Raw genomic sequence first — 113,743 nt, 5'->3', positions numbered from 1 at the left:
CTCCCGGCCGCGGCCAGCTCGTCGAGGACCTCGTGCAGGGACGGCGTCTCGTGGTCGAGGTGCGCGACGCGGACGGGGTCCGGTACCCGGCCGGCGACGGCTCCGGCGAGCCGCCGCAGGGCCCGTTCGTCGAGGCCGGCGGGGGTCGGTCGGGCGACCAGCACGACGGCCCGGTCGGTCGGGTGGGTCGTCGGGTAGGTCACGGCGTGACTCCTCGGAGGTCGGGTGCCGGCGGTCGGAAGCGGATGTGCGGGCGGCCGGTGTCGGCGTCGGGCGCGACCTCGGCGCGGACACCGTAGACGTCGCGCACCATCTCCTCGGTGATCACGTCCGACGGCGGGCCTTGGGCGTGCAGGCGCCCGTCGTGAAGCACCGCGACGTCGTCGCCGTAGTGGGCGGCGAGGTTGAGGTCGTGCAGGGCCATCACGGTGGTGACTCCCCGACGCCGTGCGGCGTCCAGCACGTCGAACTGGTGGCGGACGTCGAGATGGTTGGTCGGTTCGTCGAGCACCAGCAGCCGGGGACGTTGGGCGAACGCGCGGGCGATGACCACGCGCTGGCGCTCCCCGCCGGAGAGGGTCCGGTAGGACCGCTCGGTCAGGTGCGCGACGCCGGCCGCGGCCAGTGCTGCAGCGACGGTCTCGTCGTCGTCGGACTCGGTGGATACGAGCAGGCGCTGGAACGGCGCGCGCCCCATACCGACGACCTCGCGCACCGACATGTCGAACTCGGCGCCGGGGTCCTGCAGGACCGCGGCGACGTTGCGGGCGAACTCGCGGGCGGAGAACTCCCCCGCCGCGCGGCCGTCGAGCGCAACCGTCCCGCGCTCCGCGGGCAGGATCCGCAGCACGGCGCGCAGCAGCGTCGACTTGCCGCTGCCGTTCGGTCCGACGAGGCAGAGCGTGCGGCCCGGGGCCACCGTGAACGACACGCCGTCGACGACGGTCCGGCCGCCGAGCCGGACCGCCAGGTCGGACACGGCCAGCCCGGCCGGGTCGCTCATGCGCTGGTCCGGGTGCCGCGACGGGCCTCGCGCCGCACGAGCCACAGGAAGAACGGCCCACCGCACAGCGCGGTCAGCACCCCGACCGGGACCTCGATCGGCGAGGCGACGGTGCGGGCGGCGACGTCGGCCCACACCAGGAACGACGCCCCGCTCAGGGCGGCGGCCGGGAGGAGGCGGCGGTGGTCGCTGCCGACGACCAGGCGCACCGCGTGCGGGACGATGAGCCCGACGAAGCCGATCGGCCCCGACACCGAGACCAGGACGCCGGTGACGAGCGAGGTCAGGACGAACATCGCCGCGCGGAACCGCGGGACGTCGACACCCATCGTCGTCGCGGCCTCGTCGCCCGCGAGCAGCAGGTTCAACGGGCGGGCCGTGGCGAGCAGGATCGCCACGCCGACCGCGACCGCCGCCGTCGGCAGCCACAGGAGGTCCCAGGTGGCCCGGCCCAGGCTGCCGAGCAGCCACGCCAGGACCTCGCGGTAGGCGTCCGGGCGGGCCGCGAGGATCAGGAGCAGGCTGGTCAGGGCGGACAGAACGTAGGCGACGGCGACGCCGGAGAGCACCAGCCGGGTGGGCGTGACCTGCCCGCCGGACCGCGACATCGCGTAGACCACGAACAGCGCCAGCAACGCGCCGAGGAACGCCGCGACCGGCGTCGTGAGGCCAAGGACGGCGGTCGCGCCGGAGATGATGACGAGCACCGCGGCGACCGAGGCGCCGGAGGAGACGCCGAGCAGGAACGGGTCGGCGAGCATGTTGCGCACGAGGGCCTGCAATGCGGCGCCCACGACGGCGAGGCCGGCCCCGACGACGACGGCGAGCAGGACCCGCGGGGCGCGGCTCTGGGTGACGATCGCCCGCACGAACGGTGGCCCGGTCGCGTCGATCCGCCCGCCGGTCACCGCAGCCGCGAGGTTGGACCACACCTGGCCGGGCGGAATCGTGACGGAGCCGATCGAGATCCCGGCGGTGACCGAGACGACCAGCACGGCCGTCAGGACGACGAGTACCGCGGGCTGGCGCCAGTGCGAGCCGGGAGCCAGGTCCGCCGCGGCCGGGCGGCGGGGTGCGATCGTCACCGGAACCGGTCGGGGTGCAGGGCGCGGGCCAGGGTCTCCACGGCCATCGGCGGCCGGACGCCGACGACGCCGTCCTGCAGGGTGAGCGTGGTGAAGCGCTGATTGCGGATCGCCGGCACGCTGGCCAGCTCCGGACGCGCGAGCAGGAACCGCTTCTTCGCCTCGACGCCGCCGCTGCCGTCTGCGTAGTCGTAGATCACGATCACGTCCGGTGCCCGCTGCGCGACCTGCTCGAACGAGACGTCGCCGAAGAGGTCGTCCAGGTCCCCGAACACATTGCGTCCGCCGGCGCGTGCGATCACGTCGTTGCTGATCCCGCGTCCGCCGGCGGTGAACGCGGTGTCCTCGCCGCTGTCATAGACGAACACGCTCACCGGAGGCGCACCGGCGACCCGGGCGCTCGACGCATCCACGCGTCGTTGCAGGTCGCTGACGAGCGACTCGCCGCGCTCGGGGACGCCGAACATGCGCGCAACCGTGCGGATCTCGGACCAGACGGTGTCCATCGTGACCTTCGGCGTGCAGGCCTCCGAGTTCTGGTAGGTCGCGACGCCGGACTGCTGGTAGCGCTCCCGGGCGGTGCCCTTGTCCGCGGAGAACGCCGAGTCGTAGCCGCCGTAGACCATGTCCGGTCCGGTGGCGAGTACCTGCTCGAACGAGGCGTCCTTGTCCGAGATCTGTGGCACCGACGCGTTCGCGGCCGCGAACTGCGGGAGATAGGGGTTGTCCGGGTAGGCGGTCCCGACCATCGAGCGCTCGAGGCCGAGCGCGTACATGATCTCCGCCGGGTGCTGGTAGATCGTCACGACCCGCTGCGGCGGCGCGTCCAGGCGGACCTGCACACCGCAGTTGTCGATGGTCATCGGGAAGCCCGGTGCGGCGGCGGCCGGCTGCGACGGAACCTCGGTCGACGGCGCCGCGGAGCAGCCCGCGGCGAGCGCGACGGCCGTCGCCACCATTCCGAGGCGCAGCATCGTCGCCCGTCGGCGGGCGCCCCCGGCGGACGCCGTGATCGTCTCCGGACTCGACACCGTTGCCTCCCAGGTCTCTCGTGGACGGCCGAACTGTATGGATCAGCTCGACAGTTGAGCAAGTGATCAGACGATTCGGGTCCGCCAGCGGCCCGTGGAGTACCGCCACCCCGTGATCGCGAGCATGGTGAGGCCGAAGCCCAGCCACGCGACATAGATCCCGGTCAGTCCCCATCCGAGGACCAGTCCGAGCAGCCAGGCCAACGGCACGAGCACCGCATAGTCGGCCACCAGAGACGCGATCATCACGGTCACGTTGTCGCCGGACGCGCGCAGCACGCCCGCGATGTTCAGCGACAGCACGATCGGCACCATCGTCGCGACGGCGAGCGGCGCGGTGGACGCCGCGACCTCGACGACGGCCGTATCCGCCGTCGCGAGCGCGAACAGCGCCCCGGGGAACAGCGCGGCCAACAGCGCCGGCGGCGTGGCGAGCACGAGGGCCAGCACGACACCCGTCCGCTGATAGGTCCGGACGGCCGCGACGTCCCCCGCCCCGAGCCGCTGACCGGCCAGGATCGCGATCCCCGCGCCGACCGCGGCGAGCAGGTTGTAGATCACCAGCGTGAGGTTGTCCAGGAGCCGGTACGCCGCCAGATCCACGCTGCCGACCTGCGCGGCGAACCCCACCACCAGGACCTCGTTGAGGTAGCCGAAGAACAGCAGTGCGGCTTCCGGCCACGCCAGGCGCGCCAGCGCCGGTACAGCCGCCCGGCCCCGCGCGAGATCACCACGGGTCAGCAGCGCTGCGCCGGGCACGATCCGGCCGATACGGCGGCGGGCGAACCAGGTCAGGTAGACGGTGCCGACGATCGTCGACACCACCGTGGACAGTCCGGCCCCAACGACCCCGAGCCCTGCTCCGAAGACCAGCGTCACGCCCAGCGCCATGTTCACGACGATCATGAGCAACGTCGACACCATCGCGATGCGGGTGGCGCCGAGGCCGGCGAACGCGGCCTGCAGCACCGCCGAGGCGGCCGCGAACGGCACGCCGACGGCGACGATGCGCAGATAGTCGACGCTGCCCGCGACCACGGCCGGGTCGTCGCTCAGCGCCCCCAGGACTGGACCCGCCGCCAGGATCAACACCGCAGAGAACACGACGCCGGTGACGACGCCGGCGACGAGCGCGATCGCGGTCGCCCCCGCGACGGCTGGGACGTCGCCGGACCCGAACCGCCGCGACACGACGATCTGGGCGGCGGTGGCCCAGCCCCGCACGACCATGACCGCAACGAGATAGACGGGCGCGGCCAGGGCGACCGCGGCCAGCGCCGCGGTGGAGTAGCGGGCCACCAGCGCGGTGTCCGTCAGGACGATCGCGACCTGCGCGAACATCGTGACGATCAGCGGGCCGACCAGCCGCCACAGCTCGCGCAGCGGTGACACGTCACGGGTGAGCGTCACAGGACGCCCGACGCGGCCTCGATGAGCTCGACGTCGCGGGTCAGCAGGATCAGGGTGTCCACACGCGATCCGGCCCAGGCGCCGAGCCGGTCCAGGATGCGGTCCTTCGACCCGACGAGCGCGAACGCGTCCACCAGATCGTCCGGCACGGCGGCCCAGGCCTCGGACCGCCGGCCCTCGACGTGGTGCTCGCGGATCCGGTGCGCGGCCGCCTCCCACCCCATCTCGCACGCCTGCGCGAAGTGGGTGTTCTCCACGCCGACCCCGCGCGGGCCGATGTAGGACGCGAGGACGGGGCGGACCTCGTCGCGCGCCGCATCCAGGTCGTCCTCCACGAGCACGTCGACGATCTTCGTGACGGCGACGGCGTCCGCGGCCCGACCGCTGCGGGCGAGCCCCTGGTCGAGCGGGGCGAGGCAGACCTTCTCGTGCTCCGGGAGGTAGAGGCCGCCGGCGATCCAGCCGTCGGCGATCTCGCCGGTGAGGCGGACGGCGCGGGGTCCGGTGGTGCCGAGGTAGATCGGCACCGACGGTCGCAGGGGCTTCATCTGGGACCGGATCGGCCGGCCGGGCCCGCGGGCGTCCGGACCCCGGTACGGGACGGTGTAGTGGCGGCCGTCGAACTCCAGCGGTGCCTCGCGCGCGACGGCGGCCCGCACGACCGCGACGTACTCGCGGATCGTGTCGACGGGCGGGGTGAACGGGACGCCGTGCCACCCCTCCATCAGCCACGGCTGCGACACGCCGAGTCCGAGCAGCGCCCGGCCCTCGCTGAGGATGTCCAGGGTCGCCGCCGTCATGGCGGTGAGCGCGGGCGTGCGGGCCCCGATCTGCAGGATCCCGGTGCCGAGCCGGATCCGGTCGGTCTGCCCGGCGAAATACCCGAGGATGGACACGCCGTCCGCGCCGAACTCCTCCAGGCTCCAGACCGAGTCGAACCCACAGCGGTCCGCGGCCTGCACAGCGGGCAGTACCTCGCCCATCGGTTCGCCCCCGTATCCGAGGGCAAGGCCCAGCTTCATCCGACCTCCAGCAGTGGACGGTTCACGAGAACGGCAGGGGCGGGGGCACCGGGTCCTCGGGGCCGCGGCGCAGGCGGGTGCCGCCGAGCAGCGGGAACGCCGCCGGCGCGAGCTGGTAGAGGCCGGGAACGACGACCCGCGTCACCCGCAGCCCGGCCCGCGCGATGTCATCGGTCGTCAGGTCGACGCCGACCACGGTCAGCCCCGCGCCGGTCAGCTCCCCCAGGTACGCCGATCGCGGGTCACCGGTCACCGTGGGGCCCGCGCCGAGAGGCATCGCGGGCGTCGCCGGGCGGGTCCGGGCCAGGGCGACGGCCTGCATCCGCGGGTCCAGGTAGAGCTGCACGTTCGGGTCGAGCGAGGTGAGATCCCGCCAGTCCGCCCGGTAGAGGTCTTGATAGGAGCGATCGGCGCGGAATGCGCGGTAGGGCGCCGCCGGCAGGCGCCCGGCACGGACGTCGGACCAGAACGGGCCGTCCGGGTCGGCCAGCTCGCAGGCGACCTCGAGCGACACGAGGGCCTCGGTCAGCGCCTTGTGTGCGGCCGCGGTGGTGGTCGGGCGGCAGGCGGTCCCGACGCCGATCAGCTCGCGGTGCGGGTCGTGCAGGAGCACGGCGACGACCGGGACGCCGACCGGGCAGGGCAGCAGGAGGAACCGCGCATCGAGACGGCCGGAGACGGGCCCCGACAGGGCGTCCGCGATCACCGGGTCCCCCGTGACGTCGAGCGGGACGGCACGGTCGCCGGTGGTCCACCACACGGTGACGGCGTCGCGCTCCAGGACCTCCTCGATCGCCGCCCGCTGCGCCGCCGCCGTCGACTCCCCCGCGGCGATGCCGGCCAGGGCGGGCGGCGAGACCGGGGCCGGGTCGCCGGGCCGGGTGCCCGGCCCGTTCAGGTGGACCGCCGCCGCGGGTACGAGCACCGGGTCACCGGTCACGAGGTCGTGGCCGCGGCTCCAGTCGAGCGTCAGATCGTCGTGCAGCGGGACGAACGGGAAGCCCGGCGTCGCGTACTGCGCCGGCGAGTACAGCGTCAGCGCGCCAGGGGACACGACCCGATGCCCCCGGGCGCGCAGGTCACACGCGCTGCCGCGCAACAGGTCCGACGGCACGGCGTTGCCGCAGTAGCGCTCCACGGCCTCCCCGAGCGCCGCGCGCCGGGCCGCGTCCGGACTCCCGAGTGTCGCCCCGCCGGCGGCGGGGTCGGCCCGCCACGGCGCGAAGACCCGCGTGTCGGCGACGTCGGCCTCGACGCACGCCAGCGACGACGAGTAAGGGCCCGGTCGCGACGGGCGGAGTGCGGTCACGATGCCGGTACGGGCGTCCACCAGCTGGTCCTCCGGGCTCCCGCCCGTCACGGGGGCTGCGCAGTTCGTGCCCGGGAGCGACAGCACGCGGTGGCGGGTGACGGTTGCGCCGTCGACGCGGACCTCGTGGTCGGCACCGGGCGCGTGTTCACCGCGCAGGTGGGCGAGCACGTCGTCGACGACCAGACGCGCAGCCGTCGCCACGGTCTCCGATCCGGGCCGGGGACCCGGAGTGCGGTCCGCGCGGGACCAGTGGTCGAGCAGGCGCTCGGGGTTCCGGCTCGCGGCCAGGCGCCGGGCACGCCAGTCCCGGTGGCCCGCGGAGACGCCGGGCACGGTGAACGGGCCGACGCACACCGCCGTCGCCTCGAGATGCACGCGATGCCAGGCGAGGCCCGCGGTCTCGCAGTGGGTGTCGAGGTCCTGCCACCGTTCGTCGGGTAGGACGTCCGCGCAGGCGACGACGACGTCGTGCACCGCCGGGTCCGGCCGGTCCCCGACCTCCACCCGCACTCCGGACCACTCGGTCAGCAGCCGTCGGACCTCGTCCGCGATCGGATCGAAGGGGGCCGGTGCGGTGACCAGCAGGATCGACGCGGTCATCGCGACAGGTTCCTGGTGCTGCGCGACGGGTGTCGCCCTGACGGTCACCACCGAAGTCCCCCTGTCACAGCCACGTACCGGTCGAGGCACGGGGCGGGGAGGACGCACCTCCCCGCCCCGGCGACTCACTTCTCGGTGTCGGCCAGGTCGCCGATCAGCCAGCTGAAGGTGTCCTCGACGGCCGGGGTGTGGGCCCGGAGCCGGCTCGGCGCAGCGTCGTCGGTCTCCTCGTACTCGTAGCCGTGGTGGTTCATGACCTGCTCCTCCGTGTCGGAAATGACGGTCCGGGCGCCCGTCGTGACGCTAACGACCGCTCTTGACAGGATCAACACTTGAACAGTCTCTCAATTGTTGTTAGGAACGTGCGCGCAGACGGAGGAGGCTTCGTGGACGACACGGCGGCAGCGCGGGTGGCCGATCTCGATCTCGCGGACGTCCAGTCCTCGTTCGCGTCCGGCCTCGCTCCGGACGCCCCGTACCACCACCGCGAGGCCACGGCGCTGGAGTACCGCCGCTTCCTGCTACTCGCCCTCACCCACCCGGAGCTGGAGGTGCACCCGGGCGGACCGGTCGAACGCTTCCGACGCCTGCACGCCGATCGGCCTCGATTCACCGAGGACTGCGCCGCCCTCGTCGCCGGGACCGGCGTCGACCCCGGCCGGCTCGCTCCCCCGCCGTGCTCGGACGGACACCTGCCCGACGAGCGGGTCCACCACCTCTACCGGCACACGTTCCCCGGCGGGGACACCGATCTCTGGGGCTGGCCGGTACCCCGGTCGTACCCGCGTGTCTCGGCCCCAGGGCTCGGAATCGTCCACACCCGACTGGACGGCGCCGTCGACGACGGGACCCGTGACGAGCTGCGACGGGAGGCGCTTGCGCTGCGTCCGGGGGCGCTCGACGGCCACTCCGGGGCGTCGACGATCGAGCGCGGTTGCGTGACCGGCGGATACGGCGGGTTCTGCTACGCCGACGCGGGGCCTGCGCTGCTGGAATGGCACTGGTCCGACTCTCTGGCGCGTCGCATCCGGGAGGAGACCGGCGTGGTGGTCGCCCCGACGGGGGTGTTCTACAACGTTCACCGCGACGGCGACGGCAGCCCGCTGCACACCGATCCCGTCGCCACCGAGCTCGTCGTCCTCACCCTGCTCGACGGGCCCGTCGAGCCGCTGTACCTGCACCCCGAGCTCGCATCTACCCGGCTCGAGGACATCGGCGAGCTGTCCCGGCGAACGAACGGCCACCCCGATGGGGGTGTCCCGTTCGACATCGGCCCGACGCCGTTCCTGATGTCCGGCCAGATGGTGCCGCACCATCGGCGCCCGGCCGTCCGGTCCGCGGAGGTGGTCGTCGCCGCGCAGTTCTTCGGCGTCGTCGCACCGGCTGCCTAACGGCCCACCCGGTCCCATCGCCTGCCCCACCACAGCACCGCCCCGGCCGTGAGCACGACGGCGATCGAGGGCACGAGCACCACGTGCGGCGCCGTGAACAGGTACTCGCGACCCTCGGCCACCATCGAGCCCCACTCCGCGGTCGGCGGCTGCACCCCCAGACCGAGGAACGACAGACCGGAGACAGTCAGCAGCGTGCCCGCGAACCGGACACAGGTGTGGGCGAGCAGCGGCGGTGCGACGTTGCGCACGACGTGACGGGTCAGCACCCGGACCGGGCCGGCGCCGAGCCCGTCGGCCGCGGCCACGTACTCGCGACCGGACTCGGCGACGGTCAGCAGGTGGGCCTGCCGGGCGAACGGCGTCCAGCCGATCAGGCCGATGGCGAGCACCAGCGAGCCGACGCCCGGCCCGAACGTGACGGCCGACAGCAGCCCGACCAGAACCACCGGTACCGACGCCAGCGCGTCCACGACGCGCATCACGGCCCGGCCCAGCACCCCGGTGACCGCGGCGAGCATCCCGACCGCCACCCCGACGACACCGGTCACCACGACCGTGACCAGGCTCAGCCCGATCGTGAGCCGGCCCCCGGCCAGCAGCCGGGCGAGCATGTCCCGGCCCAGCTGGTCGGTCCCCAGCGGGTGGGCCGCCGACGGGCCGGCCAGGAGCGCACCGAAGTCCGCCCGGGCCGGGTCCGGCAGCGCCGGCGGCGCGAGGACGAGGAGCGCTCTCCTGAACACCGCCGGACCCAATCAGGTGAAGGACTGTTCAGACAAGAGAGTGTGATCGCGACATTCCGAACACGTGAACAAGCACTCATCCGTTGACGCGTGCGGCCGCGCCGCTTAGCGTCCTTTCCGATACCACGGTATGACCATTTTGTCAATTCTTTACCTCCCGCCGGGGTTCGGGAGAGAAACGAGGAGCCCATGTCCGCGTCGACCCACGCCGGAGCGCCCGTCGCCGCCCGGCCACTGACGATCCCGGTGTCCGAGACGATGCCGTGGTTGATCGGCGCCCTGGTCCTCGGGCTGCTGCTGTACTACTTCATCGGCATCGACGAGGGCGCCACCTCGGTGTTCGGCAACACCATGGTGATCCACGAGTTCGTCCACGACGGCCGCCACTTCCTCGCGTTCCCCTGCCACTGATGGCACGGGCACTGGTTCTGCGGTCGGTCCTGGCCGGGGCTCTGGCCGGCCTCGTCGCGTTCCTGTTCGCGCGGGTGTTCGCCGAACCGCTGATCCAGCAGGCGATCGACTACGAGAGCGCGCGCGACGACGCGAAGAACGCCCTCTTGGACTCAACCGGTCAGCGCAACAGTGCTCCGAATCTATCAGCCGGGGTGTCGAAATCAAGCGTTTTGCGCGGTCGGGTGTTGAGGCGTTCCGCGACGCGGTCGAGTTGGGCCTGGGTGATGTGGTCGAGCCGGGTGCCCTTCGGGAAGTACTGGCGTAGTAGCCGGTTGGTGTTCTCGTTCGTGCCACGCTGCCAGGGGCTGGCCGGGTCGGCGAAGTAGACGTCCAACCCGGTCCGGGCGGTGACGATGGTGTGGCGGGCCAGTTCCATCCCGCGGTCCCAGGTCAGCGACTTGCGGACGTGTTCGGGCAGTCGGGCCATCTGCCGGGACAGTTGGTGGGCGACGGTGTGCATGTCGCGCCCTCCGAGCGCGACCAGCACGGTGAACCGGGTCGCGCGCTCGACCACGGTCGCGATCTGGGTGGTGCCACGCCCGAGCAGCAGATCACCTTCCCAGTGCCCGGGCACCGCCCGATCAGTCACCTCGGCGGGCCGGTCGTGGATGGAGACCGCGCCGGGGATCTGCGAGCGCCACTGCCCACCGGTGGTGTTGTGCACGTTACGCCGGATCGGACGGCCCGACCGCAGGTGTTTCTGCAGGTCTTTGGCCAGCACACCGCGGGTCTGCACGAACAGCGACTTGTAGATCGTCTCGTGTGACACCCGCATCCCCGATCCCGGAGCGTAGTGCTTGGCCAGGTGCCCGGCGATCTGCTCGGGCGACCAGTCCTCACCCAGTCTGGCAGCGACGAACCCACACAGCAGCGGACGACGGGCGAGCAGACACGTCTTGGGGCGCTGGGCCCGGCGCCAGGCGCGGTCCTCGGCGTCCACAGCACGGTAGGCACGCCGACCCTTGTTGCGGGCGACCTCCCGGCTCACCGTCGAGGCCGGACGACCGAGCCCAGCCGCGATGGCCCGGATCGAACGATACTGGGCCAGACCACGAGAGATCTCCTCCCGCTCGGCCGCGGTCAGCGTCCCCGGTCGGCGACGACGTGATGGCGGCACGTAGCCACCGGTGGACTTGAGCACCGTGAACACCGACCCCGGCGGGCGTCCGATCGCCCGAGCGATGTCACTGATCGACTCCCCACGCCCCCACCGGACCCACAGATCCGCGCGGTCGGCATCGGACATCCCAGGTCGTCCCAGTCGCGCCATCCCACACCCCTATCATGATCAACTACCCGGGTGTTGCGCTGACCGGTTGAGTCCAAGCTCGCCGTCGCCGCCGGGCAGGCACCAGAGGCTGCGGACCCGGAGATCTTCAGCCGGGCCGTCCAGGGAAACATCGGCATCGGCGTCGGGATGGTCTTCTTCGGGGTGGCAATCGGCTGCCTGTTCGGGGTGGCCTACTGCCTCGCCTACGGCCGCGTCGGATCCGTCAGCCCACGGCAGCTGGCCGTGCGGGTGGCCGGGGCGGGATTCCTGACGATGTTCCTCGTCCCGTTCCTGAAGTACCCCGCGAACCCGCCGTCGATCGGCAACCCGGACACGATCGGGCCGCGGTCCGGGCTGTACCTGGTGATGGTCGTCGCCTCGGTCGTCGTGGGGCTGGCCGCCCTCGCGCTCGGCCGGCGGCTGGCTCCGCGGTTCGGCACCGGCGTTTCCGCTCTGACGGCGGGTGCGGCGTTCGTCGTCGTGATCGGGGTGGTGATGGCACTGCTGCCGCAGCTAGGGTCGCTGGCCGCGAACGCCGGAGCCACGGGCGCGAGCCTGACCGAGACGCCGCTACCGCTGCTCGACCCGACCGGTCGCATCGTGTTCCCGGGCTTCGACGCGGACCTGCTGTACCGCTTCCGGCTCTACTCGATCGGGGCGCAGATCCTGCTGTGGGGCGTGTTGGGCACGGTGTTCGGCGCGCTCGCCGAGCGCGTCGTCGCCCGGGCCGACCCGGCCGAGCAGACGGAGTTCGCCTCCGCCACGTGAGCGCGAGCGAGGGGCCGGGAGCGGATGCTCCCGGCCCCTCGTGTCACGCCCGACCGGAGCCGAACTCCGGCGCCCTCTTCTCGAGGAACGCCGCCATGCCCTCGGCCTGGTCAGGGGTGTCGAACAGGGCGTGGAACGTGCGGCGCTCGAAGCGGACCCCCTCGGCGAGCGTGGACTCGAACGCGACGTTCACTGCCTCCTTGGCCGCGGCCGCCGTCGTCGCGGACATCCCCGCGATCGTCGCCGCGACCTCGGCGGCGGTGTCCACCAGATCGGCCGCCGGCACGATCCGGCTGACCAGCCCGGCGCGTTCGGCCTCCTCGGCGTCCATGGTCCGGCCGGTCAGGCACAGGTCCATCGCCTTCGCCTTGCCGACGGCCCGGGTGAGCCGCTGCGAACCACCGATGCCGGGGATGACGCCGAGCTTGATCTCCGGCTGACCGAAGCGCGCGCTGTCCGCGGCGATCAGCACGTCGCACAGCATGGCCAGCTCGCATCCGCCGCCGAGCGCGTGGCCCGCGACGGCGGCGACCAATGGCGTCCGCAGCCGGGTCAGCGCGTCCCAGCCGGCGAACAGGTCCTCGCGGACGACGTCGGCGTGGCTCATCGCGGCCATCTCGGAGATGTCCGCTCCCGCCGCGAACGCGCGGTCCGAGCCGGTCAGCACGATCGCCCCGACACCCGGATCGGCGTCGAGCGCCGCGGCAGCGGTCACGACCTCGCGCATCACCTGAAGGTTCAGCGCGTTGAGGGCCTTGGGCCGGTTCAGGCGGATCAGGCCGACTCCGTCGCGCGGCGTCTCGACGAGGATCGTCTCGAAGTCACTCACGACGCCGCCTCCCGGACGTCCTCGATGATCGCCGAGAAGTCGCGGACGCGGTCCTCGCGGTCCACGAACTCGGTGTAGCGCTCGGTCGCGGTCCGACCGAGGCGCAGGGTCAGCCCGGCCTCGTCGGCGGCCGCGTCGGCAAGGCGCAGGTCCTTGAGCATCAGCGGAGCGGCGAACCCGCCCGCGAACTCCCGGTTGGCGGGACTACCGGGCACCGGACCGGGCACCGGGCAGTTCGTGCTCACGGCCCAGCACTGGCCCGACGACGTCGACATCACGTCGAAGAGCGCCTGCGGGTCCAGTCCCTGGCGCTCGGCGAGGACGAAGGCCTCCGACACCGCGATCATGGAGACACCGAGGACCATGTTGTTGCACATCTTCGCGACCTGCCCGGCCCCGCCGGGTCCGCAGTGCACCGTCCGCTTGCCGAGCACGGCGAGGATCGGCCCGGCGGCCTGCACGGCATCGGTCTCGCCGCCCGCCATGAACGTGAGCGTCCCGCCCTCGGCGCCGACGACGCCGCCGGAGACCGGGGCGTCGACGCTGCGGCGTCCGGCCGCGGCCGCCTTCTCGTGCGCTGTCCGGGCCGAGGTCGCGTCGATCGTCGAGCAGTCGACGAAGACCGCACCGTCCGCCGACGCGGGCAGCAGCTCGTCGTAGGCGGTGAGCACGTGCTGCCCCGCGGGCAGCATCGTGATCACGACCTCGGCCTCCCGGACCGCCTCGGTACCGGATCCCGCCACGGTGACCCCGGCGGCGGATGCCGTCGCGCACGCCTGCTCGGCCAGGTCGAACCCGCGGACGTCGTGCCCGGCCGAGACGAGGTTCGCGGCCATCGGCCCGCCCATGTTGCCCAGTCCTATTACCGCGATCGTGCTCATCGCCGAGCCTCCGTTCCCTGTCCTGATCCCTGCGTCAGTCCCAGTTCCGCGACGCCGGCCAGCGGCGCGAAGTACTCCGCCACGCGGGCGTCGTTCACCTTCTCCAGCACCGGCGGGTCCCACCGGGGCGTGCGGTCCTTGTCCACCACCTGGGCGCGGATGCCCTCGACCATGTCCGGCGCCGCGAGGCACCGCAGCGAAACCCGGAACTCCTGGTCCAGCGCCTCCTCCAGGCTCGCCAGCTTCCGCGTGCGGCGCAGCGACTCGAGCGCGACGGCCACGCACGTCGGGGACTTCTGCCCGATCGTCTTGGCGGTGTCCTCGGCGTCCGACACACCGGAGGCGGACAGGCGTGCGACGATCTCCGACGCGTCGTCGCTCGCGTAGCACCGGTCGATCCACCAGCGCGAGGCGCACAGTCCCGGTTCCGGCTCGGTGTCCGCCAGCTCCTCGAGCAGGTGGCCGAGCAGCTCCTCCAGCTCCGGACCGGTGCAGCGGGCGTCCTCCAGCGACGCGAGCAGGGCGGGCACCCGGTCGGTGGGCACGAACCAGTCGGCCAGTCCCATCGCACACGCGTCCCCGGCGCCCAGCTGGGCGCCGGTCAGCGCGGCGTGGGTCCCCAGCTCACCGGAGGCGTGCGCGAGCAGCCAGGTGCCGCCGACGTCGGGGACGAAGCCGATGCCGACCTCCGGCATCGCAATGCGGGTCCGTTCGGTGACGACGCGGTGGCTGGCGTGGGCGGACAGACCGACCCCGCCGCCCATCACCAGTCCGTCCATCACCGGCAGGAACGGCTTCGGGTACCGGCTGATGACTGAGTTCATCCGGTACTCGTCGCGCCAGAACGCCTCGGTGGCGTTCCCGCCGGCGACCGCGTCGTCGTGGATGGACCGGATGTCGCCACCCGCGCACAGACCGCGCTCGCCGGCGCCGGTCACCACGACCATCCCGACGTCCGGATCGTCGGACCAGTCCGCCAGCGCCGCGGTGATGTCCCGGACCATCTCGTGGGTCAGGGCGTTGATCGCCTTCGGCCGGTCGAGCGTGATGCGTCCGATCACACCGGAGCGCTCCACCCGTACGTCGCTCATTTCTCCGCTCCCATCAGGCCGCGGGAGACGATCACGCGCATGACCTCGTTCGTTCCTTCAAGGATCTTGTGCACGCGCAGGTCCCGCACGATCTTCTCGATCCCGTACTCGGCCAGGTAGCCGTAGCCGCCGTGCAGCTGCAGCGCCGTGTCCGCGACGGCGTGTCCGGTGTCAGTGGCCAGGCGCTTGGCCATGGCGCACAGTCGGGTGGCGTCCCGCTCGCCCGCGTCCGCGGCGCGGGCCGCCCGGTGCAGCAGCAACCGCGCGGCGGTCAGGTCGGTGTGCGCGTCGGCCACCGTGAACCGCAGCGCCTGCCGGTCGGCCAGCGGAGCGCCGAACGCGCTCCGGGTGGCCAGGTGCTCCATCGCGCGGTCCAGGGCCGCGCGCGCCCCGCCGAGCGAGCACGCGGCGATGTTCAGCCGGCCGCCGTCCAGTCCGGACATCGCGATCCGGAACCCGCCCCCCTCGTCGCCGAGGCGGTCGGTCCCGGGGACTCCGACGTCGTCGAACACCACCTGCCGGGTCGGCTGGGCGTTCCACCCCATCTTCTGCTCGTCGGGTCCGAACCGCAGGCCGGTCGCACCCCGGGGTACGACGAACGCCGAGATGCCCCCAGCTCCGGGGCCGCCGGTGCGGGCGAACACCAGGTACCGGTCGGACGTGCCGGCACCGGAGATGAACTGCTTGACGCCGTTCAGCCGGTAGCCGTCGCCGTCTCGTTCCGCCGTGGTGCGGAGCGCGGCGGCGTCCGAGCCCGCGTCCGGCTCGGTGAGGCAGTAGCTGGCGAGCTCGTCCATCGAGCACAGGCCGGGCAGCCACCGCTGCCGCTGGTCGTCGTCGCCGTGCCGGTCGATCATCGCGGCGACCATGTTGTGGATCGACAGGTAGGCCGCCACCGACGGGCACCCGGTGGCCAGCGCCTCGAACACGAGGACCGCTTCCATCCGGGTCAGCCCGGTCCCGCCGACGTCCTCGGCCACGTACAGCCCGGCCATGCCGAGCTTGGCCGCGTCACGCAGCACGTCGACCGGGAAATGGTGCTCCCTGTCCCATTCGACGGCGTCCGGGGCGATCTTCTCGGTCGCGAACTGCTCCGCCGTCTCGACGAGGGCCCGCTGCTCGTCGGTGAGCTCGGCGAGGTTCTCGTCGGCACTCACTCCGGCGCTCACGACATCGTCGGGATCACGAAGGACGCGCCGTCCTTGATCCCGGAGGGCCAGCGCGACGTGACGGTCTTGGTGCGGGTGTAGAACTTGAACGAGTCCGGGCCGTGCTGGTTCAGGTCGCCGAATCCGGACGCCTTCCAGCCGCCGAACGTGTGGTACGCGATCGGCACCGGGATCGGGACGTTGACGCCGACCATGCCGGTCTCGACCTTCGATGCGAAGTCGCGGGCGGCGTCGCCGTCCCGGGTGAAGATCGCGACGCCGTTGCCGTACCGGTGGCCGTTCGCCACCCGCAGCGCCTCGTCGTAGTTGGCGGCGCGCACGACGGAGAGCACCGGCCCGAAGATCTCGTCGCGGTACAGCGACATGACCGTGGTGACCCGGTCGAACAGCGAGCCACCCATGAACCAGCCGCCGTCGCCGCCCTCGGGCGCGCCGACCTCGCGGCCGTCCACGACGAGCTCGGCACCCTCGTCCACGCCGGCCTGGATCGCCCGGCGCACGCGCTCGTCCGCGTCCGCTCCGACCAGCGGCCCCAGGTCGGCGGTCTCCGAGTCGGACCGACCGACCGTCAGGTTCCGGGCACGCTCGGCGAGCTTGGCTACGAGCAGGTCAGCGGTCTGCTCACCGACCGGGACGGCGACCGAGATCGCCATGCAGCGCTGCCCCGCGGAACCCCACGCGGCGCCGGTCAGCGCGTCGGCGGCCTGGTCCATGTCCGCGTCCGGTAGCACGAGCAGGTGGTTCTTGGCCCCGCCGAAGCACTGGGCGCGCTTGCCGTGCGCGGTCGCCGTCGAATAGACGTGCTCCGCGATCGGAGTCGACCCGACGAACCCCACCGCGGCGATGTCCGGGTGGACCAGGAGCGCGTCGACGACCTCCTTGTCCCCGTGCACGACGTTCAGCACACCCGGCGGGAGGCCCGCCTCGACGAACATCTCCGCGATCCGCACCGGGACCGAGGGGTCACGCTCGGACGGCTTGAGCACGACGGCGTTGCCGCACGCCAGTGCCGGTCCGATCTTCCAGAGCGGGATCATCGCCGGGAAGTTGAACGGGGTGATAGCGGCGACGACGCCGAGCGGCTGGCGCATCGAGTAGACGTCGACGCCCGGGCCCGCGTCGGTGGAGTACTCGCCCTTCAGCAGGTGCGGGGCGCCGGTCGCGAACTCGATGACCTCGAGACCGCGCTGGATGTCGCCGCGCGCGTCCGGCAGCGTTTTGCCGTGCTCGGAGGACAGCAGCGCCGCGAGCTCGTCCATCTGCTCGTTCGCCAGCGTCAGGAAGCGCATCAGCACCCGGGCCCGGCGCTGCGGGTTCCACGCGGCCCACTCCCGCTGCGCCGCCGCCGACACCTCGACGACCTCGTCCACATCGGACGGCATCCCGAGGCGGACGCGGCGCTGGACGGTCCCGCGGTTCGGGTCGTACACGTCGGATAACCGTTCCGACGATCCCGTCCACGGCTTTCCGGACACGAAGTGCTCGACGATCTCGGACACGATTCGACACACCCTTCGACGACGAATGAAGGCGGTTGACGGGCGTTCCACGACGCCTCGAACCGAATGATGGAGACCATAAAGTCGGACTTCCATCAATGTCCATGCACGAGCTCATGCAAATTTCTTCGACCGTTTACAGCTAATTACTTCGCATCTTGGCAACGCAGTTCGAATTCATAGTTGGCAGTCTTCGCATCCGGCCATGCGAAATCCGCAGAAATTTGCGCTCCATCACGTCTGGATCCTCCGGGCGACCTCCATCACGGTCGGTCGCAAGACCGTCGAGCGCAAGATCCACTGATCCGTCCGCTGGCCGCCTACGAGGGCGCGGAACGCCGCAAGGTCCCGGCGGCCTGCTGAGTGCCTCCGTCCGGCGGCGTGGCCCGGTCCGACCCAGGTGAGGATCACCGGATGAACGGCGACAACCGGGCCCGTCCGCGGTCTCCGTGGGCACGGTTCGACGACATGGTGGGCGGGACGGCGACCGCGTTCCACCGGGTCGAGGAGGAGCTTGTGGCCTGGCAGCCGTGCGACGTGGCCCGGGTCATGGAGCGGCTCGATGCCGTCACCGCATCGGGCCGATGGGCGTTCGGCTTCGTCACCTACGAGGCCGCGTCCGGACTCGGCACCGGGCTCCGCACCCGGAGTCCGGTGCCGGGACTGCCGCTGGCCTGGTTCGGCGTCGCCGAGCCGCGCCCGGCGCCCCCGCTGCAGGACGCCGACCCGCCGCCGGTGGACCTCGGCTGGCGACCGGAGTGGACCGCCGACCGACACCGCCGCGCCGTGGACGCGGTGCAGGAGAACATCGCGGCCGGCGAGACCTACCAGTGCAACCTGACCACCTCGCTTCGCGCGAGCGCACCCGCCGACCCCGAGCAGCTCTACCGGCAGATGGTCGTCAACCAGATCGGGCGCTACAACGCGCTGATCGACACCGGCCGGTTCGTCGTCGCCTCCGCGAGCCCGGAGCTGTTCTTCGAGGTCTCCGGGGACTGGATCACGATGCGGCCCATGAAGGGGACCGCACCGCGCGGACGCACCGGGGCCGAGGACGCCGAGGCCGTGGACCGTCTGCGGTCGAGCCCGAAGGAGCGCGCCGAGAACATCATGATCGTCGATCTGGTGCGCAACGACCTGGCGCGGATCGCAGTTCCCGGGACGGTCGCGGTGGCCGACCTGCTGCGGCCCGAGCGCTTCCCGACGGTGCACCAGCTGACGTCGACCGTGCGGGCCGAGCTCCCACCCGGCGTCGGCACGGCCGATCTCTTCCGTGCCCTGTTCCCGTGCGGCTCGGTCACGGGGGCGCCGAAGCGGCGCACGATGGAGATCATCCGCGAGCTGGAGGGCGACGCGCGCGGGGTCTACTGCGGCGCGGTCGGTGTCGTCGGACCACGGGACGCCCCGGTCCGGGCGCGGTTCTCCGTCGCGATCCGCAGCGCACTCGTCGACCGGGAGCGTGGTGTCGTCACCTACGGGACCGGCGGCGGGATCACCTGGGACTCGGCCCCGGCTGCCGAGTGGTCGGAGCTCCTGGTCAAGGCCAGGCTCCTGGATGAGGCACCGCGGGACTTCCACCTGATCGAGACGATGCGCCACGACCCCGGATCCGGGATCCATCTGCGCGACGATCACCTCGCGCGGATCGCCGCGTCCGCCCGCTACTTCGGGTTCCGCCACGACCCGGGCGCCGTGGCCCGCGAGCTCGACAGGCATCTGACCGGTGCCGGGCCCGCCCGCGTGCGGCTCTGCTGTCACCGCGACGGCACCGCGACGGTCGATGTGGGGCCGTTACCGCCCGCGACAGCGGGCCCCGTGCGGCTCGCGACGGATGACGAGCCGGTCGACACCTCGACGTGCTGGACCCGGCACAAGACCAGCCGTCGCGAGGTCTACGAAGTACGGCGCGCGCGTCATCCGGAGGCCGACGACGTCATCCTGATCGACGATGCGGGTGCGGTCGTCGAGACCGGCATCGCGACCCTCGCCGCACGGATCGAGGGGCGGTGGTGGACCCCGCCTGCGAGCGTCGGCTGCCTGCCGGGCATCGAGCGTGGCCACCGGATCCGGACCGGCACGCTGCGCGAGCGCCCGCTGGCCGTCGCCGACCTCGACCGGGCCGACGAGCTGGCCGTGCTCAGCTCATTACGGGGGTGGCGGCCCGCCGTGCTACTGCACCGTCCGGCAGTCCACTGATCCGCTCAGCCCGGCGGGGCCGGGTACGGCACGAACGTGCTGCGGTCCTCCACCACGGCCGGTGCCTGGTCCAGCCGGGGAAAAGCCCGCTGGGGACACTGCATCCGGGTGCACACCCGGCATCCGGCCCCGATCGGTGTGGCGGCGGCCGGCGTGTCCAGGTCCAGGCCGTCGGAGTAGACGAGGCGGTGCGCGTGGCGGACCTCGCAGCCCAGGGCGATCGCGAACGTCTTGCCCGGACGGCCCCACCGGCGCTGCGACCCGTTCACGGTCCGGGCGACCCACAGATAGCGGACCTCGTCCGGCATGGCCGCGACCTGCACGTCGATCTCCCCCGGCGAGGCGAACGCCCGATAGACGTTCCACAGGGGACACGTCCCTCCGCCGCGCGAGAAGTGGAAACCGGTCGCGGACTGGCGCTTGGACATGTTGCCGGCCCGGTCGACCCGGACGAACGAGAACGGGACCCCGGGCTCCGACGGCCGCTGCAGGGTGGACAAGCGGTGGCAGATCGTCTCGAAGCCCTGTCCGAAGTGGTCCGAGAGCCGCTCGACGTCGTAGCGGAACGCCTCGGCGGTGGCGCGGAAGTCGCCGTAGGGAAGCGTCAGGGCCGCCGCGAAGTAGCGGGCCAGCCCGATCCGGGTGAGCGTGTGCGTCCGATCGTCGGCGGGGTCCTCGGCGGCGAGCGCCTCGATGGTGTCCTCGTGCTCGAGATAGGCCAGCTGCGTCGCCATCCGGAACGCCTGCTGGCCCGCACGCAGCGTGGTTGACAGCCGCAGGACCCGGTTCACCCGGTCGTAGCGGTGCAGCTCGCCGGCGCCAGAGACGTCGTCGTCGAGGCCGGTGATGCTGACGCCGTGCGCGCTCCGCAGCCGCTCGGCCAGCGCGCGCCGGACCTCACCGCGACGCAGCCCGATCTCCTCCGACAGGGCCTCGGCGAGGTCGTCGAGCTCGGCGATGTGGTTGCGACGCCGGTAGAAGTAGTCGCGGACCTGCTCGTGCGGGGACGCGGTGCGCACCCGGTCGCTGCCGTCACGCGGCCCGTCCGACGCGGCGGCCAGGTGCTCGTCCGCCTTGCGCCACCGCCGGTACATCTCCAGCACCGCGTCGGCCACGGACGGCAGCTCGGAGGCGAGGCGCTCGATCTGCGCGGGCGGAACGGCTCCGGCCACCGACGACGTCTCGGCGAACACCTCGTGCAGCTCGGCCACCAGCCGCTCCGGGCGGCGTGCTGCGAAGAACGCCGCGTCGACGCCGAACACCTCGGTGATCCGCAGCAGTACCGGCACCGTCAACGGACGCGAGCCGTGCTCGATCTGGTTGAGATAGCTCGGGGATATCCCCAGCGTCCGGGCGAGTGCGGCCTGGCTCATCGACCGCGTCTCGCGCAGCGCGCGAAGCCGGGTTCCGGACACCCCTGACGAAGGCATGGGCGGGACCGTATCGAAGGCCCCCCTTCGCAAGATTCGCAGAACGGCGCCCGAAGATGCGCAGAAGTTGGCATCCGGCCACCGTCGCGCGATCTCCTCCGCGCTCCCGATGCTGCTCGCACCCCGTTGTACGACGCCGCGAACCCGGTCACCCCCGGGGGCGCGCGAGTGACGAGACGCACGACACGAGACTTCGCAGAGGAGCACGAGAGATGACCGGGAGCAGCCGGCAGGAGCGGATCGACGAGCTGGAGCAGCGGTGGGCGTCCGACCCCCGGTGGGCGGGCGTGCAGCGCACCCACTCGGCGGCCGACGTCGTGGCGCTGTCCGGCAGCGTCCGCGAGGAGAACACGCTGGCCCGGCTGGGGGCGGAACGGCTGTGGGCCCTCCTGCACAAACGGGACTACGTCCACGCGCTCGGCGCGCTGACCGGCAACCAGGCGGTGCAGAGCGTGCGGGCCGGCCTGGAGGCCATCTACCTGTCCGGGTGGCAGGTGGCGGCGGACGCGAACCTGGCCGGCCAGACCTACCCGGACCAGAGCCTGTACCCCGCCAACTCGGTGCCCGCCGTCGTCCGGAGGATCAACAACGCGCTGCTGCGCGCGGACCAGATCACCACGCTGGAGGGGCGGGAGGCGCAGGACCCGCACTGGTTGGCCCCGATCGTCGCCGACGCCGAGGCCGGCTTCGGCGGTCCGCTGAACGCGTTCGAGCTGATGAAGTCCATGATCGCCGCCGGTGCCGCGGGCGTGCACTGGGAGGACCAGCTCGCGTCCGAGAAGAAGTGCGGCCACCTCGGCGGCAAGGTGCTAATCCCGACGGGGCAGCACGTCCGCACGCTGAACGCGGCGCGTCTCGCCGCCGACATCGCCGACGTGCCGTCGCTGATCGTCGCCCGCACCGACGCGCAGGCCGCCACGCTCATCACGTCCGACGTGGACGAGCGGGACCAGCGTTACATCACCGGTGAGCGCACGGACGAGGGCTTCTTCCGCGTGTCGAACGGGATCGAGCCGTGCATCACGCGCGGGCTGGCCTACGCGCCGTACGCCGACCTGCTGTGGATGGAGACGTCGGTCCCTGATCTGGAGCTGGCGCGCAAGTACGCCGAGGCGATCAAGGGTGAGTTCCCGGACCAGATGCTGGCCTACAACTGCTCGCCGTCGTTCAACTGGCGAAAGCATCTCGACGACGACACGATCGCGCGCTTCCAGCGCGAGCTCGGAGCGATGGGCTACTCGTTCCAGTTCATCACCCTGGCCGGGTTCCACGCGCTGAACCACTCGATGTTCGACCTGGCGCGCGGATACGCGAACGACGGCATGACCTCCTACGTGGCGCTGCAGGAACGCGAGTTCGCCGCCGAGGCCGACGGCTACACGGCCGCCAAGCACCAGCGTGAGGTCGGAACCGGCTGGTTCGACGCCGTGTCGAACGCGATCAACCCCAACTCGTCGACGACGGCACTCGCCGGGTCGACCGAGGCCGAGCAGTTCCAGCACTAGGACATCCCCCGGGCCGGGCCGCCGGATCGGCGGCGCGGCTCCCCCCACAGCCCGGAGGAACCCCGTGAGCGAGATCGAGCGGATCGGCGTCGTCGGCGCCGGACAGATGGGCGCGGGCATCGCCGAAGTGTGCGCCCGCGCCGGGTGCGACGTCCTGGTCGTCGAGCAGGGACGGGAGGCGATGGATCGTGGACGGGCCGCGGTCCTCGGGTCACTCGACCGGGCCGAGCAGCGGGGCAGGCTCTCCGCGGCCGGGCACGAGGACGCCGTGGCCCGCCTCCGTTTCGCCGACGACCTCGGAGAGCTGGCCGACCGTCAGCTCGTCGTCGAGGCGGTGACCGAGGAGGAACTGGCGAAGTGCGAGGTGATCGCCGGCATCGACAAGGTGCTGGCCGACCCGTCGGGGATCATCGCGTCGAACACCAGTTCCATCCCGATCATGAGACTGGCCCAGGCCACCGACCGCCCGGGCCACGTGATCGGCCTGCACTTCTTCAACCCGGTCCCCGTCATGCCACTGGTCGAGGTGATCGCCTCGCCGACCACGTCACCGAGGACCCGGGACACCGTCGAGACGTTCGTGACCACGACACTCGGCAAGCAGACGATCCGGGCGGCCGACCGCTCGGGCTTCATCGTGAACGCACTGCTCGTGCCGTACCTGCTCGGCGCGATCCGCATGGTCGAGACCGGACGGGCGACCCCCGCCGACGTCGACACCGGGATGAAGGCGGGCTGCGCCCACCCGATGGGCCCGCTGGAGCTGGCCGACCTGATCGGGCTGGACACCGTCGCCGCGATCGCGGAGTCGATGTACGCCGAGGACCGTGAGCCGCTGTTCGCGCCCCCGCCGCTGCTGCGCCGGATGGTGCAGGCGGGCCTGCTCGGCCGCAAGACCGGTCGCGGGTTCCACGGCTACCCCACGCAACGGGTGGCGTCGTGACCCGGGGGCCGGCGCGGGGGCGACATGCTCTCCGGTGACGTCGACCCGGTCCGCCTGCGGCTGGGGCTCCGGGCGTCGCTGACACGGCGGCCCGACGACCGCCCGCTGCGCTTCCAGGCCGTGCTCACGCCGTCGGACGCCGTGCTCGCGGCGGCGCGGGGTCTCGACGGGGTCCACCTCTCGTGGGCCGCCCTCGCCGCCGGCGCGGAGACGCCCGACGAGCTCGCGGGGCATACGGCCCGGATCGCGCGGGCCGCGCCCCTTCCGGTGCTGGTCGACGTCGGGCCGCCGGATGCCGGGGGCGACCCGCGCACGACGGTCGAGGCGTTCGAGCGGGCGGGGGCCGCGGGCATCCACGTCGACGACCGTCCCGTCGCGGGTGATCCCGCCAGCTCCTCGACCGACGACGTCGTCGCGTGCATCGGGGCCGCGGCCGGGGCCCGCCGGGACGAGCACTTCCTGATCGGCGTCCGTGTGGTCGCCCCGGCGGACGGCCGCCTCGTCGACACGATCGACCGGGCCCGGGCCTGCGCGGACGCCGGCGCCGACATCGTCGTCGTCGACGAACCCGAGACGACCGCGTCCTACCTCGCGTTCCGGGCAGCACTGGACGTGCCGCTGCTGGCCGACACCAAAGCGGTCCAGCACGGAACCGGCCTGCCGACGCTCGACCAGCTCGCCCGCATCGGCATGGACGCCGTGATCCACCCGTCCACGTCGCCACGGTCGCCCGTGGTGACCGGCCGCCGGTCCGCCGGCCTCGTTCTCCAGGAGTACCGATGACCGAGAATCCGAACCGTGGGCTGGTCGACGTCGTCGCCGACGCGACCACCGTCTCCGACGTCGACCCGGCTCACAACGTGCTGCTCTACCGCGGATACTCCGCGCGCGACCTCGCCCGGGGGCACTCGTTCCTGGACGTCGTGCACCTGCTCCTGGTCGGCGAGCTGCCCGCCCCGGTCGAGCTCGCCGAGCTCGACCGCGCGGTGCGCGCGCTGCGCGGCATCGACCCGGCGCTGGAGGCGCTGCTCGCCTCGCTGCCGCTGGACTGCCATCCGATGGACGTGCTGCGGACCGCCGTGAGCTGGCTCGGCGCGTGCGACCCGACGAGCGCCGACCCGTCGCCGGAGGCCGGCGCGGAGAAGGCGGTCCGCCTGCTCGCGGTGCTCCCGACGATCATCGCGTCCGACCAGCGGCGGCGGCGCGGGCAGGCCCCGATCGCCCCGCGCGACGACCTCGGCTTCGTCGAGAACTTCTTCCACATGACGTTCGGCGAGGTCCCCGAGGCCGACGTCGTGCGCGCGTTCGAGGTCTCGCTGATCCTGTTCGCCGAGCACAGCTTCAACGCCTCGACGTTCGCCGCCCGGGTGGTCACGTCGACCCGGTCGGACCTGCACAGCGCCGTCGTCGCCGGCATCGGGGCGCTGAAGGGTGCGCTGCACGGCGGGGCCAACCAGGCCGTCATGGAGCAGTTCGTCGAGATCGGCGACCCGGACGACGTCGACGAGTGGCTCGCCGCACGTCTCCCCCAGGGTCACAAGGTGATGGGGTTCGGACATCGGGTGTACAAGCGGGGCGACTCGCGCGTCCCCACACTGCACGCGCACCTGCGCCGGGTCGTGGAACTGCGCGACGGACGCGAGCTGCTCGGCTTCTACGAGGTGCTCGCCGGCGCGATGCTGCGCGAGAAGGGCCTGCGCCCGAACCTCGACTACACCTCCGGCCCGCTCTACCACCTGATGGGCTTCGACACCTGCATGTTCACCCCGCTGTTCGTCATGGCACGGATCAGCGGCTGGGCCGCCCACGTGATCGAGCAGGCGTCGGACAACGTCCTCATCCGTCCGGTCGCGGTGTACGCGGGCAAGGCGATGCGAGACGTCCCCACCGTCGACGACCGGCTCCCGCGCACCCTCGGCGGTACCCGATCCTGAGGATTGACACGGCTCGGACGACCACGCATCCTTCGTCTGACCAATTCTTCATATGTTCTGATCTGGGACTGTTTCAAGATCGGTGTTTTCGGCCCGACACGCCGGGCTGAGGTCCGGCGAGATGGGCACGGACAGTGATGACATCGGACCTTGTGGATCCAAGCGAGGGTGACCCGAAGCCTGCTCGGCAGGCGTCGGCGGAGCGGGCCGCTGCGGCGGCGATGGTGGCCGAGGCGAAGGCGCGCGGGCTGGCGTTGACCGGCCCGGACGGCCTGTTGAAGCTCTTTACCAAGAATGTTCTGGAAACGGCGCTGAACGAGGAGATGACCGAGCACCTCGGGCACGACAAGAACCGGGCCGACCCCGGCCGGGAATCCACCAACGTGCGGAACGGGTCCCGCTCGAAGACGGTTCTCTCGGATGCCGCGGGTGACGTGGAGATCGACGTTCCGAGAGACAGGGCCAGCACTTTCGAGCCGCAGATCGTGAAGAAGCGTCAGCGGCGCCTCACAGATGTCGACGAGGTCGTACTGTCGCTGTATGCGAAAGGGATGACGACCGGGGAGGTTTCCGCACATTTCGCTGACATCTATGGGGCGTCAGTATCGAAGGAGACGGTCTCGCGGATCACCGACAAGGTCGTCGCCGAGATGAATGACTGGGTTGGTCGGCCGTTGGATTCGGTGTACGCCGCGGTGTTCATCGACGCTGTCCACGTCAAGGTCCGGGACGGGCAGGTCGCCAACCGGCCGGTCTACGCAGCCATCGGCGTCACCGTGGACGGCTGCAAGGACGTGCTGGGGCTGTGGATGGGCGTCGGCAGTGAGGGCGCGAAGTTCTGGATGAGCGTGCTGGTCGACCTGAAGAACCGCGGCGTGCGTGACGTGCTGTTCCTGGTCTGCGACGGCCTCAAAGGACTCCCGGAGGTCGTGGCCAACGTGTGGCCGCAAACCATTGTCCAAACCTGCGTCGTGCACCTGATCCGAAACACTTTCCGGCTGGTGGGTCGACAGGACTGGGACGCGGTGAAGCGCGACATCAAACCAATCTATGCCGCGCCCAACCCGAATGCAGCACTTATCGCTATGGATGAGCTCGACGAGAAATGGGGCCGTAAGTACGCGGCGATGATCCGGCTATGGCGCAACGCGTGGGAAGAGTTCGTGCCGTTCTTGGACTACGACGTCGAGATTCGAAGGGTGATCTGCTCTACGAATGCGATCGAATCGCTTAACGCCCGCTACCGGCGCGCGGTGCGGGCGCGTGGTCATTTCCCCACTGAGCAGGCTGCGATGAAATGCTTGTATCTTGTGACTCGCAGCCTGGACCCGACCGGGACGGGCCGCACGAGGTGGACGATGCGTTGGAAGCCCGTGATCAACGCGTTCGCCATCACGTTCGGTGACCGCTGGCCGGGAGCCGAGACCTACTGAGCAACGACGCCGAAACACCGATCACGAGACAGGCCCATCACGCGGTCAATCCGCAGCTCCGTGAATCACCAGGGTTAGGAGACACGCCCTAGGTTCCGGAGAAGCTCGTGACCCAGGCCGCCATCCCCTCCACCCCGTCCATCCCGGTCGTCGGGCTCCGCGAGCTGCTGCCGTGGGCGGTGTTCGCCGGTGTGATCCTGCTGGCACTGCTCTACCTGGTCGGCATGGATCAGGGCGCCACGTCGGTGTTCTCCGGCGAAATGATCCACGAGTTCGTCCACGACGGCCGCCACATGCTCGCCTTCCCCTGCCACTAGACCGACGCACGAACAGGAGAATCGGACCGACATGGTCAGGACGTTGCTGATCCGCGGCATGCTCGCCGGCGCCGCCGCGGCGGTCTTCGCGTGGGTGTTCGCCTATCTGGTCGGCGAGCCCGCCCTCGACGGCGGCATCGCCTACGAGGACATGCTCGCCGCCGCATCCGGCGAGGCCGCCGAGGAACCGATGGTCAGCCGCACGGTCCAGAGCACGATCGGGCTCGGCGTCGGGATCCTGATCTACGGTCTTGCCATCGGCGGGATCTTCGCGCTGGTGTACGCCGCGGTGTACGGGCGGATCGGGCGCCTGACCCCGCGTGCCACCTCGGCCGTGCTGGCGCTGGTCGGGTTCCTGGTCGTGATCCTCGTACCGTTCCTAAAGTACCCGGCCAACCCGCCGGCCTCCAGCGCGGACGACACGATCGGCCTGCGGACCGGCACCTACGTCCTGATGGTGGCGTTCTCGGTGGTGGTCGCCGTCGCGGCGGCGGCGATCGGGCGGCGTCTGGTCGCACGGTTCGGCTCCTGGAACGGCGTCCTGCTCGCCGGGCTCGGCTACGTCGTGGTGATCAGCGTTATCGGCGCGCTGCTGCCCACGATCGCCGAGACCCCGGCGGACTTCCCCGCCGTCGTCCTCTACGACTTCCGGTTGGCCTCGCTGGGCATCCACCTCGTGTTGTGGATGGTGATCGGCCTGCTGTTCGGTGCCCTCGTCGACGGCAGCGTGCGACGCGCCGGCGCGGTGGCCCGGGAGCGCGCCACGAGCGTCTGACCCCGGCGTGGCTCACCCGGAGTACGTGCACGAGTGGTCGGACCGGTTCGCGATGCTGGGCGATCCGAGTCGGCTCAGCCTCCTGCTGCTCATGCACCGGCGGGGGCCGATCGCGGTCAACGACCTCTCGCAGGCGACCGGCCTCAAGCCCACCACCGTGTCGCAGGCGCTGCGGGTGCTGCGGTTCCAGCACATCGTCGCGATGGTGCCCGAGGGTCGGTCGCACCTCTACCGCGTGATCGACGAGAGCACCGCCGCCTTGCTCGACCATCTTCCCGACCACCACCTGCCCGACCACCCGGCGACCGTCGAGAACGGACGATGACCCGAGCGCTCCGCCTGCTGGCCTGCGTCGCGACCCTGCTCCTGGTCGGCGCGGGGACGGCGTTCGCGCACAGCGACGGGTTGTCGGCCGAGGCATTCCTCCCACGGGTTGTGGCCGTCGAGCCACCGGTCCCGGGGCTGTCGGTCGCCGCGGTCGAGGGCGGGGCACGGCTCGGCGTCGTCAACGCGACCGGGATACCGGTACGGGTCCTCCCGCCGGACGGTCTCGCGCTCGCGGAGGAGCCGACCGTGCCGCCGGGTGAGCGCGGACACTGGGCGGACCGACGGGTGGCCGCGGCGTCCGCCGAGCGTCCGGCCGACGGCCGGGCCGCGGCCTGGTCGGTCCCGTTGCTCGTCGGGTCCGACCGTGTCGAGGTCCGCGGGGAGACGACCTGGCCGGCTCCCCCGTCGACCGCCGGCTGGTGGTCGCTCACGCTCGCGCTCGCCGTGGGCGCCGCCGCGCTCGGTTCGGCGGCGGTACGCCGGGCCGCGCTCGCCCCGGCCGTCGGAGCGGTCGCGGTCCTCGCGGTCGCCGCGCACGTGGTGCACGCGCTGGGATCGGCGCTGGTGCCGGTGGACGAGCCGTACTGGCCGACCGTGCTCGGGACGGCCGGGATCGGGCTCGGCGCATGGGCGGCGGTCCTGGTCGGGGCGGTCCTGACGCTGTGGCGCACACCGTGGGGGCTGCTGCTCTGCTCGGTCGGGGGCACGATCCTGGCCCTGGTGACGGCGTTCGACACGAGCAGCTTCGCCCGGGCCGTCCTCCCTTACGGCTGGCCGCCGACCGTGGACCGGGTGTCCACCGCACTGGCCGTCGGGATCGGTGCCGGCCTGTTCCTGACCGGCTTCGCGGTCCTGCGGGCCATGACCCCCGACGACGACCTGTCCCTGCGACCGATCGAGGACCCCCGTTGACCCCGCCCGTTCCCCGGCCGTCGCGTTCCGTCCGCGCGGCGGTCCTCGCCGTCGCCGGCAGCCTCACCGTCCTGACGGGAGCGGGGTGCGCCGCCGCTCCGGCCCCGGCGGCCGCGACGTCCGCCGCCGCGCCGTCGACCCCCGCCACGACGTCCGCGGTCCCGCAGCCGGAGGCCCGCGTCGTCCGGATCGCGTACAGCGGAGGGCGGGCGAGCGGCGACACCGGCACCGTCTCCGTCACCCGGGGCGAGACGGTGCGGCTCGAGGTGACGAGCGACGTCGCCGAGGAGGCGCACCTGCACGGCTACGACCGTGAGGTCCGGCTCGCGCCCGGTGTCCCGGCGACGATCGACCTCACCGCCGACATTCCGGGCGAGTTCGAGTTCGAGCTGCACTCCTCGGGCGCGCAGCTCGCCACGCTCCAGGTGCGGTGAACGCTCTCGCCCACGGCGTCGGGACCCGCGGCGACCTCCCGGTTCCCGCCCAGTACGCCGCCCTCGCCGGCGCCGTCGTCCTGGTCGCGACGTTCGCCCTGCTCGGGGCGACCTGGCGCACCCCACGGCTGCACGGCGCCGACGGCGGACGACCGTTGCCGCGCCCGGTGGCGTCGGCACTGAGCTCCGCGGTGCTGCGCGGGGTCCTGCGCGCGGTGGTCAGCGCACTCGCGCTCGGCGTCGTCGTGGTCGGCTTCGCCGGTCCGGCCGAGACGCCGGACAACCTCGCGCCGTGGGTCCTGTACGTGACGTTCTGGGTCGGGCTCGTGCCGGCGAGCCTGCTGCTCGGGCCGGTGTGGCGGGTCGTGAACCCGCTGCGTGCCCTGCACGCGATCGTCGCGCGGCTGGCGCGGGTCGACCGGGAGCGAGGGGTGCGGGATCTGCCCGACCGGGTCGGTCTGTGGCCCGCCGCGGTGTCGCTGGCCGCGTTCGGGTGGCTGGAGCTGGTGCATCCCGACCCGTCGGATCCTCGCGTCGTGGCGTGGGTCCTCACCGGGTACGCGGTGCTCCAGACCGGCGCGGCGTTCGTGTTCGGCGCGCGGTGGTTCGATCGTGGTGACGGCTTCGAGGTCTGGTCCGAGCTGCTGGGGTCGCTCGCGCCGGTCGGGCGCCGTGCCGACGACGTCATGGTGCTGCGTAACCCGCTCGACGGGCTGGAGGCCGTCCGCCCGCGCCCCGGCCTCGTCGCGGTGGTCCTCGTCCTCATCGGGATCACCGGCTTCGACGGTCTGTCCCGCTCGTCGCTGTGGTCGGAGGCGGTTCCGCAGTCACCGGTCTGGGGCACGGTCGGGCTGGTCGCCGTGCTCGTCGCGGTCGTCGCGCTGTACCTCGCGGGGACGTGGCGGGGTCGTTCCGCGGTGCCGGTGACGTTCGCCCATACGCTGGTACCCATCGCCGCCGGCTACGCCGTCGCCCACTACTTCTCCCTGCTGGTCTTCGACGGCCAGCTGCCGTTCGTGCTGGTCAGTGACCCGTTCGGAACGGGCGCCGATCTGTTCGGGACCGCCGGACGCGCCGTCGACTACACCGTCGTCGGAGTGGGTGCGATCGCCGCCGTGCAGCTGGGCGCGATCGTCGCGGGACACGTCGTGGCCGCGGTCGCCGCCCACGAACGGGCCCTGCGGCGGTTCCCGGCCGGAGTCGCGCTGCGCGTCCAGTACCCGATGCTGGCGTCGATGGTGATGCTCACGTTCGGTGCGGTCGCCCTCGTCCTGGCTCCGTGAGCGGACCGCGGGACGCCCCTCGGCGGTCCGCGACGGTGGCGGCCGGGTGCCGGGGAGCGAGCAGGACGGCTCCGGCACCGTCCCGGTCTGCGGCGGCGACCACCCATCCCCTGCGTCGCAACCACGGCCCGGCACCGGCGAGGTCGCGACCGCACAGGTCTGTCCACCCGCCGCGCGGGCGGGCCGGTGTGAGCACGGCGTCGACGACGACGGACCCGACACCCGACGAGCGGTGTCCGACGGACACGGCAACACCGGCGAGCTCGGGGCAGCCCGCGAGCCACTCCTGGTAGCGGTCCGGGCCCAGCGCCCGCAGGCCGGGCGACGCGCGAACCGGCCGTTCCGCCGGTGAGTGCCGGGTCAGGGCGCACCCGACGACCTCACCTCGCACGGACGCGGTCGCCAGCGTCGAACCGGAACGGAACGCCGCCGGGTCCCAGACGTCGCCGAGCAGGTCGGAGACGGCGCAGCGGACATCGGCGTCCAGATACGGCACCGACACGTCGGCGTACACGACGACGTCGAGAGCCCTCCGCACCACGTCCCGACCGTACATATTCTCAACTGAAGAAGCTAGCAAGCATTATAGTCAACGTGATTCACTGAGCCTTTTTCAACCTGACCAGCGAGCTTCTGCGTCAGGAGATCGCGAAGGTTGCAGCGCAACTGCTCTGACCCGAATCCGCGAGTAGCGCTGGTGTCCGGACTGGGGAGATGGCGATAGGTGCCCGCTGACCTGCGATGATCGTGTTTGCGACGACACGACATTGCGGGTTGAGAGGACACCTATCAGGTGCGAACAGTACGCAAGCGACGCCCGCGGTGTGCGCGGGTGCGTCTCGGCGCGCCGGACGCGGCGCTGACCAGGTTCTCCGGGCTGGCCGCGGTGACCGAACTGATCGACCGGCTCGGGATCATCGACAAGCTCGACGCCGCGGTCGGGCCCATCAAGGACCGCGACCGCGGGTGCAGCGCCGGGCAGATGCTGGTCGGCATGTCGGCGGCGCAGCTGTGCGGGGAGGACTTCCTGGTCGGGCTGGACCGGCACCGCGCCGACACCGCCGGGCAGGCACTCACGCCGGTGCCGGGGTTGGCGTCCACGACCGCCGCCGGGCTCGCGCGCAAGTTCATCGAGGGGCAGTGGGCGGCGGTGGAGACCGGGCTCGGTGACGTGCACACCACCGCGCTGGACCTGCTCGCCCAGGTCGACCCGGACCGGGCCGAGCAGCTGACGGCGGACGTGACGATCGATCTGGACACCACCGATGTCGAGGTTTACGGCCGGCTCAAGCAGGGCGTGGCGTTCAACCACCAAGGCCAGCGGGTCGCCCGCCCGCACGTCGCGACCTGGGCCGACACCGCGGTGGTGCTGGCCGCTGACCTCGGTTCGGGCCGGGATGACCCCCGCGCCACCAGCGCCGAGCTGTTCTACCGGGCGCTGGCCGCGCTCCCCGCGCAGGCGCGGGCGGGGCGAGTCCGCGTGCGTGCGGACGCGGGCTACTTCGCCGGGCAGCTCGCCCGCGCAGCCCTGTTCGTCGGCGTGGAGTTCGCCATCGGCGCCCGACGCATCGCGCCGCTGTGGCGCATCCTCGACGGCGTCGCGGCCGACGGGTGGACCGACGCGATCGACATGACCGGCGCGCAGGTCGCGGTGGCCGACTATTGCCCGAACTGGTGGCCCGCAGCGACCCAGCTGCTGATCCGTCGGGTCCGGCTCGACCTGGACCACGGCCAGGTCTCCGGTGACCCGCGAGCGCGGCGCCGACGCACCCTGCACCCCGCCCAGCGGGCGCTCCCGCTCGACGACCTCGCTACGGTGGCCAAGGTCGACGGGGTGTTCGCCTACTCGTTCATCGTGACCAACCTCGACGTCTCCACACCTGCCGCAGCCGCGCAGGCCGAGTACTGGTACCGCCACCGCACGAAGGTGGAGAACCTGTTCCGCGACACCAAGCACGGCGCCGCGCTGCGCCACCTCCCCTCCGGACACCTCGCGGTGAACCGAGCCTGGATGTGGGGCGCACTCCTGGCCGCCACCACCAGCGGGTGGCTGCACCACCTCACCGCCCGCACCCGCGACGGGCGCCTGGTCGGGCACGGCGTCCGCGGCGGCCAGGCCATGATCGCCACCCTGCGCCGGCGGCTGATCACCATCCCCGCCCGCCTCGTGCGCCACGCCCGCGGCCTCACCCTGCGCCTACCACCCGGCGAGCACCTACTCGCCGAGGTCCTCGCCCGCGTCCGCGCCCTGCCCGCTCCGTCCTGACCCGGCCGCACCGGCCCCGACCAGCACAGGAACCCGCCACCCGAGGCGACACTCGGGCCGCCCGCTTGCCCACCACCCAACTCCCGACCCAAGCAACATCAACTTTGGCCGACCAAGATCAGCTCATAGCCTACTCGCGGATTCGGGTCTGACCACAGCTGCACAGGTCACCGGCTCGCCAGCTCGGCGTCTGCACCCACACAACCAGGCCCCTGAGCTGCCGGAACGGCAGGTTGAAAAAGGCTCACTATGAGATATGAGCGCGAGCCCCCATGACGCCCACCGCCACCTCGGAGTCCTCCCGTCGTACCCGTTCTACGGCGGGCCGCCGGTCAACCCCGACATCTCCGCTCGGGCAACCGTCCGGATGCTGCAGGACGACCTCGACGCGGAGGGCACCGAGCTCGCACTCGCCATCCCGAACTACGGGGTCCCGGACGCGTCGGCATCGTTCGCCCTGAACGAGCTCTGCCTGGAGGCCGCAGCCACCGACGAGCGGATCCGCGCCGGGATCTGGGCCTCACCGCGGCCGCAGGACGCCGAGATGACGACGTCCGCGCTCGCGCTCGCCCGCGAACCCGGCGTGAAGGCAATCAAGATCAGCTTCCTGCTCGGTGGCCGGGCGTCCGACGAGGCCTGCCGGCCGCAGCTGGACCAGATCTTCGCGACCGCCCGCGAGCTCGACCTCACGGTGCACGTCCACACCTCGCCCGGCGGCGCGTCCGACGTGGACGAGATCGGCAACCTCGTGGACTGGTACGCCGACGACGTGCGCCTGCACCTCGTGCATCTCGGCGGTGGGATGAGCGGGCACATCAAGCTGATCGGCAGCCGGTTCTTCGACTGGATCGAGGCGGGGAAGAAGGTCTACACGGACACGAGCTGGGCGATCGGCTTCGCACCGCGCTGGATGGCCGCCGAGATCGAGCGGCGTGGCATCGGCGCCGACCGCCTGCTGTTCGCCAGTGACGAGCCGTGGGGCGACCGGGCGGGCGAGCTCGCGCGGATGACGGCGGCGACCGGCGACGGCGAGCTCGCGCGTACGGTTCTGCGGGGCAACGCCGAGGCTCTCTACGGCTGAGGTCCTTGGTGCTCACTGCAGGTGACACGCCCGAGGTGTAGGGGTATCGAATGCGCACCTGCCCCAGATGTAGTGTCCGCTGCGCTGGTGGTTCACCGGTCCGCACGGGCCGGTGAGGCAAGAGGGAACCCGGTGCGAGTCCGGGACTGCCCCGCAGCGGTGAGTGGGAACGACCGCCGTCACAGGCACTGGGAGCACACGCTCCTGGGAAGCGACGGCCAGTAGGAACGAGTACGGCGCCCGCGAGTCCGAAGACCTGCCACCGGTGCGCGCACCGTCGGTGCGCGCCGCTCCGGGGCCCCGAGGGAGGGCACCAGGGCCGGTCGCGCCCGCGTGTCCGCCCATCCTCCCCACCGGTCGTGGAGCGACGGTGACTCGCGAGGAGAGGGTCCGTGACCGCTACCACCGCTCCCCCAGCCTTACCCGAATCGATATCCCGGGCGACGCTGCGGGTGATCCGCCGCGACGGCTCCGAGACGGAGTTCGACGCGTCGAAGATCTCACTGGCCATGTCCAAGGCGTTCCTGGCCGAGGACGCCACCATGAGCTCGTCGCGGCTGCGCCACCTGGTCGGCGAGCTGACCGACCAGGTCGTCGCGGCACTGGGACGGCACCCGACGCCGGCCGTGCACGTCGAGCAGATCCAGGACCAGGTCGAGCTGGCGCTGATGCGCGGCGAGCACCACAAGGTCGCACGCTCCTATGTGCTCTACCGCGACGAGCACGCCCGGGCCCGCGGCGAGGGTGGGGAAGCCCCCGCCGCATCGGCCGCCACCGTGCACGTCACCCAGCCGGACGGCACGCGCGTCCAACTGGACCGCGGTCGCGTCCGGACCGTGCTCGACGAGGCCGTCACCGGCATCGCCGACGTCTCCGCCGACCCGGTCCTCGACGAGCTCGACCGCACGGTCTACGACGGCATCACCGCCGACGAGGTGGCCCAGGCACTCGTGATGGCGGCGCGCACGCTCGTCGAGCGCGAACCCGACTACTCGCTGGTCGCCTCCCGGCTGCTGATGGACCGGTTGCGCGCCGAGGCCGTGTCACACCTCGCCGGCACCGGGCAGGCCCCGGACCAGGCAACGATGGCAGATCGGTACCCGTCCTACTTCCGGGACTACCTGAGGCACGCGATCGCGACCGGTCTCGTCGACCCGGAGCTCGCCACGTTCGACCTGGATCGGGTCAGCGCGGCGCTGCGCCCGGAGCGTGATCTGCAGATCGGCTTCCTCGGCCTGCAGACGCTCTACGACCGCTACTTCCTACACGAGCGCGGCACCCGCTTCGAGCTACCGCAGGCGTTCTTCCTGCGCGTCGCGATGGGCCTCGCGGCCCGCGAGATCGACCGCGAGGCCCGGGCGGTCGAGTTCTACGAGCTGCTGTCCTCGTTCGATTTCATGGCGTCGACGCCGACGCTGTTCAACTCGGGGACGACGCGACCGCAGCTCTCGTCGTGTTTCCTCACCACCGTCGACGACGACCTGAACTCGATCTTCCAGGGCTACCGGAACAACGCGCTGCTGGCCAAGTACTCGGGCGGGCTGGGCAACGACTGGACCCCGGTCCGCGGGCTCGGCGCGCACATCCGCGGCACGAACGGCGTCTCCCAGGGCGTCGTCCCGTTCCTCAAGATCGCCGGCGACACCGCCGTCGCGGTCAACCAGGGCGGCAAGCGCAAGGGCGCGGCCTGCGCATACCTGGAGACGTGGCACGTCGACGTCGAGGAGTTCCTCGACCTGCGCAAGAACACCGGCGACGACCGGCGCCGCACCCACGACATGAACACCGCGAACTGGGTGCCGGACGAGTTCCTCCGCCGCGTCGAGGCCGACGAGAGCTGGACGCTGTTCTCCCCGGACGAGGTGCCGGACCTGCACGACCTCTACGGGAACGCGTTCGCGGCCCGCTACAACGAGTACGAGGCGGCCGCCGGGCGCGGCGAGATCGCGGTGCACCGGACGGTGCGGGCGGTCGATCTGTGGCGGCGAATGCTGACCATGCTGTTCGAGACCGGACACCCCTGGATCACGTTCAAGGACCCGTGCAACCTGCGCAGCCCGCAGCAGCACGCGGGCGTCGTGCACTCGTCAAACCTGTGCACCGAGATCACGCTGAACACAGACGCCGACGCCGAGAATGGCGAGGTGGCGGTCTGCGACCTCGGATCGGTCAACCTCGCCGCACACGTGACGGCGGACGGGCTGGACGCGGAGAAGCTGCGCCGCACCGTCACCACGGCCGTGCGGATGCTCGACAACGTCGTGGACATCAACTTCTACACGATCCCCGAGGCCCGGCGGTCCAACCTGCGCCACCGGCCCGTCGGGCTCGGACTGATGGGGTTCTCCGATGCCCTGTTCGTGCAGCGGATCGCGCCGGGCAGCGACGCCGCGGTCTCGTTCGCGGACACCAGCGCCGAGGCGCTGAGCTTCCACGCCATCTCGGCGTCGTCGGACCTGGCGCTCGAACGCGGCCGCTACGCCAGCTTCGACGGGTCGCTGTGGAGCCGCGGGATCCTGCCGATCGACTCCCTGGAGCTGCTCGCGCAGGCGCGCGGCGCAACCGAGCTCGACGTCGACCGGTCGTCCACCTTGGACTGGTCCGCGCTGCGGGAGAAGGTCGCCGCGCAGGGCATGCGCAACTCCAACGTGCTGGCGATCGCGCCCACCGCGACGATCTCCAACATCTGCGGGGTCGGACAGTCGATCGAGCCGATCCACCTCAACCTCTACGTGAAGTCCAACATGTCCGGCGACTTCACGGTGATCAACCCGCACCTGGTCCGCGACCTCAAGGAACGCGGGCTGTGGGACGAGGTGATGGTCGCGGACCTGAAGTACTTCGACGGGTCGCTGGCCGAGATCGACCGTGTACCGGACGACCTGAAGGACCTCTACGCGACGGCGTTCGAGATCGACCCGCACCGGCTGGTCGAGGCCGCCGCACGCCGGCAGAAGTGGCTGGACCAGGCCCAGTCGCTGAATCTCTACCTCGCCGGTCCCAGCGGGCGCGCGCTCGACGAGCTCTACCGCCTGGCTTGGCGCAGCGGGCTGAAGACGACGTACTACCTGCGCACCCGGGCCGCGACGTCGGTGGAGAAGTCCACGCTCAGGGGCACCGACGGCCGGCTCACGGGCGTTCCGACGGCGCCGGCCGCCGCCCCCGCTGCCGTCGTCTCGGTGCCAGCCGGCTCCCCCGCCGCGACCGTCGCCGCCCCCGATCTCGACCCCGGCCGCGCGTGCCGGATCGACGACCCCGACTGCGAGGCCTGCCAGTGACGACCACCTCGGAGAACACCACCGGGCTCGGCGAGATCGAACGCGGCGCCGCGCCCGTCAACGCCGACGACAAGCGCATGATCAACGCCCGCTCGGACGTCAACCAGTTGCTCCCGCTGAAGTACCACTGGGCCTGGGACAAGTACCTGGCCGGCTGTGCGAACCACTGGATGCCGACCGAGGTCGCCATGCAGGCCGACATCGCGCTGTGGCGCACCCCCGGCGCGCTGACCGACGACGAGCGGCTGATGCTGGTGCGCAACCTCGGCTTCTTCGCCACAGCGGAGTCCCTGGTCGCCAACAACATCGTGCTCGCCGTGTACCGGCACCTGACGAACCCCGAATGCCGCCAGTACCTGCTGCGCCAGTCGTTCGAGGAGGCCGTGCACACGCACACGTTCCAGTACGTGTGCGAGAGCCTCGGCCTGGACGAGGGCGAGCTGTTCAACGCCTACCGGCAGATCCCGTCGATCACCGACAAGGACGCGTGGGCGCTGCGCCACACCCGGGCACTCTCCGACCCGGACTTCGTCACCGGCACCCCGGAGGCGGACCGCGCGTTCCTGCGCGACCTCGTCGCCTTCTACGTGGTGTTCGAGGGCATGTGGTTCTACACCGGATTCACCCAGATCCTGGCCCTGGGCAGGCGGAACAAGATGGTCGGCGTCGCCGAGCAGTACCAGTACATCCTGCGCGACGAGTCGATCCACCTGAACTTCGGCATCGACTGCATCAACCAGATCAAGATCGAGAACCCGCACCTCTGGACGCCGGAGTTCGTCGCCGAGATCCGGGAGATGTTGCACGAGGCCTACGAGCTGGAGGTCGCCTACGCCCGCGACACGATGCCCCGCGGGATGTTGGGGCTGACGGCCGAGTCGTGCGCGCAGTACCTGCGGTTCATCACCGACCGCCGGGCCGAGCAGATCGGGCTCGTTCCGTTGTTCGGGCAGACCGACAACCCGTTCGGCTGGATGAGCGAGTCGATGGACCTGCGCAAGGAGAAGAACTTCTTCGAGACGCGGGTGACCGAGTACCGCACCGGCGGCTCGCTGGAGTGGGACTAGTACTCCAGCCGCACTTCGTTAGCTGGGCTGTCTTCGTCGTCGGTAGTGGCTTTCGCGGGCTCGGTGTTGGTGACGGCGACGCCAGGTCGACCAGGCCCAGCCCACGGTGCGGGCGGGGATGTGGATCAGAGATGCCAGGAGACGTCGGATCTCGGCGAGGGTGAGCGGGATGAGCCCGCTGCCAGGTCTTTTGGGGCGATCGCCGCGGTGACCGAGAGGTAGGCGTGGGCGAGCATGGCCAGGGTGATGTGGCGGTACCAGGCGTCGTAACGCCGCACCTGGTACTGGTCGAGCCCGACCTCGTTCTTCGCGGTCTGGAAGCACTCCTCGATCGCCCACCGGGCGCCGGCGACCCGGATGAGGTCGTCGTCACTGGTGCCGGGCGGGCCTGCGCACAGGTAGTAGGCCAACTCCGGCTCGTCACCGGCGGCGATCTGGGTGTCGGTGAGGATCTGACGGCGCACCAGCAGCCAGCGCCCCCACCCGGCGGGCGCCTCCGGTGGCGGAGACAGGCTGGCCACGGCCCAGTCGTAGAGCCGCTCACCCTTCGCCCCGTCCCCCGCCGAGCGGCGCTTCCACGCCTGCTCCGGCGCGCGAGCGACCAGGTCGTCGGCGCGTCGTGACCCGGCCAGCCCGGCGATGTCAGCCTCGAGCGAGAGCGGGATCGACTGACTGCGGGGCACGGCGACGACGTAGCCGATCCGGCGCTTCTCGCACCAGGAGCGGAACTTGTAGTCCTGACCGTAGGCCTCGTCCGCAGCCACCCACGACGCCGGGACACCAGCGTCGAGGGCCCGGCCGAGCATCTGCTTGGCCAGCACGGTCTTGGTGGCGAACTCGACCTCGTCGGGCACCGCCGCAGCCCGGCAACGTTCCCGATCACCGGTCCACGACCTGGGCAGGTAAAGCTCACGATCGATCAACGTGCGGCCCCTGCCGCTGGCATAGGCGCAGAACACCCCGAGCTGGCAGTTCTCCACCCGGCCCGCAGTGCCGGAGTACTGGCGCTGCACCCCGGCCGACTTGGCCCCCTTCTTCAGGAACCCGGTCTCGTCGACGATCAGCACCCCGCCGGGCTCGCCGAGGTGTTCTGTGACGTAGTCCCGCAGGTCGTCGCGGACCCCGTCGGCGTCCCAAGCCGCCGAGTTGAGCAGCCGCTGCATCCCGTCCGGCGTCGTGTCACCGGCGACCTCGGCCAGCGTCCACCCGTTCTTCCCGGCCAACGGCGCCAACAATCCACGCACATACGCCCGCGCCCGACGCCGCGGCTCCGTCCGGAAGAACCGCCCCGCCACCAGCCCGAACAACCCGTCCAGGCCGCCGGCCCACGCCTCTAGGTCCTCCTCCACCTGCACAAGATCAAAGCCTAGCGCAGACCCACATCACGAAGTGCGGCTGGAGTACTAGGGTGTGTCTCCCAATGCGCGGAGCCAGGTGACGATTGCCTTCAGGACGGCGCCGCCGCGGAAGGTCAGGGCGAGCTTGTCGTAACGGGTGGCCAGCCCGCGCCACTGCTTGACGTGGCAGAACCCGCGCTCGACGACGTTGCGGTTTCGGTAGTCGACCGGATCGAATGCGGGCGGTCGACCGCCGCGTGAGCCCCGTCGTTTGCGGTGTCCCTGCTGGTCAGAGGGCTCCGGAATGACAGCGATGATCCGGCGCTCGCGCAGGTGCCGGCGGATCGCGCGTGAGGAGTAGGCCTTGTCCGCGCGCACGCGTTCGGGCCGGGTCCGGGGTCGTCCCGGGCCCGGTCGGGCGATGCTCAGGTGCGCCATCAGGTGCGGAAACATTGGCGAGTCGCCGCCCTGGCCGGGGCCGAGGAGGACCACCAGCGGGCGGCCGTGCCCGTCAACGAGCTGGTGGATCTTCGTCGACAGCCCTCCGCGGGACCGTCCCAGCGCGTGATCTGCTGGTTCGGCGAGCAGATTCGTGTAGTTCGATCCGGCCCCCTGTGTCGCGCTTGAGGGTCGCGGCGTGCTGGTGGGCACGGATGATCGTGGAGTCCACGCTGACCGCCCACCCGAGCACCTCGGCGGCGTCGGCCTCGACCAGAAGAGCAGCCAGGATGTGGTCCCAGGTGCCGTCGCCGCTGTAGCGGCGGTGCCGCTTCCACAACGTCTGCCACGGCCCGAACTCGGCTGGGACGTCGCGCCAGGGAAGCCCGCACCGATACCGGTAGATGATCCCCTCGAGCACCCGGCGGTCATCGCGGAACGGGCGCCCGCGACGACCCTCGGAGGAGGGCAACAGCGGCGCCAGACGGGCCCACTGGGCATCAGTCAGGACAGCGGTGCGCGGCACCGATCAAGCATCGCGCACCCCGGTCCGCCTATTTGGGAGACACACCCTAGCTCACCGGGTCCGGTCCTCCGGCCTCACCCGCGGCCGGAGGACCGCTTCTCAGGAATGGATCTTCCGAGCGGTCGCGACGAGGCGGCCGGAACGCGGAGGTCTACTGTGCGGATTGACCGGGTCCGGGTTCGGATCACTCGCCGAGCGCGTCGTCGAACGCTCGCATGAGGCGGAGCGGAGGTGTTCGGCGCTGCGAACCGACGTGAACCCCGATCGGAAGGCGAGGGTGACGTTCGTCGTCCACGCCGCGACCACCGCCACGGCGACAGCCGCGTTCGCAGTCGACGCGCCGCTGGACCAACGGTGGATCGCCGCGCTGACCGACGCCGCCCCTCGGGTGCCCCGCCACGACCACAGCCGCCACGGTCCGGATCCCGCCTCGTCCGAAACCCACAGCGGGCTGGGCCTGTCCGGCAGATCCGACGACGACCTCTGCCCCTGGGACCCGGGACAGTGGACCGGCAGGACCCTGGACGACATCGCCGAGGCCGACCCTCAGGGGCTCCACGCCTGGCTGACCGACCCCGACTCGACACCGCACGCCGGCGAGTCGCTGACAGCACTCATCGAGCGGGTACGCCGAGTTCTGGCCTCGATGCCGCCTGGACACACCATCGCCGTAGCCGGCGCCGCCATCGCGCGGGCAGCTGTCGTCACCACCATGGGCGCTCCGCCCTCCGCGTTCTGGCGGATCGACGCCGCACCCCTGACCGTCACCGACCTGCGCGGCGGCACGGACCGATGGACGGTCCGGTGCACCGGTCGGCCGCTCGACGAGTCCTGAGCCAGCCCAGGAACGGACCGCCCAGGCAATGGCGTCAGGCGATGGCGTACTGAGCGGGCTCTTCGGCCGGTGATGCGTTCGCCGGGCCGGCCGGCTCCGGATCGGACTCGGTGCGGTCGATCTCCACCGGACCCCGGCCCCGGAACGGGCCCGGGGTCCGGTGGGTCTCAGGCCCGGACCCGGCGGGCGGCGGCGACGAGGTTCGTCAGCGCCGCCACCGTCTCCGGCTCACCGCGGGTCTTGAGCCCGCAGTCCGGGTTGGCCCACAGCCGGTCGGACCCGATGTGCGACAGGGCCGCCCGCAGCTGCGTGGCCAGCTCGTCGGCGTCCGGGACCTCGGGCGAGTGCACGTCGTACACGCCCGGCCCGAGACCCCGCGGCACACCCGGACCCAGCTCGGCCAGCACCTCCATCCGCGACCGGGCGGCCTCCACCGTCGTCACGTCCGCGTCCAGGCCGTCGATCGCGCCGACGACCTCGCCGAACTCCGAGTAGCACAGGTGCGTGTGGATCTGGGTCGAGTCCTGCACGCCCCCGGTCGACATGCGGAACGAGTCCACCGCCCAGTCCAGGTACTCCTGCCGGTCGGCCTCCCGCAGCGGGAGCAGCTCGCGCAGCGCCGGCTCGTCGACCTGGACGATGCGGATCCCGGCCGCCTCGAGGTCGGTGACCTCGTCGCGCAGCGCGAGCCCAACCTGGCGCGCCGTGGCGTCGATCGGCTGGTCGTCGCGCACGAACGACCAGGCCAGGATCGTCACCGGCCCGGTCAGCATGCCCTTGACCGGCTTCGACGACAGCGACTGCGCGTACCGCGCCCACTCGACCGTGATCGGACGCGGCCGCGAGACGTCGGCGTACAGGATCGGCGGGCGCACGCAACGCGAGCCGTAGGACTGCACCCAGCCCAGCTCCGTCGTCGCGAAGCCGTCCAGGTTCTCCGCGAAGTACTGCACCATGTCGTTGCGCTCCGGCTCGCCGTGCACGAGCACGTCCAGGCCGATGCTCTCCTGGAGCTCGATCACACGCGTGATCTCGGCGCGCATACGCGCCTCGTACTCGGCGTCGTCGATCTCCCCCGAGCGGTGAGCCGCGCGGTCCTTCCGGATCTCCGCGGTCTGCGGGAACGAGCCGATCGTCGTGGTCGGGACCTCCGGCAGGCCGAGAGCGTCGCGCTGTTCCTTCGCGCGCACGTCGGCGGCTCCGCGCCGGTAGTGGTCGGACCCGAGCTCGCCCAGCCGCGCGCGCACCGCGTCGTCACGGCCGGAGGTCTCCCGCACCCGTTCCCGGAGTGCGGCCGCGGCGTCGAACTCCGCGGCGACCGACTCGCGGCCGTCCGCCAGCGCCCGACCGATCAGCACGACCTCGTCGACCTTCTGGCGCGCGAACGCCAGCCGGTCGGTCACCTCGGAGGGCAGCGCCGTCTCGACGGCCAGGTCGTAGGGCACGTGCAGCAGCGAGCAGGACGTCGAGACCCCCACCCGGCCCGCGACGCCGGTCAGGCGCTGTGCTTTCGCCAGCGCGGCGTCGAGGTCCGTGCGCCAGACGTTGCGTCCGTCCACGACGCCGGCGAGGACGAGCTTGCGGTCCAGGCCCTCGACCTTCTCGATGCCGTCGAGATCCGCGGCGCCGGCAACCAGGTCCAGCGCGATGCCGTCGACCCCCGTGCGCGCGAGCACCGGCAGCGCGCCACCGAGCCGTCCGAAGTAGCTCGCGACGAGGATCCGCGGACGGCGCTTCAGGGCGGCCAGGCGGTCGTAGGCGGTCCGCAGTGCGTCGACCTCGGCATTCGAGCGGTCGGCGGCGAACGCCGGCTCGTCGAGCTGGACCCATCCGGCGCCGGCCTCGGCGAGCTCGAGCAGCAGGTCCGCGTAGACCTCGACGAGCGGACCCAGCAGGTCCAGCGGAGTGAACCCCTCCGGCGCGCCGTCCGCCGCCTTGGACAGCAGCAGCAGCGTCACCGGACCGACCAGCACAGGGCGGGTCGTCACGCCCTGGCGCTGCGCCTCGCGGAAGTCTTCGATGACCTTTGTGCTGCGGGGGGCCAGCGCGGTGTCCGGGCCGAGCTCGGGGACGAGGTAGTGGTAGTTCGTGTCGAACCACTTCGTCATCTCGCACGCCGGGGCACCCTCGACGCCGCGGGCCATCGCGAACATCCGCCGGATCGGGTCCTCGATGCCGGCGAACCGCTCCGGCACGGCGTCCACGGCCAGCGCGGTGTCCAGGACGTGGTCGTAGTAGGAGAACGTGTTGCCCGGTACCGAGCCGAGACCGGCACCGTCCAACTCCCCCCAGGTGTCCCGGCGAATCCGGGCGGCCGTGTCCCGCAGCGCCGCCTCGTCGCTGCGACCGGCCCAGAACGCCTCGGTCGCACGCTTGAGCTCCCGGCGCGGACCGATCCGCGGATAGCCCAGCACAGTGGTGGTCGAACTCGTCACAGCTCTTCTCCTCGCGAGCGGTGGAGGATCCGCAGGGTGCGCGAGGAGGTGCGACGGCGTCCGAGCAGACGGGTGCCCGTGCGTCCGCTCGACCCTCCCTCGGGGCCACGGATCCGCGCACACCGGACGGCGCACGCACCGTCGGCAGGTCTTCGGACTCGTGGACGCCGATCTCGTACCTACTGGCCGTCGCTTCCCAGGAGCGGGTGCTCCCAGTGCTCTCGTGACGGCGGTCGTTCCCACTCACCGCTGCGGGGCAGTCCCGGACTCGCACCGGGTTCCCTCTTGCCCCGCCCGCTCCCCGTCACCGGGCCGCGGGCGGACCGTCGGCATCATCGAGCCTAGATCGAACCAGCCCAGACTGCAGCATCGGACTGCGAGCATGAACAGTCGTTCAGGCGATCGACCGGACGGCCAAGCTGAAGGTCGTCGTGAACGTGGCCCGCTCCGACCGTTCGAGGCTCGGCGAAGGTGCAGGTCGGCGTCAGGCGCCGGTCACCTCCGGGATGTGCAGGTTGCCACCTCAAATCGTGCGTACAGCCTTCTATCGCAATGTGGCCATTTCGCCTTGATCCCGAGCAACGGTCACCAACCTGCCGGGGCGTCACGGTCGTCCGGGACCGCAGCGTCGAGCCCGGATACATCGAGCCGGCCGTCCGGATGCATTCCCGGCCAGACCATCACCGGGACGTCGCCGACGTGCATCCGGTACTCCTGCCGGATCCCCTCAAGCTCGACCAGCGCCGTCAACGCATCAATCGCCTGCGTACGCGCCGTCGTCCCCGACGGCGCGTCACCGCCGGCCGTCCAGTCCACGTTCTCCACACCCGGCCGCAACACGCCCACCCGCCACTCCATACCCCGAGCATCGCGCGGATCGGCCCGGCCGCCCCAGCGGCCGGGCCGATCCATCCACAAACGGTCACTCCAGGTCCGGACTGTCCACAGCCAACAGATTCGCCGCCGACCGCCACCCGTTGAGCATCGCCGTGTACGCCGTCGCGTCGCACAGGTCCCAAGTAATCGGGCCGAGCTGCATCCGAAGCATCGTCGGCAACTCCGCACCCGGACGGGTCTCGTTCAGCGACGCGATCACTTTCGGCGCGCCGCCGAGCTGCACCATCGCCGCGACCGACCACGGTCCGGTCGCCATCACCCCACGACGGCGCCCGGCCAGGAACGGGGTCAGCGACCGCGCCAGCGGCGCCGCCTCGGTCCACGCCTGCTCGACCAGCCGCGCGGTGTAGTGGGTGCGCAGATACACCAGCACCATCCCGAGCGAGAGACCCAGCTGGCGTTCCGTGGTGCCGGAGTTGCGCAGGTCCAGCCGGACCGGCACCCGACCGGCGACCCGCACCGAGAACCCCATCACCTGCGCGGCACCGCCGCGGCGCTCCTCGAGGTCCTGCTCGACCGCGATCCGAGCCTGCTGGGCGGTGTTCTGTCGGCCGGTCATGGTGGCCTCCCGATGATCGTCGGGCCTGTCGGCCCGGGAACCCCTTGCGGGTGGCGGGGCGCTGTACCCCGCTGCCCGTCAGGGCGACCCGGCACGGCCGGCGAGGCTCGCGGTCCACGGGCAGGCCGAAGGCCTGTCGCGTAGCGACGCGAAGCGCCCTTGATCGGGAGACCGGCCGTGGCAAGCCACCGGGCCGTCAGGCCACGCCGCAGGCGTTCCTCCCGATCACTTGGCCGCGCGGCCGTGAGCGCCTACGGTCGATCGCTGATCCCGCTCCCCCGGGCTCGCATCCGCACGCGCATGTCATGGGGAGCCTTTGATGAGCGAGATGGGCCAGTTCCGGCCGCCGCCCCCTCCGCTGGAAAAGCCGATCTGGGTCGACTTCGACATGCTCTACGGCCCGGCTCGCGACGAGGTCGCGGCGGTTCCGGCCGGGTCGATCCGTGAACGGATGCATCACAGTCTGCATCTGACCGGACGCGTTCCCGGCACGCTGCGCGGCTGGGTCCGTTCCATCGACGGCCGCTGGCTCGGGTTGTGCGACTTCGTCATCCCGTCGATCGACGGTGCACAGGTCGTTCGACAGGAGGGTGTCGCGGTTCCAGCAGCGGCGCTCGCTCCTCGCACGTTGCCGCCGATGAGATAGGCGTCCATCGACAGGAAGGGAACTCGACCCGGATCGTTCAGTGGTGATCTGTCGGTCCGGCGTGTCACTCTTCTGCCATGACGGCGGCGACCGTTGAGCAGGTCGAGCAGATTCCCCGAGGGAATCTGCGGGTGCCGCGCGCGGACTTCGCATCGGTCTGGGCAACGGCGGCGCGGCTCAACGCCGCAGGCTCGGAGGTCAAGGGCCCGGACTGGTACGCGGGCGGAGTGGCCGCGACGTGTCAGTGGCTGGCCCGCGCGATGTACACGCCGCCGTGGGGGCCTCCGCGCCCTCCGCGCACACCGGCGACCGGGACCCGCCAGTTCGCATTCGAGGAACTGATCGAGCGCGAGTACCTCGCCGCGGAACGGCTGCCCGAACGCCGGCCGGAGCTGCTCACGAGCCAGCCCGGCTGGTGCGAAGGCATACGGGCGACACTGCGCTGGGCGTGGCGGCACGACGGGCCACCCCCTTTCGACGGGGATGGTCGCCCTACTGCGTGGAACCCGCCCGCGAACAGGTAGGCGCACTCACAGATCACCGACGTCGCCAGGGCCGTCGTAGGCGTCCACGAGCTCGTCGGAGCTGACGGCGGCGTCCGCGATCCGGTCGTCGGAGTGCCATCGGGCGAGCTCCTCGCCGCGGCGGTCGGCGTCTTCGAGCTCGTCAGCCGACTCGCGGTAGCTGATCTCGTCGAGTACCCGCCCCGCGTGGTCGAGGCTGTGGGCGGTCGCGTCCGCGTCAGGGACCCGGACGGCGTCCTCGTCCACCAGCGGCGCCGGCTCCCGTGTCGCTTCGTCACGGAGGTCGGGTCGCCGCGAGTCAGCCGCGTGGTCATCGTCCTCTCTGAGGTCGATGTCCTCGTGGCGGCCCTCATCGTTCCCGGCCTGGCGGGGATCGACATCGGCGTCGGTGACCTCTCGGTGCCTCTCGTCGTCGATGACGTCGGCGTCGTGCGCTGCCTTCCACTCGGCGGCGGTGACGCGCTCGTCGGGATCCTCGTCGGCGTCCCGGGCCGAGAGCTCCGCGCGGGAGAGCTCGGCCTGGCTGCGGGTCTCGGCGGTGTGCGCCAGCCAGCGGGCGCGGGCGTCGTCGACCTCCTGCAGGTCGACGGCTCGCGTGTCGAGTGTGTCGGCGAGGGCGGCCGCCTGGGTTGCCTCGAAGGCGAGCCGCTGGCGCTCGGCCGGCTCGGTAGAGGCGTCGGCCTCGGTACGCCGGAGCGCGGCGGTCTGGCGGTGGTGCGCGGCGGCCTGTCGGGTTCCGGCGAGTTCGTTCGCGACGTAGCGAGGCGCAGCTGCTTCCTCGCGCTGCCAGGCGCGGACGCGCATCCGGAGCTGGCCGTTCGACAGCTCCAGGTGCTCGCGGTCTATCTCCGGCCGGCCGAGGGACCGCCACGCGGCGCGGTAGGCGGCATACTCCTCGACCTGTCCGGGCTTCGGTGCCGGCCCGAGTGCGTCGTGGCCGTCGTCGTGCCCGCGGGCCTCGCGGTAGGCGCAGATCCGGCCGACCTCGGACTTCCATTCTTCGAGAGCCTGCGGATCGTCGGGGGCCGGTCCGAACGCGTCGACCGCCCAGCTCGGCTGTTCGGCGACCGCTGCCTCGCCGAGCTCCCGGGCCCGGGAGTCCGCGGCGTCGGCGAGGGAGTCGAGATATCGGGACCATTCGGGGTTGTCTGTTCGGGGGACCCAGTCGGCCCAGCTCTCGCCCGCTGGGTCGAAGCGATGCGCATCGGCCACGCGGGAGTAGATGACGTTGGTGAGTTGACGCGCCCCCTCCAGTGGGCCGGATTCGACGGCCTCGCGGAGCACGGCGTCGGGGTCGTGGCCGGCGAGCTCGGCGCGTCGCAGGACGCGGGTCAGCGCGGCGGCGCCGTCCTCGGCAGCGATCCGTGCTCGTTGGTCGGTGGCGAGGGTGCCGTCGGCGGTGAGCCGATCGAGAGCGTTGGCGGTGCGTTCGGTCGCGGCGAGCTGGGCGGCGTCGACGAGCAGTTCCGTGGCGGTGCGGGTGCTGGCTGCGTGGGCGGCGGCTTCGGTGGCCTGGGCGAGCGCGGATCGATGCTCGATCGGGTCGGTGTTGTCCAGGACGGTGGCGAGGACGGCGACGGGGTCGCGGTGCAGCGAGTGCTCGGTCGGGTTTCCGTCGGCGGCATCGTCGGGTCCGGTACGGGTGGTGACGTGGGCGGTGTTGGCGTCCCGGCCACGTGACATGCCGACGTAGAGAGCGTTCGGGCTGGTGGTCGTCGTGACGACGCAGTGGGTGGTGTCCACTGTGGCGCCCTGGGCGGTGTAGATGGTTCCGGCGTACCCGAGGGCCATGTGCTCGGCGACGTAGGACGCGGGCAGCAGCAGGCGCTCGCCTCCGTCGGGGTCGCTGCCGGTGAGGTCGGTGGTGACCTCCATCGCTCCGTCGTCACGCACGGCGGTGACGCGGAAGTTGTCGCGGTTGAGCGGGGCGCGCCGGTTGCCCTCGAAGCCGTCAAGGTGCCAGGCGTTGTCGCGGGCCTGGACCAGGTCGCCGACTCCGGCGTAGGTGCCCTGCAGCCCGAGCAGCACACCGTGTTCGTCGACTCGCCCGAGTCGGACGAGCTCGGCGCGGATCTGGGCGGACAGGTCGGCGGCCTGCTCGTTGGTGTCGACCAGCAGCAGCGACCGGCGCCCGTCGAGGGTGTCCCCGATCCACGCCTTGACCGCGGAGTCGCCGGCCTGGTCGCGGGTGCCGGCGTCGAGGACGCGGCCCTGCTCGAAGTACTCGCGCAGCACGGACTCGTCCCCGGCGCGTAGACGCAGGCTGGCGTCGCGCTCCCACGCGTGGTTGAAGCGGCGGGCGTCGGTGAGCTCGTAGCGTGAGCCGGCGGTGGCAAGCAGGTCCATGCCGCCGCCCGCGCCGACTGCGGCGAGCTGGCGGTGGTCTCCGACGAGCAGCAGCTTCGCCCCGGCCCGCTCGGTGTGCCGGTGGATCGCGGCAAGCGCGGCCGTGTCGGTCATGGCGGACTCGTCGACGACAACCAGGTCGCCGCTGCGCAGCTGCCACGCCTCGTCGCCGTCCTGAATGCGACGTTCCGCCGCGCCGGCGGTGAGCCGGTCCTGGGTGGCGAGCCAGCGGGCGACGTTGCGCGCGGTCAGCCCTTCCGCGGTGAGGACCTGGGTGGCCTGCTGGCTGGTCGCCAGGCCGAACACCCGTCGTTCCCGACCCTGCTCGGCCTGCGGTCCGGCGCTCGGCTCGGTCCAGCCGTGGGCGAGGGTGCCGACGACGAACGACTTGCCGGTCCCAGCCGGCCCGACGAGGGTCTCGACGCGGGCGCCGGAGGTGAGGATCCCTCGGACCGCGGTCGCCTGGTCGGCGCCCAGCTCGATCCCCCGCTCGCGCAGGCCGAGCAGGAAACGGTCCGCGTCCGGGCCGGAGAGCGCGACTCCGTCGCGGTCGAGCGTCGCGCCGAGCAGGATCCGCTCGGAGCGCACCTGGTCCGGTGTGGTGTAGACCCGCCCGCCCGGTGCCTGGTAGGCGGACTCGCCGTTGGCCAGGCGCAGCTCGTCGGGCAGGTGCGCGTCCCCGGGCCGGTCGGGTTCGATCGGTACGGCGTAGCGCAGAGCCTCGTCGGTGAGCTGGTCGAGCAGCTGCGCGACGTCAGCGCCCTCCCAGGCGCCGAGGTAGTCGGGCAGAGCGGCGTTGATCGCCCGCGTCAGGTCCGACCGCGTCCAGCCCGCCTTACGGGACCGGACGTCCTCGAGCGCTATCTCGATCACCGACTGCGGGTGGAACCCCTGCGGTTCCACCCCGTCGCGCCGCGCGGCCAGGGCGGTGTCGGCGATCCCGGCCAGACCACCGTCGATCTCCGCCCGGAGCCGGTGCTCGACCCGGTCGAGCAGCTGCTCGCGGGTCTCGCCGTCGTGGGACTTCGCTGCCCTCGTCGCCAGCGTCGCCTGCTGGGCGAGGCGATCGCGCATCGCCGAGTTCGGCGCGCGCCCGTAGCGGGCCTCGTAGGCCTCGACGAGCTCGCGGGTCTTCGCGGTCACCGCGTGGCGCCGGGACGAGACGAGCGACATGGCCTCCTCCGGGACGCCGACGACCTCGCGGGCCTTCCCGTCCGGGCGGGTGGCGATCACCATCCCGAGGGTGTGGGTGAGCCGTTCCTCGGTCGTCCGTTCGGCGACCGCGCCGGCCCCGGCGCGCCAGCGGTGGATCCCGCGCGAGTCCAGGGTGCGCCACAGACCGTCGGGGCCCTGGACCCGGTTGAGGATCGCGTTGTGGATGTGCAGCTGCGGGTCCCGGTCGCGGGAGTCGTGCTGGAAGAACGATCCGACGACCCAGTCGTGGGCGTCGACAAACCGGCCCGCCGCGCCGCCGTGGTGCCCGACCCTCGAGTAGCCGGCCTTCTCCGACAGGTAGGCCAGGCCGGCGTTGTTGCCCGCCCAGATCGCGTCCTCGACGGCCTGACGGAACTCACCCCACGCCGCCGCGGTCTCCTCGTCCCCGGCGGCGCGGGCCGCGGTCTCGCGCGCCTCGAACGCTGTGTGCAGGAGCGTCACCGACTTCTGCACGCTGAACGTCGCGTCCAGGAACGCGACGTTGTGCCGGGCCGCCTTCCCGGCCTCGGTCCGCAGCTCGGCGCGGCGCTCGGGGGACGCGTCCGGCTCGCGTCCCAGCGCCTGGGCGTAGAGGTCGTCCTCGGACATGTACTTGCGGCCGGTGTGTCCCAGGGTGGACACCTCGTCCCACCGGGACGGGTCGCGGAAGGCGTCGTCCCGCGGGTCGAGGAAGCGCTCGTACAGGCCGCGCATGTCCTGTGCGTCGATGAGGCCCCCGAGACCGAGCTGCTCAGCTCCGGAGCCCCACCAACGGCCCGGTGGCTCCCCTTCAGCGACCGCTCCGGTGTAGTAGTTCTCCCGCCCGGTCGCGACTTCGCGCAGCAGGTAGTCCGGCGAGTAGCCGGTAGCGATCCTCAGCACGTCGACCACCCTGAAACGATCATGAATTCGTTCGACTGGAGATCAACAGCGCTCGCGCTGGTCAGCGGCCGGCCGGAGGCCGGCCCGCTCCCTCGGATCGTGATGCCTCGGTGTGCATCCTTTGATCTTGTGGCGGTTGTAGTGCTGCTGGCGTAGTCGCTCTCGGTTCTGGTGTCGTGCTCGGTCGCGGTGTTGTTGTTCTGGTTCTTGGTGCTGGTGGTCATGGCTGGGTCCTCGTGCTGGTGTCGTCGGTGACGAGGTGGAGTGCGTTCTCGGGTTGCTCGGTGGTGTCTCGGAGTCGGGTGAGGGCTCGTGCGGCGGTTCCGCGGGAGACGTCGGCGAGGGTCTGGAGTTCTCGCACGGTCGGGAGCGCGCCGTGGCGCGTTCGGTGGCGCTCGGCGATCTCGCGCGCGTGCTCGCGGGCCGGTGCTCCCGCGCCCTCGGGCGCCGGGTCGTCATCGGGGGTGCCGTCGTGGGACACCCCGGCCGTGTCCGGCTGAATCACCGGACCATCTAGCTGTACCCGGCCAGGAGGTTGGTGACGGTGGCCGACGGCGTGGCTGCTTGAACGGGGAAGGCCCTTCGGGCGAGGTGGGAGGTGTCTGAAGCCGTCCATCTCGCCACGAAGGGCCTTCCACCGTGCACGCTAACGCTCGCCTGACCCTGCATGGGCGTCGACTGCTCGTCGCGCGAGTCCGCGACCATGGCCGCCCGCAGTCCCACGTCGCCCGCGAGCTCGGGGTCTCCCGCCAGTGCGTGTCCCGGTGGGTCACCCGCTACGACCGGGAAGGAGATCCCGGTCTGCGCGACCGGTCCTCCCGCCCACACCACAGCCCGACCCGTCACAGCGCCGACACCGAACAGGCGGTCCTGGCCGCGCGGCGTGAGCAGCGCTGCGGTCCGGCCGCGATCGCGGCCACCACCGGAGTCGCGGCGCGCTCGGTATCGCGGATCCTGGCCCGCCACGGCGTGGCTCGGCTGGCGGCCTGTGATCCCATCACCGGCGCCCCGATCCGCGCCACCCGCGCCTCAGCCCACCGCTACGAACACGCCGCACCCGGTGAGCTGGTCCATGTTGATGTGAAGAAACTCGGCCGGATCCCCGACGGCGGGGGCTGGCGGATCCACGGCCGCGGCCCCCGTCCGGGCGCGACCCGCCGCATCGGGTTCGACTACGTCCACGCCATGGTCGACGACCACTCCCGCTTCGCCTACGCCGAGGTCCTGCCCGATGAGAAGGGCGCCACCTGCGCCGGTTTCGTTCAGCGCGCCGCGGCCGCGTTCGCCGCAGCCGGCATCGGCCGCATCGAGCGTGTGATCACCGACAACGCCCGCAACTACCGCGGCTGCCGGGTATTCGCCGAGGCCGTGACCGGTCTCGGAGCACGCCAGAAGTTCATCCGGCCGCACTGCCCGTGGATCAACGGCAAGGTGGAGAGGTTCAACCGGACCCTGGCCATCGAATGGGCCTACCGGCGTCCCTACGCCACCAACGACGACCGCACACTGGCACTCAGCGCCTGGCTCGAGTACTACAACCAGCGACGCCCTCACACCGCTTGCGCGGGCCGCTCCCCAATCAGCCGCCTGTCACCAACGTGATGGCCGGCTACATCTAGCGCAGGCGGGTCAGGTTGCTCGCTGTCCCGTGTCTCGTCCGGTGCGTCCGGTGTCCCGTGGGTCGCGGGAACGGCGCGGGACACGTGGACAGTCGTCCCGGCTCTGTCGTCAGCAGCCCCGAGCGGCGGCCCGGCTGCTCGGTCCGCGGCGAGCAGGTAGAGCAGGTGCGCGACGACGGCGGCCGCGATCGCGGGCCACGCCCCGACCCCGAACCGCAAGCCTGGGCTGACCGTGAGCGCGCCGCCGACCGTGGCGGCGTCGGAGGCGAGGTAGCTGGCCTGCGCGAGCCCGGACAACCCGGCCGAGACGATCACCACCGCCCAGGCGTAGCGGGCAGCCGACCCCGTGAGCCGGGCCGTGGCCGCGTACGCGACCAGGGCCAGGCCGTCGGTGATCAGCGGGTAGATCCACGCGATCCCGGCCGGGACCCGGGCGGCGACGGCGACCTCGTAGAGCCCGTGCGCGGTCGCCACCGCCGCACCCACCGCGACGGCCAGGCCGGGCAGCCACACCGCCGCCCACGCCCGCCGCCGCGGCCCCGCCGTTGACGGCGGCGTGCCGACGGCTGGGTCGGCGCTCGTGCCGGTGGTCATCCGAGCGCACCTCCGAACGGGCGGGCACCGGTCGGTATCGCGGGTTCGGGGGCGGGCTGGTCCCGTCGGGTCGCCCACCAGCCGACGATCAGCGCGGTGTGCGCCAGCCCCGGCACCACGGGTGGCGGCCGGTTCTCGGCCGGCCAGTTCGGCCGGGTCTGATGGCACTCGATCGAACACGACCCGGCCGCCTTGCGGATCCGGGCGATCACGCCGGGGCGCTGGCGGTCGTGCCAATCCCCCGCCGCGGACACCGACGCATCCGAGCCCTGGTAGGCAGCACACCAGGCGTGCATGAGCCACAGCAGCTCCTCGACGACGTCGGGGTGCCAGAGCCAGCACTCCGGCATCACCGACGCCGCGTCCGGGTAGCGCAGGAACACCGTCGCCAACCACGCGGTGAGTTCGTCGAGTAGCGCGCCGACCTCGGCCTCTCCGGTCGGGGCGACCAGCCACGACGGCGCCGGCATCGGGCGGCGGCGCGCCGCCAGGGTGGCCAGGGTGTCGGCCATCTGCGAGACCAGCCGCCCGAGCTCGTCGACCCGGCCGGGGACCGGGTCCAGGCCGTCGACCCGGCGGCGCAACTCGTCGATCTGGCGCGCCAGCCCGGCGAGGACTGGATCGTCCCCGCTCGACGGCGGTTCGGGGTGCACGGGCACGGTCATCGCTCGGACTCCGAGCCGTCCTCGTCACTGCCTGCGTTCGGTCCGTTGGAGCGCGGTTCGGTGGCGGTGCGAGTGGCGCGGTCGTGGATGACGGCGAGCTCGCGGAACATGCGGTTCTCGTCGCGCTGGTGTTCGTAGCGCTGCCGATACCGCTCGGGCCACCACCCAGCCAGGACACCAAGTAGCGCCTGCAGGGCTTCGTCGCGCCACATTCGCGCCTCGGCCCACCGCGCCGCGCGCGCCGCCCGAACATCGACCCGGCGGACGTCGCGCTGGTAGCCGAGCACGTCCCGGCGACGCCACGCCATCCGGGCCCGCCCAATCACCGGCGCGATCCCGCGCCGGATCACCACGACCCGCCCAGCCGGCAGGTTCGCGATCTGCGCCGGCGCCAGCACAGGCACCTTCCGCACCGTCCGGCTGGCAACGCGGCCGTGGAGGTCGGTGGTAGTGATCCGCTCGTCGCGCTCCCCGGCCAGGGTCGACCAGAACTCCAGGTCGGCCTTGTCGCGGGTGCCGCCGAAGACGAGCACGGCGGCGGTGTTGTTCAGGATCGTCGCCGCCTTGTGCTCCCCCCACCGCGCCAGCAGCTGGGCGCGGGACTGGAACGCGCACACGATCGTCACCCCGCGCCCACCCATGTCCGCCGTCCACGACTCCAACGGCACCGGCGAGATCAGCGCGGCCTCGTCCAGGAACAGCCCCAGCGGCGGGTCCAGCCGCCCGGCCGGCTTCGTGGCGGCGATCCGGCGGGCCTCGCGGGCGATGTGCCCGGTCAGCGCACACACCAGCGGCGCGGTCTGGGCCTCCTCGGCGCCGAGCAGGAACACCGTCGCCCGCTCCTCCAACAACCGGCCGACGTCGAACCCACGACCCGGCTCCGCCGCCGCGGCGGCAGCCGGGTGGGTCAGCCACCCGAGCGCCGGCATGACCGACGAGGTGATCGAGGAACGAGTGCGTTCGTTGGTGGAGATGAACTGCATGACGTCCTGCTCGAACGCCGGCACCCCCGAGCGCCGCAGCAACGCCGGGACGTCGCGGCCGGCCGTGTCCGGGTCGGCGACCCACCCGAGGACATCGCGCATCCGCTTCCCACCCAGGGCGGCGGCGTGCAGCAGCGCGGCCAGGACGCGGCGGGCCTGGTTGTCCCAAAACTCCCGGTCCCCGCCATGGCCGGAGCCGACGGCGGCGATCATGTCCGTCGCCCGCTCAGTCGCGGTGACGGGGTTGGTGCAGCCGGTGAGCGGGTCGAAGGTGATCGACGACGCCCGCCCACCGAGCCCGGCGGGGTTGAACACGAACACCGGGCCACGGTCGCGGCGGCGCAGCGGCCCGCACAACTCCACCAGATCCGTACGCGTCGAGGTCACCAGCGCGGCGCCAGGGGCGTCGAGGACACGGCCGGCGAGCCAGCCGGTCTTGCCGGTGCGCGGGCCACCGACGACGATCACGACGTCCTCGACCAGCGCCCACACCCGCAGGAACCCTGTGCGGCACAGCTCGACTGCCACCTGCGCCGTCGACAGTCGCAGACGTTGGATGCTGGTCAGCGTGGCCAGTGACGGGCGGACCGTGTTCGCGCGGCGGCGGACGGCGAGGGTTCCGGCGTGGCGGACGATGTCCAGGGTGGACGCGACGCCGACCTTGCGCCGCGACCTCGACGCCCAGCGCGACACCATCGCCGAGGACCGTGACCACCGGTGCCACAGCACCGCAGCGGCGACCACGACCATCAGGACGAGGGCAGGCCAGGACAGCGCGGCGTAGAGGCCCTGCACCAGGGTCGCCGCGGGCAACGAAGCGGCCAAGCCGAGCAGCAGTCCGGCGCGGCGGGCCCCGCGGTGCCAGGCCACCGCGGCCGCGCCCGCCAGACCACCGAGGAGGATCAGAGTGGAGAGGTTCATCGATCCGCCTCCGTCCGCTCCCCGGCCCGGCGGGCGAGGCTGAGCCACGGCCAGGCGGTCACGACCGCGACCACACCGAGCGCGGCCAGCAGCGTCGCGACCACGACCGGCTCGGGCAGATTCCGGATCGCGACGAGCGCGGCCCCGACCGCCACCACGCCCACCAGCGCGCCGGCGATCCGTCGCGCATGCCGCCACCACCGGACGGCGAGCACACCCGCAGCCAGCGCGAGCAGTGCGGAGATCAGTTCGGCGTTCATCACTCGTCCTCCCATCCGGTACGGGTCTTCCAGGCCGCGATCGCGGCGATGTGCCGTGTGCAGTCGCTGGCGTGGCCGGTCTCGTTGTCGTCGGGGTGCGACTCATACGGGCCGCGGTCGGTGACCAGCGCTGCGCAGGTGCCGCATCGCCACGACGACGACGGCGGGTGGAACACCGGCACCGGGTCCCGGTGGGCGGGTGCGGGTTCGCGGCCCTCGACCAACCACGCGAATGTCACCTCGGCCCGCGAGTCGAACTCGTAGTCCGGCAGCTCGAGCGCGGCGCCGATCTCATCCCACGACCGGCCCGCGCTGCGTGCGGCGCGGGCGTGGTCGTAGAGCTGAGAGCCTGCGACGCCGCGCAGCAGCAGCGCCGCCCGCACCCCGCCCAACGGGTCGTCCAACGCCCTGTCGGTGATCACGGTGAACCCGGGGATCGGCGTTTCGACCACCGAGGCGCCGAACACGTCGACCGCGATCCGGCGGACCAGGTGCCGCGCCTGCTCTGCTGCGGTCTGGCGCGGGGATTGCCCGAACTCGGCCATCACCGGTCACCACCCGCGAACGCGCCCGTCGCTGCGCCCGTGGTCGGGGGGGAGCGCTGCTGAGTCGCGGCCCAGCGGTCGACTGTGCGACGGGTCACCGCGAACTCGTCCGCCACCTGGTCCCGCGGAACCCCGTCGGCCAGCGCGGCTTGCCCGGCTGCGATCACCGGCCCTCGCAGCCGTCTCGGCAACCGGGACGCGCCGACCGGCGTCCGGGTCGTCGACGCTCCCCCGCTGCAGGCCGTGACGCGACGCGGGGGGCGCGTGCGGCGGGCGTGGTGGCGCTCGTGTTCGGTCATCGCTCCGGCGATCCCGTGCGGCAGCGCCTCGATCGCCCAGGCCCGGCACTCGGCCAGCACCGGGCAGCCCGCGCAGATCCGCTTCGCCGTCGCGACCGCCCGATCGAGCTCGGGCCCGTTCTCGGCGACCGGGAAGAAGGTCTCCGGGTCGGCCGTGCGGCACGCCGCGTGCGCGCGCCAGCCGTGGTCAACTGGTCCTACCATCGTGTTCTCGCCTGCCTTCTGCTGATGTGCGGTGAGAGCGGCCCGGCGGCTGACTTCCGCCAAGAACCCGTCGCCGGGCCGTCCCACCTCGTCGTCTCGTCTCGTACTCACTGCGGCCCCCGTGGATCCGGGACCCGCGCCGGCGCCGCGAACAACCCCGGCGTCTCGTCCATCTCGGCTCGCTGCTGCTCCCGCGTCGCGGCGTTGGCCTTGGTGCGCGCGCCTGGCACGTCGTTGACCAGATGCGCCAACCAGGCCGGCAGCGGTGCCCGCTCGAGCAGGGCCTTTGCAATCACTCGCGACGGGCAGTCCCGCCGGGACGACGTCGTCGCCCACCCGCAGCCTGGACAGCGACCGGACGGGGTGTCGTGATCGATCAGGACCTGCATCCACCCGGTGCGCCCGCACCGCCCGTCTCGCAGCCGCTCGTCCAGGTCCTCGACGCGCGCCGTGTCGACCGGCACGTCCCACTCCATCGCCGCCTGCCGCACCCGCGACCGGCCATCGCGCCCGGTCACGACCACGCCCCCGCTCCGATCGCACCCGCGTCCGCCATCAAGGCGGCCGCGCCGGCGTCGGTCAGGGCGAACCGCAGGCCGCCGGCTTCGACCGGCTCGCTGATCCGCCCGCCCGCTGTCCGGGCAGAGCACCGACCCGTCGCGGTGTGAGAACTCCGGTGCCAAGCCCGCCGAGGCGTCCCACCCGAGCGGCGGGTCCCCGATGACGTGGTCACCGCAACCCGGGCAGATCAGGTCGTCCAGGTGGACCAAGTCCGGCGTCGTGAGCTGCTCGTCCCGTGCCTCGCTGATGATCATGTTGGCCTCCTGACTGACGCCGGTGGTGGGCCGGTCGGCCCGGCCCCCGGGTGGCGGCGCCTGCCCCGCCACCGCGCCGTAAGGCGCGCGCGACCTCGGAGGCTCGAGCTCAAGGGCGGCCGCCAGGCCGTCGGCGCCAGCCGATGCGCAGCACCCTTGAACTTGAGGGAGGTCGTGCTGAACTCGGGCCGGCCGGCCCGCCGCCCCGCCGCAGGCGGGACCACACATGCCCTTGGCCCGCCTGGCCCTGAAGGCGAACCGGCGCCCGACCACACCAGCGGCGGGGCTCACCGGTCCGACCCGTCGGTTCCGGCCCGCTGCGGCTGCTCCTGGTTCAGCGCCAGCGTGGCAGCCTGGTCGAACCCGGACATGAACGACTCGATCGCCCCGGGCAGTCCGTCGCCGACCGGCGTGGAGATGAACAGGATCAGCCCGATGATCGAGAACGCGATCGCGCCCAGAGCCGAGCGTGCCTTCGCACAGATCGCGGCACCGACGATTGCAAAGAGGATCAGCAATCCGACGCTGCCCATTACTCCGCGCTCCGCGGACTCGGAACGACCGGCGCCGCATGCATCATCGCTCGCGTGTCCGGGTGAGCCATCACAGCCGCGTCGTCCGAACCCGCAACCCACTCCTCAGCCGTTGCGCGACTGACGTACCAACGATTCCCGATTCGTCGCGCAGGGAGAGCCGCGGGAATCAGGCGGCGGATCTTCTGGCAGTTGGAGCTGGCGGAGCCGCCCGGTCCGACCTCACCGAACCACAGCTCGGCGACCTCCTCGACCGTCATCAGACGGGACGTACGAACGGCCCGCTGAGCGCGGTCGTCCGCCGTTGACACCGTTGTGTCAGATTGTTCGCGATTGTGAACAGACATCGAGTTTCCTCCTGTGTCCCGACCCACCGGAGAGGTGGAGCCATCACAGGAGAACCCCGGAATGCACGAGGGACCCGGACAAACTGTCCGGGTCCCTCAGAGATCGCGAATGAACACCGAAAATCTAGCTACTGATGATGATCCGGTCAACGATGGAGAGTATCTCGTCCCATGGCAGTCGCCGGTCCGGCGGAGCCTGCCTCGGCTCGTGGAGCGTCCAGACCTCCGGGCCGTACACGAGGTGGACTCCCCCGGCGCGCAGTGCAGCGAGGTGTCGTTCCCACGCTGGATGCCGCGCGTGGGCCGCGTTCACCCGCGGGAAGACAACCACCGGAGTGACCGGGTTGCCGATCGCCTCGCCGACGGTCGTGAGTGCCTGATTGTCCGCGATACCGAGCGCAAGCTTCGCCACAGTGTTGGCCGAGGCCGGCGCGACGACGTAACAGTTCACGGGTGGGTGAGGGCTCCGCTCGCCCGGCTGGCGCGGCGCGACACGAACGGGAAGCCGTGTCATCGCCTCCAGCTCCGCGAGCTCGCCGGACTTGTCGAGCCACTGACCCGCGGTCGGCGTCAGCGTGACGGCGACCGTCCAGCCACGTTCGATCGCCGGTACTACGAACTCGGTGCGGATCGTTTCGACCCCACCAACTCCACCGGCCACGAGACCCACGACCGGTCCGTCGTCGGTCATCGAACCGCCCTGCACCGCTGTGCGAGCCCGAGCAGACGGGACGACCGGCTGCCACCGGTGACCGGCGCGCGGCGGTGCATGGTCTTGACCGTCTCTCGCACGACGGCGCTGTGGCGGACGAGCGCGGGTGCCGTCTGCTCGGCATCGAGCAGCAGCGTCAGCGCATCGTCGTCGCGCGCAAGGTACGAGAGCGCTCGCGCGAGGTCGATCATATGGGTCACTTGGCGCTCGGCCGGGAGGTGCGAGGCGTCGACGTCCTCACCGCGCCGGGCGACCCACGACATGTCGCCCAAGTCGAGGCCGGCCGAAAGTCGGTGCAGCTCGACGTTCGTCGGCCCGAAGCCCGTCTGCCAGTAGTTCGCGTCCTCCCCGAGCCGCTCCGCCGCCTGTTCGGCGTGCCGGAGCAGTTCGTCCGAGGACGATCGGTCCTGCCGACGCGCTGCAGCAACCGCGGTCCTTAGGTGAAGCATCCCGAGCAGGCTCAGCGCCTCCGGGTCGCCTGCCTCGACCTGCGGCCCGAGCCACCGCGCGGCAGTCTCGCCGAGGCTGAGCGCATCGTCGTACCGGCCGACAGCGAGCAGCGCGTGCGTCGCTGCCCGAGCGGCGGACGCAAGCACAAGCGGGTCGTCGGCCTCGTCGGCGGCCTTCATCGCACGCTCGGCGGCGATCCACGAAAGGTCGGCCTCGCCGACCTTGCTCAGTGTCGTCGCGGCGAGGTGGTGCGTGCGGGCGGACATCGCCCACGAACGACGGCGGTCATCCGTGCCGCGGCCGGCTGCGGCGTCTTCCAGCTGCTGCGCCGCCTGGATCAGGCGCGGTAGTCGTTCAACAACGTCGCTGATCCGTCCCCTCTGGTAGTCAGCCCACAAGAACTCGACGAGCTGCTCGGCCTGCCCCAAATCAGGCGGCTGACCCGCCTCGGATGCGAACAGCACACGCGACAGTCGGCCCGGTGCCATGAGGGCGTCGCGGATTGCCGGAATGTCGTCGCGCTCGTCGTCGTCCTCCATCAGGACTGGCTGGCCCATGAGGTCGCCGAGTGAGACACGCAGTGCCGATGCCAGCTCAGTCAGAAGATCGACGCGGCGGAGCGGACGCTCCCCTCGCTCGATCTTGCTCAGCCAGTCGGTGCTCCGGCCGACGAGGCCAGCGAGTTGGCTCTGTGTGTAGCCGCGCCGTTGCCGACAGAACGCGACCCGTTCACCGATCTGCATCTCATCACCGGCCCCGCGCACCTGCCCAGACTACCGCCGCCCACGGCAGCTCCGATGACGTTCGCACGGACGTACCGTTCACCGTCGTCAAACGACGAAACTCGATGCACCAGCAGGTCCGGCTACTGGTGTCGCATGATCACGGCCCGGGCATCAGCCGGCCTGTAGCGCTTCCACGGTGCGCGCTGTTTCTAGACTTTCCATTCCGTTTCAAGGCGGCGCCCCTGGCGCCGCGCGCAGCGTGCGGCCTCCGGCCGGTCACCGCGCGGCGCCCTCCCCTCCGTCGCTGCCCGTTACGGAAACCGGCGTCTGAGTCGATCAATCGCAGCTAGCAGGTTGTCCCACTTCTTTTCTGTCGGCTTTAGGTTCTGCAAATATCCGCCAAAAAGAGCTTCCCTTGCAGGCTGTCGTTCTATCGAGACTGCCGCTTGCAATGCCGAATCATCTAGGACTTCGTCATGTTCAGGAGCGCGCATGGTGGCCGCCGTCATTAGGTTGCGGCCGACAACGCGTCGCACGTCGTGCATCAGTCGAAGCTGTTCGAGTCTGGGTAGAACATGTCCGGCATTGTGGATCGTCGAGGCTAGGATCGCAGCGGAATGACGAACAGTATCGAAGTCGGCTAATTTTGTAAGGTTGAACTTCGCTAGACGATATTCGGAAACGCGGTATCTAAGTGTCCGCAACGCGTCGCCTATCGAACGTCGCGCGTCAATCCGACGCTTGCCGCGCTCTTCTCGCTCCGCTTTGCTGGAGCCGACTAAAAGGGTTGTGATGACTCCTGCAATGGCTCCAGCGAGCGCGCCGAGGACAGGGGCCCACCACCAGGGTACCTGTGCGCTAGTCACGGACGCCTTTGCTTCTAGCCGGAAACGTCGTCATCTGCCTCAATCAACACTTCGTAAAAAGTCTCGTGACACTCACCGTGTCGACGACGGGCTCAGACTGACCCCCTAGCGTCGGCTTGGGATTGACCCCCTCTGCACGACGCTGAGGGGGTGTTGTCGGTGGAGGACTGGGCCGAGATCCGTCGTCTGCATCGGGCCGAGGGTGTCCCGATCAAGGAGATCGCCCGCCGGCTGGGGGTGGCCCGCAACACGGTGCGCTCCGCGTTGCGGGCGCCGGGCCCGCCGAAGCGGGAACGGGGCCCGCGGGGATCGCTGGCGGATGCGGTCGAGCCGCAGGTGCGGGCATTGCTGGCGCAGTTCCCACGCATGCCGGCCACGGTGATCGCAGAGCGGATCGGGTGGGAGCACTCGCTGACCGTGCTCAAGGACCGGATCCGCCAGATCCGCCCCGAGTATGTCGGGATCGACCCGGTCGACCGGGTCGCCTACGCACCGGGCGAGATCACCCAGTGCGACCTGTGGTTCCCCGAGACCACGATCCCCGTCGGCCCAGGCCAGGAACGGGTCCTACCGGTGCTGGTGATGACGCTGGGCTACTCGCGGTTCTTGTCCGCGACGATGATCCCCTCGCGCCAGGCCGGGGACATCCTGTCCGGGATGTGGCAGCTGATCAGCGACGTCGGGCGGGTGACCCGCACGCTGGTCTGGGACCGGGAGTCTGCGATCGGCGGGACCGGGCGGGTCTCGGCACCGGCCGCTGCGTTCGCCGGCACTCTGGCCACCCGGATCCGGCTTGCCCCACCGCGGGATCCGGAGTTCAAGGGGCTGGTCGAACGCAACAACGGCTACTTCGAGACCTCGTTCCTGCCCGGACGTCGCTTCGCCTCCCCAGCCGACTTCAACCACCAGATCGACGACTGGCTGGCCCGGGCCAACACCCGCACCGTCCGAGCGATCGGCGGCCGCCCGGTGGACGTGCTCGCCCACGACTACGCGGCGATGACTCCGCTGCCGCCGCTGGACCCGCCGATCGGGCTGGCCCAGCGGATCCGGCTGGCACGGGACTACTACGTCCGCGTCGATGCCAACGACTACTCCGTGGATCCGCAGATGATCGGCCGGTTCGTCGATGTCGCCGCCTCACCGCGCGAGGTCGTCGTCTACTGCGCCGGCCAGGTCGTCGCCCGTCACGACCGCAGCTGGGCCCGCCACGCGGTGATCACCGACCCGGCGCACCAGCACACCGCCGCGGCGATGCGCCGCGCCCTGGCCCACGACCGCAACACCCGACAGGCCGCAGCACGCCGTCACCTCGACGGCCACCCGGTGACCCTGCGCGCACTGCCCGACTACGACGCCCTGTTCGGTGTCGACTTCGTCTCCACTGCCGAGGAAGCGAGCAGCTCATGACAACCACACCACCGAAGATCACCACCGACCCCGCTGGGAGCTCGGGGCCGGCCGGTCCGGTGCTGGCCGCGGTCCCCGACGGACTGCCGGCGATGATCGCCTACCTGACCCGGGTCCTGAAGACCCCGACCATCGCGGCCAGCTGGGAACAGCTTGCCGCCCAGGCCCGTGAGGAGAACTGGTCGCACGAGGAGTATCTGGGCGCGCTGCTGCAGCGCCAGGTCGCCGACCGCGAGTCCAAGGGCACGGTCATGCGGATCCGCACCGCGCACTTCCCCCAGGTCAAGACCTTGGAGGACTTCAACCTCGACCATCTGCCCTCGCTGCGCCGCGACATCCTGGCCCACCTGGCCACGAGCACGTTCGTCGCCAAGTGCGAGAACGTGATCCTGCTCGGCCCGCCCGGGATCGGGAAGACCCACCTCGCGATCGGGCTCGGCGTCAAAGCCGCCCACGCCGGCTACTCGGTCCTGTTCGACACCGCCAGCAACTGGATCACCAGACTCGCCGCCGCGCACCAGAGCGGCCGGCTCGAGGCCGAGCTGAAGAAGATCCGCCGCTACAAACTGATCATCATCGACGAGGTCGGCTACATCCCGTTCGACCAGGACGCAGCGAACCTGTTCTTCCAGCTCATCGCTTCCCGCTATGAACAAGGCAGCGTCATGGTCACCAGCAATCTGCCCTTCGGCCGCTGGGGCGAGACCTTCTCCGACGACGTCGTCGCCGCAGCCATGATCGACCGCCTCGTCCACCACGCCGAAGTCCTGACCCTGTCCGGGGACTCCTACCGCACCCGCGCCCGACGCGAGCTCCTGGCCAAACACAACCGCGCCAGCAACGACTGACCATCACCACACCACGCCGGGGGTCAGTTCCAATCCGTCGCTACGGGGTCACTCCCAACCCGCCGTTGACACACCGCAGGTTAGGCTTTCCCAGGGTAGCTCCCGACGTGAGCGTCGCCTACGCTTCTGTGCCCGCTCCCGCGTGCGCCTCTGGGCTCGAGTCTCCGGAGACACAGTGCAGGCCCGATCGATGTCGAGAACTAGCACGTCGTTCTCCATCAGGCGAACGTTGAGTTCTGCCGGACCTTCTGTGCGTTTCAAATGGCACTCACCGATGGTGATTGGCTGAACCCACAAGACGTGCAAGTGGGCGCCGTCACCAATATCAAAGTGGAAAAACTCTTCCTGCTCCAAGACCGCTGGCAAGAAGTACGACGCTGCAAGAAGCGAACCTTCGAAGAACGGTTCGAATCCGGGCCCATTTGAGACGGTCTGTTCAGGACCGAGCCAAGTCGATTCCCTGTGCGGGTAGCGAGCCAACCGGACCAAGAGCTGCAGCGGTACGTAGCCGTCCGGGTCTCCGAAGTCCCAGTCGGCCGGGAGGTATAGGAGTAATTCCGCTCTGGAATACTCCTCATTGCCCACGAAGTCGTCAGGTGCCGCGACTACGGCCCCGGTCGATAAATCTCGAACCTCGATACTGCTCGTGTCGTTGACATTCATACGGGTAAGACCCATACCGCAAGTTGCTAACGTGAGAAACGGCCTGCCCTCAGTAGAGGGGTACAAGTGCACGTTAATCTTGATCTCATCAGAATGTTGCCAGTGATCGTCGAAGAAGACCATCGACGTCTCGACAAGAAACTCTTCGTAATGGTCAGTAAGTATTGATTCGTAAGCTATAAAGGCGTCGAGATAGCCGGGATCGGAAGGATCAGCCGTGGCTGTCGGCCCGCCGATGGCTGCCTGCACGTCCTGACTGTCTGATTCCTCCGGTGTGTGGGACATGCCGCACGGTACCGTCGGTTTGAACGGCACAGTCGCAAGACGCGCCCTCGCCGGGCGGGCAGGTCTCCGAGATGGCCGGGGCGCGGCATCACGCCGACCTCCGTGAACGGCTACCACACGGCGGCACGTGGGCAGAGCTTGGCGCGTCCGGCCGCCGGTATCGTCGAGGGCTGCCCCCGGCCCACCGCGCGGTCGGGCTGTGCCAGGTCGACGAGATGCCGCACGAGCCCCGGTGTGGGTTGGCACCCGTTGCAGATCCGGCACCTCATTACCGAGCCGGTCCGTCAGGGAAAAGTAGCCGACAGTACGTATGCACACATAAACGTAGTCCGGCGCCCATAGCCGCTAGCCGGTCTCAGTCCAGAGATGACCGCTTGCCGCACGAATCGAACCTATGGTCGAAGAACTCGACTGGACACAGTCCGTGACACCGGTGCGTCGATAGGGTGACGTCCGGTAGGGGCAATCCGTCCCTACTGGAGGGTTGCCGCCTACCGGGAATCCGTACTGGCATGCGGAAACTACATGACGATGGCGCGCTCGTCACCCCGTGGGGGTGGCAGATCCTCCGAACGCACTCGGAGTTCCGGGAGGAACGCCATGGCAGTACCTCAGGTTCCCGCTCCTGGCGGGGGCAAGCGTGAGCGCGACCGCAACAAGGATGGCTCATGGCGGGAGAAGCGCAGCGACGCCGGAAAGAAGCGCGGTAAGAAGTAGCCGCTGACTACAGGCCCGGTCGGAGCCCACGCTCTGGCCGGGCCTCGGTGGGTGCCGTAGGTCGCGGTCGAGGGCCCGCTGAGTGACTAACTGAGTGACAACCGACCCGCGAACTGCCGGACCGCCACGGACGTCACTGGACAGCTGACCAGCGCGGACGAGCGGCGCAGACCAGTTCAACAGCGATATGCGGGTGCCTGGCAGGCGAGAGGTCCTTCGTCAAACCACTCGGCACAGTAAGTGGGCGACCGGTATCCGCGTCGAGTACCCGACGGGCGGGCCGAGAGACCGGATTGAGGACCGCTTACGTACGTCGCTCGACCCTCACCGGTAAGCACCGGCGATGATCCAGCGGCGCCCTTACTGGGTCCTACCAGCACAGATGACGCTGGCGGACCATCGCTGAAGATCTGACGCCAGATCAGCGGGTTCGGGGTTCAAGTCCCTGACGGCGCACCACCGATTCTGTGGGGGTAGGACGTCATCGTCCTACCCCCACAGCTCGTCCTGTCCCCTGCAGCTCATGGTGCCGACGGTTCCCGGCCGTGCTCATCCCGGCAGCCCCAGCAGCCGTTCGGCGTTGAGGTGGGCGATCTTCTCCATCGCGAGCGGGGGCAGGTCCGCCTCGCGAAGGAACGCCCGGGCGCCGTCATTGCCCAGCATCGGGTAGTCGACGCTGAACATGATCCGGTCCACCCCGACCGTCTCGACGCAGAACCGGAGCTGGACCTGGTTGAACATCCCGCTCGGGGTGATGTGGACGTTCTCCTGGAAGTAGTCCCCGACCGGACGGTCCAGGTGGGTGATCCGCTGAGGCAGGGCCTCCTCGATCCGCTCGAGGTAGAAGGGGACCATCTCGCCCCAGTGGCCGAGGACGAGCTGCAGGTCCGGGTACCGGTCGAACACCCCGGCGAGGACAAGATGGAGGAAGTGGGTCCCCGTCTCGACGTGCCAGCCCCAGGCACTGGCCTGCAGCCGGGCCGTGACGATCGGGTCGAGCCCGCCCTCGTAGGTCGGCCGGGAGGTCTCGACCGGCGGGACGCCCGGGTGCAGATAGATGGGCACCCGCAGCTCCGCCGACCGCCGCAGGACGGGTCGAACCGGGGCTCGTCGAGGAACCCGCCCCCGGTCCGGCCGTTGATCATGGATCCGACGAACCCGAGCTCACCGACGGCGCGGTCGAGCTCGTCGGCGGCGGCCTCCGGCACGGCCGTCGGCAGCGCGGCGAAGGCGGCGAAGCGGTCCGGGTGCGCCGCGACGGCCGCCGCCGTGCGGTCGTTGACCTTCCGGACGAGCTCCACGGCGACGTCGGCGGGCAGCTGCTGGGTGGAGGGGGTGGACAGGACCTGCACGGAGATGCCATGGGCGTCCATGTCGGCGATCCGCCCCTCCCCCAGATCGAGGAGCACCTCGGGCGCCGGCGTGTAGGGGTACCCCGTCCCCGGGGCGTACGCCGCGGCGGAGCCGGGGCTGAGCCGCTCGGCCTCGGGCCTGCTCGCCCGCGCGACGTCGAGATCCGGGAAGTGCTCCTCGAGCGCGATGATCCGCATCGCGGCCTCCGTCCCGGACGGGTCGATCGTGCCTGGCACGTCGAGGCTAGCGGGCTACGGGGCTGCCGGCCCACGACGACATCCTGCGAAGCCCTGGCCCCCGCGGTCTGCTCCACCGGTCCGAGCAGGGCGAGCAGGATCCGTGCCAGCTCGGCCCGGTCCTGCGGCGGGATCCGCGCGAGCCTGCGGTCGAACTCCCGTGCCAGCGCGGCGAGCGCCCGGTCGCGGGCGGCCTCCCCCTCGACGGTCAGGACGAGCCGGTGGCGGCGCAGGTCGGCGTCGTCGATCTCCCGGCGCAGGTAACCGAGGCCGACCAGGGTGCGCACGTACGCCGTCACGCTCGCCTTCGGGATGACCAGCGTCGCGGCGAGCTGGGCCGGGTAGGGGGACGTGGCGACCTCGGCGAGGACGAAGAACTCCTTCGTCTCCAGGCCCAGCTCCGCCAGGTCGGCGACGCACTCCTCCAGCACGACGGTCAGCAGCCGATGGTTCAGCGACCACAGCTGCGCGGCGTCGACCGACACGAGGGCCTCCCATTCCGTACGATGTCGAACAGAGTCGAAATCGAACTACCTGCATGTCGAACTTCGACCGCTGTCGACCCTAGACGGAGGGGCTCCCGTGCCACTGCAGCACATCACGATCCCGCGCGGGCCCATCCAGCTCGCCGCCGATCTCCACCTGCCACCCGGCCCCGACGGGTCGGCTCCCCGGCCCGCCGTGGTGCTGTCGACCCCGGGTAGCAGTGTCAAGGAGCAGATCGGCGCCGAGTACGCCCGCCGTCTCGCCGACCGCGGCATCGCCGCGCTCGTCCTCGACCCGGCGCACCAGGGCCGCAGTGGTGGCGAGCCGCGCGACCTCGAGGACCCGTACCGGCGGGGCGAGGACATCAGCTACGCACTCGACGCACTGGACACCACGGCCGGGATCGACCCCCGACGCATCGGCGTGCTCGGCATCTGCGCCGGTGGCGGGTACGCCGTCCACACCGCCCGCACCGACCACCGCATCAGGGCCGTGGGCGTGGTCGTCCCCGTGGACATCGGCACCGCGTTCCGCGTCGTCGCGCCCGACGGTCCCGTCGCCGCACTCGGCGCCATGGCGGACGCCCGTTCGGCCGAGAACCGCGCAGGACATCTCACCCGCGAGAAGTGGCTCCCCGACAACGCCGAGGAGGCCGCCGCGCTCGGAGTGGACGACATCGACACGACACAGGCGATCCGGTACTACCGCACCGGACGGGGCGGGAGCGAGTACTCGACGAACCGTCGCCTCGCGCGGGGGGACTCCCTGCTGCTCGGGTACGACGCGTTCCACCTGGTCGACCCGCTCATGACCCAACCCCTGCAGGTCGTCCTGGCCGGCCGCGTCGGCACCACCGGATCCTCCGAGGCCGGCATGCGGCTCTGGGAGACGGCCCCGAACCCCGTGGACCTCATGGTGGTCGACGGGGCGGGCCACTACGAGATGTACGACGAGCCCACCTACGTCGACGCCGCGGTCGAACGGCTCGCCGGCTTCTACTCCACCCACCTGTAGGCATCGGGCCCGACCGCCGCACCCGGCACCGCGGGGCAGGCTATCGTCACTCCCAGTTCGTTAGCTCCGGACAAGGAGATGTCGTGGGGAACGACGTCGTCGTACCGGCCGGTCCCGCCGGACGCCGGCACCGGCTGCTGATCCTGGCCGTGCTCTGCACCAGCATCCTGATCGTCTCGATGGACGTCACGATCATCAACGTGGCGCTGCCCGCGCTCGTCGCGGACCTGCACGCCTCGATCACCGAGCTGCAGTGGACCGTCGACGCCTACACCGTCGTCCTGGCCTGCTTCCTGATGCTGGCCGGCGCGACGGCGGACCGGGTCGGGCGCCGCCGCGTCTTCCGGACCGGGCTCGTTGTGTTCGGCATCGGGTCGCTGCTGTGCAGCCTGGCTCCGACGGTCGGCTGGCTGATCGGGGCGCGGGTGGTGCAGGCCCTCGGCGGCGCGATGCTCACCCGGTCGCCATGTCGATCATCACCAACGTCTTCACCGACGCCCGGGAGCGGGCCCGCGCGATCGGGGTGTGGGGCGCGATGGTCGGCATCTCGCTGGGCCTCGGCCCGCTGCTCGGCGGGCTGCTCGTGGACACCGTCGGCTGGCGGGCGATCTTCCGGGTGAACATCCCCGTGGTGCTGGCGGCGTGGGTCCTGACGGCGCGGCTCGTCCCGGAGTCGCGGGCCGCCCGTCCGCGGCGGGCCGACCCGGTGGGGCAGCTCCTGGTGGTGGCGCTGCTCGGGTCGACGGTGGCGGCGGTGATCGAGGGGCCGCGGCTGGGCTGGTCGTCGGCGGGGGTGCTCGGGCTGGTGGCGCTGGGCGTCGGCGCGCTGGTCCTGCCGGTCGTCTGGGAGCGGCGGCATCCCGAACCCCTGGTGGAGCTGCGGTTCTTCCGCAGCGCCCCGTTCACCTCGGCGACGGTGATCGCGGTCTGCGCGTTCGCGGCGTTCGGCTCGCTGCTGTTCCTGTCCGCGCTCTACCCGCAGGACGTGCGGGGGCTCAGCGCCCTGCAGGCCGGGCTGACCCTGCTGCCGGCCGCCGTCGCGACGACGGTGGTCGCGCCGCTGGCCGGGCGGATGGTAGCCGCGCGCGGGGCCCGGCTGCCGCTCGCCCTCGGCGGGACGGCGATGGTGGCGGTCGCGCTGACCTTCTCCCAGCTCTCCCCCGCCACCCCGCTGTGGCTCGTGCTCGTCGCGCACGGGGTGTTCGGCTGCGGGTTCGCGCTGCTCAACCCGCCGATCACGAACACGGCGGTGAACGGGATGCCGCCCGAGCGGGCCGGCGTCGCCGCGGCGGTGGCCTCGACCAGCAGGCAGGCCGGGCGGTCGTTCGGCGTCGCGATCAGCGGGACCGTGGTCGCCACCGTGGCGAGCACCGCCGCCGGGGTCGCGACGGCGTGGGCGGTCGTGGTGCCGCTGACCGTCGTGGTCGTGGTGCTCGGCGTGCCGGGGACCACGGCGCGGGCGCACGCGTCCGCGGCCCGGGTCGCGGCACTGTTCCCCGCGGCACCGTCGTCCCCCGCCCGCGCGGCCTGAGCGGGGGACGGCGGCGTCATCCGTGCGGAGCGGCGCCCGCAGCGGCGTCGACGGAGTGGTCCAGCACGACCATGTGCCCGGCCGCGTGGGTGAACACGTACTCGGCACCGCAGCCGGGCAGGGCCAGCTGCGGGGTCACCCCGCACGCCCAGAAGACCGGCACGTCACCCTCCTCGACCACCGGCTCCGGCCCGAAGTCCGGCCGGGCCAGGTCCGAGATCCCGATCGCGGCGGGGTCCCCGACGTGCACCGGCGCGCCGTGCCCGGTCGGGTAGCGCGCCGTCACCTCGACGGCCCGGTCGACGAGCGCGGCGGGCACCGCGCGCATGCTCACCACCAGCGGTCCGTGCACCCGGCCCGCCGGCACGGTCGGGCGGGTCGTGACGTACACCGCGGGCGCGGACGAGTGCGGGTTGCGCCGCACCGGGACCCCGGCCCGTTCCAGGGGCTCCTCGAAGGTGTGGCTGCACCCGAGCAGGAACGCCACCGAGTCCGCGCGCCACCGGTCGCGCAGGTCGGTCGGCTCGCCGTCCTCGACGCCGTGGAGCCAGGTCCGGTAGCGCGGGAAGTCGGTGCGGACGTCGACCCGGGTGTCCCCGACGGTGACGACCGGGTCGCCGGTGTCGCCGACGCCGAGCAGCGGGCACGGCGTCGGGTTCCGCACGCAGAAGAGCAGGAAGTCGTACGCCGTCGCCTGCGGGACCACCACCAGGTTGGCCTGCTGGTACCCGCCGAACAGGCCCGCGGTGGGCCCGGTCCAGCTCCCGGCGGCGGCCAGTGCGCGGAGCTCGGCCGGGGTGGCGGGCGCCGTCGTCGCGGCGGTCACCGGGCCGGCTCCCGGCGGGCGGTCTCGCGGACGGTGAGCAGGGTCAGCAGTGCGACGACCGTCGCGACCATCAGCAGGTAGCCGGGTGCGAGCGGGTCGCCGGTGACCGAGGCCAGCCAGGTCGCGAGGAACGGGGTGAGACCGCCGCCGATGATCGTCCCGCCGTTGAAGGCCAGGGACAGGCCGGTGTAGCGGACCCGGGTCGGGAACTGCTCGGCGTAGGTCGGGTAGGTGACGGCCTGCACGACCGGCATCGGCAGGGCCAGCAGGAACATGCCGAGGACGGCCAGGGTGAAGTCGCCGGTGCCCATCAACGCCATCGTCGGGAGGATCAGCACGGAGTAGCCGAGGAACCCGGCGACGATGAGCTTCTTGCGGCCGTAGCGGTCCGACAGCGCGCCGGCGAGCGGCATCAGGCACGCCACGAACAGCCCGATCGCGGCCATCAGCCAGAACGTGCTCGACGTCGGGTAGCCCAGCTCCGAGGTCAGGTAGATGTTCATGAAGATCAGGCCGATCCAGTAGCCCGCGTTCGCCCCGGTGGCCAGCAGCAGCACGGTCACCAGCGCGCGCCGGTGGTGGGTGAGCACCTCCCGCACCGGGGCCTGGGGCAGCTCGCCCGCCGCGCGGCTCCGCTCGAACTCCTCGGAGTCCTCCAGCCGGTGCCGGGCGATCAGGGTGAGCACCACCAGCGGTAGCGCGAGCAGGAACGGGATCCGCCAGCCGAACGCCGACAGCTGCTCGGCGTTCAGCAGGGTCGAGGTGACCCCCGCGACCAACGCCGCGGTGCCGCCACCGAGCGCGACCCCGACCGGCGTGAAGGACCCGAAGAAGCCGCGTCGGCCCGCCGGGGAGGCCTCGGCGAGGTAGGTGGCCGACCCGGTCACCTCGCCACCGGCGAAGAAGCCCTGCGCGAGCCGGGCGAGGACCAGCAGCGCGGGGGCGAGCAGGCCCGCGGTGTCCGCGGTCGGCAGCAGCCCGACCAGGGCGGTCGCGGTGCCCATCCCGGTGACCGTGAACACCAGGACCGGCTTGCGGCCCAGGCGGTCGCCGAGCCGGCCGAGGACGATGCCGCCCAGCGGGCGCATGAGGAACGCGCTGCCGAACACCGCCAGCATCGACAGTAGTGAGGCGACCGGATCGGCGCTGGGGAAGAACAGCGGCCCGATGACGACGGCGAGGTAGCCGTAGACGCCGAACTCGTAGTACTCGACGGCGGTCCCGGACGCGGCGGCGAGCGCCGCGCGGCGGGACCGGGCCGGGCTCGGCGACGGGGTGGAGTGGGTCTCGGCGGCCCGCCCGGTGGGGGCGTCGCTTGATAGGGTCATGGGTGTCTCCCGGTGGGGGTCCCGCTGCTGCGGGCAGGCGTGATCGCAATGTGGTGGGCGGAGCAGACCCGGCGCGCGCGAGACGGCGACACCGGTGGCACAGCGGGTCATCGGCGGGCGGCATCCCGCCGATGACCCCGGCCGCGGGCCCGTCCGGGGACGGGCCGCGACCGTGTGGGGATCAGACGGCGAACAGCTGCTCGGGGTCGGCGAAGGCCTTGAACTCGAGCGCGTTGCCCGCGGGGTCGAGGAAGAACATCGTCCACTGCTCCCCCGGCTCCCCCTCGAACCGCACGTACGGCTCGATGACGAACCGCGTGCCGGCGGCGGTCAGCCGCTCGGCCAGTGCGCGGAACTCCGGGACGCTCAGCACGAGCCCGAAGTGCGGGACCGGCACGTCGTGGCCGTCGACGGGGTTGGTGCCGGCGACGCCCGCGCGCGGGGTGTCCGACGGCTCGCCGACCTGGTGGGTGACGACCTGGTGGCCGGCGACGTTCCAGTCGGTCCAGCGCTCGGCGGAGCGGCCGCGGGGGAAGCCGAGCAGGGTGCCGTAGAACTCGCGGGCCGCCTCGATGTCGTCCACCGGGATCGCCAGGTGGAACGGCGGGCGCACGGAGGTGACGATCGCGGCGGGTTCCGTGGTCGGTGCGGACACAGGGGTACCTCTCATCCTTCGGTGTCGCGCCGGGACGGGATGGCGTCCAGACGCAGGGGGTCCCCGGGCCGGAGCTGGCCGAGGAGGTCGATGTCGGCGTCGGCGACGACGCCGACCACCGGGTAGCCGCCGGTCACGGGGTGATCGGCGAGGAACAGGATGGGCTCGCCCGAGGGCGGGACCTGGACGGCGCCGAGCGGCACGCCCTCGCTGGGCAGCGACCGGTCGCCGACGGCGAGGGTGGCGCCGGTGAGCCGGATGCCGACCCGGTCGCAGTGCCCGGAGACGCGCCACGGCGCGCGCCGGAGCAGGGCGCGGTCGGCAGGACCGAGGACGCCGTCGCGGGGGCCCCAGTGGAACCGGACCCGGGTCGCGGGACCGGGCAGCCGGGGCGCGGCGAGCTCGACCGGCACGGCGGGCGGCTCGCCCGGCACGGGGCCGAGCGGCAGGTCGACGCCCGGGGCGACGGCGGGCGGGCCGAGCCCGGTCAGCGAGTCCCGGGCGCGGGACCCGAGCACGGGGGCGGGTCGGATCCCACCGCCGACGGCGAGGTAGCTGCGCAGCCCGCGCGGCGGGATCCCGAGCCGCAGCCGCGCGCCGGCCGGGACCCGCACGCAGCGGGAGTCGGCGACCGGGCAGCCGTCGAGGGTGACCGGGACCGGGGCGCCGGTGACCGCGACCCAGCGCGGCACGTCGAGGACTACCGCGAGACCGCCCAGGGTGACCTCGACGGCGGCTTCTCCGGGCCGGTTGCCGACCAGCCGGTTCGCAGTGGCGAAGGCGGCCCGGTCGACCGGCCCGGACGCGGTGACGCCGAGATGCGCGAGCCCGGGGCGGCCCGGGTCCTGCACGCTGGCGCCCGGCCGGGCGTCGAGCACCCGCAGCCGCGGGCCGGGGCCGGGATCCGCGGCGGGCGGGACGGTGGCGGCGCGGGCGGGCGGGTCGAGCAGCGCGGTCATGCAGGCGCCTCCACGAAGCGGACGTGATCGCCGAGCGCGAGCCGGTTGGGCGGGGTGGCGTCGACGTCCCAGAGGACCGCCGTGGTCGTGCCGATCTGGTGCCAGCCACCGGGCGTCCCACCCGGGTACACGACGGTCTGGTTCCCGGCGATCGCGACCACACCGGCCTCCACCCGGGGCCGCGGGGTGGACAGCCGCGGCAGCCGCAGCGCGTCGGGGAGGCCGTCGAGGTAGGCGAAACCGGGGGCGAAGCCGAAGAAGCCGACCTGGTGGGTCGCCGCGGCGTGCGCCCGGGCGACCTCGGCCGGGGTGGTCCCGAGCCGGTCGGCGACGGCGGGCAGGTCGGCGCCGTCGTAGCGGACGCCGACCTCGACCGTCCGGGCAGGCGGGACGGGGGTCCCCGCGTCGGTGACGGTGGTGGCGGCGGCGACGGTGGCAAGGGTCCGCAGGTGGCGGCGCAGCGCGGCCATCCGGGTGCCGGGGCGCGCGACGACGAGCACGGTGGCCGCGGCCGGGACGATGTCGGTCACCCAGGCGTCCCAGCCGTCGGTCGCGGCGCCGTCGGCGACCGCACGAACGGTCCCGGGGAGGCAGTCCACGATCCAGGACCGGTCGCCGGCGCGGCGCACGGCGGGCGCGGTCACCGGGCCGCCCCGGCGAGCGGGGCCAGCGGGGCCGCACCGCAGCCGATCCCGGCGGCGGACAGGGCGTCGCGGGCGGCGCGGGCCAGTGCGTCGGCGCCGGGGGTGTCGCCGTGCACGCACAGCGCGGCGACCGCGCCGCCGGGCGGGCGGACGCTGACGACGGTCCCGTCGACGGCGGTGACCGTCCCGTCGCGGGCGACCGAGACGGCGCGGGCGGCGGCCTCGGCGGGATCGCGGACCAGGTCACCGGGCCGTCCGCGCGGGACGAGGCCCCCGGCCGCGGTGTAGCCGCGGTCGAGGAACGCCTCGGCGCGCGGGCCGAGACCGGCCGCGAGCGCACGCTCCCACACCTCGGTGCCGGGCAGGCACAGCAACAGCAGGCCCGGGTCGACGAGCCGGACCGCCTCGACGAGGGCGTCGGCGTGGTCGGGGTGGGTGCCGGTGGCGTGGTAGAGCGCGCCGTGCGCCTTGACGTACCCGACCCGGGTGCCGGCCGCCGCGGCGAACACCGAGAGCGCGCCGATCTGGTAGACGACGTCGTTGACCAGCGTGTCGCGGGCGACGTCGACGAAGCGGCGCCCGAACCCGGCGAGGTCGCGGTAGGAGACGTGGGCCCCGACCGCCACGCCGCGGGCCGCGCAGTCGTCGCAGGTGCGGCGCATGACGTCCGGGTCTCCGGCGTGGAAGCCGCAGGCGACGTTGGCGGCGTCGACGACGTCGAGCAGCGGCCGGTCGTCCGGCACCCAGGCGCCGAAGCCCTCCCCGACGTCGGTGTTCAGCGCGATCACCGCGCGTCCCGTCCGGCCCAGAACGCCGACAGCTCGCCGCGGTCGGCCGACCAGGCCGCGTGCAGGCCGTCCTGGCCGCCGTCGATGTGGGCGAGCACGAGACGGCGGAGCTCGTCGGCGTCGCCGTCGGCCAGTGCCTGGACCATCCCGCGGTGCTCGTCCTGCACGCGGTCGTAGGCGCCGGTGCCGTGCACGTAGAACCGGGAGTAGGGCTCCAGGCGGTGGTAGAGCTGGGAGATCAGCTCGTAGCGCAGCGGCAGCCCGGCGAGCCGGTACATGTCCAGGTGGAACGCGAGGTTGGTGCGCGACCAGGTGGCGGCACCGGTGTCGGTGACCCGGTCCATCTCGCCGGCCATGCCGTCGAAGCGGGCGACGTCGCGCCGCGACACCCGTTCCGCGACGTGCGGGGCGAAGCTGGGCTCGACCATCCGGCGCAGGTCGTAGATCTCGTCGATCTCGGCCAGGTCCAGCTCGGTGACGAAGGTGCCGCGGCCGGGCTCGCTGCGCAGCAGCCCCTCCCCCACCAGGGTGCGCAGCGCCTCCCGCAGCGGGATGCGGCTCACGCCGTAGCGATCTGCGAGCTCCTCCTGCACCAGCCGGTGACCGGGCGGGTACACGCCCTCCACGATCGCGCGACGCAGGGCGTCGACCAGCGCGTCATCCGATGCCATGCGTTCTGTATACGGTGGATCCAACGTGTACGAAAGCCCCCGCCGTCGTGCTTGACAGGACCGACACCGCAGAACACACGGCAGGAACACACGGCAGGAGACACGGTCGTCGCGGCCGCGGCGGAGTGACCCGGGTCGCCCCGACATGACCGCGGAGCCCGCGGCCGCCACGATGGTGCGCATGGCCCGACCCGACCACGCCGTCTTCTTCAAGCGCTCGTTCTCGAAGATGGACCAGCTCGCGACCCCGTTCCTGACCGGGCGGCGGCTGTGCCGCCAGCTCGCCGGGGTGGTGCCGCGCGGCACGAACGGCATCGTCGTCGAGCTGGGGGCGGGGCCGGGCGTGCTCGCCGAGCCGATCCGCGAGCGCCTCGGCCCGCACGCGCGCTACCTCGCGATCGAGATCGACGAGGAGCTGGTCGCCCACCTGCGCCGGCACAAGCCGTGGCTGGAGGTCGTGCAGGGCGACGTCGCCGACCTGGACCGGATCCTCGACGAGGCCGGCATCACCGAGGTCGACGCGTTCGTCTCGACCCTGCCGTGGGCGGTGTTCCCGCAGACCCTGCGCCTGCAGGTCATGGGGACGATCGCGCGCCGGCTGACCCCGGGCGGGGTGATGAGCATGATCATCACCTGGATGGCGCTGCCGAACCGGGTGCGGGTGCTGCGCGACCTCCTCGACACCCACTTCGACGAGGTCGTGGAGACCGCGACCGAGTGGCGCAACCCGCCGCCCGCCCGCACCTTCCTGTGCCGGCGACCGCTCCCCCAGTTCAACGCCCTCGGCGGGCAGGACAGGCGCTCGGCGAGCTGACATGGTCGTCCCGCCCGTCCTCGCCGCCGCCGTCCCGCTGGCCGTCGTCGAGCGGCAGGGCACCGTCGAGTCGGTGCACCTGGGCACCGTGGCGGTGCACCACCCCGACGGCACCGTGACCGGCTGCGGCGACCCGGACGTGGTGTTCCTGCCGCGCTCGGCGCTCAAGCCGGTGCAGGCGGTCGCGATGTTGAAGGCCGGGCTGGACCTCGACGGAGAGCTGCTCGCGCTGGCCTGCGCCTCACACTCCGGCGAGCCCGGCCACGTCGACGGCGTGCGGCGCATCCTCGCCGGCGCCGGTCTCGACGAGACCGACCTGGACAACACCCCGGACCTGCCGCTGGGGGCGGCCGCCGCCGCGGACGCCCGCGCGGCGGGGACGGCGCCGTCGCCGGTGCTGCAGAACTGCTCGGGCAAGCACGCCGGGATGCTCGCCGCCTGTGTGGCCGCGGGCTGGCCGACGGCCGGCTACCGCGATCCCGCGCACCCGCTGCAGCGGCTGGTCCGGGACACCGTCGCCGAGCTGACCGGGGTGCCGGTTGGGGTCACCACCGTCGACGGCTGCGGCGCGCCGCTGTTCGGCAGCACTCCGGCCGGGCTGGCCCGGGCCTTCGCGACGCTGGCGACGGCCGCCCCGGACACCGTCGAGGGGCGGGTGGGGGCCGCGGTCCGCGCGCACCCGTGGTGGGTCGGCGGCACGGACCGGCCGGTGACCCGGCTCGCCGGCGCGGTGCCGGGCCTGGTCGCCAAGGACGGCGCCGAGGGCGTGCTGGCCGCGGCGCTGCCCGACGGGCGGGCGTTCGCCGTCACCGTGCTGGACGGGTCGCCGCGGCCGCTGCCGGTCGTCGCCCGCGCGGTGCTGGAGTCCCTCGGCGCCGGGTCGGCCGCGCTCACCGGGGCGACCCGGACCGATGTGCTCGGCCACGGCACGCCCGTGGGCGCGGTCCGCGCGCTGCTCTGAGCGGGCCCGCCCCGCCGCTCCGGGGACACCCCGGCCCCCGCTTCGGCGCGGGCACCGGGTCAGCCCACGCCGCCCGTACGCGCGTGGTCCGCGGCCCGGCCGAGGCGGGCGGCGACCGCGTCGAGGTGCTCGACCAGCTCGACCGGCTCGACCACCTCGAAGTCGACGCCGAAGAAGCACAGCCACACCGCCAGCGACTCCAGGGTCCAGGCCCCGGCCGCGAGCTCGCAGCGGTCCCCGCCCAGGTCGGTCACGATCCCCGACGCCGGGGTGACGTGCTCGGCGATCCGCTCCGCCGGGGCGTGGAACACGATCCGTGCCCGGTGCGGGTAGGCGCCGGAGGAGATGCCCCGCTGGGCGAACGCGGCGATCCCGCCCTCCGGTTCCGGTCGCGGGACGAAGCGGGGCCCGGCGGGCAGCTTCGGGCGCATCCGGTCCACCCGGAAGGTGCGGCGGTCGTCGCGGCCGGTGTCCCAGGCGACGAGGTACCAGCGGCGCCCGGTGTGCACGAGCCCTTCCGGCTCGGCGACGCGGCGGGTCTCGGTCCCGTCACCCGCGACGTAGTCGAACCGCAGGACCTCGTGGTCACGGCAGGCGGCGGCCAGCGCGGACAGCACGTCCGCGTCGACGGTCGGGCCGCGCGCGGCGAGTGTGGAGGTCGCGGTGCCCAGCGCGGCGACGCGCCGGCGCAGCCGGTTCGGCAGGACCTGCTCCAGCTTGGCCAGGGCCCGGACCGAGGTCTCCTCGATGCCCGAGACCGACCCGCCCGCGGCGGTCCGCAGCCCCACCGCGACGGCGACGGCCTCGTCGTCGTCGAGCAGCAGGGGTGGCAGCGCGGCCCCGGCGCCGAGCCGGTAGCCACCGGTCACCCCGGGTGTGGAGTGGACCGGGTACCCGAGGGTGCGGAGCTTGTCGACGTCGCGGCGGACGGTGCGCACGTCGACCTCCAGGCGCTCGGCCAGGGCCGGCCCCGTCCAGTCGCGCGGCACCTGCAGCAGCCCGAGCAGGCGCAGCAGCCGCGCCGATGTCCCCATCACGACGACCAGTGTGCCGCCGATCGCGGTCGGGTCCTGTCCTGGATGGGCAGCGGCCCGCCCCGACCCCCGGGGGCCCGGACCGGCCGTCTACGGTCGCCGCCGTGGACACGAGCGAGCGGGTCGGCCGGTACGTGCGGATGGTGGCCCTGGAGGGGCGGGGGACCGAGCTGGCGGGCGCGCTGCTGCGGGTCGCCGACGACATGGCCGCCCAGCCCGGCTGTCTCGCCTACGTCGTGAACGCCACCCCCGACGAGCCCGACGTCGTCTGGGTCACCGAGATGTGGTCCGACGCCGCGTCGTCGGAGGCCGCGCTGAGCCGCGACATCGGCGAGAGCGGGCTCGGCGACGTGCTGGCGCTGCTCACCGCTCCGCCGGACTACATCGAGGTCACCCCGCTCGGCGGGCCCGGCCTGCCCGGCTGAGCGCCGGGCCGGCCGGACCGGCTCAGTCGCGCTGCTCGGGGCGCTCCTTGCGGGCCCGCAGCGACCCGGCGTGCGCGGTCGCCGTCGGGTCGCCCTTGGTCTTGATCAGGCTGGCGACGGTGACGATCGCGAGGATCCCCAGGATCACGACGAGGCTGACCATGGTCGGGATCTCGGGTACGGCCGGCGAGATGTCGACGTGCAGCCAGTGCAGGATCAGCTTCACGCCGATGAACGCGAGGATGACCGCGAGCCCGGCCGACAGATAGACCAGCCGGTCCAGCAGACCCTTGACCAGGAAGAACAACGCCCGCAGACCGAGCAGCGCGAAGGCGTTGGCGGTGAAGACGATGAACGCCTCCTGCGTCACCCCGAACACCGCGGGGATCGAGTCCAGCGCGAACAGCAGGTCGATGCCGCCGATCGAGACCAGCACGATGAACATCGGGGTCGCGACCCGGCGGCCGTTGTCCCGGGTGAACAGCTTCCCGCCGTGGTACTCCTCGGTGACCGGGAAGAGCTTGCGCGCGCCCTTCACGACCATGTTGTCCTCGATGTCGGGGTCCTCGTCCTTGTGCCGGTAGAGCTGCACCGCGGTCCACAGGAGCAGCAGACCGAAGACCAGGAACATGAACGAGAACAGGTTGAGCAGCGTCGCCCCGACCGCGATGAAGATCGCACGCATGATCAGGGCGAGCACGATGCCGAAGGTCAGCACCTTGTGCTGGTGCTCCTCCGGGACCGCGAACGTCGTCATGATCACGACGAAGACGAACAGGTTGTCGACCGACAGGCTCTTCTCGACGATGTAGCCGGTGAAGTACTGGGTGCCGAAGTCCCAGCCGTGCATCGTCGCGAACACCAGCCCGAACACGATCGCGATCGCGATGTAGAACACCGACCACGCGGTGGCCTCGGTGAATCCCACCCGGTGCGGCCGCAGCCAGCCCAGGACGAGGTCCAACGCGAGCAGCGCGACGATCACGCCGATCGTGACGGCCCATTCGAGGCCGCTGATCTCGAGCACCGGAGGTCCTCCTGCAGGTCACCGCACCGGCCACGGCGGCCGGTCGCGGAGCGCACCATATCGGGCAGTCAGGACACGCGCCCGCCCTGAGTCCGGGCGCGGACGACGATCAGCCCTTCGGACGCGCCGCGAAGACCCCCTCGGCGGGGAACGCGCCGTTCGCCAGAGCAGTCCGGACGAACGCCCCGCCGAGCTCCCCGAGCCGCGCGGCCCCGTCGGCGCCGAGTGCCGTCCACGGCGCGGCGCCGAGGTGGTGGGTGTCGTTCTCGATCCGCTTGCGCAGCGCCGTGCCCTCCTCGGTCAGGACCGGTTCGACGGCGCCGTCCCCGGCCGTGTCGGCCGGCTGCAGCAGGCCGCGGTCGGCGAGTCCGGCGACCGCGGCGTTCCACTCGGCGGCCGACCAGCCGCGGCTGCCGCGGGCGAAGGCCACGGTGAACCCGGTGCCCGTCGCGGTCGCGGTGACCAGGGCCTCCAGCCCGGACAGCCCGGTTTCGACCAGCAACGCGATGTGCCCGTCGCCGCGGTGCTCGCGCAGGATCGACAACGCGTGCCAGAGGACCAGGTGCGGCGCGGTCGGCCAGGGCACGTCGAGGTGCCCGGCGGCGAGCGGACGCCCGTCGGGGGTGACGGCCTCGGCCGCGGTCCGGGCCAGCCCGGCGGCCTCGGCCATCTCGGGCGAGGCGACGGCGTCGTCGCCCAGGGTGCGGCGCAGCGAGGCGTCGGCGACGGCGAACCGCACGTCGAGCAGATCCGAGGGGGACGCCAGCTCCCAGGCCCGCGGGACCGACTTCGCGACCAGCCGCGGGGAGAAGCTGTAGAACGTCGCGGTGACCACCGACGGACCGACCGCGCCCATGGGCGCCGCCCGCGGGGCGAAGTAGCTCATCCGGCCCGGTCCCAGCCCCGCGGCGGTGTAGGCCGGTTCGGCCTCGGCGGCGAAGTAGACCTGGGAGTGCAATGGTTCCAGCCCTCGGGCGAGGCGCCCGGCGGCGACGGCGGTGTCGTTCATGACCGCGACGCTAGTCGGGGGGATCGGAGGATGCCGAGCATCGCCTGATCACCCACACGGACACACTCTGCGTGACGTGATCATCACGCAAAGTGCCTCCCGGCTAGCGTGGCCGCGCCATGCCCCCGCCCCTCGACGACCGGCCCGCCGACCCGCCGCTCCCCGCGCCCGGCCCCGCCGGACCGGCCGCTCCGCCGGTCCCGTCCGACGGCGGCCGGCGCCCGGCGCACCGGCCGGCGCCCGTGGCCCGCCGACGGCTGCGCGACCTGCTCCGCACCCCGGTCCAGATCCTCGCGACGACCGCGGCCGGGGTCGGTCTCCCGCTGCTGGTACTGGACGCGGCCCGGCGGCTCGGGACCGACCTGACCAGGCCGGCGTACCTGGCCGTCGTCGCGGCACTGGTCATGACGGCGACGACGGTGTGGCTGGAGGGCCTGCGCGCACTGCGCCCGTACCGTCCCCCGGCAGCGCCCGCCGCGCCGTGGCCGCCCGCGGTGCTGGTCGTCCCTGCGTACCTGCCGAACGAGGCCGGGACCATCCTCGACACCGTCTCCCACGCCCTGGCCCAGGACTATCCCGGTCCGCTGACCGTCGTCGTCGCCTACAACACCCCCGGGCCGCAGCCGGTGGAGGCGCAGCTGCGGACCCTCGCCGCGGCCGACCCGCGGCTGGTCGTCGTCGAGGTGGCGGACTCGACCACGAAGGCACAGAACGTCAACGCGGCGCTGCGGGCCGCCGACGGCGAGGTCACCGGCATCCTCGACGCCGACCACCACCCGGCACCCGACGCGCTGCGCCGGGCCTGGCGGGCGCTGTCGCACGGCGCCGACGTCGTGCAGGGGCACTGCAGCGTCCGCAACGGCACGGCGTCCTGGGTCGCCCGGACGGTCTCGGTGGAGTTCACCTGCATCTACGGCGTGAGCCACCCCGGGCGGGCCGGGCTGTTCGGGTTCGGCCTGTTCTGCGGCTCCAACGGATACTGGCGGACCGAGGCGTTGCGCGCGACCCGGATGCAGGCACAGATGCTGACCGAGGACATCGACGCATCGGTCCGCGCGCTGCTGGCCGGGCGGCGCTGCGTCGTCGACCCGGGCCTGCTCTCGCGCGAGCTCGCCCCGCTGACCGTGCGCGCCTGGTGGCACCAGCGGCTGCGCTGGGCACAGGGCTGGTTCCAGGTCTCGCGCCGGCACCTGCGCACCGCGCTGCGCACCCGTGGGCTGCCCGGACGCGCCCGGCTCGGGCTGCTGTTCCTGCTGGGCTGGCGGGAGCTGTGCCCGTGGGTGACCCTGGCGATGGTGCCGGTGCTGGCGTTCGGCCTGCACCACCACGGCCCCGGCAACGTCGTGCCGCTGCTGCTCGCGACGACAGTCTACACCCTCGCCGTCGGCCCGGGCCAGACATTGCTCGCCTGGCGGGCGGCGCCGCCGGAGCTGCGCCGGCCCGGCTGGTTCCTGGGGTACCTGCTGCTCTCGCCGCTCTACGTCGAGCTGCGCAACGTCGTCGCCCGGGTCGCGCAGCTGCGCGAGCTCACGGGCGACCGGACCTGGGTCATCACCCCGCGGCAGGGGCGCTGAGCGCACGTCACGCCGTCCGGGCCGACGCCGAGGCGTTCACCCGCTGATCGGCGCCACGATCGCGAACTGCTCACGCGGAATCCGCCGCGGCGGACCGACCGGGCTGCTACCGCTTCGCCCGTGCAACGCGACACGAACCACTCCACGGCAGGCGACGGACCCGGCCGGGACCTGAGGGACACCCCTGCTCCCCGAATTCGCTCACCGGGTAAGCGAACTCGGGGAACAAGGTCCCCGGAGCCGTCGCACGGCGGGGCGCCACTGGATCCGGGCGCCACACGCGGCCACGGCGGCCACGGCGGTCACGGGCCGGGGCCGGGACCAGGGTCGGGTCCGGTTCCGGGGTCGGGTCCGGGTCCGGGACTGAACGGCCAGGCGCGGAGCCCCCGCCGACCCCGCCTCCGGGTGAGGAGGCCCGCCGAAGTCGCTTACCCGGTAAGCGAGTTGGGCCGGAGGCCCCTTCGGGGAGCCCCGGCCCCACCACCGGGCCGGAGGAGGCCCGGCGGACGCGAGCCGAGACCGCGGAGGCGCTCGGACCGCTCCTCACCCGGGCGGAGCTGCTCGGCTTCTACCGGATCCGCTCCGTCGCCGAGCGCTTCGGGCTGACGGTGCACGAGTACACGGTGCTCGCCGAGCTGCTGCTCGCCCGCCGTGCAATGACCGGCGCCGAGGTCGCGGAGACCGTCGGGCTCGCCACGGGGGGGCACGACCCGCCTGCTCGCACGGCTGGAGGAGCGCGACCTGATCGAGCGCGAGCCGGATCCCGACGACGGTCGCCGGCTGCTCGTCCTGGTGACCACCCGGGCCCACGAGATCCTCTGGGACGACGTCACCGACACCGGTGCCCGGCGGATGGTGACCGGCGTCCCAGCGGAGTGGGTCGACTGGTTCCGGCCGGTGGCCGGGCGGATCCTCGACGTCGCCGTGCGCCGGACCCAGGAGATGCGCGACCGCGAGCACCGGGACCGGGTCCGACGACGGCGGCACCAGCAGCGGGCTGCGGAACACTGAGGCGCGCGGCACGGGGGACACGGCACCGGGAGGCAGGACACCCGGTCTCACGACACCGGGGCTCACGACACCGGGGCTCACGACACCCGGGGCACTACACCCGGGGGGACGACACCGGGGCTCCAGACCGTGGCGGCTCAGTCCGACCGCGCCCACCCCGTGCTCCGCTGCACCGCGCGGCGCCAGTTGTCGTGCTCGCGGCGGCGCAGGCCGGGGTCCATCGTCGGCTCCCAGGCGGCCGCCCGGTGCCAGTTGCGGCGCAGCACCTCCGGGTCCGGCCAGTAGCCGACGGCCAGGCCGGCGGCGTAGGCCGCGCCGAGCGACACCGCCTCCGAGCCCAGGGGACGTTCCACCGTGAGGTCCAGGACGTCGGCGACGCACTGCATGAGCAGGTGGTTCGCGGTCATGCCGCCGTCGACCTTCAGGCGGGTGACGGGCAGGCCGGAGTCGGCGTTCATCGCGTCGAGCACCTCGCGGGTCTGCCACGCGGTCGCCTCCAGCACCGCGCGGGCGAGGTGTCCGCGGTGGATGTAGGAGGTCAGGCCGACGATCACGCCACGGGCGTCGGGGTACCAGTGCGGGGCGTAGAGCCCGGAGAAGGCGGGGACGACGTAGCAGCCGCCGTTGTCCGGGACGGTCAGTGCGAGCGTCTCGATCCGGGCCGCCGTGGAGATCATGCCCAGCGCGTCGCGGAACCACTGCACCAGCGAGCCGGTCATCGCGATGGAGCCCTCGAGCGCGTAGACCGGGTGGTCACCGAACAGGTACCCGACGGTCGGGATCAGCCCCGCCTCGGAGCCCGGGATCCGCGAGCCGGTGTTCTTCAGCAGGAACGCGCCCGTCCCGTAGATGCACTTCGCCTCGCCGGGTGCGAAGCAGGTCTGGCCGACCAGCGCTGCCTGCTGGTCGCCGAGCGCACCGGCCACCGGCACCCCGTCCAGCAGGCCCGCGCACCGGCCGTAGACGCGGGCGTTCGGCACGATGGTCGGCAGCATGCCCCGCGGCACCCGCAACGCCGAGCACAGCGCGTCGGACCACTCCAGCGTGCGCAGGTCCATCAGCATCGTGCGGCTGGCGTTGGTGACGTCGGTGACGTGCACGCCGCCGTCGGGGCCGCCGGTGAGGTTCCAGATCAGCCAGGACTCCATCGTCCCGAACAGGACCTCACCGCGTTCCGCGCCCTCGCGCGCGCCCGGCACGTGGTCGAGCAGCCACTGCAGCCGCGGTCCGGCGAAGTAGGTCGCCGGACCGAGCCCGCTGATCCGGGCCCAGCGGGCGGCGTCGGTGTCGGCGGCGAGCCCGGCGACGATGTCGGTGGTCCGGGTGTCCTGCCAGGTGATCGCCCGCGCCAGCGGGACCCCGGTGCGCCGGTTCCAGATCACCGTCGTCTCGCGCTGGTTGGCGATGCCGAGCGCGACGACGTTCTCCGGGCCCAGCCCGGCCCGGCGCAGCGCCGCGGGCACCACCCGGGTCACCGCCCGCCAGATCTCCGACGCGTCGTGCTCGGCGCGGCCCGGGCTCGGGAAGTGCTGCCGGTGCTCGCGCTGGGCGACCGCGACCATCCGGCCCGAGCGGGTGAACAGCAGGCAGCGCGTCGACGTCGTCCCCTGGTCGATCGCGGCCACCACCCGCTCCCCCGACGACAGGCCGCTCACGTCAGCCCCTCCAGCCCGTCGGCGATCTCGGCGGCCGCGGCGACGAGCTCGACGACGACCTCCGGCCGGGCGCGGCCGTCGGCGGCGAACAGCTCCTCCACCGGGGCGCCGACCCCCAGCGCCGCGACGGTCAGCCCGCCCCCGCTGCGCACCGGCACCGCGAGCCCGCCGACGCCCGGCTCCCAGCCGCCGGCGTCGGCCGCCCAGCCGCGCCGCCGCGTCGCGGTCATCTCGCGGGCCAGCGCCGCCGGATCGGTCACGGTCGCCCGGGTCCAGGCCGCCAGCGGCTCGACCGCCCGCACCGACGCCGGCGCGAACGCGAGCAGGCACCGTCCCCACGCCGTCGCGTGCAACGGCTGGGTGGTGTTGGTCCGCAACCGCTGCGGCGTGTCGTCGGGCCGGAACACGTGGTGCACCACATCGACCCCGGCGCCGTCGGCGGAGGGCACGCCCAGGTAGACCGCGCAGCCGGTGCCCGCCGCCAGCGCGTCGGCCCAGTTCATCGCCCGCGCGCGCAGGTCGTGCCGGTCCCACGGGGTGCCCAGCCGCCCCAGCCCCTCGCCCAGCAGGTAGCGGCCCGATGACTCCTGCGCCACCAGGCCCTCCTCCCGCAGGGTGCGGAGCAGCCCGTGCGCCGTCGGGCGCGGCAGGTCCAGTGCCGCCGCCAGCTCGGCCAGCGCCAGCGGACGCCCCGCGCCGCCGAGCAGCCGCAGCAGCGCCGCCGCCCGCTCCACCGACTGGATCGCCCGTGCCACGCAGCGATCGTAGGCCGTCCGTGCGCCCGGCGGACTCGATCATGGGCCGATCGACCCGCAACGTTCGGCATCGTCGAACGGATCGCGTTGCCCGCGGACGCGCACGCTCCTAGCGTCGCGCAGCACATGGCGGGGCCGCCCGGTCCCGTGAGGGGGACTCACCAGGAGGGGGTTCGATGACGAGCTCCGAGAACAGCGCGGGCGATCCCGCACCCGCGGCAACGACCACACGGGCGAACCCGGCGACCGCCGAGAAGGCGCCGTCGCTGCTCGGCGAGCTGAGTGCCGAGTTCGCCGGGACGATGATCCTGATCCTGTTCGGCGTCGGCGTCGTCGCGCAGGTCGTGACCACGCCCGACGGCAGCAACGGCGGGCACGACTCGATCGCCTGGGCCTGGGGCTTCGGCGTCATGCTCGGCGTCTACGTCGCCGGCCGGATCTCCGGTGCACACCTCAACCCGGCCGTCACGCTGGCCTTCGCCGTGTACGAGGGCTTCCCGTGGCGCAAGGTCGCCCCGTTCGTCGTGGCCCAGACCCTCGGCGCGTTCGTCGCAGCGCTGATCGTCCGGTTCGTCTACGCGGACTTCATCCGCTCGGTCGACCCGAACCTGACCGAGACCCAGGGCATCTTCTCGACCTCGCCGGGCACCCCGACGACGATCACGACGGCATTCTTCGACCAGGTCGTCGGCACCGCGATCCTGGCGTTCGTGATCTTCGCGCTGGTCCACCCGCGCAACAAGGGCCCGCTGGCCAACATGGCCCCGTTCATGATCGGCATCCTGGTGGTGGGCATCGGCATGGCCTGGGGTGCGAACGCCGGCTACGCCATCAACCCGGCCCGCGACTTCGGGCCGCGGCTGGCCTCCTGGATCACCGGCTACGACACCGCCTGGGTGACGAGCGACGGCACGCCCTACTGGTGGCTGCCGATCGTCGCGCCGGTGGTCGGTGCTCTCGTCGGCGGCGGCCTGTTCAAGCTGCTGATCGACCGCTACATCCCCGTCGAGGACGCTCCGCAGGAGGTCGGCGACATGCGCTGAGCGCACCCGCCGCTCCCATCCCCGATCCACCCGCTCGAGACACACAGGAGAACTCATGGCCGAGTTCGTCGGCGCCGTCGACCAGGGCACCACCTCCAGCCGTTTCATGATCTTCGATCACGGCGGCAACGAGGTGGGACGCCACCAGCTGGAGCACGAGCAGATCCTGCCGCAGGCCGGCTGGGTCGAGCACGACCCGATCGAGATCATCGAGCGCACCAACACCTGTCTCCAGCAGGCGCTCACCAAGACCGGCCTGACCGCGTCCGACCTGGTCGCGCTGGGCGTCACCAACCAGCGTGAGACCACCGTCGTGTGGAACCGGCGCACCGGGCGCCCGTACTACAACGCGATCGTCTGGCAGGACACCCGCACCGACCGGATCGCGACCGCGCTCGACCGCGACGGCCGGGGCGACGTCATCCGTCGCAAGGCAGGCCTCCCGCCCGCCACCTACTTCTCCGGCGGCAAGATCCAGTGGATCCTGGAGAACGTCGACGGCGTCCGCGAGGCCGCGGAGAACGGCGACGCGGTCTTCGGCAACACCGACACCTGGGGCATCTGGAACCTCACCGGTGGCGCGAACGGCGGACTGCACGTCACCGACGTGACCAACGCCAGCCGGACCATGCTGATGGACCTCGAGACCCTCGACTGGGACGACGAGCTGCTCGGCTTCTTCGGCATCCCGCGGCAGATGCTGCCGGAGATCAAGCCGTCGTCGTCGGCGACCGCGTTCGGCAAGACCCTGGCGAACGGCCCGCTCGGCGGCGAGGTCCCCATCACCGGTGACCTCGGCGACCAGCAGGCGGCGACCGTCGGCCAGGTCTGCTTCGCCCCCGGCGAGGCCAAGAACACCTACGGCACCGGCAACTTCATGCTGCTCAACACCGGCACCGAGCTGGTCCGCTCGGAGTCCGGCCTGCTCACCACGATGTGCTACCAGTTCGAGGGCGAACGTCCGGTCTACGCGCTGGAGGGCTCCATCGCGGTCACCGGCTCGGCCGTGCAGTGGCTGCGCGACCAGCTCGGCATCATCTCCGGGGCCTCGCAGTCGGAGTCGCTGGCCCGCCAGGTCTCCGACAACGGGGGCGTGTACTTCGTGCCCGCGTTCTCCGGCCTGTTCGCGCCGTACTGGCGTTCCGACGCCCGCGGCGCGATCGTCGGCCTGTCCCGGTTCAACACCAACGCGCACCTGGCCCGGGCCACGCTGGAGGCGATCTGCTACCAGTCCCGCGACGTCAGCGACGCCATGACGAAGGACTCCGGGGTGACCCTGGAGACGCTCAAGGTCGACGGCGGCGTCACCCAGAACGAGCTGTGCATGCAGATCCAGGCCGACGTGCTGGGCGTGCCGGTCTCGCGGCCGGTCGTCGCCGAGACCACCGCGCTCGGTGCGGCGTATGCGGCCGGGCTGGCCGTCGGGTTCTGGAAGAACACCGACGAGCTGCGGGAGAACTGGAACGAGGCCCGGCGCTGGGAGCCCGCCTGGTCGCAGGAGCAGCGCGACGAGGGCCACGGCCGCTGGAAGAAGGCCGTCGAGCGGACCCTGGACTGGGTCGACGTCGAGTAGGACCCCCCGCCCGGTGTCGCCCTCACCACACGTGGGGGCGACACCGGGCACACCCGCGATCGGACGGGTGTTCACCGGGTACTCCCCCGGCGGGACAACCGCGAGCAGGAACCACTCAGGAAGGTCTGATCATGAAATCGGTGGCGCTCTCCCCGGAGACCCGTACCACGGCGCTGCAGGCGATGGGCGACCGCGAACTGGACGTGCTCGTCGTCGGCGGTGGCGTCGTCGGCACGGGCGCAGCCCTCGACGCGGCCACCCGCGGTCTGACGACCGGACTGGTCGAGGCCCGCGACTTCGCGTCCGGCACGTCGAGCCGTTCCTCCAAGCTCATCCACGGCGGCCTGCGCTACCTGGAGATGCTCGACTTCCGCCTGGTGGCCGAGGCCCTGCAGGAACGGGGCCTGCTGATCCAGACCCTCGCGCCGCACCTCGTCCGCCCGGTGCCGTTCGTCTACCCGCTCAAGCACCACGTGTGGGAGCGCTTCTACGCCGGTGCCGGCGTCGCGCTCTACGACTCGCTCGGGCTGCTGTCGGGCCGGGCCCGCGGCCTGCCGCACCACCGGCACCTGACCCGTCGCGGCGCCCGCAAGGTCGTGCCGTCGCTGCGCAAGGACGCCCTGGTCGGGGCCCTGGAGTACTACGACGCCCAGGTCGACGACGCCCGCCACACCATGGAGATCGCCCGCACCGCGGCCGCCTACGGCGCGCACGTGGCGACCCGGGCCCGCGTCGTCGGGCTGCTGAAGGACTCCGGCCGCGTGATCGGCGCGACCGTGCAGGACCTGGAGTCCGGCGACCGGTTCGACGTCCGAGCCAAGGAGGTCATCAACGCCACCGGGGTGTGGACCGACGACACCCAGGGCCTCGCCGGCGAGCGCGGCCAGTTCAAGGTGCGCGCGTCCAAGGGCATCCACCTGGTCGTCCCGCGGGACCGGATCCGTGGTGACGCCGGGCTGATCCTGCGCACCGAGAAGTCGGTGCTGTTCGTCATCCCGTGGGGCCGGCACTGGATCATCGGCACCACCGACACCGACTGGGACCTGGACAAGGCGCACCCGGCGGCGAGCGCAGCCGACATCGAGTACCTGCTCGCGCACGTCAACGAGGTGCTGGAGCAGCCGCTGACCCACGAGGACGTCGAGGGCGTCTACGCCGGTCTGCGCCCGCTGCTGCACGGCGAGTCCGAGGCGACCTCGAAGCTGTCCCGCGAGCACGCCGTCGCCACCCCGGTGCCCGGGCTGGTCGTCGTGGCCGGGGGCAAGTACACGACCTATCGTGTGATGGCCAAGGACGCCGTCGACGCGGCCGTGCACTCGCTCGACGCGAAGGTGCCCGCCTCCTGCACCGAGAAGATCCCGCTGCTCGGCGCCGAGGGCTTCACCGCGCTGCGCAACTCCACCCACCAGCTGGCCGCGCGCAGCGGTCTGCACCCGGTGCGGATCGAGCACCTGCTCGGCCGGTACGGCTCGCTGATCGACGAGGTCCTCGACCTCCTCATCGCCGACCCGACACTCGCCGAGCCGCTCACCGGCGCGGAGGACTACCTGCGCGCCGAGGTCGTCTACGGCGCCTCGCACGAGGGCGCGCGGCACCTGGAGGACATCCTGGCCCGCCGCACCCGGATCTCGATCGAGACGTTCGACCGGGGCGTGGGTGCCGCCGAGGAGACCGCGAAGCTGGTCGCCCCGGTCCTGGGCTGGAACGACGAGCAGATCGCCCGCGAGGTCGACCACTACGTCAAGCGGGTCGAGGCCGAGCGGGAGAGCCAGAAGATGCCCGACGACGCCACCGCCGACGCCGCCCGCCTCGGCGCGCCGGACGTGGTCCCGGTCGTCGGCTGAGCACCGCCGTCCTCGCGTGAGCGGACCCGAGCGGACCCCGGACGGGCGCTACCTCGTCGTCCGGGGCCGCCGGTGGCGCGCGACCGACCCGGCGATCCCGGACGACGTCCGGTCCGCGCTGCAGCAGCACCTCGGGAAGGCCCGCGCCGAGATCGGAGCGGGGCGGCGGAAGGGCGACGACGAGCGCGTCGCCGCCGCCAGGACGCGGGTGTCCGCCGCCAAGCGCGGACTCGGCGAGCGCAGCACCCCCTGGTGGGACCTCGACGACGACGCCCGCCGCGAACGCTGGGAGACCGCGCTGCGCGACCTGGCGGACTGATCGCCACGGACGGCCCCTCATCGAGGACCGGACCTGTCCGCGATCGGTCCTATCGTCGTTCCCGTCGGACCGGGACGACCCCGGTCCGCGGACCCGAGAGGCGGCCCCGGATGAACGCCACCGACGAGAAGAAGGCCCTGACCGGCGAACGTGCCGAGCTGATCACCACCCTGGAGCGCCACCGCGGCTTCCTCCTGCAGACCGCCGACGGCCTGACCGAGCAGCAGGCGCGCACCCGCAGCACGGTCAGCGCGCTGACGACCGCCTCGCTGCTCAAGCACGTCGCGGACACCGAGGAGCAGTGGTTCCGCTTCGCCGTCGAGGGCGCCGGCGCGTTCGGCGAGGTCGAGGTCTACAACGACTCCGTCGACTGGGACGCCGTCGACGCCGAGGCCGACGCCAACGGCGGCGACTGGTCCGCATCCGGCGAACAGTGGGTGGACACCCGGTTCGTCCTGGCCGACCACGAGACCCTGGAGCACCTGCGGGCCCGGGTCGAGCAGGTCGCCGCACGCACCGAGGAGGTCCTGCGCACCGCGGACCTGGACAGCGCACACGCCCTGCCCGTCGCCCCCTGGTTCGAGCCGAACACCTCCTGGTCGGTGCGCCGGGTCGCGATCCACGTGCTCGCCGAGATCAGCCAGCACGCGGGCCACGCCGACATCATCCGCGAGGCGATCGACGGCGCCCGGACGATGGGCTGAGCCCCGGGCACGACGGCCCGTGGGCACCGGCGCACGGGACGACCCGGGCGAACGTCGCCGAACGGATCCCGGGCGGGTTCGACGCATGCGTACCGACCCGCCCACCGTCCCTTTCGCCGGCAGCCGGGTCGGCGCAGGATGGCGCCGTGACCCGCTCCCCCGCGATCCCACGGTGACGGCCGCGGCGCTGCTGCCGCCCCTGACGGCGCTCCGGCTGTTCACGACGTGGCGGTTCGCGCCCCTGCTGCTCGGGACGACCGCCGCGGCGGCGGTGGGCTACGCGGGGTCGCCGCCCGGTCCCGCCCGGGGTGATCCCGGGCCGTGCCGTCGCGTTCGGCGCCGGGCCGGTCGTCACCGTGCTGGCCGGGTCGTCGTTCGTCGGGGTGTACGACGACACGCTGTTCTGGGTGCGCGCCGTGCAGAACCTGCTGCTGCTCATGGTGGTGCCGATGCTGCTCGCGCTCGGCGCGCCGCTGACGCTGCTGGCGGCGAGCGTGCCCCGGGAGCGGCGGCCGGCCTGGCGCCGGGTGCTGTGCTCCCGGGCCGCACGGCTGCTGACCGGCCCGTTCGCGGCGACCGTGCTGCTCGTCGCGCCCCTGATGGTCCTGTATCTCACCCCGCTCTACGTCGCGACCCTGCGCGACGGCGTCGTGCCCGGTGCCGTCGGAGCGGTCTCGTGGTGTGCGGCGTTCTACCTGGGGCTGCACCGCGGCGGGGGCCGGACCTGCACACCGACCAGGTGCTCGGCGCCGGGTTGCTGTGGATCGGCGGCGACGTGGTCGGGCTGCCGTTCCTCGGGGTCGTGCTGTGGCTGTTCTCCCGGGAGGACGCACGCCGGGCCCGCGCGACCGACGCCGAGCTCGGCGCCGCACGGACCCGCGCCGCCGAGGCCACCGGGTCCGACCCGCCGCGGAGCCCGCCCCGTCCCGGCTGTGGTGGCAGGACGACCCGCAGCTCGCCGACCGCTTCCGCCCCCGCACCTGACCGGGCCGAGGGGCCGGGGTTACGTTGCGGCGGTGGCGGACCAGGTGAGCATCGCAGACATCGAGACGGCGGCGGAGCGGATCGCCGGGGGCGTGGTGCGCACCCCGACCGTCCCCTCCCCCGGGCTGTCCACGGCCCTCGGCGCCCCGGTGCTGCTCAAGCTGGAGCACCTGCAGCGGGCCGGGTCGTTCAAGCCGCGCGGGGTGCTGGCCAAGCTCGCGTCGCTGACCGGCGACGAACGCGCCGCCGGGATCGTCGCCGTCTCCGGCGGGAACCACGGGCTCGCCGTCGCCGAGGTCGCGGGTGCGGCCGGGGTCGACGCCGTCGTCGTGATGCCGGAGAACGCGCCGGCCCGCTCGGTGACCGCGGCCCGCGCGGCCGGGGCCGACGTGCGGCTCACCCCGGACATCGCGGCCGCATTCGCGCTGGCCGGGGAGCTGCAGCGGGCCGGGCGGACGCTGGTGCACCCGTTCGACGACCCGGTGATCGTCGCCGCGCAGGGCACCGTGGGGCTGGAGCTGGCCCACGACGCGGTCGCCCTGGGGCAGCCGCCGACCGACGTGCTCGTCTCCGTCGGCGGTGGGGCGCTGGTCTCCGGGATCGCGGTCGCGGTCCGCGCGTTGCTGCACCGCGCCCGGGTCTGGGGGGTGGAGACCGTCGGCGCGGAGTCGATGTCGACGGCGCTGGCCGCCGGCGGCCCGACCCCGGTGACGATCACGTCCGCGATCACCACACTCTCGGCGCCGTCGGTGTCGCAGCTGACCTACGACCACGCCCGCGCGCTGGTGCACGAGGTCCTCGTCGTCGACGACGCCGAGGCCGTCCGCGGCACCCTCGCCCTCGCCGAACACGCCGGGATCTGGGCCGAGCCGGCCGCGGGCTGTCTGGTCCCGGCCGCCCGCCGGATCGTCGAGCGGCACCCGGACGCCCGGCTCGCCCTGGTGGTCTGCGGCGCCAACGCCGACGTCGCCGACGTGGTCCGCGCCGCCGCGCAGCCGTGATCGCCGGTGGTGGAGCGCAGCGTCCGCGAGGCGGGCGTGACACTCCACCACCGGCGATCACCGCGGGATGACCGCGTGCGCCCGGGGCGTTGACGCGGGCATGGAGCGGACCGGGGTCGTGGTGATCGGCGCGGGCCAGGCGGGCCTGTCGACGGCGGCCGGGCTGCGGCGCGGCGGGCTGGAGCCGGGCCCCGGGTTCGTCGTGCTCGACGGCGAGGACGGCCCCGGCGGCGCGTGGCGGCACCGCTGGCCGACGCTGCGGATGCGCACGGTGAACGGCATCCACGACGTCGCCGGGATCCGCTCCGGCTTCGACGACCCCGGCGCCGACCCCGACCTGCCCGCGCGGGACGCCGTGCCGGCCTACTTCGCGCGCATCGAACGCGAGCTCGACCTGCGGGTCGTGCGCCCGGTGCACGTCCACCGGGTGTCCGACACCGGCGGGCCGCCGGCCATCAGCACCGGCGGGCCGCCGGCCGTCGACACCGGCGGGCCGCCTGCCGTCGACACCGCCGGGCCGCTGGCCGTCGAGACCGACCGCGGCACCTGGGTCACCGACCACCTGGTCAACGCCACCGGCACCTGGACCCGCCCGTTCGTCCCCGCCTACCCGGGCCTGGCGACGTTCCGCGGCACGAGCCTGCACGCCCGCACCTACCCGGGCCCGGAGACGATGACCGGGAAGCGGGTCGTCGTGGTCGGCGGCGGGATCACCGCGGTGCAGCTGCTCCTGGAGATCGCCCCGTACACGGCCGCGACGACCTGGGTCACCCGCCGGGAGCCCGAGTGGATCGACACGCCGTTCGGGCCCGAGCAGGGTCGCGCCGCGGTCGCCCGGGTCGAAGAGCGGGTCCGGGCCGGGCTGCCCCCGCGCAGTGTCGTCGGGGTGACCGGGCTGGCGCGCACGCCGGAGGTGCGGGCCGGGATCGCGAGCGGTGTGCTGGTCCGCAGGCCGATGTTCGCCCGGGTCGTGCCGGACGGCGTGGAGTGGTCCGACGGCGCTCGCGTGCCCGCGGACGTGCTGGTGTGGGCGACCGGCTGGCGTCCCGCGCTGGGTCACCTCGCGCCGCTGCGGCTGCGCGGGCCGGGCGGCGGGATCGTCATGGTCGAGCCGCTCGACACCGGCGTCGTCGCCGACCCCCGGGTGCACCTGGTCGGCTACGGCCCCTCGGCGAGCACGATCGGCGCGGACCGGGCCGGTCGCGCGGCGGCCCGCGACGTCCTGGCGCGGCTACCCGTCGCGACCGGCGCCTGACCCGTCGGCCTCCCGGCCGAGCAGCCGGTACTCCCGGACGACCATCACGATGATCGCGATGTCGAGCGCGGCGAGGAACGGCAGCACGATGGAGTGCGTGTGCCAGGCGTGGACCAGCTCGTAGACGACGAACACCGCCAGGATCGCCATCGCGGGCGGGTAGGCGGGGCGCCAGCGGGTCAGCAGCGCCGCGACCAGGCCGAGCTTGAGCACCCCGTGCAACCCGAGGTAGACGACGACGAAGGTGCGGTCCCCACCGGCGAAGCGGTCGACGCCCTCGGTCAGGTGCCGGGCCAGGGTGCCGTCGGGCGGGCCGATCAGGTCACGGGCGAGGATCTGCGCGACGACCCGGTGCAGCCAGTCCCCCGACACCAGCACCAGCGCGACGGCGCCCAGCAGCTCCGCGGCCCCGTCGATGCCCTTCACGACCAGGGCGACGCGGAACAGCTGCTCGGTACGGCGGGCCGCGGGCGTCGTGGCCGTCGGACCGTCGGACCGTCGGACCGGACGTTAGCCATGCGGGGACTGTAGACCCCGCCCGACCTGGGAGTTCCTTTACCCGAGAGAGGATCGGGACGGACCGGACGAGCCGGGCGAGACCGTAGCGCGAACCCGCACCGGAGAGTACTTTAATTAGCGATGCTCAACAACACGGGACCGGTCGACCGGTACAAGTGGGTCGCACTGTCGAACACCACGATGGGCGTGCTGATCGTGACGATCAACATGTCGATCCTGCTGATCGCACTGCCGGACATCTTCCGCGGCATCGGGATCGATCCGCTGGCGCCGGACGACATCGACTACCTGCTGTGGCTGATCATGGGGTACCTGGTCGTCACGGCGGTGCTGGTGGTCAGCTTCGGCCGGCTCGGCGACATGTACGGCCGTACCCGCATGTACAACCTGGGCTTCGCCGTCTTCACGGTGTTCTCCGTGCTGCAGGGCGTCGGCGGTGCGCTGCTGCTCGCCAACTCGACCGCGATCCTCACCGACGCCTTCCCGGTCCACCAGCGCGGGCTCGCGCTCGGGATCAACTCGGTCGCGGCCATCGCCGGCTCGTTCCTCGGGCTCGTCGTCGGCAGGGTGCTCGCCCCGGTGAACTGGCACCTGGTGTTCCTGGTGTCGGTACCGGTCGGGGTGTTCGGGACGGTATGGGCCTACGCCCGGCTCCGCGACACCGGCGCCCGTCGCGCGGCGCGGATCGACTGGTGGGGCAACCTGACGTTCGCGGTCGGGCTCGTCGCCGTCCTGATGGGCATCACCTACGGCATCCAGCCCTACGGCGGCGACGTCATGGGCTGGACCAGCCCGCTCGTCCTCGGCCTGATCGGCGGCGGGATCGCGGTGCTGGCGCTGTTCACCTGGATCGAGCGTCGCGTGGCCGAGCCGATGTTCCACGTCTCGCTGTTCTCGATCCGCGCGTTCACCGCGGGCAACCTCGCGAGCCTGCTGGCCGCGCTCGGCCGCGGTGGGCTGCAGTTCATCCTGATCATCTGGCTCCAGGGCATCTGGCTACCCGAGCACGGCTTCCCGTTCGAGACGACGCCGCTGTGGGCGGGCATCTACATGGTCCCGCTGACGATCGGGTTCCTCGTCGCCGGGCCGGTGTCGGGTGTCCTGTCCGACCGCTACGGCGCCCGCGCCTTCGCCACCGTCGGGATGGTGGGCGCGGCCGCGACGTTCCTCGCGCTGCTGGCGCTGCCGGTGGACTTCGACTACCGGGCCTTCGCGGTGCTGCTGGCGCTCAACGGCCTGGCGATGGGCCTGTTCAGCTCCCCGAACCGGGCGGCGATCATGAACTCGCTGCCGGCTCACCAGCGCGGCGCCGGGGCCGGGATGACCTCGACGTTCCAGAACGCCGCGACGGTGCTGTCGATCGGGGTGTTCTTCTCCCTGCTGATCGCGGGCCTGTCGACGACGCTGCCCACGTCCCTGCACGACGGGCTCATGGCCCAGGGCGTGCCGGAGCTCGCGGCGGACCGGGTCTCGGCGCTGCCGCCGGTCGGGATCCTGTTCGCGGCGTTGCTGGGCTACAACCCGATCGCGACGCTGCTCGGTCCGCAGGTCCTCGGGGCGCTGACGCCCACGCAGTCGGCGTACCTGACCGGACGGCAGTTCTTCCCGCAGCTGATCTCCGGCCCGTTCGCCGACGGGCTGACCCTCGCCCTCGGGTTCGCCGCCGTCGCCTGCCTGGTCGCCGCGGTGGCGAGCGCGCTGCGCGGCGGGAAGTACCACCACGTCGACGACGAGGCCGACGTGGCGGTCCCGGTCCCCGCCCGGAGCTGAGCCCGGGCGGGGACCGCGGGGTCAGCTCGTGGCGACCTCGCTGCCGTCCTGGCTCCAGCGGGTGTGGAACGTGCCGTCGGCGTCGGTGCGCGCGTAGGTGTGGGCACCGAAGTAGTCGCGCAGCCCCTGGATGAGGTTGGCCGGACCGCGCTCGCGCCGGTAGCCGTCGTAGTAGGACAGGCTGGAGGAGAACGCGGGGATCGCCACGCCCTGCTCGGTCGCGGTCACCACGACCCGCCGCCAGGCGTCCTGCGCGTTCGCCACGGCCTCGGTGAAGTACGGGACCATCAGCAGGTTGTCCAGGTCCGGGTGCGACTCGTAGGCCTCGGTGATCCGGTTCAGGAACTGGGCCCGGATGATGCAGCCGCCGCGCCAGATCCGGGCCATCGCACCGAGGTCGAGGTCCCAGTCGTTGGCCCGGGAGGCGGCACGCATCTGCGCGAAGCCCTGGGCGTAGGCGACGATCTTGGACGCGTAGAGCGCCTGGCGGATGTCCTCGACGAGCTCCTCGCGGTTCGCGCCCGAGCCCGGGGTCGGGCCGCCGAGCGTGGTCGACGCCTCCTTGCGCTCGTCGCGCAGATTGGACAGCGTCCGCGCGAACACCGCCTCGGTGATGCCGGTCAGCGGCACTCCGAGGTCGAGGGCGTCGATGGCCGTCCAGCGACCGGTGCCCTTCTGCTCGGCCTGGTCGACGATGACGTCGACGAGCGGCTTCCCGGTCTTCTCGTCGGTCTTGGCGAGCACGATGCCGGTGATCTCGATCAGGAACGACTCGAGGTCGCCGGTGTTCCACTCCTCGAAGATCTTCCCGATCTCCGGCGCGGACAGCCCGGCGACGTGCGTGAGCAGGTCGTAGGCCTCGGCGATGAGCTGGATGTCGGCGTACTCGATGCCGTTGTGCACCATCTTGACGTAGTGCCCGGCGCCGCCGGGGCCGACATGGGTGCAGCACGGGGTGCCGTCGACGTTCGCGGCGATCGCGGTGAGGATCTCCTCGACCTCGGCGTAGGCCTCCTGCGGGCCGCCGGGCATGATGCTCGGCCCGTTGAGGGCGCCCTCCTCGCCGCCGGACACACCGATGCCCATGAAGCGCAGCCCGCGCTCGGCGCAGTACGCGGCGCGGCGGTCGGTGTCGGGGAAGTGCGAGTTGCCGGCGTCGATGATGATGTCGCCCTGGTCGAGCAGCGGGGCGAGCTCGTCGATGACGGCGTCGACCGGCTTGCCGGCCTTCACCATGACGACGATCTTGCGAGGGGTCTCCAGGGCGTCGACGAACTCCTTCAGCGACTCGGCACCGGTGAAGGCGCCCTCGTCGCCGTAGTCCTTCATGAACTCGGTCGTCTTCGAGGTGGTGCGGTTGTGCACCGCCACCGGGAAGCCACGGCGGGCCATGTTGCGGGCGAGGTTGGCTCCCATCACCGCCAGCCCGGTGACCCCGATCCGGCTCTTCTCCGCCATCAGTGCTTCCTCCGTGTCGTTGCGACGCCGCTGTACCCGACCCATCCTGGCCCGCTGCGGTTCCCCCGAGATCGTGGAGGGTTCTTATGCCGCGTCTCGGGTGAGGGCGGCGTTCTCGTAGTTGATCGGTGAGAGCCCGGCGGCGGCACTGTGTCGCCGCCGGTGGTTGTAGAAGCCGTAACACCAGTCGATGACCGCCGCCCGCGCCCTACTGATGGTGTCGAAGTCGTTGCGGGACAGCACTTCCCACTCCAGGCTGGAGAAGAACGCCTCCGCCGCGGCATTGTCGAAACACGACCCGACCCGGCCCATCGACTGACGGATGTCGAGCCGCCGACACAGAGCGGTGAACGCGCCCGCGGTGTAGGTCGACCCGCGGTCGGTGTGGAAGATCACCCCGGCGATTCGGTCCGCCCCGCCGCGGGCCGCCACCGCCATCCGGATCGCCGCACACGCCAGCTCGGCGTTCGGGTGCAGCCCCGTGGCCGCGCCGAGCAGCCGCCGCGAGTACAGGTCGATCACCGTGGCCAGATACAACTTCCCGGCCGCGGTGGGGATCTCGGTCATGTCCCCGACCCATCTGCGGTTCGGCTCGGCCGCAGTGAAACCCCGACGAAGCAGGTCCGGGAACTTCGGCGCCGTGCGGTCCTGGCGGGTCAGCCCGTTGTGCCGCTTGATCCGGCGGGCGACCAGGCCCTGGCGGCGCATCGAGTCCGCCACGGTCTTCTCCGACACCCGCCATCCGGCCTCACACAGGTCGGCGTGCAGACGGGGTGAGCCGTGTAGCCGCTGGGCGTCGTCGAACGCCACGGCCACGGCGGCGTCCAACGCGCAGCGGCGCTTCTCGGTCGCGGTGGCACCACCGTCGGAACGCGCGGCGCGGTCGAGCCACTTGTACAGCCAGGAGATCGACACCCCCAACAGGGCGCAGGCCAGCGTGTGCGGCACCCGGTGGAAGGTCCTCTGGTCGGCGATGAAACGGGCCACGCTCACTTCGTCGCCTCCTTGACCCACAGGACCACGGATCGCTTGAGGACATCACGCTCCATCCGCAGCTCGGCGTTCTCCGCGCGCAGCCGCTTGAGCTCCTCGACGCCGCCGCGAGACAGGCCCTCGGTGTCCTCGCGGGCCTCTCGTGCACGGGCCACCCAGTTGCCCAGCGTGCCCTCGTTGACCCCCAGGTCACGGGCGACCTGGGCGATCGGCTTGCCCGTCTCCTCCACGACCCGGACCGCTCCGTCACGGAACTCCCGGTCGTAGCGCTTCCGTACCTCTGGCATCGCTACCCCTTATAGCTGATGCCTCCCCGATCATGGGGGAACCGCACGCGGCCACCGGCCGCGCAGCGAGGGACGGCTGTCCCCTCGGTCACCCTTCCCGGCCGCCGGCGAGGAAGTCCAGGAGCAGCGCGCTCGCGGCCTCCGGCGCCTCCTCCGGGATCCAGTGCCCGCAGCCCTCGACGCGCTCGAAGCGGAAGTCGTCGACGTAGGCCGATGACCCCCGCATCTGCCCCTCGGTGAGCGCGAGGTCGCCGTCGCTCCACACCCCCATCGTCGGCACCGTGATCCGCGGGGGCTCCGGCATGGTGGTGGGCACGAACCTCGCCGGGTCGACGTTGGCGCGGTACCAGTTCAGCGACGCGGTGAGCGCACCCGGCCGGGACAGGTCGGCGACGTGCCGCGCGGCCATCGGGTGCCCGTCGGGCAGTGTCGCGTGCAGCCAGCCGCGCAGGAACTGCCAGTCCTCGGCCGGCATCACCTGCTCAGCGACGCCGGGGAACTGGAACCAGAGCATGTACCAGGACATCGCCTTCTGCCGGAACCCCGCGGTGGCGAACGCGGCGGGATGCCCGACGGAGAACGCGGTGTAGCGGGTCACCCGCGGCGAGGCGAGGGTGACGGCCCAGCCGAGCGAGGCGCCCCAGTCGTGCCCGGCGAGGGCGAAGCGGTCGATCCCGAGCGCGTCGGCGACGCCGAGGACGTCGGCGACCAGTGCCCGCATCGGGTAGTGCTCGACCTCGGCGGGCCGGTCGGAGTCGCCGAAGCCGCGCAGGTCCGGGGCGACGACGCGGTACCCGGCCCCGGCGAGCGCCGCGGCCTGGTGGGACCACAGGGCGGCCCGGTCCGGCCAGCCGTGCAGCAGCAGGACGGGGCTGCCGACGCCGCCGGTGTCGTGCACGGACAGTGTGATCTCGGGCAGCGTCGTGCCGGGGACGGTGATCCGCCGGGGCTCGGGCGGCGTCATGGGCCCGACCGTAACCCGTCCCGCTGAGGGGGTCGGCCTCCCCCGACCGCGCCCGCGCCCGCGAGGCTGACGGCGACCGCAGCGCGCGAGACCGCATCACTGGTACACGATCGTCGCGCGAGAAAGGTGCACAGGACGGCGGAGACGCGCTAACCTAAGGGGTGCGCTTCGAATCTGAGAAAAAATCCATGCAGGTTCAGCATAACACGAGGGGCAAGGACACACCAGCCCCCCGCCCGTCAAGTCCCCGCTCCCCGTACGAGGCCGAACTCGCCGCCGAGACCGATCGGCTCCGCCGGCTGCACGCCCTGCTCGACGACGAGCTCACCGCGGCCACCGAACGCTCCCGCGGCGCCCAGGCCACCCGGGCCGGCGAGGAGCTCAGCGCCCGTTGGGAACGCGACGTCTCGGTGCACCGCTGGCAGGAGCGGGTGCGTGCGCTCACCGCCGCCCGCTCCGGCCTGTGCTTCGGGCGGCTCGACCACGCCGACGGCGCCGACCCGACCCGGGTCGGCCGGATCGGGCTGACCGACCCCGCCGACGGCGAGAGCGCCCTGGTCGACTGGCGGGCACCCGCCGCGCGGCCGTTCTACTGCGCCACCCCGGTCTCGCCCCTGGGGGTGACCCGGCGCCGGCACTACGAGGTCACGGGCACCGCACCGCACGAGCGGGTCACCGCGTACCACGACGACCTGCTCACCGATGCGGTCCCGGTCGACGCCGACCCCGCGTCGGCGTCGGACCCGGCACTGCTCGCCGCGCTCACCGCGCCGCGCGGGGACCGGATGCGCGACATCGTCACCACCATCCAGTCCGAACAGGACGAGATCATCCGGCTGCCGCTGTCGGGCACCGTCGTGATCGAGGGCGGCCCCGGGACGGGCAAGACGGCCGTCGCGCTGCACCGGATCGCCTACCTGCTCTACACCCACCGCGACCGGCTCGCCCGCAGCGGCGTGCTCGTCGTCGGGCCGAGTGCGGGGTTCGTGCACTACGTCGGCGGCGTACTCCCCGCACTCGGCGAGTCCGCGGTCGTGTTCACCACCCCGGGGCGCCTCGCGCACGGCGTCGTCGCGGAGGCGACCGACCCGCCGGAGACGGCCCGGCTCAAGGGCGACCTGGCGATGATCGACGTGCTGCGCCGGGCCGTCGACGACCGGCAGGAGCTGCCCGGGCGGCCGATCACGATCGAGATGGACGACGTCACCGTCGAGATCGACCCGGCCCTGGCCGCCGAGGCGCGCGGCCGCGCCCGCGCCACCGGCCGTCCGCACAACGAGGCCCGCACGACCTTCCGTGACACCCTGGGGCGGCTGCTCGTCGACCAGGGCCTGGAGCGGCTGGAGGTCGGGCTGGAGGACCCGCCGGAACTCGCGGAGCTGCTGGCGGGGCTGAACATCCCGGAGATCGAGCCCGCCGGGGCGGCCGAGGTCTCGGCCGAGATGCGCGCCGAGCTGCGTGACGGTGTGCGGACCGACCCGCGGTTCCACGCCGCCGTCGAGTCGCTGTGGCCGGTGCTGACCCCGCAGCGGGCGCTGGCCGAGCTCTACGCCGACCCGGACCGGCTGGCCACCGCGGGCGACGGACGGGACCTGTCCGCGCTGCGCCGCCCGCCGGGGACACCGTGGACGGTGGCCGACGCCCCACTGCTCGACGAGCTCGCCGAGCTGCTCGGCCCGGTACCCGAGGACTCCCCCGCCGCAGCCCCCGAGCCGGACGCCGCCTACGCCGCCGAGGTCCTGACCGTGCTGGACTCCGCGGACCGGACCCTCGCCGGGGAGGACCCCGACGAGCTGCGGCCCACCGACTTCGTGACCGCGGACATGCTGGCGAGCCGGCACGTCGCCGGGGTGCCGATGACGGTGGCCGAGCGCGCGGCGGGCGACCGGGACTGGCGCTACGGGCACCTCGTCGTCGACGAGGCGCAGGAGCTGTCCCCGATGGACTGGCACGTGCTGCTGCGCCGCTGCCCGTCGCGGTCGATCACCGCGGTCGGTGACCTCGCCCAGCGCAGTGCCCCGGCCGGTGCCCGGGCCTGGGACGACGTGCTCGCCCCGCACCTGGCCGGGCGCTGGACGCACCGCACGCTGACGGTGAACTACCGGACGCCGTCGGAGATCATGGACGCCGCCGCGGAGGTGCTGGCGACCTACGCCCCGGACCGTCGCCCACCGGAGTCGGTGCGCAGCACCGGCGAGCAGCCGTGGACCCGCACCGCCACCGCCGCCGGGCTGGCCGACGCGGTGCTCGTCGCCGTCGCCGACGAGCGGGCCCGTGTCGGACGCGGCACGGTCGCGGTGATCGTCCCGGCCGGGACCGACGTCGGTGCGCAGGACGTGCCGGTGCTCACCCCGGCGGCGTCGAAGGGCCTGGAGTTCGACGCCGTGGTGATCGTCGACCCGGAGCGGATCCGGGCGGCCGACCCGGCGGACCTCTACGTCGCGATGACCCGCGCGACGCAGCGGCTCGGCGTCCTGGAGATGGCGGGCTAGAAGGCGGGCCAGGGGATGGCCGGGCCGTAGCCGTCCGGGCCGGGGAAGCGCGATTCGGCGAGCAGGTGGTCGATCCGGGAGCGCAGCGCCGCGACCTCGCGGCGGGTGACGTGCTCGCCGAGGACGTCGGCGAACGAGTCCGCCAGCCGGGCGCGCAGCTCCTTGAGGGCGGCCAGGTGCTCCTCGCCGAGCTCGTCGCCGACCCAGCCCCACAGGACGGTGCGCAGCTTCGGCTCGCTGTGCAGGGTGAGGCCGTGGTCCACGCCGTAGACCCCGCCGTCACCGGCGAGGATCACGTGCCCGCCCTTGCGGTCGGCGTTGTTGACGACGACGTCGAACAGCGCCATCGCCCGCAGCTGCGGGTGGTCGGCGTGGACGAGCACGACCGGGTCCCCGGCGCCGTCGCGGGCACGGAGCACGGGCAGCCAGCCGCTCGGGATCTCGTGCGGCTCGCACAGCTCGACCAGCGACTCGGTGGCGAGCTGGATGGTCTCCTCGGTGATGTCACCGGCCTGCTCGCCGTCCGTGTCGCCGTCCGTGTCGCCGTCCGTGTCGCCGTCCGTGCCGTCGCCGGGGTGCTCGGACAGGGCGCTCTCGTCGCCGGAGGAGACCCAGGCCTGCACCATGCCGGTGCCGAACGGGGCCTGCTCGCGCAGCACCGTGGGCGGCACGACGTCGAGCCCGGAGACCTGCGAGACGAGGTACGCGCCGACCTCGCGACCGGCGAGCGTGCCGTCGGGGAAGTCCCACAGCGGACGCTCGCCGCGCACCGGCTTGTACACGCAGCGCAGGTCGACCCCGTCGAGCGAGACGGTGCCGAACAGGGTCGCGTTGGAGGCGTCGACCATCCGGCCGGTGATCTCCATGCGGCCACGCAGGAGGATCTCCGGGACGGCCGGATCGCGCAGGTCGAGCGTCACTCCGTCCCGGCCACGGGGTTGCGGTCGTGGTAGCCGTTGAGGCGCACGCAGACGTGGCCCTCCGGGTCGAGCGGCTCGGCGCACAGCGGGCACGGCGCTCGGCCGGCGTCGACGACCTTCTCGGCGCGCTCGGCGAAGGACTTCGCCGCGGTCGGGGACAGGAACACGCGCAGCGCGTCCGGGCCCTCCTCGGTGTCGTCGAGGACGACCGACTCGTCGATCTCCTCCTCGGTCACCGCGAGCAGCTCGACGACGATCGAGCTCGAGTCCGCGTCCCAGCCCAGACCCATGGTCCCGACCCGGAACTCCTCCTCCAGCGGGACCGCGAGCGGGTCGTTGTCCGACGAGCCGGTGGCCACCGTCGTGCCGAGGAGGTTGTCCTCGCCGAAGCGCTTGGACACCTCGCCGAGCAGCGCCGTGATGCGTTCGGCCAGCACCGAGACCTGCTGTTTCTCCAGCAGGACGCTGATCGTCCGGCTGCTCTCGATCGCCTGCAGGTAGAAGGCGCGATCGCCGGGCTCGCCGACGGTCCCGGCCACGAAGCGGTCGGGTCGGCGGAAGACGTGGATGACACGTGCCATGACCCTTCCCAGGGTAGGCGTATCCGGCTCCGGGGGCATCCCCGCGGTCACCCGCGGGTGCCGTCATCGCGACGATGCGAGGTGGATCACTCCACCTCAGGCGTTGGTGGATCCCCCGACCACGGCGTCGGAGGCGCTCACCGGCTGCTCCTCGCCGTCGGCCGGCTTCGGCTTCGGCTTGGGGATCAGGCTCGCGACGTCGCCGGACTGCTCGTTCATCCGCGCGACGAACGGCCGCAGCTCGGTGTAGGTGACGACACTCACCGAGCAGGTGTCGACGACGATCCGCTGGAAGTTGTCGAGGTGGGTGGCCAGCGCGTCGGCGAGGACGGCCTTGATCACGTCGCCGTGGCTGCAGGCCAGCAGGATCGCGTCCTCCCCGTGCTCGGCGCGGACCCGGGCGACGTGCCGGCGGATCGCCGCGACCGAGCGGGCCTGCATCCCGGCCAGGGACTCGCCGCCCGGGAAGGTCGCGGCCGACGGGTGCGCCTGGACGACCTTCCACAGGTCCTCCTTCAGCAGGTCGGTGATCTTCTGCCCGGTCCACGTGCCGTAGTCGACCTCGGCCAGGTCGTCCTCGACGACCGGTTCCAGCCCGCGGGCCGCCGCGAGCCGCGCGACGGTCTGGCGGCACCGCTCCATCGGGGAGGTCACGACCGAGGCGATCGGGAGGGCCGCGAGGCGGTCGACGACGGCCGCGGCCTGCTCCCGTCCGCGGTCGTCGAGCTCCACGCCCGGGGTACGCCCGGCCAGCACGCCCGCGGTGTTCGCGGTGGACCGGCCGTGCCGCAGGAGGATCAAGGTCGTCACGCCGACCGAGGCTACGCGGCGCGGCGCCGGTCAGTACGCGCTGACCGCGCCGAGCGACAGGGCGGCGAGCAGGGCGACACCCAGCGCGATCCGGTACGCGACGAACACGTAGACGGTGTTGTTCTGCACGAACCGGAGCAGCCAGGCGATCACCGCGTAGCCGACGACGAACGCGACCACCACCGCCACCAGCATCTGCGGTCCGGACGGGCCGTCACCGGCGAACACGTCCGGCAGGGTGAACAGGCCGGCCCCGAACACCGACGGGATCGCCAGCAGGAACGAGTACCGCGCGATCGCGGGCCGGGTCAGGCCCAGGAACAGGCCGGCGGTGATCGTGCCGCCGGACCGCGAGACACCCGGGATCAGCGCCATGGCCTGGGCGAGACCGAGCAGGACACCGTCCCGCCAGGTGATCTTCTCCATCGGCTTGACCTGTGAGCCGAAGCGCTCGGCCAGCCCGAGCAGGGCACCGAACACGATCAGCATGACCGCGACCAGCCACAGGTTCCGGGCGACGCCCTCGATCTGGTCCTTGAACAGCACCCCCAGCACCGCGATCGGGACCGAGCCGATGATGACCAGCCAGGCCAGCCGGTAGTCGTCGGTGGCGCGGACCTCCGCGTTGCCGAACCCGCGCACCCAGGTGATGAACAGGTGCCAGATGTCCTTGGCGAAGTAGACGATCACCGCTGCCTCGGTGCCGATCTGGGTGACGGCGGTGAACGCCGCGCCCGGGTCCCGGCCGAATCCGACCGCGGAGACGATCCGCAGGTGGGCCGAGGAGGACACCGGGAGGAACTCGGTGAGCCCCTGGACGATCCCGAGAACGACGACCTCGATCCAGCTCACGACCGGCTCCCGTCGCGGCCGCGGGCGGGGGTGTCCCGGTCGGGGGTGTCCCGGCCCTGGTGGCTCGGCTCCTGGGTGATCACGGGCCGTCACCGTACTCGCCGAGACGGGCGTCACTCTGCGCGCCCTCACCGGTCCGACGGGCCTGCGCGCCTAGGCTCGGCGACCGTGCAACGCAGACCGGTGGGCAGCAGCGGCCTCGAGGTGTCGCGGGTCGGCCTGGGCACGATGACCTGGGGAGACGACACCTGCCCCGCCGACGCGGCGGACCAGCTACGGGCGTTCATCGACGCCGGCGGGACATTCGTCGAGACCGCCGAGGACTACGGCGACGGCGCCGCCCAGCAGGTGCTCGGCGGGCTGCTGCGGGGCACCGTGCGTCGCGACGACATCGTCCTCGCCGGGCGCGGCACGGCGACCCCCGACACCGGTGAGCGGGCCTCGCGGACCGCGCTGCTGCGCTCACTGGACCGCACGCTGCGCCGGCTGGGCACCGAGTACCTGGACCTGTGGCAGTTCCCCGGCTGGGATCCCCGGGTGCCGCTGGACGAGACGCTGTCCGCCGTGCAGGTCGCCGTCTACTCCGGACGGGTCCGCTACGCCGGGCTGGTCGCCCCGGCGGGCTGGCAGCTGGCCACGGTCGCGGGCAGCGCCACGGCCGGGCCCGACCCGGCCGTCTGCCGCCCGGTGTCGGCGCAGGTGGAGTACTCGCTGCTCGCCCGGGAGCCGGAGGCCGAGCTCCTGCCCGCCGCCCGGCACCACGGCCTCGGGCTGCTGGCCTGGGCCCCGCTCGGCCGGGGCGTGCTGACGGGCAAGTACACCGACGGCACGCCGGCGGACTCGCGGGGCGCGAGTCCACTGCTGGCGTCGTACGTGGAGACCCGCCGCACCGAGCACTCGGCGCGGATCGTGCAGTCGGTGCTCACCGCCGCCGACGGGCTCGGCACCTCGCCGCTGTCGGTGGCGCTGACCTGGGTGCGGGACCGGCCCGGGGTCGCCTCCGCCGTCGTCGGGGCGCGGGACGCCGCACAGCTGCGTGCGTCGCTGGCGACCGAGGACCTCGTGCTGCCGGCCGAGATCCGCACCGCGCTGGACGACGTGAGCGACCCCGTCTGAGCCTCCCCTCCGGGCGGGGTGCCCCTTACAGTGGGGATGCCCGACGCGACACCCACCGTTCACCCGGTGGGCACCGACGAGCACGGCACGACCGGGAGGCAACCATGACCGAGGGCGCTGGGAACGGGTCGGAGGACTCCGCCGCCGGGAATCGGGTGGCCGGGACTCGGGACGGCGACGGCTGGGCCGACGACCGGTACGAGTACCGCCCGGTGCGCATCGAGGGGGACGTCTCCCGGCTCACGGCGTCGGTGCGGCTGGCGATCCAGGCCGAGTTCTCCGGCTGGGAACTGTCCCGGCTGCGCCTCTACCCCGGAGGGGTGCGCAAGATCGTGCTGCGCCGGCGGCTGGGCGCCCGGCAGGAGCTGCTGCCGGAACCGACCTTCTGACCCCGCACGGACGGACCGGTCAGCGCGCGCCGCCGTAGGGCACCGTGATGAGCTCCATCCGGTGCCCGGACGGGTCGTCGAAGTAGAGACCGCGCCCGCCGTCGTGGGTGTTGATCTCCCCGGGGCGGGTGCCGCCCGGGTCGGCCCAGTACTGCCCGCCGCGTGCGGTGATCCGGTCGAACGCGGCGTCGAACTCGTCGTCGGAGACGAGGAACGCGTAGTGCTGCGTGACGATCGTGTCGGGGTCGGCGTTCAGGTAGTCGAGGTCGACGCCGTTGGCGACCCGGACGACCCGGAACGGCCCGAACGACGTGGGCCCGGGCAGCCCCAGGATCTCGCACAGGAACGCCGCCCCGGCGTCCTTGTCGCGGGAGTGGACGATGGTGTGGTTCAGCTCGGCCATGCCCCCATGATGAGACCTGCACCGCCGTTCAGGTCAAGGCGCGGTCCGCCCTCGGGTGTCGTGCCGGCCGAACTCCGGCGGCGTGCCCGCCCCGCGGGGGCTGGGCACACCCCGGAACCCGTAGGGCGCGGGCTCGCGGCCGGGCTGGACGTACCAGCACTCGCCGGGCTCGCCGCCGTCGAGCATCCGCTCGATCCCGGCGGCGACGTCGTCGGCGGTCAGCAACGGGAAGTCGCCGAACCTGGCGCGGACGTGCCCGATCAGCGGGGTGTCGGCGAACCCCGGGCACACGGCGGTGACCCGGATGCCCTCGCCCGCCAGTGCCGGACCCGCGGCCCGGACGTAGCCGACGACGGCGTGCTTGGTGGCGGTGTAGAGCGCGTCGCCGGGCAGGCCGATCAGCCCGGCGAGCGACGCCGTCGCCACGACGTGACCGCCGCCGGCGCGGCGCAGCGCGGGGACCGCGGCGTTCAGGCCGAACACCACGTGGTCGAGGTTGACCCCGACGATGCGCCGGTAGCCGTCGAGGTCGAGGTCCTCGACGCCGGACTGACCGGCGGTGACCCCGGCGTTGAGCAGCACGACGTCGAGCCGGCCGAAGCGCCCCTCCGCCGCGGCGACCGCCGCCGGCATCGCCGCCGGATCGGTGACGTCGGCGGGGTGGGCGAGCCCACCGGCCTTCGCCGCGACGGCCGCGGCGCCGTCGGCGTCGCGATCGACGACCACGACCTGCGCACCCGCCGCAACCAGCCGGTCGACCGCCGCCGCGCCGATGCCCGATGCTCCTCCGGTGACCAGGGCCACCTTGCCCGAGAGATCCATGCCTCCACCCTGCCACCCGGTGGCCGGTGCCGTCACGGAGCGTAGCCGGGCGGGGCGCCGGGCCCGGCCGGCGTCCGCGTCACGCCGTACGCAGGAAGCGGTCGAGCACCCGCGTGCCGAAGGTCAGCGCATCCACCGGGACCCGCTCGTCGATGCCGTGGAACAACGACGCGAAGTCCAGCTCCGGGGGCAGCCGCAGCGGCGCGAAGCCGTAGCACCTCATGCCCAGCGTCGAGAACGCCTTCGCGTCGGTGCCGCCGGAGAGCATGTAAGGCACGATCTCCGCGGTCGGGTCCTCGGTGCGCAGCGCGGCCTGCATGGCGTCGGTGAGCGCGCCCGCGAACGGCGTCTCGACGGCGGGCAGGTCGGTGACCCACTCCCGCTCGACGTCCGGGCCGAGCAGCTCATCGACCTCGCGCAGGAACGCCTCCTCGCGGCCCGGCAGCACCCGGCAGTCGACGACCGCCTCCGCCGTCGACGGGATGACGTTGGCCTTGTACCCGGCGTTCAGCATCGTCGGGTTCGCGGTGTCCCGGACGGTCGCGCCGATGATCCGCGAGATCGGCCCGAGCTTGGCCAGGGCACCCTCGAGGTCGTCCTCCGGGTACTCGACGCCGGTCAACTCGGTCATCCGGTCCAGGAACGCCCGCACCGTGTCGGTGATCGTCAGCGGGAACGTGTGGTTCCCCAGCCGGGCGACGGCCTCGGCGAGGATGGTGACGGCGTTGTCGTCGTGCAGGAACGAGCCGTGGCCGGGCTTGCCCTTGGCCCGCAGCCGCATCCAGGCGATGCCCTTCTCCGCGGCCTCGATCAGGTACGCCCGCCGGTCCTCACCGAGGGTCAGGGAGAACCCGCCGACCTCACCGACGGCCTCGGTGCAGCCTTCGAACAGCTCCGGCCGGTTCTCCACCAGCCACTGCGCGCCCCACTTCCCTCCGGCCTCCTCGTCGGCGACGAAGGCCCACACGATGTCCCGCGGCGGGACGACGCCCTCACGCTTGAAGCGGCGGGCGACCGCCAGCATCATCGCGTCCATGTCCTTCATGTCGACGGCGCCGCGGCCCCAGACGTAGCCGTCCTGGACCGCGCCGGAGAACGGGTGCACCGACCACTCGCTGGCGTCCGCGGGCACGACGTCGAGGTGGCCGTGCATCAGCAGCGCGCCGCGGGTGCGGTCGGCGCCCTCCAGCCGGGCGATCACGTTCATCCGCTTCGGCATGCCGGACTCGACGAGCTCGACGTCGTAGCCGACCTCGCGCAGCTTGTCCGCCACGTAGTCGGCGGCCTCGGCCTCACCGGCGAGGGTCTCGGGGTCGCCGGTGTTGGTCGTGTCGATCCGGATCAGCTCCGAACACAGCTGCACGACCTCGTCCTCGGCGCTGGTCGGGTGGTCGTTCGCTGGAGCGGTCATGGGCGTCGTTCTACCACCGGCGGCCCGTGCCGACCCCGCCGCAACCCGGTCCCCGCCCTCGGCTATGCTTCCCTCACGACGCGATCGAGAGATCACGACGTCCGAGTGGCGGAATGGCAGACGCGCTAGCTTGAGGTGCTAGTCCCCGTATAAGGGGGTGGGGGTTCAAGTCCCCCCTCGGACACCGACCATAACCCCAACCGTCCCGGTTGGGGTCCGGATTGACCTGGACGCTCACCGTCCGGATCTTCGGGCGGTAGATCAACCGCAGTCCCAGTCGCTGGTAAACCGGGCCCTTGGCCTCCTCGTCAGCAGCGAGCAAGATTTTGCGGGCTGAGGTCATGTCCCCGACCAGGTCGCGTATCTGAGCCTCACTCATCCTGCCCGACGCACCTCGCAGCTGGTGCTGCGCGTCCAACTCGGCGCGCCGGGCTGTGACCTCCGTGATCCAGCCGGTCACCAGCGCCGGATCAGCCCCTGCTTCCAGGGCCGCCCGGTAGCGGGCGAGCTTGGCATCACACTCCGCAAGGTGGGCTTTCCCGATCTGCACGCGGTCGACGTCGTCCCGCGGCTGACCGCGGTAGAGGACAGAAACTGTCCGGTCGATCTCATGCGGATGGAACAAGCCCGCGAGCCATTCATCCAGGACGGGCAGGATCGATGCTTCCGGCAGGTACACATTCGTGGGATGGGTGGCCTTGTCACCCAAGGCATATTCCTGCCCGAGGCGGCAACGGTAGTATGCCCGGTTCTTGGTCCACTGGCCCTGCATTCGGCGGTCGCAGATTCCGCAGTGAATGATTCCGCGGAGCACGTATGGTCGCCGGATCCGCTGGCGACTCTTCGTCGTTCTGGTTCGACCGCGACCAGCAAGGATTGCCTGCGTCTCAGTGAACTCGTCTAGCGAAACAAGGGGCGGGTGAACAATTTCCTCCGACCACACCCAGGCGCTTTCTTCGTTCCAGCGCTGTTTTGCCTGATGTCCCAGAGCGACGTCGTGCACGTCGATCAGCACTTCGTCTTTGCGCTGCTTGTTCCATACCTGATAACCGGTATAACGAGGATTGGAGAGAATGACTCGTACCGCGCTTTTCGCCCACGCTATCCCACTTCGGTGTGGATTACGGACCTTGTCGTGCGCCGAGGGGCAGGCGATCCCATCTCGCGTGAGTCCGTCAGCGATCGCGAATATCCCGGCTCCCCTGACGTACTCGGTGAAGATGCGCTGCACCACCGGACCGCTGACGGGGTCGGGAGCTAGGTGTGATGTCCAGGCAGGTTGGTCAGGCGACTGATCGGCGGTAGGCCGTTGGTTGCGCTGTGGGGCCGGTGGTGATTGTAGAAGTGCAGCCAGCCGGGGAGCGCGTCTCGCCGAGCCGTTTCGCAGGGGTGGAAGCGGGCGTATGCCCACCCGTCGGCGAGGGTGCGGTGGAAACGTTCGATCTTGCCGTTGGTCTGAGGCCGGTAGGGCCGGGTTCGCTTGTGGGTGATGCCCAGTTCGCTGCAGGTGTCACGCCAGGCGTGTGAGCGGTAGCAGCTGCCGTTGTCGGACAGGACCCGTTCGACGGTCACGCCGCGGGCGTTCAACCAGTCCACGGCCCGGCGTAGCACACCGGTGGCGGTGTCGGCTTTCTCGTCGCTGTGGATCTCGGCGTAGGCGACGCGGGAGTGGTCGTCGATGACGGTGTGGACGAACGCTCTGCCGGTGCGCGGCTTGTAGTCGGTTTGCGGTTCCCCCATGATCGGGGAGGCATCAGCTATAAGGGGTAGCGATGCCAGAGGTACGGAAGCGCTACGACCGGGAGTTCCGTGACGGAGCGGTCCGGGTCGTGGAGGAGACGGGCAAGCCGATCGCCCAGGTCGCCCGTGACCTGGGGGTCAACGAGGGCACGCTGGGCAACTGGGTGGCCCGTGCACGAGAGGCCCGCGAGGACACCGAGGGCCTGTCTCGCGGCGGCGTCGAGGAGCTCAAGCGGCTGCGCGCGGAGAACGCCGAGCTGCGGATGGAGCGTGATGTCCTCAAGCGATCCGTGGTCCTGTGGGTCAAGGAGGCGACGAAGTGAGCGTGGCCCGTTTCATCGCCGACCAGAGGACCTTCCACCGGGTGCCGCACACGCTGGCCTGCGCCCTGTTGGGGGTGTCGATCTCCTGGCTGTACAAGTGGCTCGACCGCGCCGCGCGTTCCGACGGTGGTGCCACCGCGACCGAGAAGCGCCGCTGCGCGTTGGACGCCGCCGTGGCCGTGGCGTTCGACGACGCCCAGCGGCTACACGGCTCACCCCGTCTGCACGCCGACCTGTGTGAGGCCGGATGGCGGGTGTCGGAGAAGACCGTGGCGGACTCGATGCGCCGCCAGGGCCTGGTCGCCCGCCGGATCAAGCGGCACAACGGGCTGACCCGCCAGGACCGCACGGCGCCGAAGTTCCCGGACCTGCTTCGTCGGGGTTTCACTGCGGCCGAGCCGAACCGCAGATGGGTCGGGGACATGACCGAGATCCCCACCGCGGCCGGGAAGTTGTATCTGGCCACGGTGATCGACCTGTACTCGCGGCGGCTGCTCGGCGCGGCCACGGGGCTGCACCCGAACGCCGAGCTGGCGTGTGCGGCGATCCGGATGGCGGTGGCGGCCCGCGGCGGGGCGGACCGAATCGCCGGGGTG

At 72.2% G+C, this 113,743-nt stretch carries 103 protein-coding genes, 2 tRNA genes, 7 pseudogenes and 2 riboswitches (2 of these 114 cut by a window edge); of the genes and pseudogenes, 48 read left to right on the top strand and 64 right to left on the bottom strand.

Features of this window, described 5'->3' with window-relative positions; genetic code table 11:
- From XF36_RS31295 to XF36_RS34760, 8 genes are all read right to left on the bottom strand, one after another.
- Nucleotides 1-203: the beginning of a (2Fe-2S) ferredoxin domain-containing protein gene (locus XF36_RS31295; protein ID WP_060711021.1), read on the bottom strand. It extends 523 nt beyond the left edge of the window; 203 of the gene's 726 nt are visible here — the first part of the coding sequence; the start codon lies at nt 201-203; the stop codon falls past the left edge of the window.
- Nucleotides 200-1,003 (bottom strand): ABC transporter ATP-binding protein, encoded by an 804-nt coding sequence (locus XF36_RS31290; RefSeq protein ID WP_060711020.1) that lies wholly within the window; start codon nt 1,001-1,003, stop codon nt 200-202. The genes XF36_RS31295 and XF36_RS31290 overlap by 4 nt, the downstream gene beginning before the upstream one ends.
- The gene (locus XF36_RS04585) at nt 1,000-2,088 is read right to left on the bottom strand and encodes a FecCD family ABC transporter permease (RefSeq protein WP_082375163.1); all 1,089 of its coding nucleotides are present in this window, start codon (nt 2,086-2,088) and stop codon (nt 1,000-1,002) included. The genes XF36_RS31290 and XF36_RS04585 overlap by 4 nt, the downstream gene beginning before the upstream one ends.
- Nucleotides 2,085-3,119, bottom strand: a complete 1,035-nt coding sequence (locus XF36_RS04580; protein WP_060711019.1) for an ABC transporter substrate-binding protein — start codon at nt 3,117-3,119, stop codon at nt 2,085-2,087. The genes XF36_RS04585 and XF36_RS04580 overlap by 4 nt, the downstream gene beginning before the upstream one ends.
- Nucleotides 3,120-3,185: 66 nt before the next feature.
- Nucleotides 3,186-4,529, bottom strand: coding sequence for an MATE family efflux transporter (locus XF36_RS04575; protein WP_060711018.1), 1,344 nt, complete (start codon nt 4,527-4,529; stop codon nt 3,186-3,188).
- Nucleotides 4,526-5,551: an LLM class flavin-dependent oxidoreductase gene (locus tag XF36_RS04570; RefSeq protein ID WP_064485370.1), complete on the bottom strand. Its 1,026-nt coding sequence runs from the start codon at nt 5,549-5,551 to the stop codon at nt 4,526-4,528. Before XF36_RS04570 ends, XF36_RS04575 begins: the two co-directional genes overlap by 4 nt.
- A gap of 22 nt (nt 5,552-5,573) precedes the next feature.
- Nucleotides 5,574-7,463 carry a YcaO-like family protein gene (locus tag XF36_RS04565; RefSeq protein ID WP_145981257.1) on the bottom strand — a complete coding sequence of 630 codons (1,890 nt, stop codon included), beginning with the start codon at nt 7,461-7,463 and terminating at the stop codon, nt 5,574-5,576.
- 125 nt (nt 7,464-7,588) lie between these two features.
- Nucleotides 7,589-7,717 carry a hypothetical protein gene (locus XF36_RS34760; RefSeq protein ID WP_255357089.1) on the bottom strand — a complete coding sequence of 43 codons (129 nt, stop codon included), beginning with the start codon at nt 7,715-7,717 and terminating at the stop codon, nt 7,589-7,591.
- A 132-nt stretch (nt 7,718-7,849) separates the two neighbouring features.
- On the opposite strand from XF36_RS34760, the gene XF36_RS32160 reads away from it, so the two are divergent.
- A complete protein-coding gene (locus tag XF36_RS32160; protein ID WP_060711014.1) occupies nt 7,850-8,854 on the top strand; it encodes a hypothetical protein in 1,005 nt (334 codons plus the stop codon).
- Here XF36_RS32160 and XF36_RS04550 read toward each other — a convergent pair.
- Complete coding sequence (locus XF36_RS04550) at nt 8,851-9,597, bottom strand: ABC transporter permease (RefSeq protein ID WP_060711013.1); 747 nt, start codon at nt 9,595-9,597, stop codon at nt 8,851-8,853. The two genes, XF36_RS32160 and XF36_RS04550, sit on opposite strands and share 4 nt — an antisense overlap.
- Before the next feature lie 189 nt (nt 9,598-9,786).
- Here XF36_RS04550 and XF36_RS04545 point away from each other — a divergent pair, with 189 nt between their 5' ends.
- Nucleotides 9,787-10,008: a CbtB domain-containing protein gene (locus XF36_RS04545; RefSeq protein WP_060711012.1), complete on the top strand. Its 222-nt coding sequence runs from the start codon at nt 9,787-9,789 to the stop codon at nt 10,006-10,008.
- Nucleotides 10,008-10,103, top strand: a pseudogene (locus XF36_RS33690) (CbtA family protein); the annotation flags it as partial. The gene XF36_RS04545 and the pseudogene XF36_RS33690, both read left to right, overlap by 1 nt.
- 65 nt (nt 10,104-10,168) lie before the next feature.
- Here XF36_RS33690 and XF36_RS04540 read toward each other — a convergent pair.
- Nucleotides 10,169-11,320: an IS30 family transposase gene (locus tag XF36_RS04540; RefSeq protein ID WP_060710806.1), complete on the bottom strand. Its 1,152-nt coding sequence runs from the start codon at nt 11,318-11,320 to the stop codon at nt 10,169-10,171.
- A 102-nt stretch (nt 11,321-11,422) separates the two neighbouring features.
- Between XF36_RS04540 and XF36_RS04535 the strand changes: the two genes are divergently transcribed.
- On the top strand, nt 11,423-12,088 hold the full coding sequence (locus XF36_RS04535) for a CbtA family protein (protein ID WP_082375161.1): 666 nt from the start codon (nt 11,423-11,425) through the stop codon (nt 12,086-12,088).
- 43 nt (nt 12,089-12,131) lie between these two features.
- Here the strand turns inward: XF36_RS04535 and XF36_RS04530 are convergent, their stop codons facing one another.
- From XF36_RS04530 to XF36_RS04510, 5 genes are read right to left on the bottom strand one after another with little or no spacing between them, the layout of a single operon-like run.
- Nucleotides 12,132-12,917 carry an enoyl-CoA hydratase gene (locus XF36_RS04530; RefSeq protein WP_060711010.1) on the bottom strand — a complete coding sequence of 262 codons (786 nt, stop codon included), beginning with the start codon at nt 12,915-12,917 and terminating at the stop codon, nt 12,132-12,134.
- Nucleotides 12,914-13,798 (bottom strand): 3-hydroxyisobutyrate dehydrogenase, encoded by an 885-nt coding sequence (gene mmsB / locus XF36_RS04525; protein ID WP_060711009.1) that lies wholly within the window; start codon nt 13,796-13,798, stop codon nt 12,914-12,916. The genes XF36_RS04530 and mmsB overlap by 4 nt, the downstream gene beginning before the upstream one ends.
- A complete protein-coding gene (locus tag XF36_RS04520; protein WP_060711008.1) occupies nt 13,795-14,889 on the bottom strand; it encodes an enoyl-CoA hydratase/isomerase family protein in 1,095 nt (364 codons plus the stop codon). The genes mmsB and XF36_RS04520 overlap by 4 nt, the downstream gene beginning before the upstream one ends.
- Nucleotides 14,886-16,058, bottom strand: coding sequence for an acyl-CoA dehydrogenase family protein (locus XF36_RS04515; RefSeq protein WP_060711007.1), 1,173 nt, complete (start codon nt 16,056-16,058; stop codon nt 14,886-14,888). The genes XF36_RS04520 and XF36_RS04515 overlap by 4 nt, the downstream gene beginning before the upstream one ends.
- Nucleotides 16,055-17,557 (bottom strand): CoA-acylating methylmalonate-semialdehyde dehydrogenase, encoded by a 1,503-nt coding sequence (locus tag XF36_RS04510; RefSeq protein WP_060711006.1) that lies wholly within the window; start codon nt 17,555-17,557, stop codon nt 16,055-16,057. Before XF36_RS04510 ends, XF36_RS04515 begins: the two co-directional genes overlap by 4 nt.
- A gap of 414 nt (nt 17,558-17,971) precedes the next feature.
- On the opposite strand from XF36_RS04510, the gene pabB reads away from it, so the two are divergent.
- Nucleotides 17,972-19,753: an aminodeoxychorismate synthase component I gene (pabB, locus tag XF36_RS04505; protein ID WP_060711005.1), complete on the top strand. Its 1,782-nt coding sequence runs from the start codon at nt 17,972-17,974 to the stop codon at nt 19,751-19,753.
- Between the two features lie 5 nt (nt 19,754-19,758).
- On the opposite strand, the gene XF36_RS04500 is transcribed toward pabB, so the two are convergent.
- The gene (locus tag XF36_RS04500; RefSeq protein WP_060711004.1) at nt 19,759-21,183 is read right to left on the bottom strand and encodes a short-chain fatty acyl-CoA regulator family protein; all 1,425 of its coding nucleotides are present in this window, start codon (nt 21,181-21,183) and stop codon (nt 19,759-19,761) included.
- Nucleotides 21,184-21,395: 212 nt separating this feature from the next.
- On the opposite strand from XF36_RS04500, the gene aceA reads away from it, so the two are divergent.
- From aceA to XF36_RS04445, 11 genes are all read left to right on the top strand, one after another.
- Nucleotides 21,396-22,688: an isocitrate lyase gene (aceA, locus tag XF36_RS04495; RefSeq protein ID WP_060711003.1), complete on the top strand. Its 1,293-nt coding sequence runs from the start codon at nt 21,396-21,398 to the stop codon at nt 22,686-22,688.
- A 64-nt stretch (nt 22,689-22,752) separates the two neighbouring features.
- A complete protein-coding gene (locus tag XF36_RS04490; RefSeq protein ID WP_168169457.1) occupies nt 22,753-23,631 on the top strand; it encodes a 3-hydroxybutyryl-CoA dehydrogenase in 879 nt (292 codons plus the stop codon).
- Nucleotides 23,632-23,655: 24 nt separating this feature from the next.
- Nucleotides 23,656-24,414, top strand: a complete 759-nt coding sequence (locus tag XF36_RS04485) for an isocitrate lyase/phosphoenolpyruvate mutase family protein (RefSeq protein WP_060711002.1) — start codon at nt 23,656-23,658, stop codon at nt 24,412-24,414.
- Nucleotides 24,411-25,565: a bifunctional 2-methylcitrate synthase/citrate synthase gene (locus XF36_RS04480; protein WP_060711001.1), complete on the top strand. Its 1,155-nt coding sequence runs from the start codon at nt 24,411-24,413 to the stop codon at nt 25,563-25,565. Before XF36_RS04485 ends, XF36_RS04480 begins: the two co-directional genes overlap by 4 nt.
- Before the next feature lie 221 nt (nt 25,566-25,786).
- Nucleotides 25,787-26,998 carry an IS256 family transposase gene (locus XF36_RS04475; protein ID WP_238589343.1) on the top strand — a complete coding sequence of 404 codons (1,212 nt, stop codon included), beginning with the start codon at nt 25,787-25,789 and terminating at the stop codon, nt 26,996-26,998.
- A gap of 107 nt (nt 26,999-27,105) precedes the next feature.
- Complete coding sequence (locus XF36_RS04470) at nt 27,106-27,315, top strand: CbtB domain-containing protein (protein WP_060711000.1); 210 nt, start codon at nt 27,106-27,108, stop codon at nt 27,313-27,315.
- A gap of 31 nt (nt 27,316-27,346) precedes the next feature.
- Nucleotides 27,347-28,090 carry a CbtA family protein gene (locus tag XF36_RS04465; RefSeq protein WP_060710999.1) on the top strand — a complete coding sequence of 248 codons (744 nt, stop codon included), beginning with the start codon at nt 27,347-27,349 and terminating at the stop codon, nt 28,088-28,090.
- A 7-nt stretch (nt 28,091-28,097) separates the two neighbouring features.
- Complete coding sequence (locus XF36_RS04460; RefSeq protein WP_060710998.1) at nt 28,098-28,415, top strand: ArsR/SmtB family transcription factor; 318 nt, start codon at nt 28,098-28,100, stop codon at nt 28,413-28,415.
- A complete protein-coding gene (locus XF36_RS04455) occupies nt 28,412-29,329 on the top strand; it encodes a hypothetical protein (RefSeq protein ID WP_060710997.1) in 918 nt (305 codons plus the stop codon). The genes XF36_RS04460 and XF36_RS04455 overlap by 4 nt, the downstream gene beginning before the upstream one ends.
- Nucleotides 29,326-29,763 carry a hypothetical protein gene (locus tag XF36_RS04450; RefSeq protein ID WP_060710996.1) on the top strand — a complete coding sequence of 146 codons (438 nt, stop codon included), beginning with the start codon at nt 29,326-29,328 and terminating at the stop codon, nt 29,761-29,763. The genes XF36_RS04455 and XF36_RS04450 overlap by 4 nt, the downstream gene beginning before the upstream one ends.
- The gene (locus XF36_RS04445) at nt 29,760-31,046 is read left to right on the top strand and encodes a hypothetical protein (RefSeq protein ID WP_060710995.1); all 1,287 of its coding nucleotides are present in this window, start codon (nt 29,760-29,762) and stop codon (nt 31,044-31,046) included. Before XF36_RS04450 ends, XF36_RS04445 begins: the two co-directional genes overlap by 4 nt.
- On the opposite strand, the gene XF36_RS04440 is transcribed toward XF36_RS04445, so the two are convergent.
- On the bottom strand, nt 31,009-31,587 hold the full coding sequence (locus tag XF36_RS04440) for a hypothetical protein (RefSeq protein WP_145981256.1): 579 nt from the start codon (nt 31,585-31,587) through the stop codon (nt 31,009-31,011). The two genes, XF36_RS04445 and XF36_RS04440, sit on opposite strands and share 38 nt — an antisense overlap.
- 291 nt (nt 31,588-31,878) lie before the next feature.
- Here XF36_RS04440 and XF36_RS04435 point away from each other — a divergent pair, with 291 nt between their 5' ends.
- From XF36_RS04435 to XF36_RS04420, 4 genes are all read left to right on the top strand, one after another.
- On the top strand, nt 31,879-33,312 hold the full coding sequence (locus XF36_RS04435) for an IS1380 family transposase (RefSeq protein ID WP_060710862.1): 1,434 nt from the start codon (nt 31,879-31,881) through the stop codon (nt 33,310-33,312).
- A gap of 256 nt (nt 33,313-33,568) precedes the next feature.
- Nucleotides 33,569-34,393 (top strand): amidohydrolase family protein, encoded by an 825-nt coding sequence (locus XF36_RS04430; RefSeq protein WP_060710993.1) that lies wholly within the window; start codon nt 33,569-33,571, stop codon nt 34,391-34,393.
- Nucleotides 34,394-34,464: 71 nt separating this feature from the next.
- Nucleotides 34,465-34,671, top strand: a riboswitch (cobalamin riboswitch).
- A 114-nt stretch (nt 34,672-34,785) separates the two neighbouring features.
- Nucleotides 34,786-37,671: a ribonucleoside-diphosphate reductase subunit alpha gene (locus tag XF36_RS04425; protein ID WP_082375158.1), complete on the top strand. Its 2,886-nt coding sequence runs from the start codon at nt 34,786-34,788 to the stop codon at nt 37,669-37,671.
- Nucleotides 37,668-38,738 carry a ribonucleotide-diphosphate reductase subunit beta gene (locus XF36_RS04420; RefSeq protein WP_082375157.1) on the top strand — a complete coding sequence of 357 codons (1,071 nt, stop codon included), beginning with the start codon at nt 37,668-37,670 and terminating at the stop codon, nt 38,736-38,738. The genes XF36_RS04425 and XF36_RS04420 overlap by 4 nt, the downstream gene beginning before the upstream one ends.
- A 125-nt stretch (nt 38,739-38,863) precedes the next feature.
- Here the strand turns inward: XF36_RS04420 and XF36_RS04415 are convergent, their stop codons facing one another.
- On the bottom strand, nt 38,864-40,087 hold the full coding sequence (locus XF36_RS04415; RefSeq protein ID WP_082375744.1) for an IS701 family transposase: 1,224 nt from the start codon (nt 40,085-40,087) through the stop codon (nt 38,864-38,866).
- Nucleotides 40,088-40,141: 54 nt separating this feature from the next.
- Nucleotides 40,142-41,039, bottom strand: a pseudogene (locus XF36_RS30020) (IS5 family transposase).
- A gap of 277 nt (nt 41,040-41,316) precedes the next feature.
- Here XF36_RS30020 and XF36_RS04400 point away from each other — a divergent pair.
- Nucleotides 41,317-41,874: a histidine phosphatase family protein gene (locus tag XF36_RS04400; protein WP_060710990.1), complete on the top strand. Its 558-nt coding sequence runs from the start codon at nt 41,317-41,319 to the stop codon at nt 41,872-41,874.
- Between the two features lie 167 nt (nt 41,875-42,041).
- Here the strand turns inward: XF36_RS04400 and metE are convergent, their stop codons facing one another.
- The 3 genes from metE to XF36_RS04385 all read right to left on the bottom strand — a co-directional run bounded on the left by metE (nt 42,042) and on the right by XF36_RS04385 (nt 45,765).
- Nucleotides 42,042-44,309 (bottom strand): 5-methyltetrahydropteroyltriglutamate--homocysteine S-methyltransferase, encoded by a 2,268-nt coding sequence (metE, locus tag XF36_RS04395; protein WP_060710989.1) that lies wholly within the window; start codon nt 44,307-44,309, stop codon nt 42,042-42,044.
- 126 nt (nt 44,310-44,435) lie between these two features.
- A riboswitch (cobalamin riboswitch) is annotated at nt 44,436-44,652 on the bottom strand.
- A 242-nt stretch (nt 44,653-44,894) separates the two neighbouring features.
- The gene (locus XF36_RS04390; protein WP_060710988.1) at nt 44,895-45,167 is read right to left on the bottom strand and encodes a hypothetical protein; all 273 of its coding nucleotides are present in this window, start codon (nt 45,165-45,167) and stop codon (nt 44,895-44,897) included.
- Between the two features lie 64 nt (nt 45,168-45,231).
- Nucleotides 45,232-45,765: a hypothetical protein gene (locus XF36_RS04385; RefSeq protein ID WP_060710987.1), complete on the bottom strand. Its 534-nt coding sequence runs from the start codon at nt 45,763-45,765 to the stop codon at nt 45,232-45,234.
- Between the two features lie 319 nt (nt 45,766-46,084).
- Between XF36_RS04385 and XF36_RS04380 the strand changes: the two genes are divergently transcribed.
- Both XF36_RS04380 and XF36_RS31275 read left to right on the top strand, forming a co-directional pair.
- Nucleotides 46,085-46,411 (top strand): hypothetical protein, encoded by a 327-nt coding sequence (locus XF36_RS04380; RefSeq protein ID WP_060710986.1) that lies wholly within the window; start codon nt 46,085-46,087, stop codon nt 46,409-46,411.
- A gap of 77 nt (nt 46,412-46,488) precedes the next feature.
- Nucleotides 46,489-46,935 (top strand): hypothetical protein, encoded by a 447-nt coding sequence (locus tag XF36_RS31275; RefSeq protein ID WP_145981254.1) that lies wholly within the window; start codon nt 46,489-46,491, stop codon nt 46,933-46,935.
- A gap of 6 nt (nt 46,936-46,941) precedes the next feature.
- Here XF36_RS31275 and mobF read toward each other — a convergent pair whose 3' ends face one another.
- Genes mobF through XF36_RS04370 form a run of 3 tightly spaced genes read right to left on the bottom strand, consistent with a single transcriptional unit; the run spans nt 46,942 to nt 51,862 of the window.
- Nucleotides 46,942-51,357, bottom strand: coding sequence for a MobF family relaxase (mobF, locus tag XF36_RS04375; protein ID WP_238589121.1), 4,416 nt, complete (start codon nt 51,355-51,357; stop codon nt 46,942-46,944).
- Nucleotides 51,351-51,581 (bottom strand): hypothetical protein, encoded by a 231-nt coding sequence (locus XF36_RS31270; RefSeq protein WP_145981253.1) that lies wholly within the window; start codon nt 51,579-51,581, stop codon nt 51,351-51,353. Before XF36_RS31270 ends, mobF begins: the two co-directional genes overlap by 7 nt.
- Nucleotides 51,578-51,862 (bottom strand): GntR family transcriptional regulator, encoded by a 285-nt coding sequence (locus tag XF36_RS04370; protein WP_060710984.1) that lies wholly within the window; start codon nt 51,860-51,862, stop codon nt 51,578-51,580. The genes XF36_RS31270 and XF36_RS04370 overlap by 4 nt, the downstream gene beginning before the upstream one ends.
- A gap of 134 nt (nt 51,863-51,996) precedes the next feature.
- On the opposite strand from XF36_RS04370, the gene XF36_RS04365 reads away from it, so the two are divergent.
- The gene (locus XF36_RS04365) at nt 51,997-52,959 is read left to right on the top strand and encodes an IS481 family transposase (protein ID WP_060710983.1); all 963 of its coding nucleotides are present in this window, start codon (nt 51,997-51,999) and stop codon (nt 52,957-52,959) included.
- Here XF36_RS04365 and XF36_RS33685 read toward each other — a convergent pair.
- The 10 genes from XF36_RS33685 to XF36_RS04310 form a co-directional block, all read right to left on the bottom strand.
- A complete protein-coding gene (locus XF36_RS33685) occupies nt 52,908-53,570 on the bottom strand; it encodes a hypothetical protein (RefSeq protein WP_060710982.1) in 663 nt (220 codons plus the stop codon). The two genes, XF36_RS04365 and XF36_RS33685, sit on opposite strands and share 52 nt — an antisense overlap.
- Nucleotides 53,567-54,235 (bottom strand): hypothetical protein, encoded by a 669-nt coding sequence (locus XF36_RS04355; protein ID WP_060710981.1) that lies wholly within the window; start codon nt 54,233-54,235, stop codon nt 53,567-53,569. The genes XF36_RS33685 and XF36_RS04355 overlap by 4 nt, the downstream gene beginning before the upstream one ends.
- Nucleotides 54,232-56,139 (bottom strand): type IV secretory system conjugative DNA transfer family protein, encoded by a 1,908-nt coding sequence (locus tag XF36_RS04350; protein ID WP_060710980.1) that lies wholly within the window; start codon nt 56,137-56,139, stop codon nt 54,232-54,234. The genes XF36_RS04355 and XF36_RS04350 overlap by 4 nt, the downstream gene beginning before the upstream one ends.
- A complete protein-coding gene (locus XF36_RS04345; protein WP_060710979.1) occupies nt 56,136-56,399 on the bottom strand; it encodes a hypothetical protein in 264 nt (87 codons plus the stop codon). Before XF36_RS04345 ends, XF36_RS04350 begins: the two co-directional genes overlap by 4 nt.
- Nucleotides 56,399-56,944, bottom strand: a complete 546-nt coding sequence (locus XF36_RS04340; RefSeq protein WP_060710978.1) for a hypothetical protein — start codon at nt 56,942-56,944, stop codon at nt 56,399-56,401. The genes XF36_RS04345 and XF36_RS04340 overlap by 1 nt, the downstream gene beginning before the upstream one ends.
- On the bottom strand, nt 56,944-57,447 hold the full coding sequence (locus XF36_RS29420; RefSeq protein ID WP_082375743.1) for a WhiB family transcriptional regulator: 504 nt from the start codon (nt 57,445-57,447) through the stop codon (nt 56,944-56,946). The genes XF36_RS04340 and XF36_RS29420 overlap by 1 nt, the downstream gene beginning before the upstream one ends.
- 107 nt (nt 57,448-57,554) lie before the next feature.
- On the bottom strand, nt 57,555-58,262 hold the full coding sequence (locus XF36_RS04330) for a hypothetical protein (RefSeq protein WP_145981251.1): 708 nt from the start codon (nt 58,260-58,262) through the stop codon (nt 57,555-57,557).
- A 287-nt stretch (nt 58,263-58,549) separates the two neighbouring features.
- A complete protein-coding gene (locus tag XF36_RS04325; protein ID WP_060710976.1) occupies nt 58,550-58,795 on the bottom strand; it encodes a hypothetical protein in 246 nt (81 codons plus the stop codon).
- A gap of 471 nt (nt 58,796-59,266) precedes the next feature.
- The gene (locus XF36_RS04315; RefSeq protein ID WP_060714415.1) at nt 59,267-59,833 is read right to left on the bottom strand and encodes a flavoprotein; all 567 of its coding nucleotides are present in this window, start codon (nt 59,831-59,833) and stop codon (nt 59,267-59,269) included.
- On the bottom strand, nt 59,830-61,068 hold the full coding sequence (locus tag XF36_RS04310; protein ID WP_060710974.1) for a helix-turn-helix domain-containing protein: 1,239 nt from the start codon (nt 61,066-61,068) through the stop codon (nt 59,830-59,832). The genes XF36_RS04315 and XF36_RS04310 overlap by 4 nt, the downstream gene beginning before the upstream one ends.
- Before the next feature lie 977 nt (nt 61,069-62,045).
- Between XF36_RS04310 and istA the strand changes: the two genes are divergently transcribed.
- Together istA and istB are read left to right on the top strand one after the other, a co-directional pair.
- Entirely contained in the window at nt 62,046-63,305 is a 1,260-nt protein-coding gene (istA, locus tag XF36_RS04305) for an IS21 family transposase (protein ID WP_145981219.1), read from the top strand.
- Complete coding sequence (istB, locus tag XF36_RS04300) at nt 63,302-64,153, top strand: IS21-like element helper ATPase IstB (protein ID WP_060713594.1); 852 nt, start codon at nt 63,302-63,304, stop codon at nt 64,151-64,153. Before istA ends, istB begins: the two co-directional genes overlap by 4 nt.
- Before the next feature lie 48 nt (nt 64,154-64,201).
- On the opposite strand, the gene XF36_RS30010 is transcribed toward istB, so the two are convergent.
- Nucleotides 64,202-65,065 carry a suppressor of fused domain protein gene (locus XF36_RS30010; protein WP_168169456.1) on the bottom strand — a complete coding sequence of 288 codons (864 nt, stop codon included), beginning with the start codon at nt 65,063-65,065 and terminating at the stop codon, nt 64,202-64,204.
- A 1,107-nt stretch (nt 65,066-66,172) separates the two neighbouring features.
- On the opposite strand from XF36_RS30010, the gene XF36_RS32070 reads away from it, so the two are divergent.
- Nucleotides 66,173-66,277 (top strand) — tRNA-Trp (locus XF36_RS32070).
- A 90-nt stretch (nt 66,278-66,367) separates the two neighbouring features.
- Here the strand turns inward: XF36_RS32070 and XF36_RS04295 are convergent.
- Both XF36_RS04295 and XF36_RS33680 read right to left on the bottom strand, forming a co-directional pair.
- A pseudogene (locus XF36_RS04295) lies at nt 66,368-67,191 on the bottom strand (amidohydrolase family protein).
- Nucleotides 67,192-67,691: 500 nt separating this feature from the next.
- A pseudogene (locus XF36_RS33680) lies at nt 67,692-67,838 on the bottom strand (MarR family transcriptional regulator); the annotation flags it as partial.
- 151 nt (nt 67,839-67,989) lie between these two features.
- Between XF36_RS33680 and XF36_RS04290 the strand changes: the two are divergent.
- Entirely contained in the window at nt 67,990-68,907 is a 918-nt protein-coding gene (locus XF36_RS04290) for an alpha/beta hydrolase (RefSeq protein ID WP_060710973.1), read from the top strand.
- Nucleotides 68,908-69,086: 179 nt separating this feature from the next.
- Nucleotides 69,087-70,438 (top strand): annotated as a pseudogene (locus XF36_RS04285) (DHA2 family efflux MFS transporter permease subunit).
- Nucleotides 70,439-70,454: 16 nt separating this feature from the next.
- Here XF36_RS04285 and XF36_RS04280 read toward each other — a convergent pair.
- The 7 genes from XF36_RS04280 to XF36_RS31265 form a co-directional block, all read right to left on the bottom strand.
- Nucleotides 70,455-71,264: a D-glutamate cyclase family protein gene (locus XF36_RS04280; protein WP_060710972.1), complete on the bottom strand. Its 810-nt coding sequence runs from the start codon at nt 71,262-71,264 to the stop codon at nt 70,455-70,457.
- Entirely contained in the window at nt 71,261-72,592 is a 1,332-nt protein-coding gene (locus tag XF36_RS04275) for an MFS transporter (protein ID WP_060710971.1), read from the bottom strand. Before XF36_RS04275 ends, XF36_RS04280 begins: the two co-directional genes overlap by 4 nt.
- Before the next feature lie 181 nt (nt 72,593-72,773).
- Entirely contained in the window at nt 72,774-73,247 is a 474-nt protein-coding gene (locus tag XF36_RS04270) for a VOC family protein (protein ID WP_226351833.1), read from the bottom strand.
- A gap of 11 nt (nt 73,248-73,258) precedes the next feature.
- Nucleotides 73,259-74,206: a biotin-dependent carboxyltransferase family protein gene (locus XF36_RS04265; RefSeq protein ID WP_060710969.1), complete on the bottom strand. Its 948-nt coding sequence runs from the start codon at nt 74,204-74,206 to the stop codon at nt 73,259-73,261.
- Complete coding sequence (locus XF36_RS04260) at nt 74,203-74,850, bottom strand: 5-oxoprolinase subunit B family protein (protein WP_060710968.1); 648 nt, start codon at nt 74,848-74,850, stop codon at nt 74,203-74,205. Before XF36_RS04260 ends, XF36_RS04265 begins: the two co-directional genes overlap by 4 nt.
- Nucleotides 74,847-75,638 carry a 5-oxoprolinase subunit PxpA gene (locus XF36_RS04255; RefSeq protein ID WP_349675534.1) on the bottom strand — a complete coding sequence of 264 codons (792 nt, stop codon included), beginning with the start codon at nt 75,636-75,638 and terminating at the stop codon, nt 74,847-74,849. The genes XF36_RS04260 and XF36_RS04255 overlap by 4 nt, the downstream gene beginning before the upstream one ends.
- Complete coding sequence (locus XF36_RS31265; protein WP_060710967.1) at nt 75,635-76,309, bottom strand: GntR family transcriptional regulator; 675 nt, start codon at nt 76,307-76,309, stop codon at nt 75,635-75,637. Before XF36_RS31265 ends, XF36_RS04255 begins: the two co-directional genes overlap by 4 nt.
- 181 nt (nt 76,310-76,490) lie before the next feature.
- On the opposite strand from XF36_RS31265, the gene XF36_RS04245 reads away from it, so the two are divergent.
- Both XF36_RS04245 and XF36_RS04240 read left to right on the top strand, forming a co-directional pair.
- Nucleotides 76,491-77,123: a class I SAM-dependent methyltransferase gene (locus tag XF36_RS04245; RefSeq protein ID WP_168169455.1), complete on the top strand. Its 633-nt coding sequence runs from the start codon at nt 76,491-76,493 to the stop codon at nt 77,121-77,123.
- 1 nt (nt 77,124) lies between these two features.
- Complete coding sequence (locus XF36_RS04240; protein WP_060710965.1) at nt 77,125-78,084, top strand: asparaginase; 960 nt, start codon at nt 77,125-77,127, stop codon at nt 78,082-78,084.
- Between the two features lie 59 nt (nt 78,085-78,143).
- Here XF36_RS04240 and XF36_RS04235 read toward each other — a convergent pair whose 3' ends face one another.
- Entirely contained in the window at nt 78,144-79,121 is a 978-nt protein-coding gene (locus XF36_RS04235; protein WP_060710964.1) for a helix-turn-helix transcriptional regulator, read from the bottom strand.
- Nucleotides 79,122-79,222: 101 nt separating this feature from the next.
- On the opposite strand from XF36_RS04235, the gene XF36_RS04230 reads away from it, so the two are divergent.
- Nucleotides 79,223-79,543, top strand: a complete 321-nt coding sequence (locus tag XF36_RS04230; protein WP_060710963.1) for a putative quinol monooxygenase — start codon at nt 79,223-79,225, stop codon at nt 79,541-79,543.
- 22 nt (nt 79,544-79,565) lie between these two features.
- Here XF36_RS04230 and XF36_RS04225 read toward each other — a convergent pair whose 3' ends face one another.
- On the bottom strand, nt 79,566-80,570 hold the full coding sequence (locus tag XF36_RS04225; protein WP_020623434.1) for a TerC family protein: 1,005 nt from the start codon (nt 80,568-80,570) through the stop codon (nt 79,566-79,568).
- 109 nt (nt 80,571-80,679) lie between these two features.
- A complete protein-coding gene (locus tag XF36_RS04220) occupies nt 80,680-81,579 on the bottom strand; it encodes an SCO6745 family protein (RefSeq protein WP_060710962.1) in 900 nt (299 codons plus the stop codon).
- Nucleotides 81,580-81,698: 119 nt separating this feature from the next.
- On the opposite strand from XF36_RS04220, the gene XF36_RS04215 reads away from it, so the two are divergent.
- Nucleotides 81,699-83,153: a glycosyltransferase family 2 protein gene (locus XF36_RS04215; RefSeq protein WP_060710961.1), complete on the top strand. Its 1,455-nt coding sequence runs from the start codon at nt 81,699-81,701 to the stop codon at nt 83,151-83,153.
- Between the two features lie 792 nt (nt 83,154-83,945).
- Nucleotides 83,946-84,164, top strand: coding sequence for a hypothetical protein (locus XF36_RS04210; RefSeq protein WP_060710960.1), 219 nt, complete (start codon nt 83,946-83,948; stop codon nt 84,162-84,164).
- A 137-nt stretch (nt 84,165-84,301) separates the two neighbouring features.
- On the opposite strand, the gene glpK (XF36_RS04205) is transcribed toward XF36_RS04210, so the two are convergent.
- Complete coding sequence (gene glpK / locus XF36_RS04205; RefSeq protein ID WP_082375153.1) at nt 84,302-85,819, bottom strand: glycerol kinase GlpK; 1,518 nt, start codon at nt 85,817-85,819, stop codon at nt 84,302-84,304.
- Nucleotides 85,816-86,574 carry an IclR family transcriptional regulator gene (locus XF36_RS04200; RefSeq protein WP_060710959.1) on the bottom strand — a complete coding sequence of 253 codons (759 nt, stop codon included), beginning with the start codon at nt 86,572-86,574 and terminating at the stop codon, nt 85,816-85,818. Before XF36_RS04200 ends, glpK (XF36_RS04205) begins: the two co-directional genes overlap by 4 nt.
- Before the next feature lie 302 nt (nt 86,575-86,876).
- On the opposite strand from XF36_RS04200, the gene XF36_RS04195 reads away from it, so the two are divergent.
- The 7 genes from XF36_RS04195 (at nt 86,877) to XF36_RS04165 (ending at nt 95,297) form a co-directional block, all read left to right on the top strand.
- Nucleotides 86,877-87,617, top strand: coding sequence for an MIP/aquaporin family protein (locus tag XF36_RS04195; RefSeq protein ID WP_238589277.1), 741 nt, complete (start codon nt 86,877-86,879; stop codon nt 87,615-87,617).
- A 55-nt stretch (nt 87,618-87,672) separates the two neighbouring features.
- Nucleotides 87,673-89,190, top strand: coding sequence for a glycerol kinase GlpK (glpK, locus tag XF36_RS04190; RefSeq protein ID WP_060710958.1), 1,518 nt, complete (start codon nt 87,673-87,675; stop codon nt 89,188-89,190).
- A 131-nt stretch (nt 89,191-89,321) separates the two neighbouring features.
- Nucleotides 89,322-91,034: a glycerol-3-phosphate dehydrogenase/oxidase gene (locus XF36_RS04185; protein WP_060710957.1), complete on the top strand. Its 1,713-nt coding sequence runs from the start codon at nt 89,322-89,324 to the stop codon at nt 91,032-91,034.
- A 16-nt stretch (nt 91,035-91,050) separates the two neighbouring features.
- Complete coding sequence (locus tag XF36_RS04180; RefSeq protein ID WP_060710956.1) at nt 91,051-91,353, top strand: hypothetical protein; 303 nt, start codon at nt 91,051-91,053, stop codon at nt 91,351-91,353.
- 110 nt (nt 91,354-91,463) lie between these two features.
- On the top strand, nt 91,464-92,057 hold the full coding sequence (locus XF36_RS04175; protein WP_060710955.1) for a DinB family protein: 594 nt from the start codon (nt 91,464-91,466) through the stop codon (nt 92,055-92,057).
- Between the two features lie 308 nt (nt 92,058-92,365).
- Nucleotides 92,366-94,042, top strand: coding sequence for a pyridoxal-phosphate dependent enzyme (locus tag XF36_RS32155; RefSeq protein WP_082375151.1), 1,677 nt, complete (start codon nt 92,366-92,368; stop codon nt 94,040-94,042).
- Nucleotides 94,043-94,142: 100 nt separating this feature from the next.
- The gene (locus XF36_RS04165; protein ID WP_060710954.1) at nt 94,143-95,297 is read left to right on the top strand and encodes a flavin-containing monooxygenase; all 1,155 of its coding nucleotides are present in this window, start codon (nt 94,143-94,145) and stop codon (nt 95,295-95,297) included.
- On the opposite strand, the gene XF36_RS04160 is transcribed toward XF36_RS04165, so the two are convergent.
- The gene (locus XF36_RS04160; RefSeq protein ID WP_238589120.1) at nt 95,274-95,723 is read right to left on the bottom strand and encodes a DUF2127 domain-containing protein; all 450 of its coding nucleotides are present in this window, start codon (nt 95,721-95,723) and stop codon (nt 95,274-95,276) included. The genes XF36_RS04165 and XF36_RS04160 overlap by 24 nt on opposite strands.
- Before the next feature lie 213 nt (nt 95,724-95,936).
- Between XF36_RS04160 and XF36_RS04155 the strand changes: the two genes are divergently transcribed.
- Nucleotides 95,937-97,586, top strand: coding sequence for an MFS transporter (locus tag XF36_RS04155; RefSeq protein WP_060710952.1), 1,650 nt, complete (start codon nt 95,937-95,939; stop codon nt 97,584-97,586).
- A gap of 21 nt (nt 97,587-97,607) precedes the next feature.
- Here the strand turns inward: XF36_RS04155 and gndA are convergent, their stop codons facing one another.
- The 4 genes from gndA to XF36_RS04135 form a co-directional block, all read right to left on the bottom strand.
- Nucleotides 97,608-99,044 carry an NADP-dependent phosphogluconate dehydrogenase gene (gene gndA / locus XF36_RS04150; RefSeq protein WP_082375150.1) on the bottom strand — a complete coding sequence of 479 codons (1,437 nt, stop codon included), beginning with the start codon at nt 99,042-99,044 and terminating at the stop codon, nt 97,608-97,610.
- 84 nt (nt 99,045-99,128) lie between these two features.
- A complete protein-coding gene (locus XF36_RS04145; RefSeq protein ID WP_060710839.1) occupies nt 99,129-100,037 on the bottom strand; it encodes an IS3 family transposase in 909 nt (302 codons plus the stop codon).
- Complete coding sequence (locus XF36_RS04140; RefSeq protein ID WP_060710840.1) at nt 100,034-100,324, bottom strand: transposase; 291 nt, start codon at nt 100,322-100,324, stop codon at nt 100,034-100,036. The genes XF36_RS04145 and XF36_RS04140 overlap by 4 nt, the downstream gene beginning before the upstream one ends.
- Before the next feature lie 88 nt (nt 100,325-100,412).
- Nucleotides 100,413-101,288, bottom strand: a complete 876-nt coding sequence (locus XF36_RS04135; protein ID WP_060710950.1) for an alpha/beta fold hydrolase — start codon at nt 101,286-101,288, stop codon at nt 100,413-100,415.
- Between the two features lie 188 nt (nt 101,289-101,476).
- Between XF36_RS04135 and XF36_RS04130 the strand changes: the two genes are divergently transcribed.
- Entirely contained in the window at nt 101,477-103,780 is a 2,304-nt protein-coding gene (locus XF36_RS04130) for a UvrD-helicase domain-containing protein (RefSeq protein WP_145981247.1), read from the top strand.
- Here XF36_RS04130 and XF36_RS04125 read toward each other — a convergent pair.
- The 4 genes from XF36_RS04125 to XF36_RS04110 all read right to left on the bottom strand — a co-directional run bounded on the left by XF36_RS04125 (nt 103,777) and on the right by XF36_RS04110 (nt 106,943).
- A complete protein-coding gene (locus XF36_RS04125; RefSeq protein WP_060714409.1) occupies nt 103,777-104,646 on the bottom strand; it encodes an SCO1664 family protein in 870 nt (289 codons plus the stop codon). The genes XF36_RS04130 and XF36_RS04125 overlap by 4 nt on opposite strands.
- 50 nt (nt 104,647-104,696) lie before the next feature.
- A complete protein-coding gene (locus XF36_RS04120; protein WP_060710949.1) occupies nt 104,697-105,281 on the bottom strand; it encodes a DUF3090 domain-containing protein in 585 nt (194 codons plus the stop codon).
- 96 nt (nt 105,282-105,377) lie between these two features.
- Nucleotides 105,378-106,091, bottom strand: a complete 714-nt coding sequence (locus XF36_RS04115) for a histidine phosphatase family protein (RefSeq protein WP_060710948.1) — start codon at nt 106,089-106,091, stop codon at nt 105,378-105,380.
- Between the two features lie 30 nt (nt 106,092-106,121).
- Nucleotides 106,122-106,943 carry an undecaprenyl-diphosphate phosphatase gene (locus tag XF36_RS04110; RefSeq protein ID WP_060710947.1) on the bottom strand — a complete coding sequence of 274 codons (822 nt, stop codon included), beginning with the start codon at nt 106,941-106,943 and terminating at the stop codon, nt 106,122-106,124.
- Nucleotides 106,944-107,111: 168 nt separating this feature from the next.
- On the opposite strand from XF36_RS04110, the gene XF36_RS04105 reads away from it, so the two are divergent.
- Entirely contained in the window at nt 107,112-108,059 is a 948-nt protein-coding gene (locus XF36_RS04105; protein WP_060710946.1) for an aldo/keto reductase, read from the top strand.
- A 104-nt stretch (nt 108,060-108,163) separates the two neighbouring features.
- Nucleotides 108,164-108,448 carry a DUF5703 family protein gene (locus tag XF36_RS04100; protein WP_060710945.1) on the top strand — a complete coding sequence of 95 codons (285 nt, stop codon included), beginning with the start codon at nt 108,164-108,166 and terminating at the stop codon, nt 108,446-108,448.
- Between the two features lie 19 nt (nt 108,449-108,467).
- Here XF36_RS04100 and XF36_RS04095 read toward each other — a convergent pair whose 3' ends face one another.
- From XF36_RS04095 to XF36_RS04085, 3 genes are all read right to left on the bottom strand, one after another.
- Nucleotides 108,468-108,851, bottom strand: a complete 384-nt coding sequence (locus tag XF36_RS04095) for a VOC family protein (protein ID WP_060710944.1) — start codon at nt 108,849-108,851, stop codon at nt 108,468-108,470.
- Nucleotides 108,852-108,884: 33 nt separating this feature from the next.
- Complete coding sequence (locus tag XF36_RS04090) at nt 108,885-109,673, bottom strand: SDR family oxidoreductase (RefSeq protein ID WP_060710943.1); 789 nt, start codon at nt 109,671-109,673, stop codon at nt 108,885-108,887.
- 79 nt (nt 109,674-109,752) lie between these two features.
- Entirely contained in the window at nt 109,753-111,084 is a 1,332-nt protein-coding gene (locus tag XF36_RS04085; protein ID WP_060710942.1) for a M20/M25/M40 family metallo-hydrolase, read from the bottom strand.
- Between the two features lie 99 nt (nt 111,085-111,183).
- On the opposite strand from XF36_RS04085, the gene XF36_RS04080 reads away from it, so the two are divergent.
- A tRNA-Leu gene (locus XF36_RS04080) sits at nt 111,184-111,268 on the top strand.
- Nucleotides 111,269-111,832: 564 nt separating this feature from the next.
- Here XF36_RS04080 and XF36_RS35440 read toward each other — a convergent pair.
- Nucleotides 111,833-112,315: pseudogene (locus XF36_RS35440) on the bottom strand (recombinase family protein); the annotation flags it as partial.
- A gap of 26 nt (nt 112,316-112,341) precedes the next feature.
- Nucleotides 112,342-112,797, bottom strand: a pseudogene (locus XF36_RS04075) (DDE-type integrase/transposase/recombinase); the annotation flags it as partial.
- Between the two features lie 59 nt (nt 112,798-112,856).
- On the opposite strand from XF36_RS04075, the gene XF36_RS04070 reads away from it, so the two are divergent.
- Both XF36_RS04070 and XF36_RS04065 read left to right on the top strand, forming a co-directional pair.
- Entirely contained in the window at nt 112,857-113,147 is a 291-nt protein-coding gene (locus tag XF36_RS04070; protein ID WP_060710840.1) for a transposase, read from the top strand.
- Nucleotides 113,144-113,743 carry the 5' portion of an IS3 family transposase gene (locus XF36_RS04065; protein WP_060710839.1) on the top strand. The gene runs 309 nt beyond the window's last position, so 600 of the gene's 909 nt are visible here — the first part of the coding sequence; the start codon lies at nt 113,144-113,146; the stop codon falls past the right edge of the window. Before XF36_RS04070 ends, XF36_RS04065 begins: the two co-directional genes overlap by 4 nt.

This window comes from Pseudonocardia sp. HH130629-09, assembly GCF_001294645.1.
GTDB lineage: Bacteria > Actinomycetota > Actinomycetes > Mycobacteriales > Pseudonocardiaceae > Pseudonocardia.
Note: the sequence above shows the minus strand (reverse complement) of the source record. Positions and strands in the feature narration are given on the sequence as shown.

What these genes read in the sequence shown, in the direction of transcription:
- XF36_RS04265 (WP_060710969.1), bottom strand. Translation starts at nt 74,206, where the DNA reads ATGACCGCGCTGCTCGACCCGCCCGCCCGCGCCGCCACCGTCCCGCCC.
- XF36_RS31275 (WP_145981254.1), top strand. Translation starts at nt 46,489, where the DNA reads ATGACGGCGGCGACCGTTGAGCAGGTCGAGCAGATTCCCCGAGGGAAT.
- XF36_RS04540 (WP_060710806.1), bottom strand. Translation starts at nt 11,320, where the DNA reads ATGGCGCGACTGGGACGACCTGGGATGTCCGATGCCGACCGCGCGGAT.
- XF36_RS04155 (WP_060710952.1), top strand. Translation starts at nt 95,937, where the DNA reads ATGCTCAACAACACGGGACCGGTCGACCGGTACAAGTGGGTCGCACTG.
- XF36_RS04070 (WP_060710840.1), top strand. Translation starts at nt 112,857, where the DNA reads ATGCCAGAGGTACGGAAGCGCTACGACCGGGAGTTCCGTGACGGAGCG.
- XF36_RS04095 (WP_060710944.1), bottom strand. Translation starts at nt 108,851, where the DNA reads ATGGCCGAGCTGAACCACACCATCGTCCACTCCCGCGACAAGGACGCC.
- XF36_RS04135 (WP_060710950.1), bottom strand. Translation starts at nt 101,288, where the DNA reads ATGACGCCGCCCGAGCCCCGGCGGATCACCGTCCCCGGCACGACGCTG.
- XF36_RS04325 (WP_060710976.1), bottom strand. Translation starts at nt 58,795, where the DNA reads ATGGGCAGCGTCGGATTGCTGATCCTCTTTGCAATCGTCGGTGCCGCG.
- XF36_RS04380 (WP_060710986.1), top strand. Translation starts at nt 46,085, where the DNA reads ATGAGCGAGATGGGCCAGTTCCGGCCGCCGCCCCCTCCGCTGGAAAAG.
- XF36_RS04330 (WP_145981251.1), bottom strand. Translation starts at nt 58,262, where the DNA reads ATGATCATCAGCGAGGCACGGGACGAGCAGCTCACGACGCCGGACTTG.
- XF36_RS04485 (WP_060711002.1), top strand. Translation starts at nt 23,656, where the DNA reads ATGCTCTCCGGTGACGTCGACCCGGTCCGCCTGCGGCTGGGGCTCCGG.
- XF36_RS04275 (WP_060710971.1), bottom strand. Translation starts at nt 72,592, where the DNA reads ATGACCCTATCAAGCGACGCCCCCACCGGGCGGGCCGCCGAGACCCAC.
- XF36_RS04545 (WP_060711012.1), top strand. Translation starts at nt 9,787, where the DNA reads ATGTCCGCGTCGACCCACGCCGGAGCGCCCGTCGCCGCCCGGCCACTG.
- XF36_RS04430 (WP_060710993.1), top strand. Translation starts at nt 33,569, where the DNA reads ATGAGCGCGAGCCCCCATGACGCCCACCGCCACCTCGGAGTCCTCCCG.
- XF36_RS04475 (WP_238589343.1), top strand. Translation starts at nt 25,787, where the DNA reads ATGGTGGCCGAGGCGAAGGCGCGCGGGCTGGCGTTGACCGGCCCGGAC.
- XF36_RS04125 (WP_060714409.1), bottom strand. Translation starts at nt 104,646, where the DNA reads ATGGAGATCACCGGCCGGATGGTCGACGCCTCCAACGCGACCCTGTTC.
- XF36_RS04455 (WP_060710997.1), top strand. Translation starts at nt 28,412, where the DNA reads ATGACCCGAGCGCTCCGCCTGCTGGCCTGCGTCGCGACCCTGCTCCTG.
- XF36_RS04390 (WP_060710988.1), bottom strand. Translation starts at nt 45,167, where the DNA reads ATGGAGTGGCGGGTGGGCGTGTTGCGGCCGGGTGTGGAGAACGTGGAC.
- istB (WP_060713594.1), top strand. Translation starts at nt 63,302, where the DNA reads ATGACAACCACACCACCGAAGATCACCACCGACCCCGCTGGGAGCTCG.
- gndA (WP_082375150.1), bottom strand. Translation starts at nt 99,044, where the DNA reads ATGGCGGAGAAGAGCCGGATCGGGGTCACCGGGCTGGCGGTGATGGGA.
- XF36_RS04120 (WP_060710949.1), bottom strand. Translation starts at nt 105,281, where the DNA reads ATGGCACGTGTCATCCACGTCTTCCGCCGACCCGACCGCTTCGTGGCC.
- XF36_RS33685 (WP_060710982.1), bottom strand. Translation starts at nt 53,570, where the DNA reads ATGACCACCGGCACGAGCGCCGACCCAGCCGTCGGCACGCCGCCGTCA.
- XF36_RS04140 (WP_060710840.1), bottom strand. Translation starts at nt 100,324, where the DNA reads ATGCCAGAGGTACGGAAGCGCTACGACCGGGAGTTCCGTGACGGAGCG.
- XF36_RS04185 (WP_060710957.1), top strand. Translation starts at nt 89,322, where the DNA reads ATGAAATCGGTGGCGCTCTCCCCGGAGACCCGTACCACGGCGCTGCAG.
- XF36_RS04345 (WP_060710979.1), bottom strand. Translation starts at nt 56,399, where the DNA reads ATGAACGCCGAACTGATCTCCGCACTGCTCGCGCTGGCTGCGGGTGTG.
- XF36_RS04500 (WP_060711004.1), bottom strand. Translation starts at nt 21,183, where the DNA reads ATGCCTTCGTCAGGGGTGTCCGGAACCCGGCTTCGCGCGCTGCGCGAG.
- XF36_RS04465 (WP_060710999.1), top strand. Translation starts at nt 27,347, where the DNA reads ATGGTCAGGACGTTGCTGATCCGCGGCATGCTCGCCGGCGCCGCCGCG.
- XF36_RS04215 (WP_060710961.1), top strand. Translation starts at nt 81,699, where the DNA reads ATGCCCCCGCCCCTCGACGACCGGCCCGCCGACCCGCCGCTCCCCGCG.
- XF36_RS04100 (WP_060710945.1), top strand. Translation starts at nt 108,164, where the DNA reads ATGACCGAGGGCGCTGGGAACGGGTCGGAGGACTCCGCCGCCGGGAAT.
- XF36_RS04130 (WP_145981247.1), top strand. Translation starts at nt 101,477, where the DNA reads ATGCAGGTTCAGCATAACACGAGGGGCAAGGACACACCAGCCCCCCGC.
- XF36_RS31265 (WP_060710967.1), bottom strand. Translation starts at nt 76,309, where the DNA reads ATGGCATCGGATGACGCGCTGGTCGACGCCCTGCGTCGCGCGATCGTG.
- XF36_RS04520 (WP_060711008.1), bottom strand. Translation starts at nt 14,889, where the DNA reads ATGAGCGACGTACGGGTGGAGCGCTCCGGTGTGATCGGACGCATCACG.
- XF36_RS04240 (WP_060710965.1), top strand. Translation starts at nt 77,125, where the DNA reads ATGGTCGTCCCGCCCGTCCTCGCCGCCGCCGTCCCGCTGGCCGTCGTC.
- XF36_RS04245 (WP_168169455.1), top strand. Translation starts at nt 76,491, where the DNA reads ATGGCCCGACCCGACCACGCCGTCTTCTTCAAGCGCTCGTTCTCGAAG.
- pabB (WP_060711005.1), top strand. Translation starts at nt 17,972, where the DNA reads ATGAACGGCGACAACCGGGCCCGTCCGCGGTCTCCGTGGGCACGGTTC.
- XF36_RS29420 (WP_082375743.1), bottom strand. Translation starts at nt 57,447, where the DNA reads ATGGTAGGACCAGTTGACCACGGCTGGCGCGCGCACGCGGCGTGCCGC.
- aceA (WP_060711003.1), top strand. Translation starts at nt 21,396, where the DNA reads ATGACCGGGAGCAGCCGGCAGGAGCGGATCGACGAGCTGGAGCAGCGG.
- mmsB (WP_060711009.1), bottom strand. Translation starts at nt 13,798, where the DNA reads ATGAGCACGATCGCGGTAATAGGACTGGGCAACATGGGCGGGCCGATG.
- XF36_RS04480 (WP_060711001.1), top strand. Translation starts at nt 24,411, where the DNA reads ATGACCGAGAATCCGAACCGTGGGCTGGTCGACGTCGTCGCCGACGCG.
- XF36_RS04355 (WP_060710981.1), bottom strand. Translation starts at nt 54,235, where the DNA reads ATGACCGTGCCCGTGCACCCCGAACCGCCGTCGAGCGGGGACGATCCA.
- XF36_RS04350 (WP_060710980.1), bottom strand. Translation starts at nt 56,139, where the DNA reads ATGAACCTCTCCACTCTGATCCTCCTCGGTGGTCTGGCGGGCGCGGCC.
- XF36_RS04565 (WP_145981257.1), bottom strand. Translation starts at nt 7,463, where the DNA reads ATGACCGCGTCGATCCTGCTGGTCACCGCACCGGCCCCCTTCGATCCG.
- XF36_RS31270 (WP_145981253.1), bottom strand. Translation starts at nt 51,581, where the DNA reads ATGACCACCAGCACCAAGAACCAGAACAACAACACCGCGACCGAGCAC.
- XF36_RS04385 (WP_060710987.1), bottom strand. Translation starts at nt 45,765, where the DNA reads ATGACCGGCCGACAGAACACCGCCCAGCAGGCTCGGATCGCGGTCGAG.
- XF36_RS34760 (WP_255357089.1), bottom strand. Translation starts at nt 7,717, where the DNA reads ATGAACCACCACGGCTACGAGTACGAGGAGACCGACGACGCTGCGCCG.
- XF36_RS04220 (WP_060710962.1), bottom strand. Translation starts at nt 81,579, where the DNA reads ATGAACGACACCGCCGTCGCCGCCGGGCGCCTCGCCCGAGGGCTGGAA.
- XF36_RS04175 (WP_060710955.1), top strand. Translation starts at nt 91,464, where the DNA reads ATGAACGCCACCGACGAGAAGAAGGCCCTGACCGGCGAACGTGCCGAG.
- XF36_RS31290 (WP_060711020.1), bottom strand. Translation starts at nt 1,003, where the DNA reads ATGAGCGACCCGGCCGGGCTGGCCGTGTCCGACCTGGCGGTCCGGCTC.
- XF36_RS04165 (WP_060710954.1), top strand. Translation starts at nt 94,143, where the DNA reads ATGGAGCGGACCGGGGTCGTGGTGATCGGCGCGGGCCAGGCGGGCCTG.
- XF36_RS04315 (WP_060714415.1), bottom strand. Translation starts at nt 59,833, where the DNA reads ATGACCGACGACGGACCGGTCGTGGGTCTCGTGGCCGGTGGAGTTGGT.
- XF36_RS04570 (WP_064485370.1), bottom strand. Translation starts at nt 5,551, where the DNA reads ATGAAGCTGGGCCTTGCCCTCGGATACGGGGGCGAACCGATGGGCGAG.
- XF36_RS04085 (WP_060710942.1), bottom strand. Translation starts at nt 111,084, where the DNA reads ATGACCGCTCCAGCGAACGACCACCCGACCAGCGCCGAGGACGAGGTC.
- glpK (WP_060710958.1), top strand. Translation starts at nt 87,673, where the DNA reads ATGGCCGAGTTCGTCGGCGCCGTCGACCAGGGCACCACCTCCAGCCGT.
- XF36_RS04090 (WP_060710943.1), bottom strand. Translation starts at nt 109,673, where the DNA reads ATGGATCTCTCGGGCAAGGTGGCCCTGGTCACCGGAGGAGCATCGGGC.
- XF36_RS04340 (WP_060710978.1), bottom strand. Translation starts at nt 56,944, where the DNA reads ATGGCCGAGTTCGGGCAATCCCCGCGCCAGACCGCAGCAGAGCAGGCG.
- XF36_RS04195 (WP_238589277.1), top strand. Translation starts at nt 86,877, where the DNA reads ATGATCCTGATCCTGTTCGGCGTCGGCGTCGTCGCGCAGGTCGTGACC.